An 89,703-nucleotide genomic window follows, 5' to 3' on the forward strand; every position below is an offset into this window, starting at 1 on the left:
TCTTGTTTTAAATAGTGTTGAAAATTTTCAAGCTTTAAGGTTCCATTAGCAAGTTGTTGTACAAATTCATGTTTAATATAATCATCCCAATAAGGTTTTGAATTTTTGATAAGATTTTGTGTGATAGTCATATCTCTCCTTTAAATTCTTAAATACAAGATAAAGATAGACAAAATTTGAAGTATAAAAATACATTTGTAAAACAAATCCCTACGCTAGAATTACCTAGATCAGGTTCAAAGGTCGAAGTTCAAAACTCCCTCTCAGCCTATTTATAAGCTCCCTATATATTAAGAAATTAAATCTTATCACAAAAAGAAATTTAAGTCAATTTAATGTAAATGTGAAGCCCAAGGTATAAATTTCTTTGTTAGAAAATCAGTTAAAAAGTAGATACTTAATGTCATTATAACTAGTATAAAAAGTGCAGAAAACATTAAATCAATCTGCATTCTTGCATTTGCATGTAACATTAAATACCCAAGTCCTTTTGAAGAACCAACCCATTCACCTATAACTGCTCCAATAGGTGCAATACAAACAGCTATTTTAAGTCCAGAGGCTAAAGAGGGCAAGCTTGCTTTAAATCGTACTTTAAATAGAGTTTGAAAAGCAGATAGTTTATATGTATGTGCTAGTTGAAGCCATTGTTTTGGTGTATTTTTTAGACCATCATAGCAAGCAGTTGTAATTGGAAAATATATTATAATTACTGTCATAACTATTTTTGAAGCCATTCCATAACCAAACCATAAAACTAAAAGAGGTGCTATTGCAAATACTGGAATGGCTTGAGAGATTACGAGTATTGGAAGTAAATATTTTTCAATTTTTTTAAAATAAAGTAAGGTAAAAGCAGAACCCAGACCAAAAATACAACCAAGAATTATTCCAAGAATTATCTCTATTAGTGTAGTTTGGGTATGCTCCCAAAGTAAGCTATATTGATTTATTAATTGAGAAAATACATCTGTTGGTTTTGGAAGTATATAGTGTGGTAAATCAAAAATTACAATAATACTTTGCCACAAAATAAATAAAAATATAATAGGAAGTAGTATTTTAAAAAACTTTTTCATACTTGACTTTCTTTATCTTGAAGTTTAGATATTAACTCATCTTGTAAATTCCATAGTTTTTCATTTGAAAGTTTATGAGGTAAATCTCCTTGTAAGGAAGCCACTTCTTCTAAAATAACTGGTTGATTTTTTAAAATATAAATATGATTTGCTAGTTTTATAGCTTCTTGTGGGTCATGAGTTACAAGTAAAATAGTTTTATCTTTTAACAAATGACAAGTTAAATCTTGTAGTTGAATTTTTGTAATTGCATCTAGTGCTGAAAAAGGTTCATCCATCAAAATAAAATTTGCATCTTGCATAAGTGTTCTTGCTAATGCAACTCTTTGTTTTTGTCCACCTGATAATTCATAAGTTTTTTTATCTACGTGTTCAGACATATTTACTTGGCTTAAAAGTTCTTTTGCTTTTTGTAAAGTTTGCGCTGACTTGCTTCCTTTTAAATGATGATACAATTGTACATTATCTAAAATACTAAGCCAAGGATATAGTGAGTTTTCTTGACTAAGCCAAGCTATACTAACACCTTTTTTTAATACTATTTCCCCATTAGTGATATTTTCTTTTTCTAAATCAGCTATGCATCTAAGTAGGGTTGATTTTCCAACTCCTGAACTTCCTAGTAAGGCAGTACTTTTGTTTTCTAGAATATTAAAGTTTAGATTTTTAAATAGTTTTTTACCTTTAAAATCAAGGTTTAAATTTTGTATTTGAGCTATAAAGTTATTGTCCATAGCTAATATAATATAATAAAAGAACTAAAAACATGTATCAAATATTAGCATTAATCATTGTAAATAAAATTATTCTCGATTATTAAGTTTCTCTAAAAATATTTTGATATACTCAAACTCAAAAATAAATAAAATAAACATATATTAATAGGATTTTAAAAATGAGAGAATGGTTAGAAAATCATAAAGACGATAAAATTAGAACACAAATGTATTATGCAAAACAAGGTATCATTACTGGTGATATGGAGTATGTTGCAAAAGTTGAAAAAATTGATCCAGAGCTTGTACGAAGTGAGATTGAAAGAGGAAGATTAATTATTCCTGCAAACGTAAATCATAAACACCTAGTTCCAATGTCAATTGGAATTGCCTCATCATGTAAAATTAATGCAAACATCGGTTCTTCTGCAGTTGCTTCAGATATTAATGGAGAAATTGAAAAAGTTGATGTATGTTTAAAATATGGTGCTGATACTATTATGGATTTAAGTACAGGTGGAGATTTAGATGCTATTAGAACAGCTGTTGTAGAACATTCAACAGTACCTATTGGAACCGTTCCAATTTATCAAATTTTACATGATTGTAAAGATAAGATTGAAGATTTATCTATTGATGTTATGTTAAAAGTTTTAGAAAAACAAGCACAACAAGGTGTTTCTTACTTTACAATTCACGCAGGTTTCCTACTTGAAAATATGCCAAATGTTGCAAAAAGAAAAATGGGAATAGTATCACGTGGTGGTTCTTTAATGGCTGCATGGATGATGCATTACCACAAAGAAAACCCATTTTATGAAGCATTTGATGATATTTTAGAAATCTGTGCTAAGTATGATGTTTCTTTATCTTTAGGTGATAGTTTAAGACCTGGATGTTTAGCTGATGCTTCAGATCCTGCTCAATTATCAGAACTTAAAGTTTTAGGTGAATTAACATTAAGAGCTTGGGAAAAAGATGTTCAAGTTATGATTGAAGGTCCTGGTCATGTTCCTTTAAATCAAATTGAAAGAAATATGAAGTTAGAAAAAGAGTATTGTCATGAAGCTCCTTTTTATATCTTAGGACCATTAGTAACTGATATTGCTGCTGGTTATGACCATATTTCATCTGCAATTGGTGCAGCTGTTGGTGGATGGCATGGAGCTAGTATGTTATGTTATGTAACACCAAAAGAGCACTTAGGTTTACCAAATGCTAAAGATGTAAGAGAAGGTATTATTGCATATAAAATTGCTGCTCATGCTGCTGATATAGCAAGAGGTAGAAAAGGTGCAAGAGATATTGATGATGAAATGTCTGATGCAAGATATGGTTTTGATTGGAATAAGCAATTTGAACTTTGTTTAGACCCTGAGAGAGCTAAAGAGTATCATGATGAAACTCTTCCTCAAGATGTATTTAAAGAAGCTGAGTTTTGTTCTATGTGTGGACCAAAATTTTGTTCATATAAAATTACACAAAAAATTGTTTCTGAACATGGTGAAGCAATGAAAAGTATTGGTGAATAATCACTAATACTTTAAGAAGTATATATCTCAATATTGGGATATATATTTTTTAATTTCTTACTTTTTTCTTTAGGCATTACACAAAAAGCTGTGGCTAATGCATCTGCTAGCATTGCATTTTCTGCTTTTACCGTAACTGCTTTTATATAGTTTGCACTTGTTCCCGTTTTCGTATCAAATAAATGATGATACTTTTTATTAAATTTTGTGCCATAGCCACCTGAACTTGCCATTGCATTATTATTTAGTTTTAAATATTTGATATCTTTTAAATAGGGAGTTGCAATATTCCAGTCTCTATTATTTTTATGGCCACCTATGCTATTAAACTCTCCTAAATTTATAAGGACATTTTTAAAGCCTCTTTGTTCTAAAATATTTGTAATTCTATCTGTTATATATCCTTGAGCAATACCATTTAGAGTGATTTTCATATCTTTTATTTTAAAATTTATTTCTTTTTTATTTATGATTATATTTTTATAAGATACTAACTTTGAAGCTTTTTTAATATATTTTTTAAGGTTTTTATCATTGCCTTTTGTTTTAAAAGCCTTGTCATGTGCTAGCCATAAAGGCTGAACTGTAACATCAAAGGCTCCATTTGTCTTTTCAGATATTTCATGTGCAAAAGTTAATACTTCAACTAACTCTTTTGGTGGATTTTCTAAAACACCATATTTATTTAATTTTGAGATTGAAGAGTTTTTATCAAATAGACTAAATATATTTTCTAATCTTTTAATCTCGTTAATGCAAGTTTTTAAACTTTCCTTTGCATAATATCTATCTTCATGAAATAGTGTCATCTTGGATTCTGCTCCAAGTGCAACTCCACTCCATACTACTTCTTTACTATTATCTGCATTTAATTTATTAAAAGGTAGAGAAAGACTTAAAGAACTAGCTGCTATTGTTAAAAACTTTCTTCTTGAAATTTTAGCCATTTGTTTTTCTCCAATCTTTGATTTGCATATCTTTCTCTTTTTTTGCATCTTTTTTTAATATCTTACAAAGGTCTGCATCACTATATATTTGAACACAGTCTAAACACTGAAAACACTCAGCATATTTTATATCACCACTTTTTTTATCTATTGCTTGATAGTTACAGCTTTTATGACAGTTATTACAAGGGTTCCCACACTCAAATCTTCTTGGTAACCAATTTAATGTTTGTAATCTTCCCATTAATGAAAGAAAAGCTCCTAATGGACAGAAGTATCTACAAAAGCCTTTAAATAAGAACATTCCTAAAACCAACCAAAATAGTGCATAAACAACATAAGGCCATTGTCTATCAAATACTAATGTAATTGAAGTTTTAAAAGGCTCTATTTCTATTAAATATTCAGTAATATTTGGTGCAAAAATAGCTGAAAGTATTAAAGAAGCAAGTACAATGTACTTGATATATACTAGTTTAGAATTTAGATTCTCTGAAAATCTAATTCTTGGAAACTTTAACATTCTTCCTATATAGTGTGAGAATTCTTGTAAAACACCATAGGGACATAACCAGCCACAAAAAGTTCCTCTACCCCAAATAGCTAATGATATTAAAACGAAGAACCAAATTATAAGAGAGAATGGGTCATATAATAAAAATTGTAAACTTTGAGAATTTAATACTGCTTTTACTAAACCTAAAATAGTAACCATACTAAGTTGACCTTGCCCATACCAACCTATAAAAAATAGTGTGATTAAAAGAAGAAAACTTCTTTTATATCGTAGATTTTTTAATACTACTTGGTATTTAAAAAGAATTATAAAAAGTCCTATTAATAGTAGAGTTAGGATTATGAGTTTCTCTTTTTGCTCATAAATTGATGAAAGCCAAAGAGGAGTCTCTTTTACTTTTTGCTTTATATCAAAATACTTTTTATCTATATGTACATCTAAACTTAAATTTTTTATAACAGGAGTTGAATATAAAGTTCCATTTCCTCTTACTACTTTTGCATTTAATATCCAAGGGCTTGAAGGATCAAAATCAAATCTTTTATCCACTTGTAAAATTAGGGATTGATCAAACTGTGGTATACCATCTAATAGATTAATCTCATAGTCCCCATCTCTAATATTTAAAGCAAAGCCCTCTTGTTGTATTTCTAAAGTATCTGGTGAAGTATTTCTTACAAAGTCATCACTTAAAATTTGATGTTCACCATTTGCAAGAATAAGTATTGCTTCTTCTGTTTCTAAAATCTGGCCATCTAATTCATCTTGTGTAGATTGTTTTATCAGGTTTTTTGCAATAGATGGAATAGTTAAATCAGCTACATAAAGGTCTAAAAAAAGTTCACTTCTCTCATCATCTAAAAGTTCATTCTTGTATTCACTATTTATAAATAGCTTTTCTGCTTCTTCTTTTGTAACTCTTAAATTCTTAACTAGGTTTTTATCTAATAAACTTTTCCAAGTGTGTTTTTCTAATAAATCTTTTTTAGGATGGGATATTTCTTTTGGAGCAACTCCTGATAATTTTTCTTTAGCAATTTTAATACTTGAGGCTAAGATACTGTCATTTGCAATTTTTACAGATGCAGTTGCTTTACTTACTCCATCGAGGTATACAGTGTTTCCAGAACTTTTTAAATCTCCAACTTTTATACTATTTTTTAAAGATTTATTTTTATATTGTTGTAAAAATTCAACAAAAGGAAGAACACCTAGGCCTGATACGAAAACTGGTTCATCTTGCTCTAAAAGTTGTACGTCTAAAAAATTACCTTCTATATCCATTTGAACAAGCATATTCATTTTCCCACCAGAAAAACCTGCAATTGGTGCTAAATCAAAAGTTTCGAATATAAATGAATGAAGTTCTTTATTTTTATCTAATATTTCCCACATAGGAAGAGTTTCATCTTTCTTCCCTATACTCATAGATTTATCAATGAATTTTGTTAGTTCATCTTTTGTCATAGAAGCTTGGATGTTATTAAAAGATACAAGTATAAAAAATGTTATTAAAATTAAACGAAACATGATACCTCTTTAGTTTTTTTAAGTAAATAAAGAGTATATAATATGAATATAGCTTAGGATTAGCGATAATTGAAAAATTGTTCTTTAATTAAGACAATAATTATCCTATTTTAATTATAATACAAAAAATATAAATATAATAAAGGAAATTTTCTATGGCAAATATCGAAGATATTAAAAAAGAACTAGAGAAAGTAAAATATCCTGGTTTCGCAAAATCTATCGTAGAGTTTGGTTTTGTAAAAGATGTAAAGGTTGAGGGTTCAAACTGTTTAGTTACTCTTGATATTACATCAACAGCAGCAGATGTTGAAACACAATTAACTAAAGAAGTTACAGCATGTTTAAGTGCTATTGGAATGAATGCAACATTAAATTTCAATAAGCCTCAAGCTCCAAAACAAAGTAGTAATACTGTAAGTGGAACAAATATTGCTCCACAAATTAAGAAAATTGTAATGGTAAGTAGTGGAAAAGGTGGAGTTGGTAAATCAACTACTACTGTTAACTTAGCAGTAGCAGCTGCAATGCAAGGTAAAAAAGTTGGTATCTTAGATGCTGATATTTATGGTCCAAATATCCCTCGAATGATGGGTTTAAATGGTAAAGAAGTTGAAGTAATTGGTGATAAAGCTAAGCCATTAAATGCATACGGTGTTGATGTAATGTCAATGGGTGTATTAATGGAAGAAGGTCAAGCTGTAATCTGGAGAGGTTCTATGATTATGAAAGCTATTCAACAATTATTAAGAGATATTTTATGGGAAAACTTAGATATCTTATTTATTGATATGCCTCCAGGAACTGGTGATGCTCAATTAACATTAGCACAAAGTGTACCTGTTGCAGCAGGAATCAATGTTACAACTCCTCAACATGTTGCTTTAGATGATTCTAGAAGATCATTAGATATGTTTGAAAAATTACATATTCCAGTAGCTGGTGTAGTTGAAAATATGAGTGGATTTATTTGTCCATCATGTAATACTGAGTCAGATATTTTTGGAATGGGTACATGTGATGCATTAGCTGATCAATATAATACTCAAGTATTAGGTTCTTTACCAATTGAACCTGCTATTAGAGAAGGTGGAGATGCTGGTAAGCCAATCGTATATTTTGCACCTGAAAGTGTTTCTGCAAAAAGATATATGGAAGCAGCAGCTAAAGTTATTGCTTTTGTAGATGCTATTGATGATGACAGAACTAATGAAGATATTCAACCAACAACTCCTCCTGGAGTAAGTGCTTGTTCAACTACAGCAGCAGCTCCAAAAGCTGAGGCAAGTTCTGGATGTTGTTCTTCAACTCCTAAAGACGCAGCACCTAAACAAGGTGGATGTGGTTGTAATTAATAGGCTATAGTTTATAGCAAAATATATAAATCATAAAAGAGGGGAGATATTTAGTATCTCCCCTTTTTTAATGCTTAAAATTCATGATAAAGACTCACTACACAAAGAGTAAACGAACCCTTTACGTAAGCTTCACAAAGAAATCCTATAATTCAACTACAAAATATAAAACAATATAAAATTAAGGATTTTAAAAATGAAAAAATTAACAACAACAATTATAGGATTAAGTTTAGTAGTAGGTAGTGCATTAAGTGCAAATGATAATTTCGCAAGTTTTTACCCTCTTGAGAATAACGATACTCCATCTTATTTATTAGATAATAGCAAAGTAGAAGCTTATCAAACATTATCAAAAGCATCAACACAAGATAATACATTTGCATCTTTTTATCCACTTGAAAACAATGATACACCAGATTATTTAGCAAGCTTTAGTGATAACAAAGGTGAAGTTTTTCAAACACTTGCAAAAAGTTCAATTGAACATTGTACTTTAACTGCTTTTTATCCAGAAGAAAATGTAGATACTAGAGTTCAAACTTCTTGTTAATCACTTAGAAGATTAAAGATTAAAAAAAAGGGAAGATAATAAATATCTTCCCTTTTTTAGTTTTTAGTAAAATATAAACTATTTATCAGTTCTTGAGTTTTTTTCTTCAATTCCTGACATTCCGAATCTTCTTGCTAATTCTTGTTTTACCCTATCTGGACTTATATTTTTAGAAGCAAGTGCAACTAAAACATGATAAGTAATATCAGCAGCTTCATAGATAATTTCTTCACTATCATTATCTTTTATAGCAAAAGTAAATTCTCCTGATTCTTCAACAATCTTTTTAAGCATAGAGTTCTCTTCACCTTGAAGAAGTTTTGCTGTATATGATTTTTTAGGATCATCATTTTTCTTTTCTTGAATTGTATGGTATAAAGTATCAATAACACCATAAGCACTTGTTGTATCAACTTCAACAGGTAATACTTCTTCATTCGTTTTCATACTTGTAAAGAAACATGATTTTCTTCCAGTATGACAAGCAACACCAGTTTGATTTACTTTTAATAAAATAGTGTCATTATCACAATCAATCATAATATCTACAACTTCTTGTATATGACCAGAACTTTCACCTTTTTTCCAAATTCGTTGTTTACTTCTACTAAAGTAATGTGCGATATTTGATTCAAGTGTTAAAGTTAAAGCTTCTCTATCCATAAAAGCTAACATAAGTACTTCATTTGTAGTAGCTTCTTGTGTTACTACAGGAATTAATCCATCAATTTTTTCCCAGTCAATACTCTCTATTTGATTCATTTTAGATCCTTAAAATTTTTTACCTATGTCAATTTTTAAACTATCTATTTCTCTTTTTTCTTTATTTACATTAGCATCTAAATTTAATGATGAATCTTCTTTTTTTACATTTTCATCAGGAAGCGCAAGGGGTTCTTCATACTTATCTGTAAGTGTATATTTTTCTTCAATAATCTCAGGGTTTAGGTTTATTATAGGAGTTTCTAAAGACTTAGAATTTACAAAACTTGTAAATAAAAATAGTTTGATTAATATTAATAATGTGATTTTTTTCATAATAGAAAAAAGAGTAGAAAGATTCTACTCTTTAAGATTATTGGCTAATAGCCGCATCTCTTGATTTACTTTTAGTATCAACCCAAATATTTGGAGTTGAACCACCAGGTGTTAAGAAGATTTTTGCATCTTTATTTGTTTTAAGTGCTTCATTGAATTTCCCTTGAACTTCAATTTGTTGCATTTGAAGAAGTTTTGGAGTTAAAGATTCTGCAATTGATTTATTTGCTAAAGCTTGTGCTTTTGCTTCAATAGTTACAGCATCTGCACGACCTTGTGCTTCAATTCTATTTGCTTCTGCATCCCCAGTAGCTTTCGCAGCTCTTTTTTCAGCTTCTTGCTTAGTTCTTAAAACTTCATATTTTACTCTTTCAGATTCTTGATTTGCAATTTGAACTCTTTCAATTTGCTCTTTAATCTTTGTAGGTAAAACAATTTCTCTTAATTGAACAGATAATAAAGCAACTGGTTTACCAGGTAAGCCATCTATATTTGCTCTAACACCATTTTCAATTTTAACAGCGATTTCATTTCTTTTTGTAGGTAATTCTTCAGCTGTATAAACACCAACAACATTTCTTACAATATCTCTTACAACTGGATTAATAATCTTGTCTTCCCAAGAGAATCCCCAGTTAGCAATAGTAGTAGGTGCTCCTTCAGCTGTAAGTCTATACTGAACAGTTAATTCAATTGAAACAGGTAAACCTCTTGCATCAAGAATATTAATTGCAGGATTTAATCTAATACTTTGATCAAAACTTCCAGTTGTTTCAACTGAAGCATAATTCATAAGTCTAACTTTTGTATCAATTAATACAACTTTTTGGAAACCTGGAATGTATAAATGAATTCCTGGTCTTAATGGAGTCTCTTCGTATTTACCAGTAGTACTTTTAATACCTACTTGACCTGATTCTACAATTACAAATGGCTTGAATAAAAATAATGCAACAACTACTGCAATAATTGCATATATTAGTCCTGCTTTTTTCCCTAAGTTTTTGAAAAATTCAGGTGGCTCAAAAGGTGGTTGATAGTTTCCACCACCTCCATTATTATTTGATGAGTTTCCACCACCATTTTGTTGTTGTTTCTTTTTAAAATAATCGTTATCTATTGGCATAATTGTCCTTAAATTTTTTTATATATTATTTGTGACCTAATCTTACTATTGATTAGTTAATGTATGTTAAATCGTTTATATATTTTTCATTTTTACCTGCAACTACGTCAAAGTATGCAGTTTGTAAAGCTTCAGTAATTGGACCTCTTTCACCTTTTCCAATTATTCTTGCATCAATATCTCTAATAGGCGTTACTTCAACAGCAGTTCCTGTAAAGAAAGCTTCATCAGCAATATAAACTTCTTCCCTTGTAAGTCTTCTTCTAACTACTGTATATCCTAAGTCTTCAGCAAGGTCAATAACTGTTTTTTGAGTAATTGATTCTAAAGAGTTGTCATTAGGAGGAGTAATAATTACGCCATCTCTAACAATAAAGAAACAAGCACCTGATGCCTCAGCAATGTAACCTTGGTCATCTCTTAATAATGCTTCATCATATCCACATTCAACTGCTTCACCTTTAGCCATTTGAGAGTTTAAGTAATTTGCAACTGCTTTTGCTTTTCCCATTCCAGAAGTATTTGAGTTTCTAGTCATTGATGCAATTTTAACTCTTACACCTTTTTTCATTCCCTCTTCACCTAAATAAGCTCCCCATTCCCATGCAGAAATAGAAACTTTTACAGGTGCTTCCTTATGGTAAAGTCCCATAACTCCGTAACCTAAATATACTAAAGGTCTAATATAAGCACCTTCAAATAATTCATTTTCTTGTAATAATTTAACTTGAGCTTTATTTAATTCATCTTCAGTAAATGGTACATCAATTAATGTCATTTTTGCTGAATTTATAAGTCTTTTTGTATGCTCTTGTAGTTTAAAAATTGCACATCTACCATCATGAGTTTTATATGCTTTTGTACCTTCAATGGCACCATTTCCATAATGTAATGTGTGTGATAAAACGTGAACTTTAGCATCGTGCCAATTTACAAGTTCTCCATCCATCCAAATATATTTTGCTTCAGTCATTGTATAAATTCCTAATGATTAAATTTTTAATTAATATTTTATCTAAGATATAATTAAAAAATGCCGATAATAGAATTTTTGCTTATTTTTTATAAAAAATAGTTCCTAATTATGGTATATTGTCGAAAATTTTTTAAAGGTACACAATTTAATATGAATTATAAAAATATAGTAAAACTAGCTACATCAATATCATTAATAACATTTCTTGCAGGTTGTGCTGTTAATCAAGTAAATACAATTGATAATAATGGAAATATTATAGATAACTTTGGTGTAAAAACTGTAGAAATTAAAGAGATAATATATAAACGACCAGCTGTTTCTGAGCAGTTAAAAAATAGAATTCATAATATACTAAACACTATGTCAAAAAAAGATTTAGGAAGTTTAAATAGTAAATATATACATCCTGAATTTGGCTTTTATAATTTACTTAAAATAGATGGTGTAAAAGTCTTTTTAGAACAAAAAATGATTTATAATATTGTAGAAGAAGAGAGTGAAGAAATCTCACATATTATTTCAAGAGTAAATCCTAGTTCTTCAAAACTTAAAATTATAGAAAAAAATATCAAGTTTAATTGTAGTCCTAATGATGATGCTTTTTATGGATGGAGTGAAGATGGTTTGTATCTGTCTAATAAAATAGATACTTTCCTTTCAGAAATGATGAAAGAAACTAATAACTATCAAAAAGATAAATATAAAACAAAAGATTTTCAAAAAGCAGCTTTAATTGAAAAAACAAGTTATAAAGTTGTTCTAACACCTGAGCTATCTTTTTATATTACAAAAATTGATGATAATTGGTATATTACATTAATAGATAGAATTACTACAGATTGTAGTTCTATAAAGGAATAAAATATGAGTCAACAAGAATTTTGGAATAGCAAATTTTCAAGAGATGGTTTTTTATATGGATTAAAACCAAATACTTTTTTAGCTTCAAAAATCAAACTTTTAAAAAGAGAATCAAAACTTTTATGTTTAGGAGAGGGTGAAGGAAGAAATGCTATCTTTTTTGCAAAAAGAGGTTTTAAAGTTACTGCTCTTGATGCATCAGATATTGGCTTAGCAAAACTTGAACAAAGAGCAAAAGAAGAGAATTTAGATATTAAAACTTTATGCTTAGATTTAAATCATTGGGAAAGTGATAAAAAATATGATGTAATAGTAGCTTCCTATTTACATATGTATAAAGATGAAAGAGTGAAATTGTTTGAAAAAATTGAAGAATCTTTAAATCAAGATGCTTACTTTATAGGAGAGTTTTTTTCAACAAAACAACTTAACTTTAATAGTGGTGGGCCAAAAGATGAAGATTTACTTTATACTGTAGATGATTTTAAGAAAAACTTTTTATATTGTGATAAAGAAATAAGTGAACAAGAAGTAATCCTTGATGAGGGAAGAGGTCATCAAGGAGATGCTTGTGTTATTAGAGTTGTAATGCAAAAACTATAAAGATGATTTCTTAATTTTTTTAATTATAAAATCAAAACATATTACTATAAACATAAAAATAGAACTTGCTAAAATGATTGATGGCCCAGAACTTAAGTCAAAGTTATAAGATAAAATAAGACCTACTATAGTAAATAAGATTGAAAGAATACTAGATATAATCATCATGGAAAATAGGGTATTACAAAACTTTTGAGCTATATAAATTGGAATAGTAAGTAAGGCAATAACAAGAATTAAGCCTACAATTTTTATTGCAATTACAATACTAAGTGCAGATAAAATAAGAATAAGTGTATAAAAAAATCTAGTTTTTATACCTCTTAGGTTTGCATATTCACTATCGTAAGAAACGGCAAGTATATCTCGATAAAAGAATATCATAGTTAAAACAATAAATCCTAGTAAAACAGACATAAATAAAATATCATCATTTGTAACTGCTAAAATAGAACCAAATAAATAACTCATCAAGTCAGAATTATATCCAGGTGTTAAATCAACAAGTAAAATACCAAAAGACATACCCATAGCCCAAGTAAGACCTATTATTGTATCAAGGTTTTCTCTTTTTTGATAAGTTAGAAAAGCAATTAAAATAGTAACAAGTACAGAAAAAACTGAAGTAGATAAAAGCATAGGCAGACCAAAGTAAATAGATAAACCAAGACCTCCATAAGCACTATGTGCAATTCCTCCTGAAAGAAATACCATCTTATTTACAACAATAAGTGAGCCTATAATTCCTGTTATAACACTAACTAAAACCCCAGCTATTATGGCGTTTTGAATAAAACTATATGATAAGGCTTCTAACATTTACATTTTCCTAACATTTCTAAAAGTTCTATTTCACAGACATGGGGGCTCATATTTTTAAAATCATCTTTCATTTTTGATAAATCATGATAAGTAAGTCTTTTATTTATATAAACTGCTTTTGTAGCATGCTTTAAAACAACAGAAATATCATGACTAATTACTACAATAGTAATTTCTTTATTTAGGTTCTCAAGTGTTTGATAAATCTGTTCACACCCACTTATATCAATATTTGAGGTTGGTTCATCTAAAAGTAAAATCTTAGGATTACAAAACAAGGCACGTGCAATTAAGACCCTTTGTCTTTGACCTCCTGAGAGATTTGAGATTTTAGAACTAGCAAACTCTTTCATATTTACTTTTTCTAAAACTTCAAGAGCTTTTATCTTTTCTTCTTTTTTATAACCAAAAAATCTTTTCTTAATATCATTTTGTCCCATCATAACTACTTCAATAACGCTAATAGGAAAATTAAGATTTATATTTGTATTTTGAGGCACATAACCAATATAAGGAATTTCACTAGCTATTTTATTTCCAAAGATTTTAATATCACCTTGATTTAAAGGGTTAATACCAAAGATTAGTTTTAAAAGTGTAGATTTTCCACCACCATTTGGACCTAAAATTGTCAAAAAATCTTTATCTTTAACTTCTAAATTTATATCTTCTAATACAAACTCTTTTTCATATTTGAAAAAGAGCTTTTTTATTGAGATTGGATTAGTTATTTGCAATTGTTCTTGCCACATGAATTAAGTTAAGAGACCAATTACTAGCCAATGGTGTTTCTTTAATAACTTTGATGTTTAACTCATCAGCTATTACTTTAGCACTTTTTTCAGAGAATTCAACTTGTGTGAATATAGCTTTTATGTTCTCTTCTCTAGCTTCTTCTATAATTTTTTGAAGAATTTTTGGTTTTGGGTCTTTTCCTTCGATTTCTATAGCAAATTGTACTAAATTATACTCTTTTGCAAAGTATCCCCAAGCTGGATGAAATACCATGAATTTAGAGTTCTTTGGCATATTTGAAAAGATATCTTTGATTCTTGCATCTGTTTGTTCTATCTCTTTTACAAAACTATTATAGTTATTTAAATAATACTCTTTATTTATACTATCAAATTGAACTAAAGTATCATAAATATTTTTTGCCATAATTTTCACATTTTTAGGACTTGTCCATGTATGAGGGTCTTCTTTATATTTTGATTCTTTTTTATCACCATGATGATTATCGTGTTTAGTGTGATGCTCATCATGGTGATGATGTTTGTCATCCACTTTATGTTTATGTCTTTTCATCATAATTCGTTCAATGTCTTTTGTCATTTCAACAAATTTCATGTTTTTATTTTGATTTGCAAACTTAGGAAGCCAAGTTTCTTCAAATCCAAAACCTATTGGAAAATATATAGCTGCCTTTGAAATATGCTTCATCTGAGACGTTTTTGGCTCATAATGATGAGGATTACTTCCTGGTGGAACCATAGCAATAACCTTAACCTTATCTCCTCCTATTTTTTCAACAAATGTTTGTTGAGGTAAAATACTTACAACAATATTAGTTTGTGCATAAGCAAAATTTATCATTAAAAATAATGTGATTAAAAATCTCATATAATACTCCTTCTATATGTTGCAACTTAGTTGCATTTGTGGAATATTAGTAAAATAAAAATTAAACGCAACTTAGTTGCATTTAATTTTTATAAAGATATAATATCTTAAATTAAGAGCTTAAATAAATGAAATTTAAATCTTAAAGTAAATATTTAAGAAAGTCATGTTTTTTATTTAACAACTTTTTAACGAAAATTTAAATACACTCTTAATAATAAATATCAATTATAATTATAATAAATAAATAATCAAAAATAGAGAATAAAATGTTAACAAAAATTAAGAATATAATAGAAGAAAATGTACTAGTTATTGATGGAGCTATGGGAACACAGCTTCAAATATCAGATATAAAACAAGAAGAGTGGATGTATGAAGGGGAAGATTTAGAAGGTTGTAATGAGCTTCTAAATTTAACCGCTCCTCATATTTTACGAAATATTCATGATGCTTATGCGAGCGCTGGAGCAGATTTAATTACAACTAATACTTTTGGTTCAATGAATTGGGTTTTAGATGAATACGATATTCCTCAAACTTCTTATGAACTATCAAAATTAGGTGCACAACTTGTTAAAGAGTCTTGTGATAAATACTCAACACCAGAAAAACCAAGATTTGTATTAGGTTCAGTAGGACCTGGTACTAAACTTCCTTCACTTGGTCATATTAAATATGATGATATGTATGAGGGCTATAAAATAATGGCACAAGGATTAGCTGATGGGGGAACTGATATATTCTTACTTGAAACTTGTCAAGATCCATTACAAATAAAAGCAGCACTTCATGCACTAAATGATACAGCTCCACAAATTCCAATTATGGTATCTGTTACAATTGAGTTAACAGGAACGATGCTAATAGGAACTGATGCTCAAACAATTGCAGCTATTATGGCTCCTTTTAATATTTTATCACTTGGATTTAACTGTGGAACTGGACCTAAACAAGTACATAAGCATATCAAATCACTAAGTGAAGTTTGTAAATTCCCAATTTCAGTTCATGCAAATGCTGGACTTCCACAAAATAAAGGTGGAGTTTCTTATTACCCAATGGGACCTGAAGAGTTTACAAAGTTACAAAAAGAATTTTTAGAAATTAATGGGGTTTCATTTTTAGGTGGATGTTGTGGAACTACACCTGAGCATATTAAAAAACTAGCAGAAGAAATAAAAGATATAAAACCTTTAAAGCCTTGTGGATTTTTAAAAGCTTCATTAGCTTCACTATTTGGTACTGTAGCTTTAAAGCAAGAGCCAGCACCACTTTTAATAGGTGAACGTTCAAATGCAACTGGATCAAAAGCTTTTAGAGAACTTCTTAAATCAAATGACTATGAGGGAACACTAACAGTTGGACAACAACAAGTACGAGCGGGTGCACATATTATTGATGTTTCAGTTGGATTTGCTGGAAGGGATGAAAGAGAAGATATGGATAAGGTTGTTGAGCTTTATTCTCAAAAAATATCACTTCCTCTAATGCCAGATTCTACGCAAATTTATGCACTTGAAGCAGCACTAAAACAAATAGGTGGAAGACCAATTATTAACTCTGTTAACCTAGAAGATGGAGAAGAGAAATTTGATGCTGTTTGTAAGTTAGCTAAAAAATTTGGAGCTGCTTTAGTATGTCTTACAATTGATGAAGTTGGAATGGCAAAAACTAAAGAAGATAAAATTAGAATTGCTGAGCGTATTTATGACTTATGTGTAAATAGACATGGATTTGATCCTCATGATTTAGTATTTGATATGCTAACATTTACTATTGGTTCTGGTGATGATGAGTATAGAACAGCTGGTATTGAAACACTTGAAGCTATTAGAGAGTTCCAAATACTTCATCCTGAAGTTGGAACTACTCTTGGACTTTCTAATATCTCTTTTGGACTTGATATAAAAGCAAGAGCTTATTTAAACTCTATTTATTTAGATTATTGTGTAAAAGCTGGTTTAACATCTGCTATTGTAAATGTTAAGCATATTTTACCACTTAATAAAATAAATGAAGATGATAAAAAAGCTTGTGATGATTTAATTTTTAATAATCAAGAAGCAGGAGATCCATTATTTGCCTTTATTGAACATTTCTCAAATGTTGGAGATATTGAAGAGCAAAGTGATGAAGAGTATCAAAATCTTCCTGCTATTGAAAAAGTAAAAAAGTTACTTTTAGATGGAGATAAAAATAGATTAATTCCACTTGTTGATGAGTTAAGACATGAAGTAAAACCTGAAATAATAGTAAATGAATGGCTAATTGATGGTATGAAAATCATTGGTGAATTATTTGGAAATGGACAAATGCAATTACCATTTGTTCTTCAAAGTGCAGAAACTATGAAAGCAACAGTTGATGCTTTAAATCCATATTTACCAAAAGAAGAAAAAGCTAGTGAAACTGTAATTGTAGTAGGAACTGTAAAAGGTGATGTTCATGATGTTGGTAAAAACTTAGTTGATATTATTTTAAGTAATAATGGATTCAAAGTTATAAATATTGGTATTAAAGCTGATTTAAATAGCTTCTTAATTGCTGCAAAAGAGCATAAAGCACAAGCTATTGGAATGAGTGGATTACTTGTAAAATCAACTGCTGTTATGAAAGAAAACTTAGAAGAATTACAAAAAATGGGAATAGATATTCCTGTACTTATTGGTGGAGCAGCACTTACAAAATCTTTTGTAAATGATTTTTGTAGACCAATTTATGATGGACCAATATTCTATTGTAGAGATGCCTTTGATGGTGTTGTTTCTATGCAAAGAATTGAAGAGGGTGATTTAGATAATACTGCTTTAGCAGCTGATTTAATCGAAATAGCAGATACAAGTGAAAAAGTTGAAAAAGAAGCAGTTGTTATTCCTCCTTATGAAGAGATTCCAATGCCAAAAGAGACTGCTTTTACCTATCCTCCTTTATGGGAAAGAGTTGCTAAAAGTAGTGAACAATTAGATAAAGAGCTTATTTTTAAATGGATAAATCATAGAGTTTTATTTAGACAAAGATGGGGATATAAAAGAGGGAAACAAGATAGAGATGCTTTCTTAAAATATGAAGAAGAAACAGTTGAGCCTTTATATAGAAAACTAAAAGATGATTTATTGGATAAAAATATTTTTGAACCAATTGCTATTTATGCTTATTATCCTTGTATCTCTCATGATAATAAACTGTATATTTTTGATAAAAAGTATCTATTTAATAATGAAGAAGAAGCTAAGAATGTACCACCTTTAGAAGAAGCTATAAAGGTTTTAGAATTCCCTAGACAAAAAAGGAAACCATTTAGATGTATTCCTGATTTCTTTGCTAGCGATAGATTAGATGTAATTGCATTTACACTTGCAAGTGCAGGACTTAAAATATCTGATTATGAAAGAGGACTTTATGATGAGGGTAAATTTACTGAATATTACCAAATTCATGGGCTTGGTGTTGAGTTAGCTGAAGCCTTAGCTGAGGTACTTCATAAACAAGTTAGACTTGATTTAGATATTGTTCCAAAAGAAGGACATACACTAAATGATGTTCAAATGAAACAGTATGTAGGTTGTAGATATTCACCTGGTTATGCAGCTTGTCCAGACTTGGCAATGAACAGAGATATTTTTGATTTATTAAATCCTGAAGAGTTTGGAATTGAACTTAGTGAAACTTTCCAAATGCATCCTGAACAAACTACTTGTGCAATAGTTGTTCCTCATCACGAAGCAAACTACTACAATATCTAAAATTTTTACTAAGGGTGTAACTTTCACCCTTAGATGTATATTTCCCCTAGGATTTTATTTTGACAAATAACGCTAAAGGTTTAGCACTTACCTCAAGTGGTATTTTTATTATGAGTTTAGAATCTCTTTTTATTAAATATGCCACAGTATCTCCTATGGTTCTTTCTTTTTATTTAGGAATATTTATATTTATTTCCATGATAACTACTTTATTATTTAAAAAAAAAGAGTATATAAAAACAGCATTTAAAAGCTCAATTGGAATATTAGTACTTTGTGCTTTTATTATGGGTTGTTCAAATATCTTCTTTATAAGTGCGATTAAGATGATTACAGTTGCTAATGTAGTTATAATATTTAGTACATCAGCACTTTTTTCATCATTGATTGCATATCTTTTTTTTAGAGAAAAAATTACAAAAAATATATTGTATGCTTCTTTTTTTATGTTTGTTGGTCTTTTTGTTATTTTTAGTGATAAGCTTGAGTTTGGAAGTATAAAGGGAAATATTTTTGCTCTTTTATGTACAATATCTCTTTCACTTTCTTTTGTAATTATGTCACGATATAAAGAGATAAATAGACTTCTTTTAATTGCTTTTGCAGGATTAGCACTTAGTATAATAGCTTTTTTTCTAAGTGATGATTTAAAAATTGATATAAATAATCTTTTAATAATTATGTTTATGGGATTAGTTGTTTCTTCTTTTTCAAGGGTTTTATTAGGAACAGGAGCAAAATATATTAGTGCTGCTGAAATGAGTCTTTTAATGCTTATTGAAACAATAATGGCACCTATTTGGGTGTGGATATTTTTAAATGAAATACCAAGTATTTATACATTTATTGGTGGAAGTATTATTATTTTTACATTAATTATTAACTCTATTTATACGATAAAAAGAAAACAAATAGCATAAAAAAAAGAGCTAATGCAAGAAATCCTTCCTCATAAAGAATAAGTTTTTCTATATTTATTATTTTATAAAAGATTTATAATATAATCTCTATATTAATTATTAAGGAAATATTAAATGAATCAAATAGAATTTTATGAAGCAAAATTAGCATATGAAACAGACTCTTGGGATGTATTTGAAGCTTTAAATAATGGTGATAATAATCTTATTGTTATTGATGCAAGGGCAAAAGAAGCTTATTTAAAAGAACATATTCCAAACTCTATAAATATTCCACATAAAACAATGAGTGAAGAGAGTACAAAAAATCTTGATAAAAATAAAATATATGTAAGTTACTGTGATGGAATAGGCTGTAATGCTTCAACTAAAGGGGCTTTAAATCTGTCAAAGTTAGGATTTAAAACAAAAGAGTTATTAGGAGGACTTGATTGGTGGAAAAGAGATGGTTATGAAACTAGTGGGGTTAATGCTACAAAAGGAACAAATATCTCTTGTGGATGTAATTAAAATCTATGCATAAGACATTTACTAAAGTATTTATAGATGAAAGTCTTCCTTTTTTAGAGTTAAGATATTCAAATTCAAATGCTCACTATAAAAGACATTTTCATGATACTTTTTCAATAGGCGTAAATAAAGAGGGAAGAAGTATTTATGAAAATAGTACTAAGTCATATACTTTAGATAAAAATATGCTAAGTATTATAAATCCTTTAGAAGTACATTCTTGTAACTCTTGTAGTGATGTTTTAAATATTTATTATATGTTATATTTAGATACTAAATGGTGTATGAATATTCAAAAACTTATAAACTGTGAAATAAAAGAGTTTGTAAAAATACCAATTCATATATTAGAAGATGAAAGTTTTTACAAAGATTTTATAAGTTTATGTGAGTTTATTTTTCACGATAATTCTATTTTAGAAAAAGAAGATGAGTTAATAAAATTTTTTCTTAATTTTTTCTCTTTATACTTAGAAAATAAAGAAGTAGAACTTGTAGATGCGAGGTTTCAAGAGATACTTTTATATTTAGATGAGAATTACAAAGAAAATATTTCACTAGATGAACTATCAAATAAATTTGAATTAAACTCTTTTTATATAATACGACTTTTTAAATCTCAGATGAATTTAACTCCACATTCCTACCTTTTAAATGTTAGAATTAATAAAGCAAAAGAGTATTTGAAAAATGGTTATTCGATTATTGATACTGCCTTAGAGTGTGGTTTTTTTGACCAAAGCCATTTTCATAAAAACTTTTTAAAAATAGTTGCAATTACTCCAAAAGAGTATAAAGTCAATTTTATACAATAAGTTAACTTTCTATTTATATATAATTAGACAAATATAAAGGAAACTTTCTTATGACACTAACTATACTTTTTACAATGATATCTTTTTCTTTTGCTATGTCAATATCTCCAGGACCTGTTAATATGATGATAATAACATCAGGAATTAATAATGGTTTTTCTAAAACTTTCTCATTTATATCTGGTGCAACAATAGGTTTTACTTTTTTATTGATAGTTATAGCCTTAGGGCTTAAAACTCTTTTAGATGAATATCCACTTTTCTTAGAGTATCTTGGCTATGTAGGCTCTTTATTTATTATATATATGGGATATAAAATTGCAAGTTCTACACCAAATATAGAACTTGAAAATAGTATGAAAAAATTAAAGTTTTATGAAGGCTTTTTACTTCAGTGGCTTAATCCAAAAGCATGGGCTGCTTGTATTTCAGGTGTTGCTATGTACTCTTTTAATGATTTTTTTTTACTGGTTTTTATTATTATATATTTTATAGTTTGTTATTTAAGTCTATCTTTTTGGGGATTATTTGGACAAAAAGCTACTATGTTTTTAAATACAAATAAAAAGATAAAAAACTTTAATCTTTTTATGGGTTCTATTTTGATTATTTCAACACTAGTATTACTGTTTATAAATATTTTGTAGAAATTAGCATACAATTTATATAATTTGATATTCACATCTTTTAGCATTTATTCTATACTAGATAAATTAAAAAATATGAAGGAAAATTTATGAGTTTAGTATATGATTATTCAAACCCAACAGCAATTCACTTTGGAAAAGGTCAAATTGCTTCAATAGTTAAGCATTTAAATAAAGATAATAAAATATTAGTAGTTTATGGTGGCGGTTCAATTAAGAAAAATGGAGTATATGATGAAGTTTCATCTGTACTTGATGGTTTTAATTGGATTGAGTTTTCAGGAATTGAAGCAAATCCTTCTTATGAAACACTAAATAAAGCTGTTGCTTTAAGTAAAGCAGAAAAAATTGATTATATTTTAGCTGTTGGAGGAGGTTCTGTTATTGATGGAGCTAAATACATAGCAGCTGCTTCACTTTATGATGGTGATGCTTGGGATTTCCTTGATGGAAGTGTTACTGTAGAAAAAGCACTACCTCTTGGTGCTATTTTAACACTACCAGCAACGGGAAGTGAATCAAATGGAAACTCTGTTGTATCTAAAAAAGAGACAAATGAAAAAAGATTTTTTGCTTCACCTTTAGTTTATCCTGTATTTGCAGTTTTAGACCCAAGTGTTATGAGCACATTATCTGATAGACAATTAGCAAATGGTTTAGTAGATGCTTTTGTTCATACATGTGAACAGTATTTAACTTGTCCAAATACTTCACTTCTTCATGATGGATATGCAGAAACAATTCTTAGAGGTTTATTATCTCTTGCACAAACTTGGGATAATAGAAAAGATGCTATTTGGGAAGAAAACTTAATGCTTCTTGCAAACCAAGCTTTAAATGGTTTTATAGGTTCTGGTGTTACGCAAGATTGGGCAACACATATGATAGGACATGAATTAACAGGATTTTATGGAGTTGACCATGCTCAAAGTTTAGCAGTTGTTCAACCTCAATTACTAAGAGTAATGATGGAAGACAAAAAAGAAAAATTAGCTTTAATGGGTGAAAATGTTTTTGGAATCAAAGATGATAATGAAGCAGTTATTATTGCAATTGAAAAAATGTATGAAAGTGTTGGAGTTACAACAAATTTAAATGATTATGAAAATGTAGATGATAAAGTTATTGAAACAATAATTCCATCACTTAAAGCTCATGGAATGACAGCAATTGGTGAGAATCAAAATATCACTCTTGAAGTCTCAGAAAAAATTCTTAAAATGGCTATGAAATAAAACTATTTCTATAGTTTAAAAAACTAAATAATCTCAAAAGAAGCTTTTGCTTCTTTGGGTGGATAGCCATAATAAGATTTAAAATCTTTAGAAAACTGTGAGCTACTCTCATATCCTGTTGCATAAGCAGTTTCATTTACTTGCATATCTCTTCTTGTTAATAAATCCATTGCTTTGTGTAATCGAATCTTTTTTATATATTGTAAAGGACTTAATGAAGTCACTTTTTTAAAGTGTGTATGAAAAGATGATACGCTCATGTCTTCTTCTTTTGCTAATCTTGGAATATCAAGATGCTCATTATATTCATGATGAATGGTTCTAAGTGACCTTATCATTTTAGCTTCTGCTTTATTTTCTAAAAACATTTTATGTAAAAAATGAGAGTTTTCACCAATTGCTATTTTATAAAAAATCTCTCTTAAAATAGACTCACCTAAGATATTTGATTCTTCTTTTGATTGAAGCATTTTTAAAAGTCTATAGATTGAATCTTCTAGTTCATTTGTAACTTTATCTTGAAATACACTTATTTGAACATCTTCACATTTTTTTGATTCTTCTTTTGAAATTGAAGAGATTATTTCTTGCATTATCTCTTTTTTAATATCAATTAAAATACAAATATAAGGCTCTTCTTTAGATGCATAGGTTTCACACTCAAAAGGCATAGCAGTTGGAACTACAAGATAGTTTTTTGAATCATATTCAAATCGATTATTTGAAAGATAACCAATTTTTTTCCCTTGTAATACAAATACTAAGCAAAAATCATAAGTTAGAGGAGTTCTTGGAAGATAAGTAGTGGTTTTATAAAGATTAACACCTTTTATATTTGTTCTTGTTAAGGAGTCTTCTTTTATAAGTTTATTTACTTCTTCTAAGATTTTAGTGTTCATTGTACTTCCAAGTAGTTTTTATGCATTATACTAAAAAGAGTGTTATAAAAAGGGCAGAGTTTTTTTGCCCTTTTTTATTTTAAGAAAGTAGTTTTAGTAGTTCTTTTGCTACAGCTTGCGATGAAGCTGGGTTTTGTCCTGTAATAAGTTTACCATCAGTAATCGCATATGAATTCCAGTCATCTACTTTTGAGTAGTTTGCACCTTTAGAGATTAGTTCATCTTCAAGTAAGAATGGAACAACATTTGTTAATTGAACTGCTTCTTCTTCAGTATTACTAAAAGCAGTAAGATTTTTACCTTTTACTAGATAGTCTCCATTTTCTAATTTTACATTTACTAAAACAGAAGGGGCATGACATACTGAAGCTACTGGTTTATTTGCTTTTACAAAGGCTTGGATTAAAGATATTGAGTCTTTATCATTTGTTAAATCCCATAAAGGACCATGGCCACCTGGATACATAATCGCATCAAAATCTTCTTCTTTTACGCTTGATAGTTTTACAGTATTTGCTAGTGCTTCATTTCCTTTTGCATCTTCTTTAAATCTATTTGTAGCTTCTGTATGAAAATCAGGTGCATCACTATTTGGATCAAGTGGTGGTAATCCACCTTTTGGAGATGCTAGTGTAATACTTGCTCCTGCATCAAGAAGTGTGTAGTATGGTGAAGCAAACTCTTCTAACCAAAATCCAGTTTTATGTTCTGTGTCGCCTAATTTATCATGTGAAGTAAGTACTATAAGAATATTCATATTTTTCCTTTAATTATTTTAATTTGAGATATTATAGGGGATTGTTAAAAGTATATGAATGGTTAATTCTATAAATTATATGTAAATTTCTACAAAATCGAATTTTTTTAAGGGATTAAATAATATTCCTAAGTTTTAATTTAAGGAGAAAGGGGAGTCAATGAGTGTTGACCTACTTAGGAATACAAAAAAGTCGAACTTTTTATAAGAGAAGTATAATTGAAAAAAATAGCAAAATAATCGAATAAAATTAAAGATTATTGGCTTTTTTTAATTTTTTGTTTTTACTCGTCTAATCTCTTTCATTTTAGTCCTTGCAACTTCTCTCATATCAATATTGGTATCAAGCTCATCAACAATTTCAACACCTAAAAGTGTTTCAACGGCATCTTCAAGGGTTACAACACCTTTTGTTTGTTCATAATTATCAACTACAATAAACATATGTTCTTTTTTGATTAAGAAAAGGTCTATAAGTTTAGAAATAGGAATATTCTCGTTTACACTAAAAATAGGCTTTATTATCTTTTCTTTATTTTCTATATTATTTTCAATATACTCGTAAAAATACTCTTTTGAAATAACAACTCCAATAATATCATCAATACTTTCTTTATAAACAGGAACCCTTGAGTACTCTTTAAATTTCTCTAAATCTAAAATCTTGTGAGTTTTAAAACTATTAATTAAATCATCTTTTTGTACAGAAAAAAGTACACTTCTTGGTGTAAATATATCTCTAACTTTTATTTCATTTAATTGTAAAAGATTTTCAATTACACCACTTTCTTTTTCTCTTAAAATCCCACTTTCTTCTGCTATATTTGCAGTTGCTATGATTTCTTCTTTTGTTATTGTCTCTTTATCTGTAGGAGTTATATAGTTCGTGATTTTATTTAAAATAATAAGTAAAGGGTAAGTTACAAAGATTAAAATTTTTATAGTTCTTGTTGAAAACCCAGATAAACTTCTCCAATAATATGCTCCTAATGTTTTTGGAATAATCTCAGAAAAAACTAGAATTAAAAGTGTAAGAATTGCAGAGATATGAAACATATAATCTTCACCAAACATTTTAGCTGCTTCACTACCAACGCCAGCAGCACCTAATGTGTGAGCAAAAGTATTTAGAGTTAAAATTGCTGCAATAGAATAATCAATATTTTTCTTCTGTTTTTGCATTTCATTACCAAGCTTATTATTCTTTTGTTTAGTAAGCTTTATATGAGAAGCACTAATTGATAAGAGAACTGCTTCAAGTATGGAGCATAAAAAGGAGACGCCAACGGCTATTAGAAAGTAAGTAAGTATTAGCATTTAAAGTCCTGTAAAATATTTTATATAAAAACTATGATAAAAGCATATCAAAAAAATATAAGAAAGTTTAGATTTATCGATTATTTTGCTCTTTTTTATAGTTACACTTCTTTCATAATTAATCCAAGTTAAGGAAAAGAAATGAAAATTGAAAGAAGAAATTTTTTAAAAAAAGGTGCAATAGGGACAGCTGTTATTGCTGCTAGTACTACAATAAGTGGTGCTGCTGCAAATATTATGGAATCAAGAACTAAAAAAATTCCAAGTGCTTCTCACTTTGGACCTTTTTATGCTCATGTAAGAGATGATAAAATTATTGATATCACTTCACAATTAGATTCAGATGCAAACCCAACAGTAATTGTAAAAGGTTTAGCCGATAGAAATACTTCAAACTCAAGAGTTAAATATCCAGTAGTAAGAAAGTCTTACTTAGAAGGAAAAGGTCGAGGCGATTTAAGAGGTAAAGAAGAGTTTGTTAGAGTTTCATGGGAAACAGCACTTGATTTAGCTGCAGATGCAATTAAAAGAGCACAGAAAAAAGGTGGTAATGAAGCACTCTACAACGCATCTTATGGTGGTTGGTCTATTCCAGGAGCTTTTAAACCAAATGTTTTAGCTGGAAGATTCTTTAACCAAATTGGTGGAGCTGTTGGAACTGCTGGTGAGTATTCAAATGGTGCTGCTGGTCCTGTAAACCCAGGAGTTGTTGGGGATATGGAAGTTTATTCTATTCAAACTGCACATGAGCAAATTATCAAACATACTGAAGTTATGGTTTTATGGGGAGCTGATTTATACAAAACTAATAGAGCAGGTTATTCAGTACCAAATCACAGATGTTATGATGCTTATGAAGAGTACAAAAAAGCTGGTATGAAAGTAATTCTAATTGACCCTATTTATAATTCATCTGGACAAGAGTTTAAAGCTGATTGGATTAAAATTAGACCAGGTTCTGATGTTGCAATGATGATGGCAATGATGCATCATTTATATAAAACTGGTAAATATGATAAAGCATTTATTGAAAAATATACTCATGGATTTGATAAGTTTTTACCATATCTTTTAGGAAAAACAGATGGAATTCCTAAAACTGCAAAATGGGCTGAAAAATTAACAGAAGTACCTGCTAAAACAATTGAGCAATTAGCTGAATTAATGGTTTCTAAAAGAACTATGATTGCAGGAAACTGGGCAATGCAAAGAGCAGCACACGGTGAACAAGTTGATTGGTCTATAATTACTTTAGCTTCGATGCTTGGACAAATTGGATTACCAGGTGGTGGTTTTGGTTTCTCTATGCATTATGAAGGTGGTGGTGATGCTGCATCTGGAAAAAGAACTGTTGGTGGATTAAGTCAAGGAAAAGGTGGTGCGGTAACTCTTACTATTCCAGCTTCAAGAATGAGTGATTTAATTAATAAACCAGGTGAAACTGTTACTTATAAAGGTAAAACTATTAAGTATCCAAAAGTTGAGTTTATGTTAAGTGCAGGTGGTTCACCAATTGGACATCAACCAAATGTAAATGAGCTAATAAAAGCTATGAGAACATTAGATACTGTTGTTGTTATAGAACCATGGTGGACACCAACTGCTAAAATGGCAGATATTGTTTTTCCTGCAACTACAACTTTAGAAAGAGATGATATTGCTTCTGGTATGTCGTATTCAAATGATAGAATTTTTGCAATGAGAAAAGTAGTTGATGCTAGATATGAGTCAAAAGATGATTATGAAATCTTTACTGAATTAGCAAAAAGGTTTGGAACTGAAAAAAGATTTACAAGAGATAGAACGCCTATGCAATGGATTCAAAGATTATACAAAAGATCTTATGCAAATAAAGTAATGAAAATTGCTTTTGAAGATTTCTGGGAAAAAGGAAGTGTTCATTATGATATTCCTGATGAAGCTAGAAAATATGTTAGACATGAAGCGTTTAGAAAAGACCCTGTAGCAAATGCACTTAAAACAGAAACTGGGAAAATTCAAATTTTTTCTGAAAAGTTTGAAAGTTATAAATATAAAGACTTTAAAGGTCATCCAATATGGATGGAGCCAGAAGAGTGGTTAGGGAATAAAGAATTAGCAAAAAAATATCCATTACACTTAGTATCACCACATCCAAAATTTAGAATCCATACACAAATGGATAATACTTGGGTACAAAATGTGCATAAAGTACAAGGCAGAGAGCCAATTAGAATTTCTCCAAATGATGCTAAAAAATTTGGTGTAAAAGATGGCGAGATTGTAGAGGTATATAATAATAGAGGGAGTATTTTAGCAGGTGTAGTAGTTACAAATACTATTAGAGATGGTGTTGCAGCAATTGAGGAAGGGGCTTGGTATTCTCCTGAAGATAGTTCAAAAGAGAATTCAAGATGTAATTCTGGACAAGTTAATGTATTAACTTCATCAAGACCAACATCTCAAATGGCAAATGCAACAACAGTAAACTCAACACTAGTTTCAATTAAAAAAGTGGATGTTGTTTCTCCAAATGTGGCATATAATCCACCAAAAATTCAAGGAGCTTAATTATGAAAGCTATTTTAAAAAAATTATTAATAACATTACTTGCAGTAGGGAGTTTTTCCCTACTAAGTGCTAATGAAATGTACATCTTCCAAACAGCAGATGTAAAAATTGATAATAATAAAGCAAAACTTTATATTGGTACGCCTGTAAAAGTACTAAAAGATGTTGATGATAAGAATTCGTTAGTTGAATTTTCAGGAATGGTTTTTGCTAATAAGCTTTACATAAATAAAGATAAATCACTTTTATTAGCATCAGTAGAAAAAAGTACTTTTGGAAAAGATGGTGAAATAAAAAAAGTTCAAGCAATAATTGAAAAAGGTTATTTAGCTAATAATCCACTTGAAATTTGGGAGGAACATGAAGAGTTCTTTTATGAAAACTGTACACAATGTCATGCCGCACACGCACCAACAGAACATTCAATGTTAGAATGGGATGCTATTTTACAAACAATGAATGGTTTTGCACAACTTGATGCCCAAGAAGCAGCTTATTTAGCAAGATTTGTAAAAGCTACATCTAATAATGGATTTTATCCAAAAGCAAAAAAGTAAAAATTAAGTATAATTAGCAAAAAGGAGAGATTATGAAAAAAGATGTACTTGAAAAATTACAAAACTTGACTCTTCTTTATGCTGAAGATGAGGTAGGAATTAGAGAAAATATTGCAGATTCTCTACGATACTATGTAAAAGAAGTTTATGAAGCAAATGATGGAGAGGAAGGATATGAATTATATCTTGAAAAAACTCCTGATATTATATTAAGTGATATTCATATGCCAAATGTAAATGGTATTGAATTTATAAAAAAAGTTAGACAAATAGATAAAAATATTCCAGTTGTTATGATAACTGCTCATACAGATAAAGAGTATTTACTTGAAGCAGTTGAATTACATATGGAAAAATATATTGTAAAACCTCTTGATTTAGATGAGTTATTTGAATCTTTAGATAAATGTATAACCCTGCTAGACTCAAATAGAAAAGTTATATTAAAAGTTGATAAAGATTATGTTTATGATTATGATTTAAAAGAATTAAAATATAAAGACGAAAGTATTATTTTAAATAAAAAAGAGATGACTTTTTTAGAAGTGCTAATCTCTAATCAGAATAGAATTGTAAATTATGAAGAGTTACAAGATAAAGTTTGGGGTGATGATATTATGACAGATAGTGCATTACGCTCACTTGTAAGAAATTTACGAAAAAAACTTCCTACGGATTTACTTTTTAATTTATCCGGAGTAGGATATAGACTTGTATAAACTAATACTTCTATTTTTTCTTGCATTTAATTTATTAAGTGCAAGTACTTTTAGGGAAGATAATTCTAAATTAAAACTTGCAAAACCCATGCATCCAAACTCACATATTAAAATATTTTTACCCTCAATACCTTATTCTTATGTATCAAAAACAATTAATTCTGGACTTGTACGCTCTACTGATAATGAAAGAGGATGGGAATATGATTTAGCTAAAGAGCATATAAGAGTAGATGATTATACATATATTTTTGAGCTTAGAGAAAATCTAAAATTTCAAAATGGAAAAGATTTTACAATGGATGATATTTTATTTAATTTTGAATTTTTTAAAAAGAATCCACTTTTATATACAAATATTGATAAAATTGATTTTGATATTATAAAACTTGATGAAAAAAGATTTAAAATAGTTTTAAAACAAAAATATGAGATGTTTTTAACAGATTTAGCACGAATTTATTTTTATACCAAAGAGTACATAGAAAAATATAATCCAATAGGAGCAGAAACTGGGACAGCAACAAAAGTAGCTGGTGCTTATGGAATGGGACCATATATTTTAAAAAGTGGTTTTGCATTAGGAGAGAAACAGACTTCAAAGCTTGAATTAATAGCAAATCCTTATTATTGGGATAAAAGATATCCAAAAATTAAAAAGGTTACAGTTTATACTCAACTTGATGTGAATAAGGCTTTAGATTCTATTGTTGAAAAGGAAGGGCAACTTGATATTATGCCAATTCCATTTAATAAAAAAATTAATGTACTAATGTCAAAATATTCAAAGCTTATAATAAAAGAATCTACAAATAACTTTACAATATTTTTTAATCTAATAAATGGAAATAAAATACTTGAAAATAAAGATGTAAGAATTGCCTTGAATGAAGCAATAAATCAAGAAAATCTTTTAAATTTTGTTTATAAAAAAGAAGGAAAAATATCTCCTTTTGCAACTTCGATAAACTATAAAGAGGTGAAAAAAATTGCAGCTAAAAATGAATACAAGAAATTTAATTTTAGTGAAAAAAAGAAAAAAGAGTTGCTCAATGGCTTAGAGTTAAATATTTTTACTCAAGATAGATTTATATTTTTATTTAAAGGCATTGAATACCAATTGAAGAAATATGGTGTTAAATTAAAATATACAATTACAAGTAGTGAAAAAGATATATATGAACAACTTTTAAATACAAGGACTTCACAAAACAGTAAAAAATGGGATTTACTTATGTGGGGTAATGATGATTGGTATTACCAAAATCCTTGGACGGTATTTTTTGTTTATGAAAACGATTCTCCTTGGTCTACAATAAAGAATGATGAGGTAATGAATACTCTAATCACAAAATTTTTTGAAACAAAAACTAACTCTTTGGAATATGAAAAAATAGTAGAAAAGATACTTTATCAAGCACGAGAGATGGCATATACTTTAAGAGTTCCATCTTCTAATAAAGTATTAGCAGTAAATAAAGAAGTTGTTTTTAAACCTTATGGAGGAGGGATAATCCCTCTTTGGAAAATAGAATTAACAAAAGATCATTGGTCAATTAGAAAAAATAATGAGTATTCAAAAAAATTACATACTCCTATAAAAACACAAAGAATTAAAAATGAAGTTAAATAATATAAATATAAAAGTAAAGCTTGGAATACTATTTCTAATTTTGTGTATTTCTATTGCAGTTTTATCCTATAAAGCAATAAATACAAGTGAGTATAATAAACAAACATTAAAAGTAGTACATAGTAAATCTCAAACTGTATTAGCAATGCAAGATAAGATTATCACGCCTTTATATAAATTAAGAGAATTAACTCAGTCTTTAGTAATGGCTCCTAATAATGAGATTAGAGAAACTATTCAAAGCAATATGAACTTTCTTGTAAAGAGTCTTAAAAATGAGTTTATACAACTAAAAGATACTCTTGTATTATTAGAATGGGATAGATATCAAGAATCAATTAAAACTACTAAAAAATATCTTGAAGATGAGTTTGAAGAGGGTGCATATGTAAATGTTACAACAACAAGTAGAGAACAGTTTAACCAATTATTAGAAAGTCTATTAGCAATTCAAAGTAACTCTTTAAATAATTCAACAATTGCTTATGAAAAAGCAAGTAAAGAAGTAAAAGAGATTAAATTTGAAATTTTAATGGTGATTGTAATCGTACTTATTTTAGCAACATTTATAGGATGGTTAATTACAAGTAATATAATAAAATCAATTGATGTTGTTCAAGATGGATTGACAAACTTTTTTGAATATTTGCATCATAGAAAAAATAGTGTTAGAAAAATTGAAATAAATTCAAAAGATGAATTTTATCAAATGGCACAGATGATAAATGAAAATGTCTCTGATATACAGAAAAATATTAGAGATAATGAAGAGCTGATTAAAAATGCTACAAAGGTATTAGAAGATTTAAAAAGTGGGGACTTAAGTTCAAGGCTTACAAAACACAGTAATAACGAATCCTTAAATGAATTGAAAATTATGATGAATAATATGATTGATAATTTGGAGTTTCAAGTACAAGAGCAAATTGATAAAAGGCTAGAGCAAGAACAATTGTTAATTCAGCAATCAAAACTAGCATCAATGGGTGAAATGATTGGTAATATTGCTCATCAATGGAGACAGCCTTTATCTCAAATCTCTGCTATTCACATGAATATGAAAATTACTTATGATTTTGATAAGTTTACAAAAGAGTATATAGATACAAAGATAAAAGAAGCAAATAAATTAACCTCTTATATGTCTCAAACAATATCAGATTTTCAAAACTTCTTTAAACCACAAGGTGAAAGAGAGTATTTCTCAGTTGAAAAAGCATGTCGTGATGCTTACCATATATTAGAATCATCACTAAAATATCATGGAATAAAAATAGAGTTTAATGTAATTGAAGATAGTAAAATTTTTGGTTATAAAAATGAATATTCACAAGTGATTTTAAATGTATTAAGTAATGCAAAAGATATTTTAATAGAGAGAAAAATAGAAAAACCAAATATAAATATAGAAATAAAAGAGGGTGAGAATTTTGCAATTGTAAAAATAAAAGATAATGCAAAAGGTGTTGAAAAAAATATTATAGATAAAATCTTTGAGCCATATTTTACAACAAGACATAAAACTCAAGGTACAGGTATTGGTTTATATATGTCAAAAAATATAATAGAGCGAAATATGAATGGCTTTATTAATGTAAAGAATATAGAAAATGGAGCATTATTCACTATTAAGGTTTCAAAGAAGTAAAAATTTAATATTTATTAACACATTATTATCTTTAATTAGGTAAAATGAGGATAATTAATTTATAGGAATATAAATGCCAAAAGAAAAAACATTTAAAGAAAAAATTTTAGATTATATATATATTGTATCTAAGCAACCAATCTTGTTAAGAGATTTACTTATTGCAAATAGACAATATAAAGAAGGTATGCATGTAGATCCTGCAAAACTTGGGTTCAGAATAAAACTCTCACGTGCTTATTTAGTTTATATGGGAATGATACTAAGTGTTTTAATACCTTTATCAGGACTTACACATAAACCTTTAGCTGATATAGATTCACATATATCTATAATAGGAGCTGTTGTTATTACAGCAATTATATTTATTGGCTTTAATTTTTTTAGAGCTAAAATGAGAGATGCTATAACTATTGAACTTATAAAAAGATCTTGGAAAATACATTTTCCTTTTTTCTCTTATGATGAATATTCAGAAAAAATTGAAGAAATTTTTGAAAAATCTTTGAAAGAAGAAGTTTCAAAAAGAGAATTAGAAAAATATATCTTAGATAACCTTACAGAATAATCTCTGTAAGATTATTTTACGAATATCTTATTTCTTTAAATCTAAATCTAGATGTATTTTAGTAAAAGTAAGTAAGGACTCAACAAAAGCTTTCGCACAATTTTCTCTATTTTCATTTGTATCTCTTACATCTTTATATGGAAACTCTATTTGAATTCCACTAATATTCCCACCATTTAAAGACCCATGGCTAATAGTATTGTAAGCACCCTCAAAATAGTTGTCATCACTTGCATATGGAAGTTTTACAGAAGGTACTGAATCATAACCTTCATTACACATCAAACTTCCCATAGAGTGTGGACCTCTTAATTGATCTATAAAACACTCTTTTGTAAATTTTGATAAAGCAGAAATACTTGAATTCTCAATATTAGATTTCTCTTTTAGTGAACCATCATGTTGCTTGATAATAGAATTATCAAGTAAGTATCCAAACTCTAAATATCCTTTAGGATGTGATTGTCCATGAATATCTATATATAAACCTTTTGAAAACTTATTTTCTATCTCTTTTTTAGAAATTTTAATAAAGTCATGAAATTGATTATAAGGAATACTTGCTTTTTCATCTTCATAAGCTTCTTCTTTTGCTCTATTTATATCTACTTTGACTCTTGAAATATCAGCAATTACTGCATAAGGTGTAAGCTGTGTTTGTTTATGAAATTCTTTTATAATTAATTCCGTAAGTTCATAAGTGTAATCATCTTTATCAAATACACCTTTGGTTCTTGTTTTTATCTCTTTTGGTTCTTCTTCTCCACCATGAGGAGCACTTAATATTATTGGTGCATTTCCTTGGTAATATTTTATATGATTTTTTTTAATTGCTTTAGTCATAAATCGCTTTTGCGTCCTTGTTTCTTTCTCTTTTTAAATCCATATCGATATATTTACCTAATACGTCTTTTTTTGTTTTTGTTGCTAATGTAATTTTTCTTTTTACAGGTCTATATTCATATATAAAAAATCTTGCTTCATTCATTGATAATCTAATAGGAGTTGCAACTGAGTAAGAACTCATCACACAATCATCTTTACATAGTTTATATATATCATCAAAGTACTCTTTTGTCCAAAGTTCAGTATTTACGTCTGATGAAAAAGCATCTTGATATATTATGTCAAAGGATTCTTTTTCTAGTGTTTTTATATACTCTCTAGCATCACCTATATTTACTTCTATTTTTATCTTTTTATCTTCATATTTAAGATTTTTTGATACTTCAATTATTATATGCTTAATCTTTTCAAACTCTTTGGGAAACTCAAAGTTTTCTAAAGATTTTACTAAGTTTCCATCTAACTCAGGAGAGTAAATAGATACTTTTATATCTAAGTTATGTTTTATAATATAATATAGTGTAGTAAAAGTGTTATATCCAATTCCAAAGCAGATATCTAAAATCTTTAGTTCTTTTTTATTTTCATGAAATTGAAATGTTGGGAGTATATGTTTTGATAGCGCTTCATTTATAGCACCATCATCAGGATTGTGATAGTGCTGATTGTATCTTGATGAAAAAAGTGTGTTTGAACCATCTTTAGTTGAAACTACACTATTTATATTATCTTGCAATATTTAAAGTCACTTTTAAAGACCATTGTCCCAGTGGTGCATTTTTTTTGCAGTGAAAATATAAGTATCATCAAAAAGTTCAATACAGTTTGCTGCTTGAAAACCAATATTTTCTAAAAGTTCCAAAAGTTCATACTTATTATCATTTTCTATTTTTTCTAAAATGATTATATTTCCAGAGTTTTCAATTGCTTTATACATCAGTTTTAATATCTGTTCTTGATTAGGACAAGATGTTAGAATGTTTCCTAAAACTACATATTCATATTCTCTAGCAGTTCCTCGTAGTTTCGCACTTGATTCATCTATAAAAGGAATATACTTGATATTCCCTTCATTTTTTTTTCTTACTTCTTCAAGTGCTAAATCAACTAAACCTAAAGAGTTATCAATATGTAAGATTGCAATATTTATGTAATCTGCAAATAACTCTTTAAACAAAGATAGCTTTTTTTCCATGAGGTTTTAGTTTCCTAAAGAAGCTAACTTTTCATCTGAAAGGAATAAGTCTTCATTTGACATAATTCCAATATCACTATTTAAAATATCTTGAGCAATCTCTTTTGCTTCGCTTAATGAGTGCATTTCACAAGTTCCACATTGGAAAATGTTTAATTCAGGAATATCATCTTGCTTTTCAACATCAATAACATCTTGCATAGCAGCTCTCCATGCAGCTCCAACAGTTTTTTCATCTGGATTTCCTAATAAACTCATGTAAAAACCAGTTCTACAACCCATTGGAGAAACATCAATAATCTCAACTGTATCACTATTTAAATGATTTCTAATAAATCCAGCAAATAAGTGTTCTAAAGTATGAATACCTTTTTCACTTAACATCTTTTCATTTGGTACACAAAATCTTAAATCAAAAACTGTAATAATATCACCTGATGGTGATTTCATAGTCTTTGCAACTCTAACTGCAGGTGCTGGCATAATTGTGTGATCTACTCTAAAACTGTCTAATAATGGCATAATAATTCCTTTTAATTTTTAATATAATTTATTCATATATATTTGTTGTTAAGATGCGATTATATCTAAAGTTTAGTAAATTAGTTTATATATTCATAGTTTTTGATTAGAGTTTTTAAATATTTCGTAGCTTTTGTTTTTTGATAAAAAACAAATCCAATTATAGGTAGAATTCCCAATCCATAGGTAAATAAAATAGATAAAATTATAAGTAGAGTGATAAATAAAGTATAAGAATTATCAAGTTCAGCATCTAGTATCAAAGTATTTGAATCAAATTTAGCTGTAAGATTATATTTCAAAATGTATCAATAGGATTTTTAGCAATAGTTAGTATATTTTTATCAATACTGTGTTCATATTTTTTATCTTTTGATAGTTGTTTATTTAAAAACTCATATAAATCTTTTTTGTCTTTTTTTAATTTTAACTCTTTGATAACTTGTACATCAAACATTCCCATAATAAGCCTTGATTTTATTTTGAGTATATCAAAAAATAAAAGCTAGACTATTTTATGTTTGTTTATTATTTATACAAGTGTATAAAGTTTTTAATCAAAATACTAAAGTATAAAAAGTAGCTCTTGCAAGTCCATGTTTTTCCATAATATTTTGCTCAACTAGATTAGATAAATCTCTATTTGCTGTAACTCTTGTAGCTTTTGTAATATTCATATATTTTTTTACTTTCATTCCACCTTCAAAATCTTCTGGTAGTAAAGCTAACATTTTTTGGATAGCTTTTTTTTGTCTATCATTTAACTTTTTGTTTTGAATTTTTGAATAAAAATTCGTTTTTAGTTTAACTGTATTAATTTTTTCTAATGATGAAGATATTGATTCTTCATATAATTTGATATTCCACCTTATCCACTCATTTATGTCAAGACTTGTATTTGTACATGTATTATCTAAAACCTGATAATATTCTTTTCTTTTACTATGTATACTTGATGAAATAGAATAAAAATCTGCATTTGCAAGCTTACCTTTTGCTAGCACATAATCACATATAGCCCTTGCAATTCTTCCATTCCCATCATCAAAAGGATGGATTAGCAAGAAATATAGATGTGCTATCATAGATTTATATATATAGTTTATTTCGTTTTCTTCGTTTATCCATTTTAGAAAATCTTCCATAAGTTTAGGTATATCTTTTGCTTTTGGTGCAATATAGTGAACTTTTTCTTTTTCCCATGAACCTGATACTATTTGCATATCTTCTAAATCTTTTCTGTATTCTCCTACAATTATCTCTTTTAATCCTGATTGACCTGTTGGAAATAAAGCCTTGTGCCATGAACATAATCTTTTTTTATCAAGTTTTGCATCATTGTTTTTTGTATCTAAGATGATTTGCACTAATGCATCACTTTGAATAGTTGAATCATAAGAATCTTCTTCTAAATCTAGCTTTAGTAGTTTATTTATAGATGAACGTATGGATGAGCGCTGTAATAGTTCCCCTTCAATTGCTGAAGTTGATATAGCTTCATTTATAAGTATTTCACTTAAAAACTCTTTTGAATTAGAGTGATTCATAAAACTATCAATCATATTCAAGTTACCAAATTTGTAAAAGAGTTCCTCTAAAGGCTGTTTATCATAAATAAAATTAGGAAAATTTTTATTTTCCCAAATCCATTTTTTTTCATAATGAGACGTTTTCATAATAGTATTGTATCATTTTTTGATACAATACTTTATTTTTTTGTATCAAAAATCATAAAAAGGAGAAGTAAATCACTATTTAGCTGTTTCATATTTTAATCTAATTCTTTTTATGATTTATTAAAGACCAAACGTAACTAATAGTTCAGAATCTTCTATCTTCACATTTTTTACAAAAGAGCCTTTAAATGAATCTTTTTTTATTGTATATATTGGCACTTGTTTAAAAACACTATCGAGAATTGGTTTGATATTTGATGTTAATGAATTTAAAATATTTTTATCTATTTTTGCATCTGTAAAATCAATATTTTCAATTGTTACATCACTTAAATAAATTGATGAATTCTCTTTATTAAAGTAAGGTACTCCAGAAACTTCGAGTTTTCCAGTAGTCTTAGGTACAAATATTGCAGAAAGATTTACATCTACATTTGCACTTAATCTATTTTCACCATCTTTTATAAATACATTTGGTTGTTTGATTAATAAGTTTGCTAACACAAAATCTTGTTCAATTGGAAACTTACTTGAGGGTTTATTTAATTGTCCATCATCTATTTTCATAGTTAAGCCATCTAAACCTATATCTTTTACACATCCTGTAAATAATGTAAGAGTTATTAGAACTAAAATTGTATTTATTTGCTTTTTAAAAGTCATTTGTTTCCTTGTCTTTTTTATATTGGGTATTTTACTATAATTTTTAAATTTATTAATACTACATTAACACAAGACTTATACTATCCCCTTATAGATTTAATTTTCTAAAAGGAAAAGAGTATGAAAATATTTTTGATTCTACCAATTCTTTATTTTTCTTTATTTGGTTTTACTCTAGAAGAAGTAGAGCAACGAGCAAAAAAAGAAAACAGTGATATTTTAATACAAAAGAATGAACTTTCAAGTACTAGTTTTGAACTTAGGGCTAAAAAAGCAAAAAGATATGGACAAGTAGATTTGTTTTCTTCTTATACAAAATATGATAGTCCAAGAACTCTAAAGCCTTTAGCTCCTCCTATTTCTTCTTCAGTTGTTACAAGTGAAAATATTGCAAACTATGGTGCTAGTTATACTGTAGTTTTATTTAATGGATTTAAAGATGCAAAAGATGTAGATATTGCGAATATTCAAGAATCACTACAAAAAAATATGCTAAATCTTACATATAATCAAGTTATATATAATGTACGTGCCTTATATATAGATATATTATCTTTAAGAAATCAAAAAAAAGCTCAAGATGAATACCTGAAATCCTTATTTAAATTGAAAGAAAATATCACTCAAGAAGTAAATATAGGTAAAAAAGCGAAGGTTGAATTATTAAAAGTTGAAGCAGATTTACAAAATGTTCTTAGTGGAATAAATAATATCCAAGCAAATATAAATATTTTAAAATCTTCACTAAATGTTTTAATAAACCATGAAGGTGATTTTGAAGTAAAAGATATAGAATATAAGGCTACAAATACTCTTACTCTCCTAAATATCAGTGAGTATTTTGAAAAAATAGAAAATCTTTCTTATTTTAAGATTTCAAAGTTAAATGAACAAAAATCAATATCTGCTTATAAAAAATCAAAAGCAGCTTATTATCCAAGAATTAGTGCAAATACTCAATACTCAGAAATCTATTCAACGCATGGAGATGATGATAAGATTTTCCAATTTGGTCTTAGTTTAAATTGGAATGCCTTTGATTTTGGAATGACAAATGCATTAGTTGAAAAAGCAAAAATAGAGAAAATAAAAAGTTCACTAGAATTAAAGAAAAGAGAACTTGAAGTTAAACAGAAAATAATTCAAGCAATAAATCAAATAAAACAAAGTGAACAAAACTATAAAAGTGCGAAGAAAGAGTTTTTATTTACAGAAGAAACAAATAAGATAGAAAAAATTAGATACGAACAAGAGGCAATAGATATTTATAATTATCTTTATGCAAAAGGACAAAATGAGATTGTAAAAGCAAAAGAAATTCTAGCAAAATACAGTCTTTTAAAAGCACACTACTATTTTGAATATATATTAGAGGAAACAAAATGAAAAAGTTAATTTTATTTATAATATTAATAGTATTAGTTTTAGCAGGTATAAAACTAATAAAAAATAAAAATGATGAACTGGCAAATGAATCATTTGCTGTAAAACCAATTTTTACTGTAAATGTTGTAAAAGCTAAATCAAAAATAGTAGAAGAAAGAAGCACTTTTATAGCAAAACTAGAATCAACTCTTGCTCCAAAAATATCTACAAAAGTAGCAGCATATATAAAAAAAGTTCATGTCGTAGAAAATCAAGAAGTAAAAAAAGGTGATTTACTTATATCTATTGATTCAAAAGAGATAGAAAAGTCTTTAATCCAAATCAAAAACTCTATAAAATCAATACAATTATCAATCGATAGTATGAATGCAAATGTTTCCTCTTTAAGAAATGAAACAAAAGCTTCAAAAAGTAAACTTGATCGGAATAAGATTTTATATAAAGTTGGAGGATTATCAAAAGAAAAGTTTGAAAATTCTGAAGTAGAGTATCAACTTAAAAAAGCAAAAGTTGATTCAACACTAAAAAGTATTGAAGCTAAAACTTATGAGCTTAAAGCTATTGAAAACTCGTATGATTCAAAAAAAGCTAGTTTAGAATATTATAATATAAAATCCCCAATAAATGGAATTGTAGATAGTATCATGCTAAAAACTGGAGATATGGCACTTGCAGGAAAAACTATATTAACACTTTTATCAAAAGAACAAAAATTAACTTTTACATTTTCAAATAGTGAGATAAAAAAAGATTTAGAAGTAATTGTAAATAATGACAGTAATAATAATGTAAAAACAAAAATATCTAAAATCTTAAAAAGCAGTGATAAGTTTTTATATCAAGCACAAATAGATTTAAATACATATCTTGACTTAGCAATTGGAAGCTTTGTAAATATTGAAGTTATTACAAAAAAGCAAGAAGCTAAAGCCCTTCCTATAAATACTATTTTACATAGAAAAGATGGTACCTATGTTGTTCTTTATGAAGAAGATGAAAATAAAAATGCAAAATTTAGCTTTAAAAAAGTAGAAGTATTAGTTCAAAGTGAAGATTATGTTATTACAAATCCTGTAATAGAACAAAGTGTTGCACTTGCTAGTGAATCAAAATTAGTAATTTTGCCAAGTAGCAATAACTATACAATAGTGGAAAAATAGATGAAAAATATAGTAAAAGCGATACTCTCTCGACCTTTTTTTGTATATTCTTTTTTAGCTTTGTTTTTATTTTTAGGAATTAATGGATATTTTAAACTTGACAAAAAACTCTTTCCAAATTCAAATAGACCTGAAATTGCAATTGTTATAGTCCAACCTAGTGCATCAGCTAAAGATATGGCTTCAAATATTGCTATTCCTTTAGAGAGTGAATTATATACGATTGATAAAGTAAGAAGAGTTTATTCTTCAACTATTGATGAGGTGAGTGTAATAAGAGTTGAGTTTGAATATGAAAAAAGTTTAATAGATGCCTCAAGTGATGTTAGAAACTCTATTGATAAAATAAAATCTTCTCTTCCAAGTGATATTTTAGAACCACAACTTCATAAAATATCAGAATCAACAGCTCCAATTATTACAATAGCAGCATCATCTAAAAATAATCTTCCTTTAGAAGATATACGACAGATTATAGAAAATGATATAGCAAAAGGCTTTTTAAAACTAAAAGGTATTGCAAATGTAGATATTTTTGGTGGTTACAAAAAAGAGTTACAAATAATAGTAAGTAAAGAAAAACTTGATAAATATGGATTAAGTCTTGCTCAAGTTATGGAAGTTGTAAAACAAAATAATAAAGATTATGCCTTAGGCTCAATAGATAATCAAAAGAGTAGGTTTTTATTAAAAATAAAAGAACAAAAAGATGCAGTTTATAAAATAAGAGAGATTCAAATAAATCAAGATTTAAAACTAAAAGATATAGCAAAAATTTATTTTGGATATTATAATAATAGTGCTATATATCATGGGAATAGCCAAAAAGCAATAGCCCTTAGTATTCAAAGAAATGATAATTCAGATGTAGTTTCAAGTATAGAAATAGTAGAAAAACACTTAGAAACTGTACGAAAAGATTATCCAAATCTTAGTTTTAATATCACAGATACTCAAAAAACTACAATAGTTCAAAGTACAGATAATATGTTTATAGCTTTAAGAGATGCGATTATAATGTCTATGATTGTAGTATTTATATTTCTAGCATCATTTAGACAAATCTTTGTAGTTCTACTTACTATTCCTATGGTTTATGTAAGTACTATAGCTTTAATGTGGTTATTTGGTTTAGAGTTTAATATCATCACATTAACCGCTATTATTTTAGCACTAGGTCTTTTACTTGATGATACTGTTGTAGTCGTTGAAAATATTGAACGACACTACTCTTCTATAAAAGAGCCAATGTCAAAAGCTGTGTTAAATGGAACTTCTGAAATTATGTTTGCCGATTTCTCAGGAACACTTACAACAATAGTAGCACTTTTACCTATACTTTTTATTGGGGATTATCCACAAACTGTATTTGGTCCTTTAATAGGCACATTACTTTTAGCACTTATTGCTTCATTTTTTGTATCTATTACTTTTGTGCCCTTAATTTCTACAAAAATCTTAGCAATTGATAATAAATATATCTTACTTTTAGAAAATAAGTTTAACATTTTAAGTGATATTATAAATAATTTCTTTGTAGAGTTTTTTATAAATACAGTTAAATTAGCACTAGAAAAAAAAGTAGTTGCTAGTATATATTTACTTGCTTTAATGGCACTATTTTTTATAAGTGCAAAAATAGTTATGCCTATGGCTGGGCAAGAGTTAATGCCTGCAATGGATACAGGTGCTGCTAAGATTAAAATTGTAACTGATTCAAATATGTCAATACAAAAAACAGAAGAAATCTTAGATAAAGCAGAATCTATAATCAATAAAAATGAACATATTCAAAGTATCTCATCTTCTATTGGTGGTGAGGCTGGAGTTTTAAGTATAGGAAGTGGTGGTGGAGTTAATGATATTCTTATTATTGCAAATTATGTAAATAGATTTAATAGAAGTGAAACTATTTGGGAAATTGAAGCTATTTTACGGAATGAATTATCTAAAATTTCTGATATAAAAAGACTTGAAGTAAGCGATGCAGGTGCAACAGCAATGGCTAGTATAAAAGCAAATATTGATGTGACTTTATATGGAAATGACTTAAATAAATTATATGAAAAAGCTTTAGAATATGAAAAAGCAATGTACAATACTCAAGGTATTGTAAATGTTAGTAAAACATGGAATATAGATAATAGTTCATATATTTTAAATATAGATGCAAAAAAAGCCTTTGCTTATGGAATAAAAGAGCAAGAAATAGTAACTCAACTACAACTTGCTTTAAGAGGTTCAAAAGTTGCTTTTTATCCAATAGTAAATAGTGTTGATCTTCCTCTTAGAGTATGGCTTGAAAAGGAAAGTATTCAAGATGTAAGAGCAATACAAACACTTTTAATAGATACTCCTAAGGGCAAAATCCCTCTTAATACAATTGCTTCTATTAGTACAGAATTAGAACCTAATATAATCACAAGAGAGGGTTTAGATTATACTATTGATATATTAGGTTTTAGAGAAAAAGCTTCGATTTCACATTTAATGGCAAATTTTGAAGAAGCAGCTTCCCATATTGAATTACCAAATGATATAAAGCTTGTTCAAACAGGAGATATCCAACAGCTTCAAGATTCATCAATACGAATAATAAAAGCTGTTGGGCTTGGATTATTATTGATATTTTTAATTATGATTCCAATGTTTAATTCTCTTAAAATTCCTATTTTAATTATCTTATCAATACCCCTTACAATAGGTGGTGCTTCATGGATACTTATACTTTTGGATTATCATAGTTCTATGAGTGCGATGATAGGTTTTATTTTACTTGCAGGTGTTATTGTAAATAATGCTATTTTATTAATACATTTTGCAATAGAAAAACAAAATGAAGGATGGGATGCAAAAGAAGCAATCATGGAGAGTATTAAAACCAGAACTAGACCTGTTTTAATGACTGCCATTAGTGTTAGTGTTGGTATGATTCCTGTAGCTCTTGGATGGGCTATAGGAATGGAGAGATTAGCTCCTTTAGGTGCTGTTGTTATTGGTGGATTAATTGTAGGTACCTTTTTAACGCTTGTATTTATACCACTATTTTTTGTTTGGATTCACAAACAAAAGATAAATTCTTAAGTACTATAGATATAATAAAAAGAAAGGCTTTTAAGTGTATAAAATTTTATTAGTTGAAGATGATTTGATTTTAGGAGATACTATTTTTGATATATTAGAAAGTGCTGGTTTTGAAGCTACTTGGGTTAAAGATGGACAAAAAGCTTTAGATCAAACTTTTATAACAAACTACGATTTGTTTTTATTTGATGTAAATGTTCCTTTTATAAACGGCTTTGAACTTTTAAAAGACTTAAGAGCAAGTGGGGATATTACTCCTGCTATTTTTATAACAGCAAGAGTTGATATAGATTCTTTTTCACGTGGATTTGAAATAGGTGCAGATGATTATATAAAAAAACCTTTTGAAATTGAGGAACTTATTATTAGAATAAGTGCTCAAATAAAAAAATCTTTTAAAACATATAATAAAAATATAGTTTATAAAGATTTGTCTTTTTCTATAGATAAAAAAGAAATTTTTAAAGACAATCAAAAGATTCATATAACACCTACTGAGTTTAAACTCTTTGAGCTTTTTATAAAAAATATTGGAAAAATGATTTCAAAAGAAGAAATTTTATATCATGTTCATAGTGGAGATGAGGGAAGTGAAGCAGCACTTAGAGTACAAATATCAAAACTAAAAAAAATTGGCTTAGAGATTACAAATTTAAGAGGGGTAGGGTATAGATGTGAACAAGTATAAGAAGAAAGCACTTTTAAAATTTACACTTATATATTTTTTATCAACTTCTATATTTATAATAGTATTAGGTTATCTATATTTTTCACAACAAAAAAACTTGATACTACAAAAATATGCTCTAAGAATGCATCATTATGTTATAACACTAAAGCAAACAAACTTCAAATATAAACAAGATAATTATAGTTATAAACTTATAGATGATATGAAAGTAAAATATCAATTACCAATAAAAGAAAATGATTTATATGTAAAAGTATTCCCACAATTAAAGAGTGAAAAAAATATTCAAGCAAGTATATCTTCTTGGCTTATTGATGATGATATCAGTAGTATTAAAAACCTTGTAATAAAATGGCAAATCACTTTAAATTTACTTTTTTTAATCATTAGTTTTATCCTTGCTAAAATTTCTTTAAAACCTATGGAAGATACTATTTCTCATCTTGATAGATTTATAAAAGATTTAATACATGATTTAAATACACCTGCAACTTCAATTTTATTAAATGCTAAAATGCTTGATAATGAGATTAAAGAAGAAAAAGTTTTAAAGAAAATAAATAGAATAAAACATAGTGCACAAAATATTGCATCTTTATATGAAAACTTAGATGTATTTTTAAGTAATAATACAAAAAAAACTAAAGTAAATCTTTACTCAATTTTAAATCAAAAAGAAGATGAATATAAAATTATCTATCCAAATATAGAAATGAATATAGAGAATAAAGAGATGCTTGTAAATACTAATGAAAAAGCTATAAGAAGAATTATAGATAATATTCTATCAAATTCCTGCAAATATTCAAGCGAGAAACCCAAAATAGATATAAGATTTAAACAAAATAAACTAATAATCAAAGATAATGGAAAAGGTATAAAGTTTCCAAAAAAAGTTTTTGAAAGAAGTTATACAGAAAATGAACATGGACATGGAATAGGTATGCATATAGTATATAAATTAGCTATGGAATTAGATTTAGATATAAAGATTACTTCAAAAGAAAAAGAAGGAACTATCATCGAACTAGTATTTTAAATCCTTCTTGCAATTATTGGTGCTATATTCATAACTATAAAAAGCCTCATAATATGATGAATAGTAATATATGGAATATTTGCAGCTACTAAAATTGCAATTAGATTTATTTCAGCTTGTCCTCCTGGAGAGAAAGCTAAAAGTATTGAAATAATGGAAAAGTCAAATAAATAGTGTGCAAGGCTTATAAAAAGTATTGAAATTAAAGCTAGAATTATAAAATGTCCAAAGGTAGCTATTAAAGTCTGAAGTATTGTTTTATAATCAACTCCTTTAAAAGTAAAACCAATAATAGTACCAAAGATAACTTGCACAAACTTAATAAGCTCATCAGGTATTTTTGTATGTATTAATCCATTTGAATGAATCAAAATACTAAGAATCATAGGACCTATTAAATATGCTGCTGAGATATTTAACTTCTTTGCTATAAATGCTCCTATTGCCCCAACACAAGAAAGATAGAAAAGTTCTTTTAGATTTGTATCTACTAATGGTACTGTGATTATTTGGTTACCACTAATATCAATATGAAAGATATATTGAATAACAAAAGGAAGTGTTATAACTATAAAAAATAGTCTTGAAGATTGAACTAGAGTGATTTTAGAAATATTAGCTTTTATCTGCTCTCCTATAATCACCATTTCTATAACACCTCCTGGCATTGAACTTAAAAAGGCAGTTCTTTTATCAAAGTCTAAAAATCTATGATAGTAGTACATCCCACAAATAATAGTAATAATTGTATATGGAATAATAAGAAGAATAGAGAAAAAATAGATACTAAGATAATCTAAAACCTCTGGAGTAAAAGCACTACCAATTACAAGGCCTATAATAATTCGTGCAGGAGTTGAAAAAATATGGCTAGGTTTTTTTATATAATTATTTTCAAACTGTATTAAAATGGATATTATAAATATAGAACCTAAAAGCCAAGGAAGTGGAAGATTTAAATAGATAAATATTATTGAGCCTATAATTCCTATTGTAAGGGTAAGTATCATTTTAAAATAGGATAAAAGTGTTTCCATAAAGCTCATTTATAATTAGATATTTAATTATAAGATATATTTGTTAAATTTATATTTGTTTACATTAAAAGTATCAAATCTCCCAAGCGGAACTTGAAAGTATTAGTTTTATTTAGTGATTTTACTTATAAGCCTATGGATAATGGAGGGCATGGACAAATTGGAATAAATATTTCAAATGAATCAAATATTATGATTCCATCTATTAAAGGTGAAACAAAAGCTATGCCTGCAAATATGTTTATAAATAAAGAACATAAGGGATTAAAAAGAGGACAAGCTGGTGCATATTTACCACCATCTTCAGGTGGAAAAGGAAATTCATATTATGCTACAGTTAAAGCTTTAGACTCTAATGATGAGGTTTTAAAATCTATGGATATTCAAATGGGTAAATTTTATTTCTAAAAGTGTATTTATACACTTTTAGATTAATTTATATAAACTCTTCTTTTTATTTTTTACCATCAAAACTATTTTCATTAACACTATTTACTGTATCAATTGCAATTTTATTTGTTTCAAGTGCAATAGCATTTGTTCTATCTGCAACAGATGCGTTTTCTTGTGTGAATTTATCTAATTGATTAATTGCATCACTAATTTGTGTCATTCCTGTATTTTGTTCTTGAGCAGCATTTGAAACATCATCAATTAAGTGACTAGTTTGTTCAATATTTACTTCTAATTCAGAGAATCCTTCTATCATAGAAGAACTAATTTTTTTACCTTCATTTGCTTTTACAGTTGCTGATTCAACTAAATCTTTAATTTCTTTAGCAGCTTCTGCAGATCTGCTTGCAAGGTTTCTAACTTCAGCAGCAACAACTGCAAATCCTTTTCCAGCTTCACCTGCAGTTGCAGCTTCAACAGCAGCATTTAAAGAAAGAATATTTGTTTGGAATGCTATTTGGTCAATAACTGAAATTGCATCATTAATAGCTATTACCGTGTTATTTATATCTTCCATTGAGTCTGCAGTTTTTGTAGCTAACTCTTTACCAATATTTGCTGAATTTTGAGTTTTATCTGAAATTGAAAGCATCTCTTGCGCTTTTTCACTTGTTTGTCTAATATTTCCTGTAATTTCTTCTATTGATGCAGCTGTTTCTTCAAGTGATGCAGCTTGAGAACTTGCATTTTGATTTAAGATAGTAACATTTGAAGTTAATTCTTCTGATTTATTTTGTAAACTATTTCCATCATTTAAATTATCTTGTAACATTTTTGTAATCATATTATTTAAATTTATAATATCACTACCAATTTTACCACTACTTGTACTATCAACTTTTTCAGTAAAGTTTTTTTGTGCATATTGTTCTAATACAGTGCTTAAAGCATTAATATTTGTTCCAACTAATGTTTGAATGTTATCAAGCATATTATTTAATAGAGTTTTTAATTCTTCTAAAGATTCATTATTTGTTGATGAAGAGATTCTTTTGTCTAAGTAACCTTGCCCAACATGATTTACAATCTCTTTTACATCTTTAATTAAAATATCATCTTGGTCAAAAATAGTTTTTGTTTTACTAATATTTTCATTTATTACTTTACACATACGACCTATTTCATCATCTGAATCAATAGCTAAAGTTTTAATATCACTTTGTTCTCTATTTAAATATTTGAAAAACTCCAGTAATCCATCTTGAAATCTTGTAAGAGGATTAAACATGATTTTTTTCATTATAAAGATAATTAAAAATGAGACAATAGCTATCACTACTATAATCTGTAAAATAGAACTTATCATAGTACTTGAAATATTATCATTTGTTTTTTTATTCATTTGAGCAACTTTTTCTTCTATCTCAGTTACGTATGCTCCTGTACCTATAATAAAATCCCAAGGTTCAAATTTTCTAACATAAGAGAACTTTTCAAACTCTCCTTTTTTTCCAGGTATTCCCCAGTAATATTTTACAAGTGAACCCTCTTTTTTCTCATTTGCACCCTTTACAATTGCTCTATATAAATATTTGCCTTTTTTATCTTTTAAATCATAAAGGTTTTTTCCTGCAAGCTCAGCTTTTACTCCATGCATTAAAACGACATGATTAGAGTCATTAATCCAATAATAACCATTTTTACCATATTTCATATTGCTTATTGCATATAATGCTTCTTTTTTCATTTTTTCTGCTACATCGTCAATATATGCACCTGTTCCTAAAATCCAATTATATGGTTTGAAAACTTTTACAATAGAAGCTTTAAATACAGTTTTTTGACTACTTGGATTAAGAAAAGAGTATTCAATAAACCCTTTATCTGTTCCGTTCTTTTTCAGTTCATCAACACCAAGTTCTACAAATGGAACTTTGGGAGTATTTTTAAAGTATTTACCTGTTAAATTCTCTTTAATAGGATGCATTACCATTTTATAATCAAAATCATTTATCCAAAAATAACCAGACTTCCCATATCTTGTAGATTGGATTATTGATTTAATTCTCTGTTTTAACTCTTCTGGCTCTAAGATATCTTTGTTTTTTTCATATTCACTATTTATAATTGAAAATAAAAAGTCTGATTGTTCTTCAATATATATTTTTACTTCACCTTTGATTTTATCTTTTGCAGTTCTTGCATAATATGATTCTACAGTTTTATATGCAAGTGATACATAGTTTTTTAATTCTGCTTCTTTTGCTTTGTATGCAGCTTCACTTGAATTTTCAATTATTACTTTAGAAGTATTTTTTAAACTTATAATTGATTGCACTTGCATTATAATTGTTACTAAAATCATAGAACCTATAATTGTTGATAATAACTTGACTTTTATTGAACTATTTTTTAACATAATGAACTCCTCATCCAAATAAAGGTTTTTATTAGCCTATTATAGCACAAGTTACACTAATATATTTAAAAAAAAAATAAAAATAACTAAAAGTTGATTATGAAATAATGTTATAAATCTTTGAATAGCACTAGTGTAGGAAGAAAAAAAGTTTTATTTGAAATAAATAATTTTTATAAAAAAACTTATTTTAATGAAGGAAGCAAAAATTTGAAATAAGTTAGTTAAATGTTAGTATTTTGTATTATTTTTTGTATTTTTGTGCTCTAAAAATATAGAAATTTTTAGAGCACAGAAGATTACATTCTGATTTCTTCTCTTTTTTGTAAGAAATCCCATCTTTTATTAATTCTTTCTTGCCACTCTTCAATTATATATTCATATTGAGGAGTAAATAAGTGTTTAAATCTTGGTTGTGCAGCTAAATAATCTCTTACTGGAATAATGTTTTTTGGTCTGTAAGTGATATTTAATTCTCTGCCATCAATGATTTCATATAATGGGAAAACTAAAGAATCAACTGCTAAATCAGAAACTTCAATAGTTTGATTTGGAGCAAATTTCCATTCAGTTGTACAAGCAGACATTGCATTTATAAATACAGGACCCTCTGTATCAAAACCTCTTTGGATTTTCTTAACCATATCTTTCCATTTATTAGGTGCTACTTGAGCAACATAAGGAGAACCGTGTGCTGCCATAATTGAAACAATATCTTTTTTCTGTCTTTTTTCACCATAAGATGTTGACCCAGCTGGTGCAGTTGTTGTACTTGAACCAATAGGAGTTGAAGATGATCGCTGCCCTCCTGTATTAGCATATACTTCATTATCTAAACATACATACATCATGTCATGACCACGTTCGAAACAACCAGAAATCCATTGGAAACCAATATCATAAGTTGAACCATCTCCACCAAATGTTACAAACTTTGGTTGAGCTGTATCTTCACTAATTCTACCTTTATTTCTTAAGGCTTTATTCATAGTTTCAACACCAGCCATTGCTGTTGATGAGTTTTCAAATCCAATATGAATCCATGAACAATCCCAAGAAGTATGAGGATAAATAGCAGTACAAACTTCTAAACATCCTGTTGATGCTGATACAACTAAGTTATCATTAGTTGCATTTAAAACTTCTCTTACAATAATTGAGTGAGCACAACCTGGACATAAAAGGTGTGAACCTTCAAATCTCTCAGCAGCTGTTGAGAATGACTTTAAGTTTTTAATTACTTTTTGAGTACTCATTGTTATTTCTCCTCCACATCATAGAAACTAAGTGCAGGTCCTCTAACACCAATTAGTGTTTGAATTTTGCCATTAATTTTTCCATCTTGTGCATCTTTATTTAGTGTTCTAAAGATATCTTTTAATCCTGCAATAGTCATATCTCTACCACCTAATCCATAAATTAAGTTTGTAACTAATGGTCTGTTTTGTGAGTTAATTAAAGCTCCTGATACTTCATTATATAAAGCTCCAACAGTTCCCCCAGGTGCAGATCTATCCATACAAGCAATTGCTTTAACATTTTGTAATGTAGCTGATAACTCTTCAAGTGGGAAAGGTCTAAATAGTCTTGGTGCTACAACACCTACATTTATACCTTCTTCTTTTTTGATTTGATCAATTGCAAGTTTTGCAGTTTCAAAAGTTGAACCTAAACATACAATTGCAATATCAGCATCTTCCATACCATAAGTCTCAACTACTTTATATTCTCTTCCTGTTAACTCTTTAAATTCAGCAAAAGTATCTTCAATAACTTTTTTAGAACCCATTAAAGCAGCATGTTGTTTCGCTTTATGTTCAAAGTGCCAATCTTGTTCAGTTTGTACACCATGTGTTACTGGCTTATCAAAATTTAATAAAGCGTTAACTTGTAAGTAATCTCCAACAAATTTTGAAGCTACTTCATCTTTTAAAGGAATAACATTTTGAGCTGTATGTGAAGTCATAAATCCATCTTGATTAGAAATAACAGGAAGTCTAACTGCTGGATGTTCTGAGATTTTAAATGACATTAAAGTCATATCATAAGCTTCTTGAGGTGAGAATGCATCAATTGAAACCCATCCTGCATCTCTTGTTAAATATAAATCTGAGTGGTCACCATTTACATTAAGTGGTGCTGCTAAGGCTCTATTTACAAGACATAAAACTACAGGAATTCTCATTCCAGATGCTTGATATAAAGTTTCAATCATAAGTGCTAAACCTTGTGAAGAAGTTGCAGTTGCAACTCTACCACCAGCAGCACCAGCTCCAATACATGCACTCATAGCAGCATGCTCAGATTCAGTCATCATAACTTCACCATCAACATATCCATTTGCATGGAACATTGCATAGTTTTCTACTGTAGCAGTAGATGGTGTAATAGGGTATGCAGCAACAACATCAACATCAGCTTGTCTGAAAGCTTGTGAATTTGCCATGTTTCCATCCCAAACTTCAACACCTTTTAAATTCATTTCTTTGCTATTCATATTTATTCACCCTTCTTTTTTTTCTCAGGCCATTTACCTAGTGCATCTTCAACTGTTTCATACTCTTCAAACATTAATAAAGATTTTGGATTAGTAGGACATACACTTACACATAATCCACATCCCTTACAGTGTTCGTAATCAACACCTTTCATCTCTTTATTTCTTGCAATAATTGAAGTATCTGGACAGAATATCCAGCAGTTTTGACAGTCAATACATGTCTCAGAATTCCAAACTGGCTTTATAACTCTCCAGTCTCCTACTGACATTGCTTTTGAACTTGTTTCTGAATATAATCTATCTTCAGGTTGCATTTCAGCAATGTTATAATCTATATCTCCTTGGAATGTATATAAAGCAGCACCAGGTACTAGCTCATCCCATCCCATTTCATTAATTGGTTTATTTGACATATTTATTATCCTTTAATGAACTTCATCATAAGCTCGTTGGATTGCAATCATATTTGCATCAATAAGATTCTGAGGTAATTTTTTTAATACACCTTTCATCGCTTCTTTGAAATACTCTAATTCGAACATTCCACTTACTTTCATAAATGCACCAAGCATAGGTGTATTTGGAATTGCTTTTCCAATAGTTTCTCTTGAAATTTGGAAACAATCTAATACAAATACTCTATCTTCAATACCTTGAAGTTTTGGTACTTTTGCAATTACTTCTTCTTTGCTAAGGTGTGTTGTAATAATATATTTAGTTTTATCTGTACCATTAGCTGTAATATCATCAGTATAAGTTAATCCTGGATCTAGTATAAATACAAAATCAGGTTCCATGTATTTTTCATGGTTTAAAATTACTTCATCATCAATTCTATTGTAGGCAGTCATTGACGCACCTCTTTTAGCTGAACCATAAAAAGCGAATGCTTGCACTTGTTTTCCAGTTTCAGCAACAACAGAAGCAAGTCCTTTAGCACCAGTTACTGCACCTTGACCTGCACGGCTATGCCATCTAATTTCTAACATAGAGGCTCCTTAAAATTAATTTTGACTTAAATTTTTTAATTAGTCTGAAACATTATACATATTTTTAACTTATATTCTACTATATTTTTTACTATAAATTTAGTAGGTGTTACTTTTTTATACACCAATATATTGTAAATTTGATAAAAATATGCTAGAGAAATAGTGTTTTTATAAATAAATAAAAGTTATAAAGCTTTAGTATTGTTGATTATATAGTTTTAAAACTATTATTTTTGATATATAATAGTTTTAAAAAAATAGATATTTTATTATTAAAAATAAATATTTTTATTTAATTAATATTTTATTTTAATAAAATTTTAAGAAAGTAATTGTATATATTTTATAGCACTTAGTGCATTATCTGTAATATTTGGAGTGTATTTCTTTAACTCTTCTTTTTTCCCATAACCACAAAGTACTGCAATTGAATTTATATTTGCATCATTTGCAGCAATTAAATCAAGTTTTGTATCTCCTATCATCCATACATTATGAGTGTTTTCATTATAGTTCATCTGTTCTAGTGTAACTAATATTGGCTCAGGGTGTGGTTTTGGATTTTCTACATTTTCTCTTCCTGTAACTATTTCAAAATGTTCACTTAATTTAAAATGTTCTAATAAAGGCATAGTATAAAGCCGTGTTTTTGTAGTAACAACTGAAACTCGTCCAATCTTTGCTGCTAATTGTACTGCTTCTAAAGCTTCAGGAAGTAGTGTTGTTTTTTGTGTTGATATTTTTCTATATCTATTTTTATACGAAGCCACAAAATCCCAAACTCTATCTTCTTGTATTCCTAAATTTGCATACATAATATCTAAAGGATAACCAATAAAAGATTTTATATCTTCTTCATTTCCTTTAAAATCAAAATTCATTTCTTCAAATGAGTGTATAAATGTAGATACAATTGCATCTGTTGAGTCTATTAGTGTTCCATCTAAATCAAATAATATTATATTTTCTTTCAAAGCTTTCCTTTTTATATTTTAAGTTTTAAGGTTTTATCCAATCTTTTTGATTGTGAGTAATTCCTGTAAATGCAGGTTCGATATTTTTTATTTCATCATTAACAACTGTTATTGAGTTTGGTATATATAAAAATAAATATGGAATATCGTCTGTAATTTTTTTAAATATACTTTTATATATCTTACTTAATTCATCTCTATTTATTGTAGTTGAACCTTTTTCAATTAACTTATCTACTTCTTTATTAGAATATCCAACTAAGTTAAATCTTCCTGTTTTATCTGAACTTGAATGCCATAAAGGATAAGCATCAGGCATTAATGATAAAGACCATCCAAGAAGTATTGCTTCATAATTTCTTGGATGAACAACTGTATTTAAATAAGCCTGCCACTCCATTACTCTTATTTTCATTTGTATACCAGCTTTTGATAGTTGGTATTGTAATATTTGTGCTGCGTTTATTCTTGTATCATTTCCCGTATTTGTAACTATCTCAAAACTAAATGGATTATTTTCATCATAACCTAACTCTTTTAAAAGTTTTTTTGCTTTTTGAATATTTGGAATGATAGGTTTTGTCTTTTCATCATAGGCAAAACTTCCTGGTAAAAATGGTCCATTACATACTTCTCCATGTCCAAAAAATAGAATGTCAACAAGTTCTTGACGGTCAATTGCTAAGGATAATGCTTTTCTAATTCTTATATCTTTAAATTTTTCATTTTTTAAATTTAATCCAACGTATGAGTAAGAAAAACTTTGGCTTTCTATAATCTTGAATGATTTCTTAAACTCATCATCAATTTGTCTATCAATTTGAAGAGGTGTTAAACTAGATAAATCAAGTTTTTTTTGTTTTAAAAATAAAAAAGATGTATTTGTATCTGGAATAAATTTATACAATAACTCATCAATTTTAGGTTTACCTTCAAAATAGTTTTCATTAGCTTTTAATTTTATATTTTGTCCAACTTTAAAGTTTTCTAATTTATAAGGTCCTGTTCCTATTGGATTTTTATTAAAAGAACTTGTCATCAAATTCTTTTCATCTTTTAATATATGATAAGGAAGTATGCCAACCATCCATATTTCTAAGGCTTTAAAATAAGCTTTTTTATAAATAACCTCAATAGTGTAATCATCAATTGCTTTTACGGATTCTACTTCTTTATAGTTAGATTTTATAGAATTAAAAACTTTTGGATCTAAAATAGTATTATAAGTAAATACTACATCTTTAGAAGTTAACTCTTTTCCATCATGCCATTTTATATCTTTTCTTAAATTTATGATTAGTTTTGTCTTTGTTTCAAAGCTATATGAAAGAGCTAAATCTTCTGTAGGGTTTCCATCTTTATCGTATTTAAATAAACCATTAAAAAGCCAATTGGCTATTTGTGAACTTGCCGTATCATTTGCTAAAATTGGATTTAATCTACTAGGACTTGAACTTATTGATAAGTTTAATGTACTTGCTTGAATGTAAGTAAAAATAATTAGGAATAGTGTAATAAATTTCATTAGGTATTGTATAGTTTTTTTGAATATTAATAACTTAAAGTGCATAAAAAAAGGGAACAACATTTGTTGTTCCCTTTTTGAAAATACAAAGATATAAAATCTTTGAAAAATTGAATCTATCTTTTTGAGAATTGACCGCTTTTTCTTGCTTTTCTTCTTCCGTATTTCTTTCTTTCAACTGATCTAGCATCTCTAGTTAATAAACCATAAGGTTTTAAAATAGCTCTGAATTGCTCATCATAAGCAACTAAAGCTCTAGAAATACCATGTCTAACAGCATCAGCTTGTGCAGAGTACCCTCCACCTAGAGTTTTAACAACAATATTTACAGAAGTTTCTTGTTTAGCTACTTCTAATGGTTGCATTACTCTTTTTTTAATCGCTTCGTGTCCACCTAACCATGTGTCTAAAGACTGACCATTGATTGTTAGTTGACCATTACCAACTTCTAGCCATACTTTAGCTATAGATGTTTTTCTTCTTCCAGTTGCGTAAACTTTTGCCATTAGTCCTATCCTTTAATTTGTGCAGTATGAGGGTGTTCGCTACCTGCATATACTTTTAATTTTTTTAACATGTTTTTACCAAGAGTTGTTTTTGGTAACATACCTCTTGTTGAAAGTTTATATAATTTTTCTGGATTATTTTCAAACATATCAGACATTTTGTGAGTTTTTGTACTACCAAAATAACCTGAGTGTGTGTAATAGTTTTTAGTTTCTAATTTAGTTCCAGAAAACTTTGCTTTAGAAGCATTAATGATTACAACGTAATCTCCACAATCTACATGAGGTGTGTAATAAGGTTTAGTTTTCCCTCTTAAGATACTTGCAACTTCAGTGATAATTCTTCCGAATACTTTATCAGTTGCGTCGATTACTATCCAATCTCTTTCGATTTCGTTAGCTTTTGCCATTTGAGTAAATTTCATTTATTTTCTCCGCTTTTATTAATGAGGTGGAATAATAGTGTAGTAATACTTAAATAAACCTTAATTTAAGTATTATTTAATACTTTATTGTAAATTCCGAACCTTGATTAAATTCTGAAGTAACTTCAAGTGAGAAATTATGCAGTGATAGTATAGATTGAACGATAAATAAGCCTAAACCTAAAGAGTTGTTCCATCCGTTATTTGAGACTCTGTAGAACTTATGTTTAATTTTTTCAAGCTCCTTACTCTCTAAACCTATACCCCTATCTTTTATAATTATTGAATTTTCTGTAAGTTCTACAATTACTTCATCATCTGAGTATTTTAAGGCATTTTCAATTAAGTTTGATATTGCCATAGAAATTAATGTTTCATCAACTTTTAAATTTATATCAATTCCTGAAATTATAATCTCTCTATTTTTATATTTTTCTTTTAAATCAGGAATAATATCTTCAACTATTCTTTTTATTGGAGTAGGGATTAGAAGTAATTCTTGTTTTCCTTCTTCTAGTTTTAATGTAAGTCTTAACTTATCAATAATTTGTGACATTTTATTTGCATTAGAATGAATTTTATTTAAAAATTTTTGTTTCATAACTTCTGGCATTTCATCATCATTCATAATAGTTTCACTATATCCAGAAATTATTGCAATTGGATTTTTGAACTCATGAGATAAGGCAGAAATAATTTCATCTTTTTGTCTATTTGCAATCTTTAATTTTGCAGTTTGTTTTGCTTTTTGCTTCTCTTTTTTTGATAGTTTTAAAGCTACTTTATTTAATAATCTTGTAATTTGATAAAACTCTTGTGTATATCTTGATTTTAATTTATAAGTAGGTTTTTTATCTGATAATTGCGTTAAAAAGTTTAAAATAGAGTCGGTCTCTTTTTTTATTTTAAGACTAATAAAGTATGTAGTTAAAAAACCAATAATTAAAAAAAATGTAATAAAAGCAAATATCTGAGCAGTAAGTTTTACAAAGTTATCAGTAATTTTATCTGTATAATCTGCCATTCTTATAAAATAAATATTTTTATCAATGCTTACTTTTTTAGTGATATATAAAAGTTCTTTATTTATCGTATTTGAAAATCTAACAATCTTTCCAATACCGAAATCTTTTGCTTGAAGTACTTCTTCTCTATTGGAATGATTCTCCATTAGGTTTTTATCTTCATCACTCTCAGCTATTACATTACCCTTTTCATCAATCACGGTAATTCTAAGATTAATCTGTGCTTTTAAATCTTTTATTATATTGTCTATATTTTTTAAATCTTTTAATACAATTGAGAATGTATCAATATTTTGTACAAGATTTTTTTCAATTTGATTGATATAGATATTTTTTGACCAAAAGTAAGTAACTATTGTTAGAGTTATTAAAATTCCTACAAAAATTAAAATAAATGTTCTTAAAAAAAGTTGGTGAATTTTTAACAAAATATATAACCTTCACCTCTTACAGATTTTATATAATCTTTTTTTCCCTCAGGATCAATCTTTGCTTTTAATCTTTTTATAGCAACATTTACTGTTTTTACTTTTTTCTCTAATGAGTCTCCCCAAACAGCATCTAATAAATGTTCTCTACTCATTAAGATATCTTTATTTTTAATAAACTCTAAAAATAAGTCATGTTCTAAATGCGTTAATTCAATCTCTTTTTCTTCAATATAAAATTTCTTATTACTAGCTTTATATGTGATATCTTTAATTCTTAAGATATCAACTACTTTAGCTGTTCTTTTAATTACAGCTTTTACACGTGCAGTTAATTCTTTTAGGTTAAAAGGTTTAGTTATATAATCATCAGCATGAGAATCAAAGCCCTCAAGAATGTCTTCGTCTTTATCTTTAGCTGTTACATAAATTACAGGAATATTATATCCCTCTTGTTTAATTTTGTTAATAAAACTAGTTCCCTCACTTCCAGGAAGGTTTCTATCCATTAAAATTAAACCAATCTCTTCTTCTTTTAAGACCTGCTTTAGGTTTTTATCAATATTTAAAAAACCTATAGTTTCAAAGCCCTCTTTTTGTAATGTATATTCAAGAAGTTCTAAAATATCTTCTTCATCTTCAACAATTAAAATAGGTTTATTTGTCATTGTTTTTACTACTTTCCTCAGAATTAATTTTTTTATTTGGACGCTCATCTTCATACTCAATTACTGTATCTTTTGATATTTTAATAACACCAGGTGAGAATTTAATTGCAAATATTCTAAAAATAAAGAAAATAAATATCGTAAATAAAAGAAAAGTGATATCAAAATAGTCTCTATGTTTATCAGTTGAAAGAATAATTACATCTCTAATTAAAAAGATAATAAAAATATCGATAACGAATCTAAGTCGTAATTTCTCTTTTTTAATAAAATCAGAAATCATTTTTACAACTTCCATAACAACAATAAACTCTAGCATTAAGATTATTGCTTTATGAAAAGGAAGTCCTACTGCAAATATTAAGATAAAAATAATTGTTGCTATTAATACCTCAAAATTTGTACTGAAATAGTTTTGGATTTTTTTTATTGCATTTTTCATAAAGTAATTATATCATAATCTATGATTGCATTATATCTCCACCAACATGTGCAAAAAGCGCTAAACTTGCAATAGATGAAGCTCTATCTGCTGTTCTTTCTAATCTTCTTAAAGAACTTAATGTATCAAAATACTCTTTTGATAATTCAAGGTTTTTAGAAATTAGTTTTAAGATATTTTTTTCAACCATTGCATATAAATCAGCTGCTTTACTCTCTTCAACTATAACTCTATGGTATTTTTCTTCAGTATGGCTATCATTTTCTTCATCAAGCATTGATATTGCTGTACGAAGTGATAATAATGCAGATTTATGAAGAGGAATTGTAAACTCTAATATAGTGTTAGTATTTAAATCTTCAGAAAAAGCTTTTCTAAATATTTTAATAAAACCTTTTACATTTGAAGCTGCTCTAATTAATTCATTTGTAATTTTTAAATATGAAACCATTTCTCTTAAGTCTTTAGCTTCTGGCGAATATAAAGCTAAAGTTGTAACTATTAAATTATCTATTTCATTAGATTTATTTGATAGTTTTTTTACTGATAAATCTATCTCTTTCAGGGCTGAAATATCATCACTTTTTAATATTTTTAATGATGACTCTAAAGCATCAACTACATTGTTTCCAATAAATAACACTTCTTCTTTAATATTCTCTCTTTTTTCATTATAAGTTTTTAACATTATCCAAATCTCCCTGTAATATAATCTTCTGTTTTTTTATTTGATGGATTAACAAAAATTGTTTCTGTTTCATCATATTCAATTAACTTTCCAAGATGGAAAAAGGCAGTATAATCAGCAACTCTTGCAGCTTGTTGCATATTGTGAGTAACTGTAATAATTGTATAATCTTTCTTAAGTTCTAACATCAAAGCTTCAATTTTTTCTGTAGAAATTGGATCAAGTGCTGATGTTGGTTCATCCATTAAAATAACTTCTGGCTTAACTGCAATTGTTCTAGCAATACATAATCTTTGTTGTTGCCCACCTGAAAGTGAAGTTCCTGGGTCATTTAATTTATCTTTAACTTCATCCCAAAGTCCAGATTTTCTTAAAGAGTTTTCTACTAACTCATCACACTCTTTTCCTTTTGATACAATTCCATGTTTAATAGGTGCATAAGCAACATTGTCATAAATAGATTTTGGAAAAGGATTTGGTTGTTGAAAAACCATACCAATTTTTTTACGAACACTTACTTCATCTACATCTTTATCATAAATATTTTTTTTATCAATAACTACAGAACCTTCGATATTTACAATAGGTATTAAGTCATTCATTCTATTTAAACATCTTAGAAATGTAGACTTACCACATCCTGATGGTCCAATTAAAGCTGTTATTTTATTTTCATATATATCTACATCTATTCCATGTAGTGCATGGTTACTTCCATACCAAAGATTAAGCTTTTCTACTTTTACTTTTGTTTTATTATCTTTTGCCATTTTAATCTTTCCTTCTACCATTTAACTTCGAATTTTTTTCTTAAATAAATTGCTATTGCATTAAGTGATATTAATATAGTAAGTAATACCATAATACCTGCTGCTGTTTTTTCTATATACATTCTCTCCGGCATTCCTGCCCATGTAAATAATTGTGCTGGCATAACAGTTGCTGCATCCATAACACTTCCTGGAGCATCTGGAATAAATGCAATCATACCTATAATAATAAGTGGAGCAGTCTCACCCATTGCTTGTGCTAAACCAATAATTGAACCAGTTAAAACTCCTGGAAATGCTAAAGGTAAAACATGATCTTTTGTTACTTGAATTTTTGTTAACCCTAATCCATATCCTGCTTGTCTAATACTATCTGGAACTGCTCTTAGCGCTGCTCTTGAACTTACAATAATTATTGGTAAAGTCATTAAAGCTAATGTTAAACCACCAACAAGTGGTGAAGACCTTGGCATTCCAAAAAGATTAATAAAAATAGCAAGTCCTAATAAACCAAAAAGAATAGATGGGATTGCTGCAAGATTATTAATATTAACTTCAATAAATCTTGTAAATTTATTATCAGTTGCAAACTCTTCTAGGTAAATTGCAGTTAATACTCCTAAAGGAAAAGCAACTGCCATTGTAATTATTAGTGTTAATATTGAACCAATCATAGCTGAAAATAAACCTGCATTTTCAGGAATTTTTGAATCCCCATTTAAAAAGAATATTGAGTTAAACTTAGTATCAATTCTTCCTTGTGCTTTCATATCATCAACTAAAGCTTTATCTTTTCTTTTTAACTTATAGTGGTGACCTTTTAAATATTGATCAACTTGGTCATCTGCTAAAACCCACATAGTTTGAGTTGTATTCATAAGTTTTGGATTTTCTCTTACTTGATTTGGTAAATCTCTTAGCCATGATCTTGAAATTATCTTTCTATATTTCTTTTCAACAGCAAATCTTGAATCATCAACTGTTTTTTCATTATATGTAACATTTACATGTAAATATGTAACTTTAAATGCTGGTGTTCCTTTTCCAATAATATCAATTAAAAAGAAAGCTAAAAATGCGATTGAAAAGATTAAAGATGTTAATGTAAATCTTTTAAATCTTTTTGCACTAGCATGTCTTTTATCTAAAGAGGCATCATAAAAAGGGTTTTGTTTATTTTTCTTTTTTCTTTTAATCATAATGTATTCACTTTATATTTTTCTTTGAATTTTCTAATTAAACTTAATGAAATTATATTTAGGATTAATGTAACAACAAATAGTACTAATCCTAATGCAAATGCAGAAAGTGTTTCAGGTGAATCAAACTCAAAATCACCAACTAATGAATTTACAATAGTTACAGTTACTGTTGTCATATCTTCTAATGGATTCCATGATAAGTTTGGTCGAAGTCCTGCTGCCATTACAACAATCATTGTTTCACCTAAGGCTTTTGAAAGTCCTAGCAGTGATGCTGAAATAATTCCTGGAAGTGCAGATGGAATAACAATATCTCTAATTGTTTCACCTTGTGTAAGACCAAGACCTAAAGCTGCTTTTCTCTGAGAATCTGGAACTGACCTAATAACATCATCTGATAAAGAAGAAATTACTGGAATAATCATAATCCCCATAACAACACCAGATGCTAAAGCAGAGTTAAACGTAGCTTCTAAGCCAACAGCATCTGCTGCTTTTACAATTAAAGGTGCAACTGTAATAGCTGCAAAGAATCCATAAACAACTGTTGGAATTCCTGCTAATACTTCTAAAATAGGTTTTATATAATCTCTTGTAGTTGAACTTGCATATTCACTCATATAAATTGCACTACCTAATCCAACTGGAATTGCAACACAAAGAGCTATTATCGTAATTACAAAAGTTCCTGCAAAAATTGGAACTGCACCAAATTTACTTCCCTCAACACCAGGTGACCATTCCATTCCAGTGATAAAGTACCAAAAACTTCTCATTTGAAAAAATTCTATTGCCTCAAAAAGAATTGAGAAAAGAATACCAAATGTTGTTAATATTGAAATAACAGATGCAATAATTAAAGCTGATTTAATTAATTTTTCTATTAATTCTCTCTTCTTATTTCTTGTTTCAAAAGTGCTCAATACTTTTGCCTTTATTTTAATTTTAAAAGATTATAAATCAACTTGGTTACAGAATGGTTACATGTCTATATCGTAGCACATAGAGGCATAGTATATTTTTTGGAATGTTTTTTCAATAAGGATAAAGTAAAGTCAAAATTTGCTTCATTAGATTTTTTATTTATAGAAATAAATGCGCAAGAAGTTGATAATAATTTAAATTTTCTTTTTACTTTAAATCTATCTTCTGCAATTAAAAAACCATTTTTCTTGTCAACTTGACTATATAAGTTCTTAACAGATTCTTTAAATTCAACTAAAGTCTCATTTGCAAGGGAAAATACTTCTTCAAAGGTTTTATTTTTAATACCAATAAAAAAATCATCACCACCAATATGTGCAATAAAAGAATTATTGTCATATTTCTTTTGAATAAGTTCTGAAAAGATAATAATAGCTCTATCTCCTTGTCTAAATCCATAATAATCATTAAAAGGTTTAAAGTCATTAAAATCAAAATAAAGCATATAAGTTGTTTCTTTATCTTTATTCTTAAAGCTTTTATGAATATATTTTTCTATTTGCTGATTTCCTGGCAGTTTTGTTAAAGGATTTTGATTGGTAGCAATTTCAATATTTCTTTTATGTGATAATGTTAATAATGAATTTAAATCAATAAAACCTTTATATTTATTACTTTGAGTAATAAATATTCCTGAATAGTCTTTTGAGTTATGATTAAACATATCAAGTGCTTTATCAATTCCCCATGAAATTTCCACTGATAAAACATCTTTTATATATTTTTTTAAATTTGAAGCGATGTTTTTATTTTTTGCTAAAGATAAGCCATATTTTGAATATGAAATTTTTTTAATATCTACTTCATAAATTACACCTATTAAATTTTGAAAATCATCAACAATTGGAACAAATGCATTTTTACTATGATCTTTAAAATATACGAATAAATCATGTAATGAGGTATTAATATTTAATGCTTGAATAAGGTCAATATATTTGTCATCAATTGATTGTGTATCATTTAATCTTTTATCATTTTGGATTATTTCAACTATATTATTATAAATAGGTTTGATTTCTTTTATATTAATAGTTGCTTTTTGAACTAAATATCCTTGAATAAAATCTACACCAATATCTTTACATGTATAATATTCATTTATTTCTTCAACACCTTCAGCAACTACTTTCATTCCCATAATATGAGCCATTTCAATTATTGATGAACAGAAGAGTTTTTTCTTTGAGTCATTTTGAATATTTGTTATAAAAAATCTATCTAGTTTTATCACATTTGCTTCACTAAAATATAGAAGTTTTAATCCTGATACCCCAATACCAAAATCATCAATTGCAATACAATAACCATTTTTTTTGTATGTTTGAATCATTGTTGATAAAGCATTTTGTTCTATTTGACTACCTTTTTCACTTAGCTCAAAACAGATAGTATTTTTACAAAGATTAAATTTTTTCAATATTTTTCTTGTATTTCCTGATGAAAAGTTTTTACTATAAATAATCCTATTATCAAGATTATAAAAAAGTTTAAGATTCTCTATTTTTATTAAGGAAAACTTCTCTATTGCTTTTTCTCTTAATAATAAGTCTACTTCATATAAGATATCTTCATCAAAAGCAGAATCAAAAATAGCATTTATATTGTCTGTATTTCGTAAGAGTGCTTCAACAGCAAAGATTTTTCCTGTATGTGTATGGATAATGGGTTGAAAAGCATAATCCAGTTTTTCAATTATTTCTGACCAGTTTTTTGTCATGAATCTCCAAAGAATACTTATGAGTTTTATATTGAAGTGTAGTTATAAAAGAAGAGAGGGAATTCTTCTTTTATTTTAAGATTAGTGTTTAGCAGTTAATTTTTCTAATGTTAATTTTTCTCTTTTTGTAACACTTGCTCTAATAGCATTTCTATCAGTATCAGGTAAAGCAATAAGTCCAATTTCACCTAAAATACCTTCTTTTCCAATCATCTTTTCAGACATGAATAAATCAACATAGTTTTTAATAGCTGGAACATCTTTTGAGTGAGAGTTCTTAACATAGAAGAATAATGATCTAGATACTGGGTATTTAGATGATGAAATATTTTCAGGAGTTGCTTCAACACCATTAATTGTTGCACCTTGAACTTTATCATCATTTTCAACTAAGAAAGAGAATCCAAAAACACCAAATGCTGCTTTATTTTTATCTAATTTTTGAACGATTAAGTTATCATTTTCACCAGACTCAACATAAACACCATCAGTTCTTACAACTGAATATTTTTTATATTTTTTATTTGCTTTTTTATCAGCTTTGTATAAATCTGTATATAAAGGCATTTTTTTGAAAGTTTTTTGCATTACTAACTCTTCAAATGCATCTCTAGTACCAGATGATTTAGGTGGTCCATAAACAATAATTTCTCTATTTGGTAATGATGCATCAATATCAGACCATTTTTTATATGGATTTGCAATTAATGATTTACCATCTTTTGATGGAACTTCTTTAGCAACTGCTAAAGCTAAATTTGTTTTTGAAATATCAAAAGGAGCATTTGAAATAGATTGTGCAAATGCAATACCATCATAACCAATTACTGATTCAGTAATATCTGTAACACCATTTTCTTGACACATTTTAAATTCTTTTGCTTTCATTCTTCTTGAAGCATTTGTAATATCAGGAGTATTTAATTCATTACCTGCACAAAATAATTTCATACCACCACCTGAACCAGTTGATTCAACAACAGGAGTTGGAAACTTAGTAGTTGCTCCTAATTCTTCAGCAACTGAAGATGAAAAAGGGTATACAGTTGATGACCCAACGATTTTAATTTGATCTCTTGCACTTAAACTTACTGTTAAAGCTGCACTTGCTAATAAAGCGATTGATGTTTTTTTGATTGTCATTGTTTTCTCCATAAATTTTATATGGTGAAATTTTAATATGAGTTGATTACAATTTGGTTACTTTTAAAATTATGATTTTAAAATGAACTTTTCTTCAAACTCTTTATATTCTCTTACAAATAATTCTTCGCAATCAGCTGGCTTGTAAATTACTGCTTTTACCCAAATGTCATTTTCTTGGATTTTACAAAAATCTATTGTGATATATGATTCTTTATTCTTATAGTGAGTATATGTTTGATTTAATTGTAGCATTGTTTTTGTAGTGTAAAAGAAAACTAATGGATTTTATAATCCATTAGCCTCAATTAGTTTAGATTGATGATCAGTAATAAGAGGATCAATTACTTCATCAAATAAACCGTCATTCATAATATAGTCTAAACGATAAAGAGTTAAATTAATTCTATGATCGCTTACTCTATTTTGTGGATAATTATAAGTTCTAATTCTTCCACTTCTATCTCCAGTACCGACTTGTTCTTTTCTGTCAGCACCTTCTTTAGACATTTTTTCTTGCATCTCTAAATCATAAAGTCTAGCTTTTAAAACTTTCATAGCCTTGTCTTTATTCTTATGTTGAGATTTTTGATCTTGATTTGTTACTACAAGTCCAGATGGAATATGTGTAATTCTTACAGCAGAATCTGTAGTATTTACAGATTGCCCACCATTTCCACTTGCTCTCATAACATCAATTTTAAGATCTGTTGGATCAATGTCAATTTCAATATCATCAACTTCAGGCATTACTGCAACTGTAATTGCTGATGTATGAACTCTTCCTTGTGATTCAGTAGCTGGAACTCTTTGAACTCTATGTGTACCACCCTCAAATTTTAATTTTGAGTATACATGGTCACCTTTAATTAGAATTACAACTTCTTTGTATCCACCTGATTCACTATCGTTAGTGCTCATGATTTCAACTTTCCAACCATTGTTTTCTGCGTATCTTAGGTAACCTCTAAAAAGGTCACCAACAAATATTGCAGCTTCATCACCACCAGCACCAGCTCTAAGTTCTAAATAGATATTTTTATCATCATTAGGATCTTTAGGAATCATTAAAAACTTAATGTCTTCTTCTAATTCTGGTTTTTTTGGCTCCAAGTCTTTCAGCTCTTCTTTTGCAAGTTCACCCAATTCATCATCATCAAGAAGCATTTTATTCTCTTCTATATCTTCTAATAATTGAATGTACTCTTTAGCTTTATTAACAACAGGAGCGATACTTGCCTGCTCTTTTGAAAGATCAGTCATTCTCTTTATATCACTAGTTATTTCTGAAGAACTTAACAATTCGTTAATCTCTTCAGATCTATTAATAAAAGGCTGTAGTTTATCTTGTAGCATATGTACTAAATGCTATTATATAGCGTTTACTGCAAGTTGTAATCTAGATACTTTTCTCGCAGCAGTTCCTTTTTTAAGGATTCCTTTAGATACACAATGGTGTAAATATTTGTTTGCTGTTTTAACTGCAGCTGTTGCAGCTTCTTTGTCAGCAGCTTCGATTGCAGCGATTACTGTCTTAGTTACGTTTTTGATTCTTGTTTTGTAGAATCTATTTCTTTCAGTCTTTACGATTGTTTGTCTAGCTCTTTTTTCTGCAGATTTATGATTTGCCATTTTATTTAACCTCTTTGTAAAATTTTTAAGGGTAGAATGTTACCCAAAGCAACTTAAAACAAGTTTAATTTTAGGAAGATTTAATGAAACTATTCGGAACAGATGGCGTTAGAGGTGAAGCTGGTACTTTTTTAGATGCAATGACTGTATTAAAATTAGCAAAAGCTGCAGGTATTTATTTTAGAAAACATTCAACAACAAAAAGAATACTTGTTGGAAAAGACACTAGAAGAAGTGGATATATGATTGAAAATGCACTAGTAAGTGGTCTTACAGCTGTTGGGTATGATGTAATACAAATTGGTCCAATGCCAACACCTGCAATTGCATACCTAACAGAGAGTATGAGATGTGATGCTGGTATTATGATTTCTGCTTCACATAATCCATATGAAGATAATGGAATTAAGTTCTTCGATAATCATGGTGATAAACTTGGTGTCGAGTGTGAAAAAAGAATTGAAAAGATTTTCAATGACAATGAATCAATGATTAATGAGCAAGTAACTGGTAGAAATATTGGTGCTGCAAAAAGAATTAATGATGTTATTGGAAGATATATTGTTTCAATTAAAAGTTCTTTTCCTAAAGATTTAACACTTCATGGCCTAAGAATTGTTCTTGATTGTGCAAATGGAGCTGCTTATAAAGTAGGTCCTACAATTTTAGAAGAATTAGGTGCTGATGTAATTACAATTAATCATAAACCAGATGGTTTTAATATTAATGAAAACTGTGGAGCAATGCATCCTGAAGAAGTAGGGAAGCTTGTTCGTGAATATAGAGCCGATATTGGTCTTGCACTTGATGGTGATGCGGATAGATTAGTTGTAATAGATGAAAAAGGTGACGTAGTTGATGGTGATAAATTAATTGGTGCCCTTTGTAAATATTTAAATGATGCAAAGCTTTTACAAGGAAAAGGTTGTGTTGCAACTGTTATGTCTAATCAAGCTTTAGAAGATTACTTGAGTAAAGATAATATAAAATTACATAGATCAAATGTTGGTGACAAATATGTTCTTGAAGTTATGAAAGAACAAGGTATTAACTTTGGTGGCGAGCAAAGTGGACATGTTATTTTCTCTGATGTTGCAAAAACAGGAGATGGATTAGCATCTGCACTACAAGTACTAGCATTAGTTTTAAGATCTGGTAAGAAAGCTAGTGAAGTATTAAATCCATTTGAATTATATCCTCAGATTTTACATAATATGAAAGTAGGGGAGAAAATTCCTTTAGATCAGATTGAAGGTCTTGAAGAATTAGTAAAACCTTTAAGAGAAAAAGGTATGAGAGATTTAATTAGATACTCTGGAACTGAAAATAAAATAAGACTTCTTTTAGAAGGTAAAAATAAAAAAGATGTTGAAGATGGTATGGAAACACTAAAGGCATTTTTCAAAAAAGCTTTATGAGAAAAAAATTAGTTTTATCAATTATTATATTTACAATTTTATTTATAATTGACCAGGTATTAAAATATGGATTTACGCATTTTAACTTAAATATTGATGGTCCATATATGTCTTTACAGTTAGCATATAATTATGGTGTAGCATTTTCAATGTTTTCATTTCTTGCTGAATATTTAAAGTATATTCAATTATCAATGGTTATAGCTGGATTTATATATTTATTAAAAAATAAAGAAGTATTTACTGAGTATTATTTACCAATTACTCTATTATTTGCAGGTGGTTTATCTAATATTTTAGATAGATTTACTTATGGTGGAGTTGTTGATTATCTTTATTGGCACTATGGTTTTGAGTTTGCAATCTTCAATTTTGCAGACATTATAATAAACTGTGCAGTTGCAATTATCATATTTATGCAAATTAAACAATGGCAAGCTGAGCGAAAAGAAAAAAAGAATAAGTCCTAAATTTGGGAGCTTAAATTAAAATTAGCTATAATGGCGAAAATATAAGAAAATTTATTAGGAAGAGATTAATATGGGTCAAACAATAACAGAAAAAATTTTTAGTGAACATGTAGGAAAAGAAGTACATGCAGGAGAGATTGTAAGAAGTCCAATTGATATGGTAATTGGAAATGATATTACAACTCCAATTTCTATTAAAGCCTTTGAAGATGGTGGTTTTGAAAAGTTAGCAAATCCTGAAGGTTTTGCAATTGTTCTTGATCACTTTATTCCTGCTAAAGATATTGCATCTGCAAATCAAGCAAAAATCTCAAGAGATTTTGCTTATAAGCATGATTTAAAATATTTCTTTGATGAAAAAGATATGGGTATTGAACATGCATTATTACCTGAAAAAGGTTTAGTATTACCAGGTGATGTAATTATTGGTGCAGATTCACATACATGTACACATGGCGGATTAGGTGCATTTTCAACTGGTATGGGTTCAACTGATATTTCATTTGGGATGATTACAGGTGGTAACTGGTTTAAAGTTCCTGAATCAATTAAAGTTGTAATGAGTGGTAAACCAGGTGAGTATGTATCTGGAAAAGATATTATTCTTGAAGTTATTAGAATCTTAGGTGTAGATGGAGCTTTATATCAAGCATTAGAATTTACAGGAGATACTGTACCTCATTTATCAATGGATGATAGATTCTCTATTTGTAATATGGCAATTGAAGCAGGTGCTAAAAATGGTATTTTTGCTTATGATGAAGTTACAGAAGAGTTTTTAAAGAAAACAGCAGAGTTAAATGATGGTTTAAGAGCAGAACCAAAGATTCATTACTCTGATGAAGATGCAACATATACTAGAATTATTGAAATTGATGTAGCTTCTTTAGAGCCAGTAATTGCATATCCATTCTTACCAGATAATGGTCATCCAGTTTCACAAGCAGTTGTTGATGAAATTAGAGTTGATCAAGTATTTATTGGTTCTTGTACAAATGGAAGATTATCTGATTTTAAAGTAGCAGCAGAAATTTTAGATGGAAAAAGAGTTGCAAGACATGTTAGACTTATTTTAACTCCTGGTACTCAAAAGATTTTAAGAGATGCAACAAAAGCTGGATATATTGATACATTAATTGATGCAGGGGCTGTTGTATCAAATCCTACATGTGGTGCATGTTTAGGTGGATATATGGGTATTTTAGGTGATGATGAAGTATGTATTTCTACAACAAATAGAAACTTTGTTGGAAGAATGGGTTCAAGATCATCTAAAATTTATTTAGCAAACTCAGCTGTTGCTGCAGTATCTGCAATTTCTGGATATATTACAGACCCAAGAAGTCTTTGATGTCTAAAACTGTTATCCTTTCTAAAATCCCTTGTGTGATTTTATGCGGGGGTAGAAGTTCTAGAATGGGAGAAGATAAATCTCTTCTTCCTTTCTCAAACTCAAACTCACTAACTCAATATCAATATGATAAGCTAAAAAGCAATTTTGAAGAAGTATATATATCATCAAAAATAGATAAATTTGACTTCCTTAAAAATAAAGAAAAATATTTAATACTTGATAAAGGTGAAATTTTTTCTCCAATTGTTGCTTTACAAACAATTTTACAAACAATAAAAGCTGAAAAAGTATTTATAATCACAGTAGATACTCCATTGGTTTCAATTGACTCTATAAATGAATTAATTAATAGTTCAAATGAGAGTGAAATTTGTGTAGCACAAACTTTAAAAACTCATAATTTATGTGGTGTTTTTTCTACAAGTTTAGTAAAGTTTATAAATGAAATGTTAATAACTGACATACATAAAGTAAACTATCTTCTTAAAAATAACAATACTAAATATTTGGACTTCCCAAATGATGATGAATTTATCAATTTAAATAATAAAGATGAGTATAAAAGAGCTTTAAATATTATAAGTAAATCAAATAATTAATATTAAGTAATTTAAGCTCTATCTTAGTTTCTTCTTAACTTTCTTTTGATATGCTATTAACAAAATATAGAATTGAAAATCTAAAAGGAAATCATATGGCAAAAAATGAATTAGATGAAGCATTAGAATTAGTTGATGCAGAAGTAAAAAAAATAGGAATTTCAAGAAGAGAAGCTTTTAAATTAGCTGGACTTGGATCAGCTGCATATTTAATGGGTGACAGTACAAAAGCAGAAGCTGCGACAACTGCTCAAGCTAGTGAAGCAAAAGGTAAAATCTTAATTATTGGAGGAGGACTAGCAGGTATTTCAACAGCTGCTAGATTAGCTAGTACTTTAACAGACCCTGATATTACTGTTATTGAGCCTAATCCTAAATCAGTTTCATATCAACCTGGAAATACATTAATAGGTGCTGGTTTATATGAAAAAGCTGATGTTATGTATGATACTAAAGATTTTTTACCCGCTGGTGTTAAAATGATAAAAGATAAAGCAGTTGAATTCAATCCTGATGCAAATAAAATAGTAATAGGTTCAGGAGAAACTATTTCATATGACTTTTTAGTAATTGCAGCAGGACTTACTTTAGACTTTGGAAGTATTAAAGGTTTAGAAGAAGTAGGGGATGCTTATACAATGGGTGATGCTTCAAAGATATTAAAAGCTTTTGGTAATTCAGGTATAACTTCAATTTATAATACTGATACATCTGTTGAAACATGGAAGCAAATGCAAAAGTTTATTGAAAGTGCAAAAAATGGTAAAAAAGTAAAAGGTATTTTCACTCATCCAAATACTTCTATTAAATGTGGGGGAGCTCCTAAGAAAATTATGAACTTAACTCATTCTAGACTAGCAGAAGCAGGTGCTCGTGATAATGCAGAATTAACATTTTATCCAAATGGTGGTTCTATGTTTTCAGTTAAAGAATATCATGATGCAATTTTAAAACAGTTTGAAACTAGAGGTTTTAAGTGGAATTATAATCATAACTTAACAGGTGTAGATATTCAAAATAAAACAGCAATATTTGATAAAAGATGGGATGAAAAAGGTCCTTATGATGAAGATTTAGAAGAGTATTCTATGATTACAAAACACCAAGAAGTAGAAGTGCCATTTGATTTTATGCATATTACACCACCAATGAAAGCACCAGATGAAATTGGTAACTCAGCTGTTGGTTCAGGAAAAGGTTGGGTTCCTGTTAATAAAGAAACATTACAACATGTTAAATATAAAAATATCTTTTCATTAGGTGATATTGCAGCTGTTCCTATGGGTAAAACAGGAGGAAGTGTAAGAAAACAATATAAAGTAGTAGTTGATAATTTAATTTCTGCAATGGAAGGTAAAGAATTAACTGCAAAATATGCAGGATATACTGTATGTCCATTAATTACAGATATTGGTAAAGTAATGTTAGCTGAGTTTGATTGGACTAAAAAACCAACACCTTCTTTTCCTTTAGACCCTACACAAGAGAGATATATTTGGTGGTTAATGAAAGTTTATTTACTTAAACCAATGACTCAATATGGAATGTTATCTGGTAAAGCATAGTCTTTACTTAAGATGTTTATGAAAAAAGAGTTTCTTATAATAGTAAGTATTTTATTTATACTTACTATTACTGTACATTATAAAGAGTTTTTAGAATATCCCCTTGAACAAATAACTGCATTAGCAACTTCTGGAGCCTATGGATTAGGAGCTTTACATCCAATAATCTTTTCTTTAATTATTTACTTATTATTATGGGTACCAAGATTAGTAATTAAACTTTTCAGAAAAAAATCTCAATAAACTTCTCTTTTAAATCTATTTAGTTATATAATTATAATAGAAGATATATATTAAAAAGGGAGAAAAATGAAAACAAGTAAATTTTTAGTAAGTTTAGCTGTAGTAGGATTATTAGCAACTAGTTCGTATGCAAATATAGGTGAAAATACTCTTAGTGTTCCAAGCCCAAAAGTTCAGTCATTAATTAATAAGTATAAATTAACTAGTGTAGATTTTAACTATGTAAATACAATTATTGCAAAAGGTACAAGAAGTACTGCAAAAGCAATTTTAATTGATGCAAGACCAGAAGCTAAGTACAAAAAAAGTACTATTCCTTCAAGTATAAATATTCCTGATACTAAGTTTGAAGAATATGTATCCTTATTAAAAGATACTCCTAAAGACAAGGAGCTAATTGTTTATTGTGGTGGATATAAATGTGCAAAAAGTCCAAAAGTAGCTGGTATGCTTATTAAAAAAGGCTTTACAAATGTAAAAGTTTATCCAGCAGGTGAACCTGAATGGATTAAAAAAAGTTATAAAGAAGTTGATTCAATTGTATTAAAATCAGCTTATGAAAACAACTCTGCATTAATAGTAGATGCAAGACCATATAAAAAGTTTTTACAAGAAACAGTTCCTGGTGCAATTTCAATTCCAGATACTAAATTAGATAAATTAGTAGGGAGATTTCCTTTTAATAAAGAAGAAAAAATCATTGTTTTTTGTGGTGGTTTTAAATGTGTGAAATCACATATTGTTGCAAAAAAACTAATATCCTTAGGTTATAAAAATGTTTCTGTTTACGCGGCTGGACTTCCAGCATGGAAGAAAGAAAATTTACCAACAACTGCACAGAATAAAAAAACTTTAGTAAAAAAAGAAAGTAAGAAATTAGAATTTAGTAAAAATGGATTAAAACTAGGTGTAGATGAAGGCTCAGTTGATGGAGAGTGGTTAAAAAAACTTATTTTAGAAAATAAAGTTCCTTCTTTTATACAAATTGTTGATGTTACTGCAGCAGATGAGTTCAAAGGTGGACATTTAAAAGGTGCTATGAATATAGAAGCAGCAAATTTTAAAGCAGAAGAGTTTTACAAAAAACTTCCAAAAAATAAAACAATTGTATTTAACTGTACCGCAGGTGGAAGATCTATTGAAGCTTGGGCAAAATTAAAAGATGCAAAAATTGATGTTAGTGAAATATTCTATTTTGATGCTAATATTGATTGTATTGCAAATGAGTGTAAAATTGAGGTAAATGAGCCTTTAGATTAAGACTAGTTTTAAGGGCATAAAAAAAGGGGATTGAACTTAATCAATCCCCTTTTTATTTTTTGCAAATTTATTATTTTAATGCATCTTTTGCAGAATTAACTAATGATACAAATGATGTATAATCATTCATAGCCATATCAGCTAAGATTTTTCTATCTAAAGTAATTCCAGCTATTTTTAATCCGTTCATGAATCTAGAATAGTTGATATCATTTAATCTACAAGCAGCATTGATTCTTACAATCCAAAGCTTTCTAATATCTCTTTTTTTCTGTCTTCTATCTCTGTATGCGTACACTAATGAGTGTTCTAATTGTTCTTTCGCTTTTCTAAAGTGTTTTCTTCTACCACTGTAGAATCCTTTAGCTGCTTTTAATACTTTCTTATGTCTTCTTCTTCTAACTACACCAGTTTTAACTCTAGGCATGTCTTTCCTTTCTTTACCATTATTTTAAAAATAATAAGGTGTCAACAAAATTGTTGAACTTTTCCACAATTTGTGGAGGGACTAAAAAATCATTTTAAATAAATGATTACGCTTTGTTTAACATTCTTTTAACTCTAGTTGAATCCACAGCTGCAACAGTTTGTGGTCCTCTAAGGTTTCTTTTTCTCTTTTGAGACATTTTAGTTAAGATGTGACTTCTAAAAGCTGATCCTCTTTTAATAGAACCATTTTTCTTTATTTTAAATCTCTTTAAAGCGCCACTATTAGTTTTCATCTTAGGCATTGAAAAATCCTTTTTTAAATTTGCAATTTCATTTAGAAATGAAAAAGTCTTGGATTATACTTAAATTTTTATTAAATTAGGTTTAAATAGGATTTGATAGTTAAAGAAGAGAGAGTAGGTTCTCTTCTTTTTTATTTGTGGTTTTCGTCTTTTTTAGGAAGAGCCATCATATTTACGTATCTTCCTTCAAGTTTAGGTTCTTTATCCATAACAGCTAAATCTTCAACCATTGGCCATACTTTTTTAAGTACATCAACACCTGCTTGTGGATTTGCCATTTCTCTACCTCTTAAAAATACTCTAAACTTAACGTGATGTCCAGCTTCTAAGAATTCTCTTGAGTGTTTAACTTTATAATTAATATCATTATCAGCAATTTTTACAGAAAGTTTGATTTCTTTTACAACAATTACTTTTTGATTTTTTCTAGCTTCTTTTTTCTTCTTTTCTTGTTGGTATTTAAATTTACCATAATCCATGATTTTTGCAACAGGTGGTTTACCATCTGGCGCAATAAGAACTAAATCTAATCCTTGTTCATCAGCATGAGCTAAAGCTTCATGTGTAGGAATAATTCCATAATTTGACCCATTATCAGCTGTACATCTAACTTCTTTTGCTGTAATCATTTCGTTCATAATTACATTGTTTTTTTTGTCTCTACTCAAATTCTACTTCCTTTTTTAATTTCATTTAACATAGTAAAAAATTCTTCTTTACTCATATTAGACTGTTCTCTAGTTCTTCTATTTCTTAATGCAATTGTTTGTTTTTCAACTTCTTCATCACCAACAACAACAATCATAGGAACTCTTTGTTTTTCTGCCATTCTAATTCTTTTATTTAAACTTTCGTTCATATCAAAAATCTTAGAATCCATTTCATCATATAAAAGTTCTTTTTGTAACTGTTTTGCATATTCAACGTGAGTATCTGCAATTGGTACAAAGATAACTTGTGTTGGTGCAATAACAAATGGAAACTCACCAGCACAGTGCTCAGTTAAGATTCCAATGAATCTTTCAAAAGATCCAAGGATTGCTCTATGAATCATAACTGGTTGCTCTTTATGACCTTCATCATTAATATATTCTACATTAAATCTTTCAGGTAAGTTCATATCTACTTGTATTGTACCACATTGCCACTTTCTTCCAATAGCATCTGTGATTTTAATATCAATTTTAGGACCATAAAATGCTCCTCCACCTTCATCAATACCATAAGGTAAGTTTTCAGAATCAAGTGCATCCATAATACCTTTAGTAGTAGTTTCCCAAAACTCATCATCACCAATGGCCTTTTTAGGTTTTGTAGAAACTTCCATTTCGTATTGGAAATCAAATGTTTTCATTAATGAATCAACAAACTCTAAAACATCAATAATTACATCTTTAACTTGTGCTTGCGTACAAAAAATATGTGCATCATCTTGAGTAAATTCTCTAACTCTAAATAATCCATGCATTGCTCCAGACATTTCATGTCTATGAACAACTCCATATTCAAAAAGTTTTTTAGGTAAGTCTTTATATGAAACTAAATCATTTTTAAAGATTTGAATATGACCTACACAGTTCATAGGTTTCATTCCATATTTTTGTCCATCAATTTCTGTATAGTACATGTTTTGACCATAATTTGCATTATGTCCTGAAACATCCCACATATCTGATTTTAAAATCTCTGGACCACGAACTGGTTCATATCCTCTAATTCTATGAGCTTTATATAAAAGATGCTCTAATTTAGATCTTAATCTTGAACCATTTGGTAACCATAATGGTAACCCAGCACCTACATCTTCATTGAATGTAAATAGCTCTAATTCTGTTCCTAATTTTCTATGATCTCTTTTTTTAGCTTCTTCAAGCATTCTTACGTAATCATTTAATTCTTTTTTATCAAAGAATGCGATTCCGTAGATTCTTGTAATCATTTCGTTTTCTTCATCACCACCAAGATAAGCACCAGCTACTCGTGTTAGTTTAAAAGCTCTAATCATACCTGTTGTTGGTAAATGTGGTCCTCGACATAAGTCTTCAAAATCACCTTGCTTATACATTGTTAGAGTTTCATCTGTGATATTCGCTAAAACAGCTTGTTTTAATTCATCATCAGCAAATTTTGAAACAATCTCTTCTCTTGTTGTTTCATATCTTTCAATTTTAAGTTTTCTGTTTGCAATTTCTTTCATTTTCTTTTCAATAGTTACTAAATCATCATCAGATATTTTAGCATCCACTTTAAAGTCATAATAGAAACCTTCAGTTACAACAGGTCCTACAAAGAATTTTGCATCAGGATAAAGCTCTTTAATAGCTTGCGCCATCATGTGAGCACATGAGTGTCTAAGAATCTCTAAAGATTCAGCAGAGTTGTCTTGCTTTATAATATCACCTTCGATATTTAAAGCTTCAGCAGTTTGAAGGTCATAGATTTGACCGTCTTTTAATACACCTATTGGTTCCAATAGTTTCCTTTATTTGTTAATTATATTATTAAATTTAGCTTATTTTATCGCAAAGAGACTTAAACTAAATTACTTATTTCTAAATTTAATAAGTTTTCGTTACAATTAAGTATGATTTTAAACTTATCTAAAATAAAAACTGAAAGCTTACTACTATTTTGCAGAGATTTAATTCTTTCTTATAAAGATAAAGAAGATATTAGTATCAATGGAGTAGATAAAGAACTAATTGAAAAATTTAATACAATTGGTGATGAAATGCTTACTCAAATAAATTATGTAACACATAAAAGCGATTACTATATTAAAAATAGGAAACATTATAAAGTAAAAGCCGTTCTTGCTGCTTATAACTTTATAAATAAAGAGATTTCAAAATCTTTAGAAAATAAAAAAAACTTTAATCCATCAATGCTTTACTTTTCACTACTTGCTCTTTGGTTTAAAGAGTTAAATAAAGAATCACGTTCAAAAGAGTATATATTTTTTACTATTTATACTTATGGAAAAGTTTATGATGATTTATTAGTAAAAATAAAAAGTGAAGAGTTTAAAAAATTGAATATCTCAATGCTTGAAGTTGCAGAAGAAGTTGTTTATAAATTGGATGCTTATTCTTTTAAATAAAAAGAGCTTAGCTCTTTTTATTATTTCTAGAATCTATATCTCATGTATGCTTTAACATCTTGAGCTGATTCAACAGCATTTGCTCCATTTGCTTCTGTACTACCAATTTTATATGGTGTTCCCTCTGCTCCAAAAAATGAGTTACTTCCCATATAGTCATAATCTACATAAACATATGAAAGGCCAAAACTTAAGGCTTTAGTTAGCTGTTGAGTTCTATATATTTCCCAAGCCTCACCTCTTGTAGAAATTTTAGAACCTGACATTGTGTCTTCACCATACGTCATTGATCTCCAGTATTTACTACCTTTATTCCACTCAATACCAATTTTTGCACTATCTGGACTAATTGGACACGGTGCATTTGCTCCAATCCAAATAGAGTGACCTGTTTTAGATTCAGTTGAACCTAGCATTCCTCTACTATTTGGTCTAGTTTTACTCATAGCTGCTGATGCAAAAACAGTAGTATTATCTAAGAAGTCTGAAATTTCATCTCCTATACCATTTATTTTAAACATAACTGTTGCTAAATCAATATCTCCAACATCTTGAAATTGTAAATTTCCATAAGCATCCATTACTTGTGAGGGAGTTGTTGCAGTAGAAATAGCACTTTGATATGCACCAATTTGAGTATTGTTATAACCAATTAAGTTCCAGGCTCTTGCATAATTCATATGAATAGAATATTGTCCATCATCATAAGGTACAGCAATTAGCCCTGCCATATCAATATTTGTATTTTTAGTATCATCATTTGCATAATCAGTATTGTCAAACTGGAATCTAGGTTTTGCATTTGTTAAACCACGTCCAGCACAAAATTTAATCCATGCTCCATCTAGACCACTAATTTGATCTACATTAAATCTTGCCGATGCACCATCAAATTCTACATTTACAGTGTGAGAAAGTGCAGACTTCCTATTTTGATCAGCTCTTAAATTAATTCCTAAACCATCAGTTGAGGGTCTTCTACCAACTGATGCAGTCCATGAAACATTACTTCCTAAAAAAGTATCATTAGAATACAGCCAATAAGCCTCTTTAACTTTTAATGTATTATCATTTGCATTCTCATTTGTTACCCAATCAAAATTTGAAAAACCTGGATTTGTATTTGCTTGTGAATGATTCGCTGAATCACCAAAAGCTTTTAAATAAGAAAGTGTTCCATAAAAAGTAGAGTTATTATCTGCTTTATATTTCATCCCAAGCCATAATCTATTTGTCATTAAAGCATTGTTTTTAGATTTTGAACCATCAGCATGTTTATATGTAATATTATCAACTTGTGTTCTAAAATCAACATTCCACTTCAAATTATCTCCAGCACTTTGTGCTTTTGCTAAATTTGCTTTTTTAGAAACTTTTGCAAGTTTCTTTTCAATTTTAGTAATTCTTTTATCATCTGTTTTTGAAGCTTGTTCATTCATTTTAGCTTCAAGCGCAGCAACTTGTTTTTTTAGTAATTGAATTTGTTCATACATCTGAGCATTGATGTCATTTCCAAAACTCGCAGTTGAAAACGCAGCAATTGTAGAGAGTAAGATAATACTTTTTTTCATGTTTTTTCCTTGTAATAACAATATTATGTAATTATATGATTTATAAAGTTAACAAAGGGTTAATATTGCATAAGTAAAACTTATATTAATAATATTAAAAAATTAAATATTTAGAGAGAAAAAAAGCTAATATCAAAAAGATATTAGCTTTTAAGAATATTGTTAATAAATATTAACAAGAAGGAACATTTCCTGAATCATTTGCAAACTTATATGAAAAATCATAAAGATGCTGAATATACTTATCTTTTACATCTGCTTCTTTAACTTTTGGACAAATTTTAAGAAGTTCTTCTTTAAATTTTCCAGCAGTCATAATTGCTTCCCACTCATCTTGAGAATGTTTAGCAGCAAATTTGTCACCACTAAAACCACAATCACTTTTGTATTTTTTTACAAATAATTTTTGACCTTTTGTAGCATCTGCTAATAATGTAGTTGCACTAAGACCTAAGATTAACGAACCAGCTATTGCAATTTTTAATAACTTCATATTTATCTCCTAATGATAATTTAGATATAATCATATCTAATATAAGTATAAATAAATCTTAGATAATAATATAAGTATAAAGTGGAGTAATTGTGAAGTATTTTTTGTTAAAACATTTAGTTGAGTATTTAGTAGAGAATACCCATAGTATCAAAGTAGTGAAGCGTATTGATAATAATACAATTATAATAGAATTTAATAATAGTAATATTATATATTTTGATATGTCAAAAGGCTCTAGTACGGTGTTTAAATCTATGAATATACTTAAGTCAAAGAAAGATTTTAATGCTCCTTTTGATGTGTCTTTACAAAAAAGATTTTATAATTCAAAAATTGAAAATATTGAAATGTACAATGATGACAAGATTATAAATATAAAAGTAAACTCTTCATCTTCATATAAAAAACTAACAACTATTCTTCAACTTGAATTTACTGGAAAACATACAAATATTATCATTTTAGATGAAAATAGAGTGATTATAGAAGCACTAAGACATATAGATGAATTCTCTTCAAGTAGAGTTGTAAAAGTTGGTATTGTCTTAGATGAAATCACAAAACAAACTTTTATTCCTAAAATGGAAGAAGTTGAAGATATTGAGGCTTATTTATATAAAATTTATGATGAAAAAGAAAATCAAAATTTAGAGAATCTAAAAAAAGTAAAAATAAGTCAAATACAAAAGAAAATAAAAAAATTAGATAAAACTATTAATGCATTACCTAAAAAAGAAGAGTTAGAAGAAGAATCAAAACTTCTTTATGAAAAAGCAAATTTGATACTGTCAAACTTACATACTTTAAAGCCATATCAAAACTCTTTTAAAGCTTATAATTATGAAGGAATTGAAGTCGAAGTTTCTCTAGATAAAGCATCATCACCTTCAAAGTATTCAAATGATTTATTTAAAAAAGCAAAAAAAGCAAAACAAAAAGCACTTCATATATCTATAGAAAAAGATAATTTAGATGAAAAACTAGAATTTCTACACAGAATGGTAAATAGTTTAAAAATTGCAAAAACTATAGAAGAATGTGAGTTTTTATATCCAAAAAAAGAAAAGAATCAAAAAAGAACAAAAAAAGCACAACCTTATGAAAGCTTCTTTTTTGAAGGCTTTAAAATTATGCTAGGAACTAGTGAAAGAGAAAATGTATATTTATTAAAAAACTCAAAAGCAAGTGATTTTTGGTTTCATTTAAAAGATAGACCATCTTCACATGTAATAGTTCAAAATACTAAGAAAACGATTCCCCAAAGTGTAATAGAACAAGCAGCAGTTTTATGTGCAAAATTTTCTGTGGATTTCTCAGGTGATTATGAAGTTGATTTTACACAAAGAAGAAATGTAAAAGTTCAATCTGGATCAAATGTTTTATATAATCCTTATACTACTATTGGGATAAAGTTTTAGATTAAAACTTTATTCCGATATTATTTTTGAAGTTTCAGATATAGTTTCTTTAGTTGCTTTTGCGCTTTCTATTATAATTTCTTTACTTTCTTTAGCAATTGTTATAATTTTATTTTCTGGTTTTAAATCTTCACTTGAAAGTTCTTTACATTCGCCTTTTGCTTGTTTAATTGCATAAATTAATTGTAAACTTTTAGCTCTTTCTCTTAGCATGATTTCATTTTCATTGTTACTAGAGTATAGCCCTAATGTCATTATCCCACCAACTATATTTTTTGCAGTATTCACACCTTTAGCATCACTGTATTGTTCTTTCATATTATTTATTTCTTTATTTAATGCTTTACAACTTAATGCATAATCAGTCGCTTGAACAGTTGCTATTGGTTCTTTTGTACATCCTACAAATAGTATACTTAAGATTAGTGGTGACAAATATTTTACTTTCATTTAGTAACTCCTATATTTTAAGATATTATATCTGATAAAATTAAAATAATGTTTAAGATATCTATAAAATAGATTATCTAAGAGATTTTATAAATTAATAATCTATTGTTCCTTTTTATATGATTAATAAAAGTTTTCAAAATTAAACCAAAAGCCAAACTTTAGTATAATCGTATTAATTTAAGAAATAGAAGGTTTACTTTATGGCTAACATAATTAAAGATAGTTCAACTCGTATTAAAACAGGTTTAGTTCTAATTATCGCAATGATAATTATTGGATATATTGATTCATATTTTGTAATGTGGCTTTTATTTGGAACAATGCTAATGATATCTATTTCAGAGGCTAAAAAGCTTTTCCAATTAGATAGTGATAGTATTTATGTTTATTCAGCTCTTTTATGGTTTGCAGCTTATTTTTATCCAAACCCAGAAGATTTAATCTTTATTGTAGCTATTGGTTATGCCTCACAATTAGCTTATAAAAAGACGCTTGATAAAAAAATGTTTTTACCTCTTTTTTACCCAACTGCATCTTTTCTATTTTTATTATCACTATACAGTGAATACGGTGTTATGACTTTATTATGGTTACTTGTAATTGTTGCTGGTGCTGATACGGGTGCTTATTTTGTAGGTAAAAGTATTGGAAAAACTAAGTTTAGTGAAACTAGTCCAAATAAGACTATTGAAGGTGTTGTTGGTGGTGTTGTAATTGCAACTATTTTAGGTTCTTTCTTTGCAAATGATAATCTTCATATTGTATCTGCAATTGTTATTTCAATTATTGTTGCTTTTGCTTCTGTATTTGGAGATTTATATGAGTCTTACTTAAAAAGAGAAGCAGGTATAAAAGATAGTGGAAGTATTTTGCCAGGTCATGGAGGAATATTAGATAGAACAGATGGTTACCTTTTTGGTGCAATTGTTATGTTAGTTCTTCTTAGGGTTGTAGGATGATTATATTAGGTTCTACTGGTTCAATTGGTGTTAATACTTTAAATATTGCACGTAAATTTAACTTAAATGTTGAAGTACTTGTAGCTGGTAGTAATATTGAAGTTTTAAATAAACAAATTGAAGAGTTTAAACCTAAAAAAGTAGTTATTGCAAATAAAGTTGATGTTGTAAAAGTAAATCATACTGATGTATCTTATGGCGAAGATGAAATACTTAATGCAATAGAAAATAGTAAATCACAAACAGTAGTAAATGCTCTTGTTGGTTTTCTAGGTTTAAAGCCAACACTAAAAGCAATTGAGTGTAATAAAAAAATTGCACTAGCAAATAAAGAATCGCTTGTAGTTGCTGGAAAATTTATAGACCAAACAAAATTAAGTCCAATAGATTCAGAGCACTTTGGTTTATGGTATTTACTTCAAGAAAAAGCTGTTGATTCTATGACTGTAACTGCAAGTGGTGGTTCTTTTAGAGATTATCCACTTGAACAATTATCAAATGTTTCAATCAAAGAAGCACTAAATCATCCAAATTGGTCTATGGGAAATAAAATCACAATAGATAGTGCTACTATGACAAATAAGATATTTGAACTTATGGAAGCTGCTTGGTTATTTGATGTAAGAAAACTAGATGCGATTATTGAAACAAAATCTTTAATTCATGCAATGATAAACTTCAAAGATGGAAGTACAACTGCACATATTGCAAATGCTTCTATGCAACTACCTATTGCTTATGCAATTTTAGGAAAATGTGATGAACAGGTTCTAAAGCCTGTTGATTTACTAGAAGTTGGAAGTTTAGAGTTTAAAAAAATAGAAACTTCAAGATATCCAATTTGGGAAGCAAAAGATGAAATTATAAGTAATCTTGATTTAGGTGTTGTTTTAAATGCTGCAAATGAAGTTGGTGTTGCAAGATTTTTAAATTCTCAAATTGGGTTTTTAGATGTTTCAAAAATCTCTTTAAATGCTTTAAATAAATTTAACAATGTAAAAATAAATACTCTTGATGATATTTTTGCAATAGATAAAGAAGTGAGGTCTTACTGTGAGTCTTGATATGCTTATTCCTTTTGGAATATTATTAGCTTTAGTTGTATATTTGATATTTACAAGATCAAAGTTTGAAAAAGAAGTTGTTGAGGTTTATGAAAAAAAATTCGATGAGTGGAAAGAGTTTAATACAACTACAACAAAAGAGGTAGAGCCTGCAAAAGTTTTAGTTGGATTAGTTTATAAAACTGGATATAAAGTAAGTGTCGAACTTCTTGATGAAAGTGCAAAAGCTCAACTAGAAAAAGGTAAATTTGAAATAAGTGAGATAAAGGACAAGTAATGAAGTACTTAGTTTTAATTCTTGTTTTTGTATCTTTATTAGATGCACAAATATATAGAAAAAAATCTCAAATTGTAGTAGATACAAAAGAGAAACTTATGTGGGTAGATGATATTTCAGTAGTTAAAATACTAAAAACACATGAAGAAGCAATACCATATTGTGAAGCACTTGAATTTGCTGGATATTCTGATTGGAGAATACCTAAAATAGAAGAGTTTAAAACAATAGTGGATAAAAAGAATTTTAAAAACTATATAAATAGAGCATTTAAATATAATGTTCCAGATGGATATTGGGCTGAACGATCTCATTGGAGAACACTTTGGTTTTACGCTGATTATATGCATTTTGTAAGTGGAACAGAATATTTTGATAGTAGACATAAAAATAAATATGTTAGATGCGTAAGAGATATATAAAATAAGAAAAATAAAAGAGGGGAAGATATTTTGAGTAAAAGAGTTTTAATATTACATGGTTTAGGTGGAAGTGATTATCCTCATTGGCAAGCTTGTTTAGCAGCTGATTTAATTAAACAGCACTACACTGTATCTTTTCCTGTAATGCCTAGTAGAGATAATCCAAAACTAGATGAGTGGAAAGAGTGTTTAAAAAAAGAGCTAGCACACTTTAATCCCGATATTGTTATCTGTCACTCATTAGCAAATGTATTATGGTTTCATACTTGTGATGAACTTGATATTAGTTTGGAAAAACTTATGTTAGTTGCACCTGTAAGTAGAAGTAGAGTGGTTGAAGCTGCTAGTACTTTTTATCCTTACCCAATTGCAAAAGATTTAAAAGCTAAAGATATTATTATGTTAGCTTCTACAAATGACCCATATATGAGTGAAGAAGAAGCCTTAGATTTAAAAGAAGAGTTAAATGTTGAAATAAACGTCTTAAAAAATGCTGGACATATAAATGCAGATTCTGGTTTTGGTTCTCATGATTTTACATTAGATTGGCTTAGAAAATGATTTTAAGTATTGAAAGCTCTTGTGATGATAGTTCAATTGCAATAACAAATAGTGAAACTCTAGAACTTATTTATCACAAGAAAATATCTCAAGAACTACAACATAGTGTTTATGGTGGAGTTGTTCCTGAGTTAGCTGCAAGATTACATATAGAAGCATTACCTAAAATACTTGAAGAGTGTGTCGAATATTTCCCAAAATTAAAAGCAATAGCAGTTACTTCTGCACCTGGATTATCAGTTACTTTAATGGAAGGTGTTACTATGGCCAAAGCTTTAAGTATTTCACTTGACCTTCCTCTTATTTCAGTTAATCACTTAAAAGGTCATATTTATTCTCTTTTTATAGAAAAAGAAGAAGTATTGCCAATGACTATTTTATTAGTTTCAGGTGGACATACGCAAATAATAGAAGCAAATTCATTAAATGATATGAATCTAATAGCAAGTACTATGGATGATAGTTTTGGTGAAAGCTTTGACAAGGTATCAAAGATGTTAGGTCTTGGATATCCAGGAGGTCCTGTAGTTCAAGAGTATGCTTTAAAAGGTGATGAAAATCGGTTTGAACTACCTGTTCCTTTAAGACAAAGTCCAAATATAGAGTTTTCATATTCAGGTCTTAAAAATGCTGTAAGATTAGTAATAGAAAAATGCACTAATGAAGATGGAATAGTTAGTGAAGAAGATAAATATGATATTTGTGCCTCATTTCAAAAAACAGCAATTGCACATATTATGCAAAAAACAAAAAAACTGTTTAAGCAAAAAGTTCCTACAAATTTTGCAATAGTAGGAGGAGCAAGTGCTAATATATATCTTCGAACTCAAATAGAAGAGTTATGTGTAAAAAATGGAACAACTTTGTATTTAAGCCAGTTAAAATACTGTAGTGATAACGCAGCAATGATAGGTAGAGTTGCAGTTGAGCAATATAAACAAAAAGAGTTTACTTCTCTTGATGATATAGATGTACAATCAAGATTAAAAGGATTTTAGATGATATTTGAAATGGGTGCAAAACTTGATGGAGATAATCACGATACATCAAAATATGATGAAAAACCAAAGAAGAAAAAAATAAGTAACAAAAATAATAAAACTAATAAACCTACTGCTCCAAGTACTTTTAATAAAAATGAAATTTTACCAAAGAATCAACACCAATTGGTATTTACTTATGAGAAAAGAAAAGGAAAACCTGTAACATTAGTAGGTAGATTTTCTTTAAGTAATGATGATAAAAAAGAAGTATTAAAACTATTAAAGAAAAAGCTAGCTTGTGGTGGTGCTATTAAAGAAGAATGGATTGAACTACAAGGTGATGTAAAAGATAGAATTATTACAATTTTACAAGCTGATGGTTGGAAATTTAGATAAAACAAAGGGTATTTAATGCAAAAAATATTTGATGAGGTAAACTCTTTAGATAAAAGATGTTACGAAGAGTTTTTTTTAAGTGAAGATATACTTATGGAACATGCATCTTCAAGTATGGCTTTATATATTGAAGAAAAATATCATGATAAAAAAACTATTTTAATAGTATGTGGCTCTGGAAATAATGGTGCTGATGGTATTGCCCTTGCAAGACTTTTACATACAAAATTTGATGTATCTTTATACTTTTATAAAGAAGTAAAAACTGATATTGGAAAAGTTCAGTATAAGAGAGCTAAAAGCTTAGGTGTTTCCTTCGCAAATAAAATACAAAATGCTGATATTATTGTTGATTGTATTTTTGGTTCAGGTTTAAATAAATCATTAGATAATCAAGCTATCTCTTTAATTGAAGAACTAAATAGTTTAGAAGCTATAAAAATTGCTTGTGATATTCCAAGTGGAATTTTTAGTGATGGTCAAGTAAATTCTGTAGCCTTTAATGCTGATACTACTATTACAATGGGTGCTTTAAAAACTTCACTCTTTTCAGATACTGCTAAAGATTATGTAGGAAAAATAAAAGTAGCTAATTTAGGAATTCAAAGAGAACTTTATGAAACAAATACAAATAAATACTTACTTGAAAAGAAAGATTTAAAACTTCCTCATAGAACTAAACATAATTCTCATAAAGGTTCATATGGACATTTAAATGTAGTTGCAGGATGTAAAAAAGGTGCTGGAATAATTGCAGCAAAAGCAGCCTTTGGTTTTGGTGCTGGAATTGTAAGTGTTGTATGTCATGAAAATCTTGATTTACCTTACCATATTATGCAAACGCATTTTGTAAGTGAAAACTGCACTGCTATTGCAATTGGAATGGGACTTGGAAAATATGAAATAGATGAAGTTAAAAAAATACTTTCTAAAGATGTGAAAAAAATAGTTGATGCAGATTTATTTTATGATGAATTATTACTTGATGTTTTAGATGAAGATATCGTTTTAACTCCTCATCCAAAAGAGTTTTGTTCACTATTAAAAATTTGTGATATTGCAGATATTACAATAGATGAGTTACAAAACAATAGAATCAAATATGTAGAAAAGTTTAGCTCTGTTTATCCAAAAGTAGTATTACTTTTAAAAGGAACAAATGTAATTATCTCTCAAGGGGATAATTTATATATAAATACTTATGGCTCTGCTGTTTTAAGTAAAGGCGGAAGTGGAGATGTTTTAAGTGGTTTAGTAGGTTCCTTACTTGCACAAGGTTATGAGCCTCTTGATGCTGCAATAAGTGCTAGTTTAGCACATGCTTTAGCTGCTTCAAATTTTAAAAGAAATGATTACTCATTAATTCCATCAGATTTAATAGAAGAGGTAAGAAGATTATGAAAATAGTTTTAATTCAAACAACATGTGCTTCAAGAGCTGAAGCTAAAAATATTGCAAAAATTTTAATAGATTCAAAATTAGCAGCTTGTGTGCAGTTAAGTGAAGTAGAATCTTTTTATACTTGGAACGATGAGTTTTGTAGTGATAATGAAACATTAGTTAGTATTAAAACTAGAAAAGAAAATTTTGAAAAAGTTAAAAGCAAAATTAAAGAATATCATAGTTATGATGTGCCTGAAATTATTGAAATAGATATAACAAATTCAAGTAAAAAATATTTAAAATTTATAGGAGAAAATACGAATGAGTGAAATATTAAAAGTTGGTAATTACGAATTTAATAGTAGATTAATTGTAGGATCTGGAAAATATTCAGACTTTCAAACTACAAAAGATGCAACATTAGCTTCAGGTTCTGAGTTAATTACAGTTGCAATTAGAAGAGTAAATATTACAAACCCAAATGAAGAAAATTTATTAGATTATTTTAAAGATACAAATGTAAAATTATTACCAAATAGTGCTGGATGCTTTACAGCAGAAGAAGCAATTACTACATTTAGACTTATGAGAGAAGCTACAGGAATTGATATTATTAAATTAGAAGTAATTGGGGATGCTAAAAAAACTTTATATCCAGATGTAATTGAAACAATAAAAGCTTGTGAGGTTCTTAAAAAAGAAGGCTTTACTATTATGGCTTATACTTCAGATGATCCAATTATTGCAAAAAAACTAGAAGATGCAGGAGCTGATGCAATTATGCCTTTAGCTGCACCTATTGGTTCAGGACTTGGTATTCAAAATCCATATAATATTGCTTTTATTAAAGATGCAGTGCAAGTTCCTGTTTTAGTTGATGCAGGACTTGGTTGTGCTTCTGATGCAGCTTATGCTATGGAATTAGGAGCTGAGGGGATTTTAGCAAATACTGCTATTGCACAAGCTGCTAATCCAATGTTAATGGCAGAAGCTTTTAGAGATGCTACAATTGCTGGAAGAAAGAGTTATTTAGCTGGAAGAATCCCTAAAAAACCTTATGCAACTGCATCTTCTCCAATTGATGGATTAATTCAGTTTTAGTAAAAATATAAGGAATTATATTAAATTTAGTAAAATTTCTTAATTTGCTAAATTTGCTCTTGACAAAAGAGCAAAAACATAATATAATTCCGTCCACTTTTCGAAAGAATAGTACCAGTCGGAGTGTAGCGCAGCCTGGTAGCGCACCTGGTTTGGGACCAGGGGGTCGAAGGTTCGAGTCCTTTCACTCCGACCATTTTATATGTGGTGGGTATAGCTCAGTTGGTTAGAGCATCGGTTTGTGGTACCGAGGGTCGCCGGTTCGAACCCGGTTACCCACCCCATTTTTTAAATTGCTTCCATAGCTCAGCTGGATAGAGCAACGCCCTTCTAAGGCGTAGG

Annotated in this window: 93 protein-coding genes, 2 tRNA genes and 1 riboswitch; of the genes, 44 read left to right on the top strand and 51 right to left on the bottom strand. The window is 28.3% G+C overall.

Annotated features, from left to right (window positions below; all coding sequences use genetic code 11):
* The 3 genes from GBG18_RS15720 to GBG18_RS02685 all read right to left on the bottom strand — a co-directional run.
* On the bottom strand, positions 1-131 hold a 131-nt coding region (locus tag GBG18_RS15720), incomplete at its 3' end, for a thiaminase II/PqqC family protein (RefSeq protein ID WP_505891270.1).
* Positions 132-190: 59 nt separating this feature from the next.
* A riboswitch (TPP riboswitch) is annotated at positions 191-296 on the bottom strand.
* A gap of 36 nt (positions 297-332) precedes the next feature.
* A complete protein-coding gene (locus GBG18_RS02680) occupies positions 333-1,079 on the bottom strand; it encodes an ABC transporter permease (RefSeq protein ID WP_152188158.1) in 747 nt (248 codons plus the stop codon).
* Positions 1,076-1,813 (bottom strand): ABC transporter ATP-binding protein, encoded by a 738-nt coding sequence (locus GBG18_RS02685; RefSeq protein WP_152188160.1) that lies wholly within the window; start codon positions 1,811-1,813, stop codon positions 1,076-1,078. Before GBG18_RS02685 ends, GBG18_RS02680 begins: the two co-directional genes overlap by 4 nt.
* Positions 1,814-1,974: 161 nt before the next feature.
* Between GBG18_RS02685 and thiC the strand changes: the two genes are divergently transcribed.
* On the top strand, positions 1,975-3,327 hold the full coding sequence (gene thiC / locus GBG18_RS02690; protein WP_152188162.1) for a phosphomethylpyrimidine synthase ThiC: 1,353 nt from the start codon (positions 1,975-1,977) through the stop codon (positions 3,325-3,327).
* A gap of 11 nt (positions 3,328-3,338) precedes the next feature.
* On the opposite strand, the gene GBG18_RS02695 is transcribed toward thiC, so the two are convergent.
* Together GBG18_RS02695 and GBG18_RS02700 are read right to left on the bottom strand one after the other, a co-directional pair.
* On the bottom strand, positions 3,339-4,274 hold the full coding sequence (locus tag GBG18_RS02695) for an FAD:protein FMN transferase (protein WP_193311053.1): 936 nt from the start codon (positions 4,272-4,274) through the stop codon (positions 3,339-3,341).
* Complete coding sequence (locus GBG18_RS02700; protein WP_152188165.1) at positions 4,267-6,321, bottom strand: 4Fe-4S binding protein; 2,055 nt, start codon at positions 6,319-6,321, stop codon at positions 4,267-4,269. The genes GBG18_RS02695 and GBG18_RS02700 overlap by 8 nt, the downstream gene beginning before the upstream one ends.
* 155 nt (positions 6,322-6,476) lie before the next feature.
* On the opposite strand from GBG18_RS02700, the gene GBG18_RS02705 reads away from it, so the two are divergent.
* Positions 6,477-7,676 carry an Mrp/NBP35 family ATP-binding protein gene (locus GBG18_RS02705; protein WP_152188167.1) on the top strand — a complete coding sequence of 400 codons (1,200 nt, stop codon included), beginning with the start codon at positions 6,477-6,479 and terminating at the stop codon, positions 7,674-7,676.
* A gap of 196 nt (positions 7,677-7,872) precedes the next feature.
* Positions 7,873-8,229: a hypothetical protein gene (locus GBG18_RS02710; RefSeq protein WP_152188169.1), complete on the top strand. Its 357-nt coding sequence runs from the start codon at positions 7,873-7,875 to the stop codon at positions 8,227-8,229.
* Between the two features lie 78 nt (positions 8,230-8,307).
* Here the strand turns inward: GBG18_RS02710 and hisIE are convergent, their stop codons facing one another.
* From hisIE to GBG18_RS02730, 4 genes are read right to left on the bottom strand one after another with little or no spacing between them, the layout of a single operon-like run.
* The gene (gene hisIE, locus GBG18_RS02715) at positions 8,308-8,991 is read right to left on the bottom strand and encodes a bifunctional phosphoribosyl-AMP cyclohydrolase/phosphoribosyl-ATP diphosphatase HisIE (RefSeq protein WP_152188170.1); all 684 of its coding nucleotides are present in this window, start codon (positions 8,989-8,991) and stop codon (positions 8,308-8,310) included.
* Between the two features lie 9 nt (positions 8,992-9,000).
* Positions 9,001-9,267 (bottom strand): hypothetical protein, encoded by a 267-nt coding sequence (locus tag GBG18_RS02720; RefSeq protein WP_152188172.1) that lies wholly within the window; start codon positions 9,265-9,267, stop codon positions 9,001-9,003.
* Between the two features lie 37 nt (positions 9,268-9,304).
* A complete protein-coding gene (locus GBG18_RS02725) occupies positions 9,305-10,393 on the bottom strand; it encodes a prohibitin family protein (RefSeq protein ID WP_152188174.1) in 1,089 nt (362 codons plus the stop codon).
* Positions 10,394-10,445: 52 nt separating this feature from the next.
* Entirely contained in the window at positions 10,446-11,366 is a 921-nt protein-coding gene (locus GBG18_RS02730; RefSeq protein WP_152188175.1) for a branched-chain amino acid transaminase, read from the bottom strand.
* A 153-nt stretch (positions 11,367-11,519) separates the two neighbouring features.
* Here GBG18_RS02730 and GBG18_RS02735 point away from each other — a divergent pair, with 153 nt between their 5' ends.
* The gene (locus tag GBG18_RS02735) at positions 11,520-12,233 is read left to right on the top strand and encodes a hypothetical protein (RefSeq protein ID WP_152188177.1); all 714 of its coding nucleotides are present in this window, start codon (positions 11,520-11,522) and stop codon (positions 12,231-12,233) included.
* 3 nt (positions 12,234-12,236) lie between these two features.
* On the top strand, positions 12,237-12,836 hold the full coding sequence (locus GBG18_RS02740) for an SAM-dependent methyltransferase (protein WP_152188179.1): 600 nt from the start codon (positions 12,237-12,239) through the stop codon (positions 12,834-12,836).
* Here GBG18_RS02740 and GBG18_RS02745 read toward each other — a convergent pair.
* The 3 genes from GBG18_RS02745 to GBG18_RS02755 are packed head-to-tail and all read right to left on the bottom strand — an operon-like array spanning position 12,831 to position 15,281.
* Complete coding sequence (locus tag GBG18_RS02745) at positions 12,831-13,655, bottom strand: metal ABC transporter permease (RefSeq protein ID WP_152188181.1); 825 nt, start codon at positions 13,653-13,655, stop codon at positions 12,831-12,833. The genes GBG18_RS02740 and GBG18_RS02745 overlap by 6 nt on opposite strands.
* Positions 13,649-14,395, bottom strand: a complete 747-nt coding sequence (locus tag GBG18_RS02750; RefSeq protein ID WP_308418446.1) for a metal ABC transporter ATP-binding protein — start codon at positions 14,393-14,395, stop codon at positions 13,649-13,651. The genes GBG18_RS02745 and GBG18_RS02750 overlap by 7 nt, the downstream gene beginning before the upstream one ends.
* Positions 14,382-15,281: a metal ABC transporter solute-binding protein, Zn/Mn family gene (locus GBG18_RS02755; protein WP_152188184.1), complete on the bottom strand. Its 900-nt coding sequence runs from the start codon at positions 15,279-15,281 to the stop codon at positions 14,382-14,384. The genes GBG18_RS02750 and GBG18_RS02755 overlap by 14 nt, the downstream gene beginning before the upstream one ends.
* A 269-nt stretch (positions 15,282-15,550) precedes the next feature.
* Between GBG18_RS02755 and metH the strand changes: the two genes are divergently transcribed.
* From metH to GBG18_RS02785, 6 genes are all read left to right on the top strand, one after another.
* Positions 15,551-19,027 carry a methionine synthase gene (gene metH, locus GBG18_RS02760; RefSeq protein ID WP_152188186.1) on the top strand — a complete coding sequence of 1,159 codons (3,477 nt, stop codon included), beginning with the start codon at positions 15,551-15,553 and terminating at the stop codon, positions 19,025-19,027.
* Between the two features lie 59 nt (positions 19,028-19,086).
* A complete protein-coding gene (locus tag GBG18_RS02765) occupies positions 19,087-19,947 on the top strand; it encodes a DMT family transporter (RefSeq protein ID WP_152188188.1) in 861 nt (286 codons plus the stop codon).
* A 114-nt stretch (positions 19,948-20,061) separates the two neighbouring features.
* Positions 20,062-20,457: a rhodanese-like domain-containing protein gene (locus GBG18_RS02770; RefSeq protein ID WP_152188190.1), complete on the top strand. Its 396-nt coding sequence runs from the start codon at positions 20,062-20,064 to the stop codon at positions 20,455-20,457.
* 5 nt (positions 20,458-20,462) lie between these two features.
* A complete protein-coding gene (locus GBG18_RS02775) occupies positions 20,463-21,272 on the top strand; it encodes an AraC family transcriptional regulator (RefSeq protein ID WP_152188192.1) in 810 nt (269 codons plus the stop codon).
* A 50-nt stretch (positions 21,273-21,322) separates the two neighbouring features.
* Positions 21,323-21,919 carry a LysE family translocator gene (locus tag GBG18_RS02780; protein WP_152188193.1) on the top strand — a complete coding sequence of 199 codons (597 nt, stop codon included), beginning with the start codon at positions 21,323-21,325 and terminating at the stop codon, positions 21,917-21,919.
* An 89-nt stretch (positions 21,920-22,008) separates the two neighbouring features.
* Positions 22,009-23,154 carry an iron-containing alcohol dehydrogenase gene (locus GBG18_RS02785; protein ID WP_152188195.1) on the top strand — a complete coding sequence of 382 codons (1,146 nt, stop codon included), beginning with the start codon at positions 22,009-22,011 and terminating at the stop codon, positions 23,152-23,154.
* A 23-nt stretch (positions 23,155-23,177) separates the two neighbouring features.
* Here the strand turns inward: GBG18_RS02785 and GBG18_RS02790 are convergent, their stop codons facing one another.
* The 3 genes from GBG18_RS02790 to GBG18_RS02800 form a co-directional block, all read right to left on the bottom strand.
* On the bottom strand, positions 23,178-24,053 hold the full coding sequence (locus tag GBG18_RS02790; RefSeq protein WP_152188196.1) for an AraC family transcriptional regulator: 876 nt from the start codon (positions 24,051-24,053) through the stop codon (positions 23,178-23,180).
* 79 nt (positions 24,054-24,132) lie between these two features.
* On the bottom strand, positions 24,133-24,810 hold the full coding sequence (locus tag GBG18_RS02795; protein ID WP_152188197.1) for a type 1 glutamine amidotransferase domain-containing protein: 678 nt from the start codon (positions 24,808-24,810) through the stop codon (positions 24,133-24,135).
* A 270-nt stretch (positions 24,811-25,080) separates the two neighbouring features.
* Positions 25,081-26,127 (bottom strand): CNNM domain-containing protein, encoded by a 1,047-nt coding sequence (locus tag GBG18_RS02800; RefSeq protein ID WP_152188199.1) that lies wholly within the window; start codon positions 26,125-26,127, stop codon positions 25,081-25,083.
* Between the two features lie 141 nt (positions 26,128-26,268).
* On the opposite strand from GBG18_RS02800, the gene GBG18_RS02805 reads away from it, so the two are divergent.
* The 6 genes from GBG18_RS02805 to GBG18_RS02830 all read left to right on the top strand — a co-directional run bounded on the left by GBG18_RS02805 (position 26,269) and on the right by GBG18_RS02830 (position 33,802).
* Positions 26,269-28,677, top strand: a complete 2,409-nt coding sequence (locus GBG18_RS02805; RefSeq protein ID WP_152188201.1) for a molybdopterin-dependent oxidoreductase — start codon at positions 26,269-26,271, stop codon at positions 28,675-28,677.
* 2 nt (positions 28,678-28,679) lie between these two features.
* A complete protein-coding gene (locus GBG18_RS02810) occupies positions 28,680-29,234 on the top strand; it encodes a hypothetical protein (RefSeq protein ID WP_152188203.1) in 555 nt (184 codons plus the stop codon).
* Between the two features lie 32 nt (positions 29,235-29,266).
* Positions 29,267-29,953: a response regulator transcription factor gene (locus GBG18_RS02815; RefSeq protein ID WP_152188205.1), complete on the top strand. Its 687-nt coding sequence runs from the start codon at positions 29,267-29,269 to the stop codon at positions 29,951-29,953.
* Positions 29,946-31,586 (top strand): ABC transporter substrate-binding protein, encoded by a 1,641-nt coding sequence (locus GBG18_RS02820; protein WP_152188206.1) that lies wholly within the window; start codon positions 29,946-29,948, stop codon positions 31,584-31,586. The genes GBG18_RS02815 and GBG18_RS02820 overlap by 8 nt, the downstream gene beginning before the upstream one ends.
* The gene (locus GBG18_RS02825; protein WP_152188208.1) at positions 31,573-33,234 is read left to right on the top strand and encodes a HAMP domain-containing sensor histidine kinase; all 1,662 of its coding nucleotides are present in this window, start codon (positions 31,573-31,575) and stop codon (positions 33,232-33,234) included. The genes GBG18_RS02820 and GBG18_RS02825 overlap by 14 nt, the downstream gene beginning before the upstream one ends.
* Before the next feature lie 73 nt (positions 33,235-33,307).
* A complete protein-coding gene (locus GBG18_RS02830) occupies positions 33,308-33,802 on the top strand; it encodes a hypothetical protein (protein ID WP_152188209.1) in 495 nt (164 codons plus the stop codon).
* 27 nt (positions 33,803-33,829) lie between these two features.
* Here GBG18_RS02830 and GBG18_RS02835 read toward each other — a convergent pair whose 3' ends face one another.
* The 7 genes from GBG18_RS02835 to GBG18_RS02860 all read right to left on the bottom strand — a co-directional run bounded on the left by GBG18_RS02835 (position 33,830) and on the right by GBG18_RS02860 (position 38,704).
* A complete protein-coding gene (locus tag GBG18_RS02835; RefSeq protein WP_152188211.1) occupies positions 33,830-34,645 on the bottom strand; it encodes a hypothetical protein in 816 nt (271 codons plus the stop codon).
* The gene (locus tag GBG18_RS02840; RefSeq protein WP_152188213.1) at positions 34,638-35,384 is read right to left on the bottom strand and encodes a tRNA (5-methylaminomethyl-2-thiouridine)(34)-methyltransferase MnmD; all 747 of its coding nucleotides are present in this window, start codon (positions 35,382-35,384) and stop codon (positions 34,638-34,640) included. Before GBG18_RS02840 ends, GBG18_RS02835 begins: the two co-directional genes overlap by 8 nt.
* 15 nt (positions 35,385-35,399) lie before the next feature.
* On the bottom strand, positions 35,400-35,843 hold the full coding sequence (locus GBG18_RS02845) for a hypothetical protein (RefSeq protein ID WP_152188215.1): 444 nt from the start codon (positions 35,841-35,843) through the stop codon (positions 35,400-35,402).
* Positions 35,844-35,849: 6 nt separating this feature from the next.
* Positions 35,850-36,365, bottom strand: coding sequence for an S-ribosylhomocysteine lyase (gene luxS, locus GBG18_RS02850; RefSeq protein WP_152188217.1), 516 nt, complete (start codon positions 36,363-36,365; stop codon positions 35,850-35,852).
* Between the two features lie 298 nt (positions 36,366-36,663).
* The gene (locus tag GBG18_RS15275) at positions 36,664-36,828 is read right to left on the bottom strand and encodes a hypothetical protein (protein WP_193311054.1); all 165 of its coding nucleotides are present in this window, start codon (positions 36,826-36,828) and stop codon (positions 36,664-36,666) included.
* Between the two features lie 94 nt (positions 36,829-36,922).
* Positions 36,923-38,041: a DUF4172 domain-containing protein gene (locus GBG18_RS02855; RefSeq protein ID WP_152188218.1), complete on the bottom strand. Its 1,119-nt coding sequence runs from the start codon at positions 38,039-38,041 to the stop codon at positions 36,923-36,925.
* A gap of 120 nt (positions 38,042-38,161) precedes the next feature.
* Complete coding sequence (locus tag GBG18_RS02860; protein WP_152188220.1) at positions 38,162-38,704, bottom strand: DUF1439 domain-containing protein; 543 nt, start codon at positions 38,702-38,704, stop codon at positions 38,162-38,164.
* A 120-nt stretch (positions 38,705-38,824) separates the two neighbouring features.
* Between GBG18_RS02860 and GBG18_RS02865 the strand changes: the two genes are divergently transcribed.
* From GBG18_RS02865 to GBG18_RS02885, 5 genes are read left to right on the top strand one after another with little or no spacing between them, the layout of a single operon-like run.
* Positions 38,825-40,090, top strand: coding sequence for a TolC family protein (locus tag GBG18_RS02865; protein WP_152188222.1), 1,266 nt, complete (start codon positions 38,825-38,827; stop codon positions 40,088-40,090).
* Positions 40,087-41,250 (top strand): efflux RND transporter periplasmic adaptor subunit, encoded by a 1,164-nt coding sequence (locus GBG18_RS02870; RefSeq protein ID WP_152188223.1) that lies wholly within the window; start codon positions 40,087-40,089, stop codon positions 41,248-41,250. The genes GBG18_RS02865 and GBG18_RS02870 overlap by 4 nt, the downstream gene beginning before the upstream one ends.
* Positions 41,251-44,334: an efflux RND transporter permease subunit gene (locus tag GBG18_RS02875; protein ID WP_152188225.1), complete on the top strand. Its 3,084-nt coding sequence runs from the start codon at positions 41,251-41,253 to the stop codon at positions 44,332-44,334.
* Between the two features lie 34 nt (positions 44,335-44,368).
* Complete coding sequence (locus GBG18_RS02880; RefSeq protein ID WP_152188226.1) at positions 44,369-45,022, top strand: response regulator transcription factor; 654 nt, start codon at positions 44,369-44,371, stop codon at positions 45,020-45,022.
* Entirely contained in the window at positions 45,009-46,064 is a 1,056-nt protein-coding gene (locus GBG18_RS02885; RefSeq protein WP_152188228.1) for a sensor histidine kinase, read from the top strand. Before GBG18_RS02880 ends, GBG18_RS02885 begins: the two co-directional genes overlap by 14 nt.
* Here the strand turns inward: GBG18_RS02885 and GBG18_RS02890 are convergent.
* Positions 46,061-47,101 (bottom strand): AbrB family transcriptional regulator, encoded by a 1,041-nt coding sequence (locus tag GBG18_RS02890; RefSeq protein ID WP_152188230.1) that lies wholly within the window; start codon positions 47,099-47,101, stop codon positions 46,061-46,063. The genes GBG18_RS02885 and GBG18_RS02890 overlap by 4 nt on opposite strands.
* A 93-nt stretch (positions 47,102-47,194) precedes the next feature.
* Between GBG18_RS02890 and GBG18_RS02895 the strand changes: the two genes are divergently transcribed.
* Complete coding sequence (locus GBG18_RS02895; RefSeq protein WP_152188232.1) at positions 47,195-47,509, top strand: hypothetical protein; 315 nt, start codon at positions 47,195-47,197, stop codon at positions 47,507-47,509.
* 46 nt (positions 47,510-47,555) lie between these two features.
* Here the strand turns inward: GBG18_RS02895 and GBG18_RS02900 are convergent, their stop codons facing one another.
* From GBG18_RS02900 to rpsT, 21 genes are all read right to left on the bottom strand, one after another.
* Positions 47,556-49,913 carry a methyl-accepting chemotaxis protein gene (locus GBG18_RS02900; RefSeq protein ID WP_152188234.1) on the bottom strand — a complete coding sequence of 786 codons (2,358 nt, stop codon included), beginning with the start codon at positions 49,911-49,913 and terminating at the stop codon, positions 47,556-47,558.
* Between the two features lie 299 nt (positions 49,914-50,212).
* A complete protein-coding gene (locus GBG18_RS02905; protein ID WP_152188235.1) occupies positions 50,213-51,169 on the bottom strand; it encodes a thiamine pyrophosphate-dependent enzyme in 957 nt (318 codons plus the stop codon).
* 2 nt (positions 51,170-51,171) lie between these two features.
* Positions 51,172-52,410, bottom strand: coding sequence for a 2-oxoacid:ferredoxin oxidoreductase subunit alpha (locus tag GBG18_RS02910; protein WP_152188237.1), 1,239 nt, complete (start codon positions 52,408-52,410; stop codon positions 51,172-51,174).
* A gap of 2 nt (positions 52,411-52,412) precedes the next feature.
* The gene (locus tag GBG18_RS02915) at positions 52,413-52,826 is read right to left on the bottom strand and encodes a 4Fe-4S dicluster-binding protein (protein WP_193311055.1); all 414 of its coding nucleotides are present in this window, start codon (positions 52,824-52,826) and stop codon (positions 52,413-52,415) included.
* 12 nt (positions 52,827-52,838) lie between these two features.
* Complete coding sequence (locus GBG18_RS02920; protein ID WP_152188239.1) at positions 52,839-53,402, bottom strand: pyruvate flavodoxin oxidoreductase subunit gamma; 564 nt, start codon at positions 53,400-53,402, stop codon at positions 52,839-52,841.
* 323 nt (positions 53,403-53,725) lie between these two features.
* Complete coding sequence (locus tag GBG18_RS02925; RefSeq protein ID WP_193311056.1) at positions 53,726-54,379, bottom strand: HAD family hydrolase; 654 nt, start codon at positions 54,377-54,379, stop codon at positions 53,726-53,728.
* A 25-nt stretch (positions 54,380-54,404) separates the two neighbouring features.
* Positions 54,405-55,904, bottom strand: a complete 1,500-nt coding sequence (locus GBG18_RS02930; RefSeq protein WP_152188241.1) for a peptide-binding protein — start codon at positions 55,902-55,904, stop codon at positions 54,405-54,407.
* A gap of 116 nt (positions 55,905-56,020) precedes the next feature.
* Positions 56,021-56,410, bottom strand: coding sequence for a 30S ribosomal protein S9 (rpsI, locus tag GBG18_RS02935; protein ID WP_152188243.1), 390 nt, complete (start codon positions 56,408-56,410; stop codon positions 56,021-56,023).
* A 5-nt stretch (positions 56,411-56,415) separates the two neighbouring features.
* The gene (gene rplM, locus GBG18_RS02940) at positions 56,416-56,835 is read right to left on the bottom strand and encodes a 50S ribosomal protein L13 (protein WP_152188245.1); all 420 of its coding nucleotides are present in this window, start codon (positions 56,833-56,835) and stop codon (positions 56,416-56,418) included.
* 76 nt (positions 56,836-56,911) lie between these two features.
* On the bottom strand, positions 56,912-58,288 hold the full coding sequence (locus GBG18_RS02945; protein ID WP_152188246.1) for a sensor histidine kinase: 1,377 nt from the start codon (positions 58,286-58,288) through the stop codon (positions 56,912-56,914).
* Entirely contained in the window at positions 58,282-58,956 is a 675-nt protein-coding gene (locus GBG18_RS02950; RefSeq protein ID WP_152188248.1) for a response regulator transcription factor, read from the bottom strand. Before GBG18_RS02950 ends, GBG18_RS02945 begins: the two co-directional genes overlap by 7 nt.
* A complete protein-coding gene (locus tag GBG18_RS02955; RefSeq protein WP_152188250.1) occupies positions 58,946-59,398 on the bottom strand; it encodes a phosphate-starvation-inducible PsiE family protein in 453 nt (150 codons plus the stop codon). The genes GBG18_RS02950 and GBG18_RS02955 overlap by 11 nt, the downstream gene beginning before the upstream one ends.
* A gap of 19 nt (positions 59,399-59,417) precedes the next feature.
* Positions 59,418-60,086 (bottom strand): phosphate signaling complex PhoU family protein, encoded by a 669-nt coding sequence (locus GBG18_RS02960; RefSeq protein WP_152188252.1) that lies wholly within the window; start codon positions 60,084-60,086, stop codon positions 59,418-59,420.
* Complete coding sequence (pstB, locus tag GBG18_RS02965) at positions 60,086-60,856, bottom strand: phosphate ABC transporter ATP-binding protein PstB (protein WP_152188253.1); 771 nt, start codon at positions 60,854-60,856, stop codon at positions 60,086-60,088. The genes GBG18_RS02960 and pstB overlap by 1 nt, the downstream gene beginning before the upstream one ends.
* 14 nt (positions 60,857-60,870) lie before the next feature.
* Positions 60,871-62,055 (bottom strand): phosphate ABC transporter permease PstA, encoded by a 1,185-nt coding sequence (pstA, locus tag GBG18_RS02970; RefSeq protein WP_152188255.1) that lies wholly within the window; start codon positions 62,053-62,055, stop codon positions 60,871-60,873.
* Complete coding sequence (pstC, locus tag GBG18_RS02975) at positions 62,052-62,981, bottom strand: phosphate ABC transporter permease subunit PstC (protein ID WP_152188257.1); 930 nt, start codon at positions 62,979-62,981, stop codon at positions 62,052-62,054. Before pstC ends, pstA begins: the two co-directional genes overlap by 4 nt.
* Positions 62,982-63,046: 65 nt before the next feature.
* Positions 63,047-64,762, bottom strand: coding sequence for an EAL domain-containing protein (locus GBG18_RS02980; RefSeq protein WP_152188259.1), 1,716 nt, complete (start codon positions 64,760-64,762; stop codon positions 63,047-63,049).
* 81 nt (positions 64,763-64,843) lie between these two features.
* Positions 64,844-65,899 (bottom strand): substrate-binding domain-containing protein, encoded by a 1,056-nt coding sequence (locus GBG18_RS02985; protein WP_373279283.1) that lies wholly within the window; start codon positions 65,897-65,899, stop codon positions 64,844-64,846.
* A gap of 75 nt (positions 65,900-65,974) precedes the next feature.
* Positions 65,975-66,160 carry a DUF1653 domain-containing protein gene (locus GBG18_RS02990; RefSeq protein WP_152188263.1) on the bottom strand — a complete coding sequence of 62 codons (186 nt, stop codon included), beginning with the start codon at positions 66,158-66,160 and terminating at the stop codon, positions 65,975-65,977.
* Positions 66,161-66,193: 33 nt separating this feature from the next.
* Positions 66,194-67,261 carry a peptide chain release factor 1 gene (prfA, locus tag GBG18_RS02995; RefSeq protein WP_152188265.1) on the bottom strand — a complete coding sequence of 356 codons (1,068 nt, stop codon included), beginning with the start codon at positions 67,259-67,261 and terminating at the stop codon, positions 66,194-66,196.
* Positions 67,262-67,276: 15 nt separating this feature from the next.
* Entirely contained in the window at positions 67,277-67,537 is a 261-nt protein-coding gene (rpsT, locus tag GBG18_RS03000) for a 30S ribosomal protein S20 (protein WP_152188266.1), read from the bottom strand.
* Positions 67,538-67,620: 83 nt separating this feature from the next.
* On the opposite strand from rpsT, the gene glmM reads away from it, so the two are divergent.
* The 7 genes from glmM (at position 67,621) to GBG18_RS03035 (ending at position 74,446) form a co-directional block, all read left to right on the top strand.
* Positions 67,621-68,955 (top strand): phosphoglucosamine mutase, encoded by a 1,335-nt coding sequence (gene glmM, locus GBG18_RS03005; protein WP_152188268.1) that lies wholly within the window; start codon positions 67,621-67,623, stop codon positions 68,953-68,955.
* Positions 68,952-69,425 (top strand): signal peptidase II, encoded by a 474-nt coding sequence (gene lspA / locus GBG18_RS03010; protein ID WP_152188270.1) that lies wholly within the window; start codon positions 68,952-68,954, stop codon positions 69,423-69,425. Before glmM ends, lspA begins: the two co-directional genes overlap by 4 nt.
* A 70-nt stretch (positions 69,426-69,495) precedes the next feature.
* Positions 69,496-70,776, top strand: coding sequence for a 3-isopropylmalate dehydratase large subunit (locus GBG18_RS03015; RefSeq protein ID WP_152188272.1), 1,281 nt, complete (start codon positions 69,496-69,498; stop codon positions 70,774-70,776).
* Positions 70,776-71,378 (top strand): molybdenum cofactor guanylyltransferase MobA, encoded by a 603-nt coding sequence (mobA, locus tag GBG18_RS03020; RefSeq protein WP_152188274.1) that lies wholly within the window; start codon positions 70,776-70,778, stop codon positions 71,376-71,378. The genes GBG18_RS03015 and mobA overlap by 1 nt, the downstream gene beginning before the upstream one ends.
* Positions 71,379-71,473: 95 nt before the next feature.
* Positions 71,474-72,943, top strand: a complete 1,470-nt coding sequence (locus GBG18_RS03025) for an NAD(P)/FAD-dependent oxidoreductase (protein WP_152188276.1) — start codon at positions 71,474-71,476, stop codon at positions 72,941-72,943.
* An 18-nt stretch (positions 72,944-72,961) separates the two neighbouring features.
* A complete protein-coding gene (locus GBG18_RS03030; RefSeq protein WP_152188277.1) occupies positions 72,962-73,186 on the top strand; it encodes a hypothetical protein in 225 nt (74 codons plus the stop codon).
* 66 nt (positions 73,187-73,252) lie between these two features.
* Complete coding sequence (locus GBG18_RS03035) at positions 73,253-74,446, top strand: rhodanese-like domain-containing protein (protein WP_152188279.1); 1,194 nt, start codon at positions 73,253-73,255, stop codon at positions 74,444-74,446.
* A gap of 70 nt (positions 74,447-74,516) precedes the next feature.
* On the opposite strand, the gene rplT is transcribed toward GBG18_RS03035, so the two are convergent.
* The 4 genes from rplT to thrS all read right to left on the bottom strand — a co-directional run bounded on the left by rplT (position 74,517) and on the right by thrS (position 77,650).
* Positions 74,517-74,873: a 50S ribosomal protein L20 gene (gene rplT, locus GBG18_RS03040; protein WP_152188281.1), complete on the bottom strand. Its 357-nt coding sequence runs from the start codon at positions 74,871-74,873 to the stop codon at positions 74,517-74,519.
* A gap of 106 nt (positions 74,874-74,979) precedes the next feature.
* On the bottom strand, positions 74,980-75,177 hold the full coding sequence (rpmI, locus tag GBG18_RS03045; RefSeq protein ID WP_121627594.1) for a 50S ribosomal protein L35: 198 nt from the start codon (positions 75,175-75,177) through the stop codon (positions 74,980-74,982).
* A 131-nt stretch (positions 75,178-75,308) separates the two neighbouring features.
* A complete protein-coding gene (infC, locus tag GBG18_RS03050) occupies positions 75,309-75,845 on the bottom strand; it encodes a translation initiation factor IF-3 (RefSeq protein ID WP_152188283.1) in 537 nt (178 codons plus the stop codon).
* Complete coding sequence (thrS, locus tag GBG18_RS03055) at positions 75,842-77,650, bottom strand: threonine--tRNA ligase (protein WP_152188285.1); 1,809 nt, start codon at positions 77,648-77,650, stop codon at positions 75,842-75,844. The genes infC and thrS overlap by 4 nt, the downstream gene beginning before the upstream one ends.
* Positions 77,651-77,761: 111 nt before the next feature.
* On the opposite strand from thrS, the gene GBG18_RS03060 reads away from it, so the two are divergent.
* The gene (locus GBG18_RS03060; RefSeq protein ID WP_152188287.1) at positions 77,762-78,277 is read left to right on the top strand and encodes a hypothetical protein; all 516 of its coding nucleotides are present in this window, start codon (positions 77,762-77,764) and stop codon (positions 78,275-78,277) included.
* 26 nt (positions 78,278-78,303) lie between these two features.
* On the opposite strand, the gene GBG18_RS03065 is transcribed toward GBG18_RS03060, so the two are convergent.
* Together GBG18_RS03065 and GBG18_RS03070 are read right to left on the bottom strand one after the other, a co-directional pair.
* Positions 78,304-79,848, bottom strand: a complete 1,545-nt coding sequence (locus GBG18_RS03065; RefSeq protein ID WP_152188288.1) for a DUF3373 family protein — start codon at positions 79,846-79,848, stop codon at positions 78,304-78,306.
* Positions 79,849-80,020: 172 nt separating this feature from the next.
* On the bottom strand, positions 80,021-80,341 hold the full coding sequence (locus tag GBG18_RS03070; protein WP_152188290.1) for a cytochrome C: 321 nt from the start codon (positions 80,339-80,341) through the stop codon (positions 80,021-80,023).
* A gap of 92 nt (positions 80,342-80,433) precedes the next feature.
* Between GBG18_RS03070 and GBG18_RS03075 the strand changes: the two genes are divergently transcribed.
* Positions 80,434-81,762, top strand: coding sequence for an NFACT RNA binding domain-containing protein (locus tag GBG18_RS03075; protein ID WP_152188292.1), 1,329 nt, complete (start codon positions 80,434-80,436; stop codon positions 81,760-81,762).
* A 9-nt stretch (positions 81,763-81,771) separates the two neighbouring features.
* Here the strand turns inward: GBG18_RS03075 and GBG18_RS03080 are convergent, their stop codons facing one another.
* Positions 81,772-82,212 (bottom strand): hypothetical protein, encoded by a 441-nt coding sequence (locus GBG18_RS03080; protein ID WP_152188293.1) that lies wholly within the window; start codon positions 82,210-82,212, stop codon positions 81,772-81,774.
* Positions 82,213-82,415: 203 nt separating this feature from the next.
* Between GBG18_RS03080 and GBG18_RS03085 the strand changes: the two genes are divergently transcribed.
* The 12 genes from GBG18_RS03085 (at position 82,416) to GBG18_RS03140 (ending at position 89,645) form a co-directional block, all read left to right on the top strand.
* Complete coding sequence (locus GBG18_RS03085) at positions 82,416-83,174, top strand: phosphatidate cytidylyltransferase (protein WP_152188295.1); 759 nt, start codon at positions 82,416-82,418, stop codon at positions 83,172-83,174.
* Positions 83,171-84,238: a 1-deoxy-D-xylulose-5-phosphate reductoisomerase gene (gene dxr, locus GBG18_RS03090; protein WP_152188297.1), complete on the top strand. Its 1,068-nt coding sequence runs from the start codon at positions 83,171-83,173 to the stop codon at positions 84,236-84,238. The genes GBG18_RS03085 and dxr overlap by 4 nt, the downstream gene beginning before the upstream one ends.
* Complete coding sequence (locus tag GBG18_RS03095) at positions 84,228-84,515, top strand: hypothetical protein (RefSeq protein ID WP_152188299.1); 288 nt, start codon at positions 84,228-84,230, stop codon at positions 84,513-84,515. Before dxr ends, GBG18_RS03095 begins: the two co-directional genes overlap by 11 nt.
* The gene (locus tag GBG18_RS03100) at positions 84,515-84,937 is read left to right on the top strand and encodes an Lcl C-terminal domain-containing protein (RefSeq protein ID WP_152188301.1); all 423 of its coding nucleotides are present in this window, start codon (positions 84,515-84,517) and stop codon (positions 84,935-84,937) included. The genes GBG18_RS03095 and GBG18_RS03100 overlap by 1 nt, the downstream gene beginning before the upstream one ends.
* 30 nt (positions 84,938-84,967) lie before the next feature.
* Positions 84,968-85,498, top strand: a complete 531-nt coding sequence (locus GBG18_RS03105; RefSeq protein ID WP_152188303.1) for an RBBP9/YdeN family alpha/beta hydrolase — start codon at positions 84,968-84,970, stop codon at positions 85,496-85,498.
* Positions 85,495-86,496, top strand: a complete 1,002-nt coding sequence (gene tsaD / locus GBG18_RS03110; protein ID WP_152188305.1) for a tRNA (adenosine(37)-N6)-threonylcarbamoyltransferase complex transferase subunit TsaD — start codon at positions 85,495-85,497, stop codon at positions 86,494-86,496. The genes GBG18_RS03105 and tsaD overlap by 4 nt, the downstream gene beginning before the upstream one ends.
* The gene (locus GBG18_RS03115) at positions 86,497-86,877 is read left to right on the top strand and encodes a translation initiation factor (RefSeq protein ID WP_152188307.1); all 381 of its coding nucleotides are present in this window, start codon (positions 86,497-86,499) and stop codon (positions 86,875-86,877) included.
* Positions 86,878-86,892: 15 nt separating this feature from the next.
* On the top strand, positions 86,893-88,278 hold the full coding sequence (locus GBG18_RS03120) for an NAD(P)H-hydrate dehydratase (RefSeq protein WP_152188309.1): 1,386 nt from the start codon (positions 86,893-86,895) through the stop codon (positions 88,276-88,278).
* On the top strand, positions 88,275-88,589 hold the full coding sequence (gene cutA / locus GBG18_RS03125) for a divalent-cation tolerance protein CutA (RefSeq protein WP_152188311.1): 315 nt from the start codon (positions 88,275-88,277) through the stop codon (positions 88,587-88,589). Before GBG18_RS03120 ends, cutA begins: the two co-directional genes overlap by 4 nt.
* Entirely contained in the window at positions 88,582-89,361 is a 780-nt protein-coding gene (locus GBG18_RS03130; RefSeq protein ID WP_152188313.1) for a thiazole synthase, read from the top strand. Before cutA ends, GBG18_RS03130 begins: the two co-directional genes overlap by 8 nt.
* A gap of 119 nt (positions 89,362-89,480) precedes the next feature.
* Positions 89,481-89,557 (top strand) — tRNA-Pro (locus GBG18_RS03135).
* Between the two features lie 11 nt (positions 89,558-89,568).
* Positions 89,569-89,645: transfer RNA gene (locus GBG18_RS03140), tRNA-His, on the top strand.
* Positions 89,646-89,703 lie beyond the last annotated feature (58 nt).

The sequence above is a fragment of the Poseidonibacter ostreae genome, from assembly GCF_009208075.1.
Classification (GTDB): Bacteria; Campylobacterota; Campylobacteria; order Campylobacterales; family Arcobacteraceae; genus Poseidonibacter; species Poseidonibacter ostreae.

Excerpts from the sequence above, each read along its gene's own strand:
- rpsT (WP_152188266.1), bottom strand. The coding sequence starts at position 67,537 with ATGGCAAATCATAAATCTGCAGAAAAAAGAGCTAGACAAACAATCGTA.
- GBG18_RS03060 (WP_152188287.1), top strand. The coding sequence starts at position 77,762 with ATGATTTTAAACTTATCTAAAATAAAAACTGAAAGCTTACTACTATTT.
- GBG18_RS02825 (WP_152188208.1), top strand. The coding sequence starts at position 31,573 with ATGAAGTTAAATAATATAAATATAAAAGTAAAGCTTGGAATACTATTT.
- GBG18_RS02700 (WP_152188165.1), bottom strand. The coding sequence starts at position 6,321 with ATGTTTCGTTTAATTTTAATAACATTTTTTATACTTGTATCTTTTAAT.
- GBG18_RS02835 (WP_152188211.1), bottom strand. The coding sequence starts at position 34,645 with ATGACTAAAGCAATTAAAAAAAATCATATAAAATATTACCAAGGAAAT.
- GBG18_RS02775 (WP_152188192.1), top strand. The coding sequence starts at position 20,463 with ATGCATAAGACATTTACTAAAGTATTTATAGATGAAAGTCTTCCTTTT.
- GBG18_RS02795 (WP_152188197.1), bottom strand. The coding sequence starts at position 24,810 with ATGAATATTCTTATAGTACTTACTTCACATGATAAATTAGGCGACACA.
- prfA (WP_152188265.1), bottom strand. The coding sequence starts at position 67,261 with ATGCTACAAGATAAACTACAGCCTTTTATTAATAGATCTGAAGAGATT.
- GBG18_RS02860 (WP_152188220.1), bottom strand. The coding sequence starts at position 38,704 with ATGACTTTTAAAAAGCAAATAAATACAATTTTAGTTCTAATAACTCTT.
- GBG18_RS02870 (WP_152188223.1), top strand. The coding sequence starts at position 40,087 with ATGAAAAAGTTAATTTTATTTATAATATTAATAGTATTAGTTTTAGCA.
- GBG18_RS02695 (WP_193311053.1), bottom strand. The coding sequence starts at position 4,274 with ATGGCTAAAATTTCAAGAAGAAAGTTTTTAACAATAGCAGCTAGTTCT.
- tsaD (WP_152188305.1), top strand. The coding sequence starts at position 85,495 with ATGATTTTAAGTATTGAAAGCTCTTGTGATGATAGTTCAATTGCAATA.
- GBG18_RS02780 (WP_152188193.1), top strand. The coding sequence starts at position 21,323 with ATGACACTAACTATACTTTTTACAATGATATCTTTTTCTTTTGCTATG.
- GBG18_RS03025 (WP_152188276.1), top strand. The coding sequence starts at position 71,474 with ATGGCAAAAAATGAATTAGATGAAGCATTAGAATTAGTTGATGCAGAA.
- GBG18_RS02800 (WP_152188199.1), bottom strand. The coding sequence starts at position 26,127 with ATGCTAATACTTACTTACTTTCTAATAGCCGTTGGCGTCTCCTTTTTA.
- GBG18_RS03130 (WP_152188313.1), top strand. The coding sequence starts at position 88,582 with ATGAGTGAAATATTAAAAGTTGGTAATTACGAATTTAATAGTAGATTA.
- GBG18_RS02680 (WP_152188158.1), bottom strand. The coding sequence starts at position 1,079 with ATGAAAAAGTTTTTTAAAATACTACTTCCTATTATATTTTTATTTATT.
- GBG18_RS02730 (WP_152188175.1), bottom strand. The coding sequence starts at position 11,366 with ATGACTGAAGCAAAATATATTTGGATGGATGGAGAACTTGTAAATTGG.
- GBG18_RS02905 (WP_152188235.1), bottom strand. The coding sequence starts at position 51,169 with ATGAGTACTCAAAAAGTAATTAAAAACTTAAAGTCATTCTCAACAGCT.
- GBG18_RS03070 (WP_152188290.1), bottom strand. The coding sequence starts at position 80,341 with ATGAAGTTATTAAAAATTGCAATAGCTGGTTCGTTAATCTTAGGTCTT.
- GBG18_RS02920 (WP_152188239.1), bottom strand. The coding sequence starts at position 53,402 with ATGTTAGAAATTAGATGGCATAGCCGTGCAGGTCAAGGTGCAGTAACT.
- GBG18_RS02875 (WP_152188225.1), top strand. The coding sequence starts at position 41,251 with ATGAAAAATATAGTAAAAGCGATACTCTCTCGACCTTTTTTTGTATAT.
- GBG18_RS02930 (WP_152188241.1), bottom strand. The coding sequence starts at position 55,904 with ATGAAATTTATTACACTATTCCTAATTATTTTTACTTACATTCAAGCA.
- rplT (WP_152188281.1), bottom strand. The coding sequence starts at position 74,873 with ATGCCTAGAGTTAAAACTGGTGTAGTTAGAAGAAGAAGACATAAGAAA.
- metH (WP_152188186.1), top strand. The coding sequence starts at position 15,551 with ATGTTAACAAAAATTAAGAATATAATAGAAGAAAATGTACTAGTTATT.
- pstA (WP_152188255.1), bottom strand. The coding sequence starts at position 62,055 with ATGATTAAAAGAAAAAAGAAAAATAAACAAAACCCTTTTTATGATGCC.
- GBG18_RS02785 (WP_152188195.1), top strand. The coding sequence starts at position 22,009 with ATGAGTTTAGTATATGATTATTCAAACCCAACAGCAATTCACTTTGGA.
- cutA (WP_152188311.1), top strand. The coding sequence starts at position 88,275 with ATGAAAATAGTTTTAATTCAAACAACATGTGCTTCAAGAGCTGAAGCT.
- GBG18_RS02915 (WP_193311055.1), bottom strand. The coding sequence starts at position 52,826 with ATGTCAAATAAACCAATTAATGAAATGGGATGGGATGAGCTAGTACCT.
- GBG18_RS02855 (WP_152188218.1), bottom strand. The coding sequence starts at position 38,041 with ATGAAAACGTCTCATTATGAAAAAAAATGGATTTGGGAAAATAAAAAT.
- GBG18_RS02980 (WP_152188259.1), bottom strand. The coding sequence starts at position 64,762 with ATGACAAAAAACTGGTCAGAAATAATTGAAAAACTGGATTATGCTTTT.
- rpsI (WP_152188243.1), bottom strand. The coding sequence starts at position 56,410 with ATGGCAAAAGTTTACGCAACTGGAAGAAGAAAAACATCTATAGCTAAA.
- rpmI (WP_121627594.1), bottom strand. The coding sequence starts at position 75,177 with ATGCCTAAGATGAAAACTAATAGTGGCGCTTTAAAGAGATTTAAAATA.
- GBG18_RS03030 (WP_152188277.1), top strand. The coding sequence starts at position 72,962 with ATGAAAAAAGAGTTTCTTATAATAGTAAGTATTTTATTTATACTTACT.
- GBG18_RS15275 (WP_193311054.1), bottom strand. The coding sequence starts at position 36,828 with ATGGGAATGTTTGATGTACAAGTTATCAAAGAGTTAAAATTAAAAAAA.
- GBG18_RS03035 (WP_152188279.1), top strand. The coding sequence starts at position 73,253 with ATGAAAACAAGTAAATTTTTAGTAAGTTTAGCTGTAGTAGGATTATTA.
- dxr (WP_152188297.1), top strand. The coding sequence starts at position 83,171 with ATGATTATATTAGGTTCTACTGGTTCAATTGGTGTTAATACTTTAAAT.
- glmM (WP_152188268.1), top strand. The coding sequence starts at position 67,621 with ATGAAACTATTCGGAACAGATGGCGTTAGAGGTGAAGCTGGTACTTTT.
- GBG18_RS02890 (WP_152188230.1), bottom strand. The coding sequence starts at position 47,101 with ATGGAAACACTTTTATCCTATTTTAAAATGATACTTACCCTTACAATA.
- GBG18_RS02830 (WP_152188209.1), top strand. The coding sequence starts at position 33,308 with ATGCCAAAAGAAAAAACATTTAAAGAAAAAATTTTAGATTATATATAT.
- GBG18_RS02735 (WP_152188177.1), top strand. The coding sequence starts at position 11,520 with ATGAATTATAAAAATATAGTAAAACTAGCTACATCAATATCATTAATA.
- GBG18_RS02790 (WP_152188196.1), bottom strand. The coding sequence starts at position 24,053 with ATGAACACTAAAATCTTAGAAGAAGTAAATAAACTTATAAAAGAAGAC.
- GBG18_RS02910 (WP_152188237.1), bottom strand. The coding sequence starts at position 52,410 with ATGAATAGCAAAGAAATGAATTTAAAAGGTGTTGAAGTTTGGGATGGA.
- GBG18_RS02720 (WP_152188172.1), bottom strand. The coding sequence starts at position 9,267 with ATGAAAAAAATCACATTATTAATATTAATCAAACTATTTTTATTTACA.
- rplM (WP_152188245.1), bottom strand. The coding sequence starts at position 56,835 with ATGAAATTTACTCAAATGGCAAAAGCTAACGAAATCGAAAGAGATTGG.
- luxS (WP_152188217.1), bottom strand. The coding sequence starts at position 36,365 with ATGCCATTATTAGACAGTTTTAGAGTAGATCACACAATTATGCCAGCA.
- GBG18_RS02805 (WP_152188201.1), top strand. The coding sequence starts at position 26,269 with ATGAAAATTGAAAGAAGAAATTTTTTAAAAAAAGGTGCAATAGGGACA.
- GBG18_RS02725 (WP_152188174.1), bottom strand. The coding sequence starts at position 10,393 with ATGCCAATAGATAACGATTATTTTAAAAAGAAACAACAACAAAATGGT.
- GBG18_RS02710 (WP_152188169.1), top strand. The coding sequence starts at position 7,873 with ATGAAAAAATTAACAACAACAATTATAGGATTAAGTTTAGTAGTAGGT.
- GBG18_RS02955 (WP_152188250.1), bottom strand. The coding sequence starts at position 59,398 with ATGAAAAATGCAATAAAAAAAATCCAAAACTATTTCAGTACAAATTTT.
- GBG18_RS02865 (WP_152188222.1), top strand. The coding sequence starts at position 38,825 with ATGAAAATATTTTTGATTCTACCAATTCTTTATTTTTCTTTATTTGGT.
- lspA (WP_152188270.1), top strand. The coding sequence starts at position 68,952 with ATGAGAAAAAAATTAGTTTTATCAATTATTATATTTACAATTTTATTT.
- GBG18_RS02960 (WP_152188252.1), bottom strand. The coding sequence starts at position 60,086 with ATGTTAAAAACTTATAATGAAAAAAGAGAGAATATTAAAGAAGAAGTG.
- GBG18_RS02990 (WP_152188263.1), bottom strand. The coding sequence starts at position 66,160 with ATGCTACAATTAAATCAAACATATACTCACTATAAGAATAAAGAATCA.
- GBG18_RS02745 (WP_152188181.1), bottom strand. The coding sequence starts at position 13,655 with ATGTTAGAAGCCTTATCATATAGTTTTATTCAAAACGCCATAATAGCT.
- GBG18_RS03080 (WP_152188293.1), bottom strand. The coding sequence starts at position 82,212 with ATGAAAGTAAAATATTTGTCACCACTAATCTTAAGTATACTATTTGTA.
- GBG18_RS02815 (WP_152188205.1), top strand. The coding sequence starts at position 29,267 with ATGAAAAAAGATGTACTTGAAAAATTACAAAACTTGACTCTTCTTTAT.
- GBG18_RS02810 (WP_152188203.1), top strand. The coding sequence starts at position 28,680 with ATGAAAGCTATTTTAAAAAAATTATTAATAACATTACTTGCAGTAGGG.
- GBG18_RS02685 (WP_152188160.1), bottom strand. The coding sequence starts at position 1,813 with ATGGACAATAACTTTATAGCTCAAATACAAAATTTAAACCTTGATTTT.
- GBG18_RS02845 (WP_152188215.1), bottom strand. The coding sequence starts at position 35,843 with ATGGAAAAAAAGCTATCTTTGTTTAAAGAGTTATTTGCAGATTACATA.
- GBG18_RS02770 (WP_152188190.1), top strand. The coding sequence starts at position 20,062 with ATGAATCAAATAGAATTTTATGAAGCAAAATTAGCATATGAAACAGAC.
- GBG18_RS03015 (WP_152188272.1), top strand. The coding sequence starts at position 69,496 with ATGGGTCAAACAATAACAGAAAAAATTTTTAGTGAACATGTAGGAAAA.
- GBG18_RS02900 (WP_152188234.1), bottom strand. The coding sequence starts at position 49,913 with ATGTTAAAAAATAGTTCAATAAAAGTCAAGTTATTATCAACAATTATA.
- mobA (WP_152188274.1), top strand. The coding sequence starts at position 70,776 with ATGTCTAAAACTGTTATCCTTTCTAAAATCCCTTGTGTGATTTTATGC.
- GBG18_RS02705 (WP_152188167.1), top strand. The coding sequence starts at position 6,477 with ATGGCAAATATCGAAGATATTAAAAAAGAACTAGAGAAAGTAAAATAT.
- pstB (WP_152188253.1), bottom strand. The coding sequence starts at position 60,856 with ATGGCAAAAGATAATAAAACAAAAGTAAAAGTAGAAAAGCTTAATCTT.
- GBG18_RS03115 (WP_152188307.1), top strand. The coding sequence starts at position 86,497 with ATGATATTTGAAATGGGTGCAAAACTTGATGGAGATAATCACGATACA.
- GBG18_RS02755 (WP_152188184.1), bottom strand. The coding sequence starts at position 15,281 with ATGAGATTTTTAATCACATTATTTTTAATGATAAATTTTGCTTATGCA.
- GBG18_RS03065 (WP_152188288.1), bottom strand. The coding sequence starts at position 79,848 with ATGAAAAAAAGTATTATCTTACTCTCTACAATTGCTGCGTTTTCAACT.
- GBG18_RS03100 (WP_152188301.1), top strand. The coding sequence starts at position 84,515 with ATGAAGTACTTAGTTTTAATTCTTGTTTTTGTATCTTTATTAGATGCA.
- hisIE (WP_152188170.1), bottom strand. The coding sequence starts at position 8,991 with ATGAATCAAATAGAGAGTATTGACTGGGAAAAAATTGATGGATTAATT.
- GBG18_RS03085 (WP_152188295.1), top strand. The coding sequence starts at position 82,416 with ATGGCTAACATAATTAAAGATAGTTCAACTCGTATTAAAACAGGTTTA.
- thiC (WP_152188162.1), top strand. The coding sequence starts at position 1,975 with ATGAGAGAATGGTTAGAAAATCATAAAGACGATAAAATTAGAACACAA.
- GBG18_RS02950 (WP_152188248.1), bottom strand. The coding sequence starts at position 58,956 with ATGACAAATAAACCTATTTTAATTGTTGAAGATGAAGAAGATATTTTA.
- GBG18_RS03120 (WP_152188309.1), top strand. The coding sequence starts at position 86,893 with ATGCAAAAAATATTTGATGAGGTAAACTCTTTAGATAAAAGATGTTAC.
- GBG18_RS02740 (WP_152188179.1), top strand. The coding sequence starts at position 12,237 with ATGAGTCAACAAGAATTTTGGAATAGCAAATTTTCAAGAGATGGTTTT.